The 115,343-nt window shown below is 43.4% G+C and carries 68 protein-coding genes (1 of these 68 only partly in view); 53 read left to right on the plus strand and 15 right to left on the minus strand.

What is annotated here, in order from left to right; translation table 11 throughout:
- Positions 1-425: 425 nt before the first annotated feature.
- The 6 genes from AC59IL_RS19820 to AC59IL_RS19845 all read left to right on the plus strand — a co-directional run bounded on the left by AC59IL_RS19820 (position 426) and on the right by AC59IL_RS19845 (position 10,912).
- Complete coding sequence (locus tag AC59IL_RS19820) at positions 426-3,566, plus strand: SusC/RagA family TonB-linked outer membrane protein (protein ID WP_496553926.1); 3,141 nt, start codon at positions 426-428, stop codon at positions 3,564-3,566.
- A 19-nt stretch (positions 3,567-3,585) separates the two neighbouring features.
- On the plus strand, positions 3,586-5,124 hold the full coding sequence (locus tag AC59IL_RS19825) for a SusD/RagB family nutrient-binding outer membrane lipoprotein (protein ID WP_496553927.1): 1,539 nt from the start codon (positions 3,586-3,588) through the stop codon (positions 5,122-5,124).
- A gap of 247 nt (positions 5,125-5,371) precedes the next feature.
- Positions 5,372-7,726, plus strand: a complete 2,355-nt coding sequence (locus AC59IL_RS19830; protein ID WP_496553928.1) for a glycoside hydrolase family 20 protein — start codon at positions 5,372-5,374, stop codon at positions 7,724-7,726.
- A gap of 80 nt (positions 7,727-7,806) precedes the next feature.
- Positions 7,807-9,120, plus strand: coding sequence for a gluconate:H+ symporter (locus AC59IL_RS19835; RefSeq protein ID WP_496553929.1), 1,314 nt, complete (start codon positions 7,807-7,809; stop codon positions 9,118-9,120).
- Between the two features lie 153 nt (positions 9,121-9,273).
- On the plus strand, positions 9,274-9,735 hold the full coding sequence (locus tag AC59IL_RS19840) for a RidA family protein (protein ID WP_496553930.1): 462 nt from the start codon (positions 9,274-9,276) through the stop codon (positions 9,733-9,735).
- Positions 9,736-9,844: 109 nt separating this feature from the next.
- Positions 9,845-10,912: a dipeptidase gene (locus tag AC59IL_RS19845; RefSeq protein WP_496553931.1), complete on the plus strand. Its 1,068-nt coding sequence runs from the start codon at positions 9,845-9,847 to the stop codon at positions 10,910-10,912.
- Positions 10,913-10,918: 6 nt separating this feature from the next.
- Here the strand turns inward: AC59IL_RS19845 and AC59IL_RS19850 are convergent, their stop codons facing one another.
- Positions 10,919-12,559, minus strand: coding sequence for a T9SS type A sorting domain-containing protein (locus AC59IL_RS19850; protein ID WP_496553932.1), 1,641 nt, complete (start codon positions 12,557-12,559; stop codon positions 10,919-10,921).
- A gap of 1,107 nt (positions 12,560-13,666) precedes the next feature.
- On the opposite strand from AC59IL_RS19850, the gene AC59IL_RS19855 reads away from it, so the two are divergent.
- Complete coding sequence (locus AC59IL_RS19855; RefSeq protein ID WP_496553933.1) at positions 13,667-14,758, plus strand: glycosyltransferase; 1,092 nt, start codon at positions 13,667-13,669, stop codon at positions 14,756-14,758.
- Between the two features lie 26 nt (positions 14,759-14,784).
- Positions 14,785-15,189 carry a hypothetical protein gene (locus AC59IL_RS19860; RefSeq protein WP_496553934.1) on the plus strand — a complete coding sequence of 135 codons (405 nt, stop codon included), beginning with the start codon at positions 14,785-14,787 and terminating at the stop codon, positions 15,187-15,189.
- Positions 15,190-15,246: 57 nt separating this feature from the next.
- Here AC59IL_RS19860 and AC59IL_RS19865 read toward each other — a convergent pair whose 3' ends face one another.
- Complete coding sequence (locus tag AC59IL_RS19865) at positions 15,247-15,816, minus strand: RNA polymerase sigma factor (RefSeq protein ID WP_496553935.1); 570 nt, start codon at positions 15,814-15,816, stop codon at positions 15,247-15,249.
- Positions 15,817-15,976: 160 nt separating this feature from the next.
- Here AC59IL_RS19865 and AC59IL_RS19870 point away from each other — a divergent pair, with 160 nt between their 5' ends.
- From AC59IL_RS19870 to AC59IL_RS19940, 15 genes are all read left to right on the plus strand, one after another.
- Positions 15,977-16,969 carry a FecR family protein gene (locus tag AC59IL_RS19870; protein ID WP_496553936.1) on the plus strand — a complete coding sequence of 331 codons (993 nt, stop codon included), beginning with the start codon at positions 15,977-15,979 and terminating at the stop codon, positions 16,967-16,969.
- Positions 16,970-17,004: 35 nt separating this feature from the next.
- On the plus strand, positions 17,005-20,745 hold the full coding sequence (locus AC59IL_RS19875) for a SusC/RagA family TonB-linked outer membrane protein (protein WP_496553937.1): 3,741 nt from the start codon (positions 17,005-17,007) through the stop codon (positions 20,743-20,745).
- 82 nt (positions 20,746-20,827) lie between these two features.
- Positions 20,828-22,438 carry a SusD/RagB family nutrient-binding outer membrane lipoprotein gene (locus AC59IL_RS19880; RefSeq protein WP_496553938.1) on the plus strand — a complete coding sequence of 537 codons (1,611 nt, stop codon included), beginning with the start codon at positions 20,828-20,830 and terminating at the stop codon, positions 22,436-22,438.
- 153 nt (positions 22,439-22,591) lie between these two features.
- Positions 22,592-24,085 (plus strand): alpha-L-fucosidase, encoded by a 1,494-nt coding sequence (locus tag AC59IL_RS19885; protein WP_496553939.1) that lies wholly within the window; start codon positions 22,592-22,594, stop codon positions 24,083-24,085.
- An 80-nt stretch (positions 24,086-24,165) separates the two neighbouring features.
- Entirely contained in the window at positions 24,166-25,626 is a 1,461-nt protein-coding gene (locus AC59IL_RS19890) for an alpha-L-fucosidase (RefSeq protein WP_496553940.1), read from the plus strand.
- Positions 25,627-25,714: 88 nt separating this feature from the next.
- Complete coding sequence (locus tag AC59IL_RS19895; protein WP_496553941.1) at positions 25,715-27,613, plus strand: beta-galactosidase; 1,899 nt, start codon at positions 25,715-25,717, stop codon at positions 27,611-27,613.
- Between the two features lie 251 nt (positions 27,614-27,864).
- Complete coding sequence (locus AC59IL_RS19900; protein ID WP_496553942.1) at positions 27,865-30,024, plus strand: glycoside hydrolase family 3 N-terminal domain-containing protein; 2,160 nt, start codon at positions 27,865-27,867, stop codon at positions 30,022-30,024.
- 118 nt (positions 30,025-30,142) lie between these two features.
- Complete coding sequence (locus AC59IL_RS19905; RefSeq protein ID WP_496553943.1) at positions 30,143-32,770, plus strand: glycoside hydrolase family 2 protein; 2,628 nt, start codon at positions 30,143-30,145, stop codon at positions 32,768-32,770.
- A gap of 115 nt (positions 32,771-32,885) precedes the next feature.
- Positions 32,886-34,895: an SUMF1/EgtB/PvdO family nonheme iron enzyme gene (locus AC59IL_RS19910; RefSeq protein ID WP_496553944.1), complete on the plus strand. Its 2,010-nt coding sequence runs from the start codon at positions 32,886-32,888 to the stop codon at positions 34,893-34,895.
- A gap of 725 nt (positions 34,896-35,620) precedes the next feature.
- Complete coding sequence (locus AC59IL_RS19915) at positions 35,621-38,704, plus strand: SusC/RagA family TonB-linked outer membrane protein (protein ID WP_496553945.1); 3,084 nt, start codon at positions 35,621-35,623, stop codon at positions 38,702-38,704.
- 74 nt (positions 38,705-38,778) lie between these two features.
- Positions 38,779-40,380: a SusD/RagB family nutrient-binding outer membrane lipoprotein gene (locus AC59IL_RS19920; protein ID WP_496553946.1), complete on the plus strand. Its 1,602-nt coding sequence runs from the start codon at positions 38,779-38,781 to the stop codon at positions 40,378-40,380.
- A 95-nt stretch (positions 40,381-40,475) separates the two neighbouring features.
- Positions 40,476-43,829 carry a VCBS repeat-containing protein gene (locus tag AC59IL_RS19925; RefSeq protein WP_496553947.1) on the plus strand — a complete coding sequence of 1,118 codons (3,354 nt, stop codon included), beginning with the start codon at positions 40,476-40,478 and terminating at the stop codon, positions 43,827-43,829.
- 1 nt (position 43,830) lies between these two features.
- Positions 43,831-45,273 (plus strand): vanadium-dependent haloperoxidase, encoded by a 1,443-nt coding sequence (locus tag AC59IL_RS19930; RefSeq protein WP_496553948.1) that lies wholly within the window; start codon positions 43,831-43,833, stop codon positions 45,271-45,273.
- Positions 45,274-45,683: 410 nt separating this feature from the next.
- Positions 45,684-46,586, plus strand: a complete 903-nt coding sequence (locus tag AC59IL_RS19935; protein WP_496553949.1) for an AraC family transcriptional regulator — start codon at positions 45,684-45,686, stop codon at positions 46,584-46,586.
- Between the two features lie 127 nt (positions 46,587-46,713).
- Positions 46,714-47,121, plus strand: coding sequence for a DinB family protein (locus AC59IL_RS19940; RefSeq protein WP_496553950.1), 408 nt, complete (start codon positions 46,714-46,716; stop codon positions 47,119-47,121).
- Positions 47,122-47,129: 8 nt separating this feature from the next.
- Here AC59IL_RS19940 and AC59IL_RS19945 read toward each other — a convergent pair whose 3' ends face one another.
- The 3 genes from AC59IL_RS19945 to AC59IL_RS19955 all read right to left on the minus strand — a co-directional run bounded on the left by AC59IL_RS19945 (position 47,130) and on the right by AC59IL_RS19955 (position 50,459).
- Complete coding sequence (locus AC59IL_RS19945; protein ID WP_496553951.1) at positions 47,130-47,315, minus strand: hypothetical protein; 186 nt, start codon at positions 47,313-47,315, stop codon at positions 47,130-47,132.
- Between the two features lie 111 nt (positions 47,316-47,426).
- The gene (locus AC59IL_RS19950) at positions 47,427-49,088 is read right to left on the minus strand and encodes a sodium:solute symporter family protein (protein ID WP_496553952.1); all 1,662 of its coding nucleotides are present in this window, start codon (positions 49,086-49,088) and stop codon (positions 47,427-47,429) included.
- Positions 49,089-49,451: 363 nt separating this feature from the next.
- Positions 49,452-50,459, minus strand: a complete 1,008-nt coding sequence (locus AC59IL_RS19955; protein ID WP_496553953.1) for a LacI family DNA-binding transcriptional regulator — start codon at positions 50,457-50,459, stop codon at positions 49,452-49,454.
- Between the two features lie 180 nt (positions 50,460-50,639).
- On the opposite strand from AC59IL_RS19955, the gene AC59IL_RS19960 reads away from it, so the two are divergent.
- From AC59IL_RS19960 to AC59IL_RS19995, 8 genes are all read left to right on the plus strand, one after another.
- Positions 50,640-51,527: an inositol oxygenase family protein gene (locus AC59IL_RS19960; RefSeq protein WP_496553954.1), complete on the plus strand. Its 888-nt coding sequence runs from the start codon at positions 50,640-50,642 to the stop codon at positions 51,525-51,527.
- 279 nt (positions 51,528-51,806) lie between these two features.
- Complete coding sequence (locus AC59IL_RS19965) at positions 51,807-54,836, plus strand: SusC/RagA family TonB-linked outer membrane protein (protein WP_496553955.1); 3,030 nt, start codon at positions 51,807-51,809, stop codon at positions 54,834-54,836.
- A gap of 22 nt (positions 54,837-54,858) precedes the next feature.
- Positions 54,859-56,508 carry a RagB/SusD family nutrient uptake outer membrane protein gene (locus AC59IL_RS19970; RefSeq protein WP_496553956.1) on the plus strand — a complete coding sequence of 550 codons (1,650 nt, stop codon included), beginning with the start codon at positions 54,859-54,861 and terminating at the stop codon, positions 56,506-56,508.
- A 247-nt stretch (positions 56,509-56,755) separates the two neighbouring features.
- Complete coding sequence (locus AC59IL_RS19975; RefSeq protein ID WP_496553957.1) at positions 56,756-58,288, plus strand: glycoside hydrolase family 28 protein; 1,533 nt, start codon at positions 56,756-56,758, stop codon at positions 58,286-58,288.
- Between the two features lie 142 nt (positions 58,289-58,430).
- Positions 58,431-60,695, plus strand: a complete 2,265-nt coding sequence (locus tag AC59IL_RS19980) for a GH92 family glycosyl hydrolase (protein ID WP_496553958.1) — start codon at positions 58,431-58,433, stop codon at positions 60,693-60,695.
- 77 nt (positions 60,696-60,772) lie between these two features.
- Positions 60,773-62,215, plus strand: coding sequence for a glycoside hydrolase family 28 protein (locus AC59IL_RS19985; protein WP_496553959.1), 1,443 nt, complete (start codon positions 60,773-60,775; stop codon positions 62,213-62,215).
- A gap of 253 nt (positions 62,216-62,468) precedes the next feature.
- Positions 62,469-63,110 carry a hypothetical protein gene (locus tag AC59IL_RS19990; protein ID WP_496553960.1) on the plus strand — a complete coding sequence of 214 codons (642 nt, stop codon included), beginning with the start codon at positions 62,469-62,471 and terminating at the stop codon, positions 63,108-63,110.
- Positions 63,111-63,618: 508 nt separating this feature from the next.
- The gene (locus tag AC59IL_RS19995; RefSeq protein ID WP_496553961.1) at positions 63,619-64,572 is read left to right on the plus strand and encodes a CvpA family protein; all 954 of its coding nucleotides are present in this window, start codon (positions 63,619-63,621) and stop codon (positions 64,570-64,572) included.
- Positions 64,573-64,841: 269 nt separating this feature from the next.
- On the opposite strand, the gene AC59IL_RS20000 is transcribed toward AC59IL_RS19995, so the two are convergent.
- The gene (locus AC59IL_RS20000) at positions 64,842-65,009 is read right to left on the minus strand and encodes a hypothetical protein (protein ID WP_496553962.1); all 168 of its coding nucleotides are present in this window, start codon (positions 65,007-65,009) and stop codon (positions 64,842-64,844) included.
- 342 nt (positions 65,010-65,351) lie between these two features.
- Here AC59IL_RS20000 and proB point away from each other — a divergent pair, with 342 nt between their 5' ends.
- From proB to AC59IL_RS20020, 4 genes are all read left to right on the plus strand, one after another.
- On the plus strand, positions 65,352-66,386 hold the full coding sequence (gene proB, locus AC59IL_RS20005) for a glutamate 5-kinase (protein WP_496553963.1): 1,035 nt from the start codon (positions 65,352-65,354) through the stop codon (positions 66,384-66,386).
- A 10-nt stretch (positions 66,387-66,396) separates the two neighbouring features.
- Entirely contained in the window at positions 66,397-67,641 is a 1,245-nt protein-coding gene (locus AC59IL_RS20010) for a glutamate-5-semialdehyde dehydrogenase (RefSeq protein ID WP_496553964.1), read from the plus strand.
- Between the two features lie 310 nt (positions 67,642-67,951).
- Positions 67,952-72,067, plus strand: a complete 4,116-nt coding sequence (locus AC59IL_RS20015; RefSeq protein ID WP_496553965.1) for a hybrid sensor histidine kinase/response regulator transcription factor — start codon at positions 67,952-67,954, stop codon at positions 72,065-72,067.
- 99 nt (positions 72,068-72,166) lie between these two features.
- Complete coding sequence (locus AC59IL_RS20020) at positions 72,167-72,634, plus strand: hypothetical protein (RefSeq protein WP_496553966.1); 468 nt, start codon at positions 72,167-72,169, stop codon at positions 72,632-72,634.
- Between the two features lie 116 nt (positions 72,635-72,750).
- Here the strand turns inward: AC59IL_RS20020 and AC59IL_RS20025 are convergent, their stop codons facing one another.
- A complete protein-coding gene (locus AC59IL_RS20025; RefSeq protein ID WP_496553967.1) occupies positions 72,751-72,930 on the minus strand; it encodes a hypothetical protein in 180 nt (59 codons plus the stop codon).
- A 289-nt stretch (positions 72,931-73,219) separates the two neighbouring features.
- Here AC59IL_RS20025 and AC59IL_RS20030 point away from each other — a divergent pair, with 289 nt between their 5' ends.
- The 4 genes from AC59IL_RS20030 (at position 73,220) to AC59IL_RS20045 (ending at position 82,496) form a co-directional block, all read left to right on the plus strand.
- Positions 73,220-75,163 (plus strand): T9SS type A sorting domain-containing protein, encoded by a 1,944-nt coding sequence (locus AC59IL_RS20030; protein WP_496553968.1) that lies wholly within the window; start codon positions 73,220-73,222, stop codon positions 75,161-75,163.
- A 233-nt stretch (positions 75,164-75,396) separates the two neighbouring features.
- Entirely contained in the window at positions 75,397-77,745 is a 2,349-nt protein-coding gene (locus tag AC59IL_RS20035; RefSeq protein WP_496553969.1) for a glycoside hydrolase family 2 TIM barrel-domain containing protein, read from the plus strand.
- 705 nt (positions 77,746-78,450) lie between these two features.
- A complete protein-coding gene (gene mgrA / locus AC59IL_RS20040; RefSeq protein WP_496553970.1) occupies positions 78,451-79,446 on the plus strand; it encodes an L-glyceraldehyde 3-phosphate reductase in 996 nt (331 codons plus the stop codon).
- Positions 79,447-79,820: 374 nt separating this feature from the next.
- Positions 79,821-82,496, plus strand: coding sequence for a glycoside hydrolase family 2 protein (locus AC59IL_RS20045; RefSeq protein WP_496553971.1), 2,676 nt, complete (start codon positions 79,821-79,823; stop codon positions 82,494-82,496).
- A 59-nt stretch (positions 82,497-82,555) separates the two neighbouring features.
- On the opposite strand, the gene AC59IL_RS20050 is transcribed toward AC59IL_RS20045, so the two are convergent.
- Positions 82,556-83,851, minus strand: coding sequence for a MutS-related protein (locus AC59IL_RS20050; RefSeq protein WP_496553972.1), 1,296 nt, complete (start codon positions 83,849-83,851; stop codon positions 82,556-82,558).
- A 78-nt stretch (positions 83,852-83,929) separates the two neighbouring features.
- Between AC59IL_RS20050 and AC59IL_RS20055 the strand changes: the two genes are divergently transcribed.
- Positions 83,930-84,826 (plus strand): aldo/keto reductase, encoded by an 897-nt coding sequence (locus AC59IL_RS20055; RefSeq protein ID WP_496553973.1) that lies wholly within the window; start codon positions 83,930-83,932, stop codon positions 84,824-84,826.
- A gap of 100 nt (positions 84,827-84,926) precedes the next feature.
- Here the strand turns inward: AC59IL_RS20055 and AC59IL_RS20060 are convergent, their stop codons facing one another.
- The 4 genes from AC59IL_RS20060 to recG all read right to left on the minus strand — a co-directional run bounded on the left by AC59IL_RS20060 (position 84,927) and on the right by recG (position 95,874).
- The gene (locus tag AC59IL_RS20060) at positions 84,927-88,589 is read right to left on the minus strand and encodes a DUF7948 domain-containing protein (RefSeq protein WP_496553974.1); all 3,663 of its coding nucleotides are present in this window, start codon (positions 88,587-88,589) and stop codon (positions 84,927-84,929) included.
- 38 nt (positions 88,590-88,627) lie between these two features.
- On the minus strand, positions 88,628-89,725 hold the full coding sequence (locus AC59IL_RS20065; RefSeq protein WP_496553975.1) for a PorP/SprF family type IX secretion system membrane protein: 1,098 nt from the start codon (positions 89,723-89,725) through the stop codon (positions 88,628-88,630).
- Positions 89,726-89,879: 154 nt separating this feature from the next.
- Positions 89,880-93,551 carry a DUF7948 domain-containing protein gene (locus AC59IL_RS20070; protein WP_496553976.1) on the minus strand — a complete coding sequence of 1,224 codons (3,672 nt, stop codon included), beginning with the start codon at positions 93,549-93,551 and terminating at the stop codon, positions 89,880-89,882.
- A gap of 157 nt (positions 93,552-93,708) precedes the next feature.
- The gene (gene recG, locus AC59IL_RS20075; RefSeq protein WP_496554061.1) at positions 93,709-95,874 is read right to left on the minus strand and encodes an ATP-dependent DNA helicase RecG; all 2,166 of its coding nucleotides are present in this window, start codon (positions 95,872-95,874) and stop codon (positions 93,709-93,711) included.
- A 346-nt stretch (positions 95,875-96,220) separates the two neighbouring features.
- Between recG and AC59IL_RS20080 the strand changes: the two genes are divergently transcribed.
- Complete coding sequence (locus tag AC59IL_RS20080; protein ID WP_496553977.1) at positions 96,221-96,859, plus strand: DUF4136 domain-containing protein; 639 nt, start codon at positions 96,221-96,223, stop codon at positions 96,857-96,859.
- Between the two features lie 31 nt (positions 96,860-96,890).
- A complete protein-coding gene (locus AC59IL_RS20085) occupies positions 96,891-97,517 on the plus strand; it encodes an OmpW family outer membrane protein (protein ID WP_496553978.1) in 627 nt (208 codons plus the stop codon).
- Between the two features lie 196 nt (positions 97,518-97,713).
- Here the strand turns inward: AC59IL_RS20085 and AC59IL_RS20090 are convergent, their stop codons facing one another.
- A complete protein-coding gene (locus AC59IL_RS20090) occupies positions 97,714-98,265 on the minus strand; it encodes a YqgE/AlgH family protein (RefSeq protein ID WP_496553979.1) in 552 nt (183 codons plus the stop codon).
- A gap of 275 nt (positions 98,266-98,540) precedes the next feature.
- Between AC59IL_RS20090 and AC59IL_RS20095 the strand changes: the two genes are divergently transcribed.
- Entirely contained in the window at positions 98,541-99,965 is a 1,425-nt protein-coding gene (locus tag AC59IL_RS20095) for a sensor histidine kinase (protein ID WP_496553980.1), read from the plus strand.
- Here AC59IL_RS20095 and AC59IL_RS20100 read toward each other — a convergent pair.
- Complete coding sequence (locus tag AC59IL_RS20100) at positions 99,928-101,157, minus strand: S-adenosylmethionine:tRNA ribosyltransferase-isomerase (protein WP_496553981.1); 1,230 nt, start codon at positions 101,155-101,157, stop codon at positions 99,928-99,930. The two genes, AC59IL_RS20095 and AC59IL_RS20100, sit on opposite strands and share 38 nt — an antisense overlap.
- 454 nt (positions 101,158-101,611) lie before the next feature.
- Positions 101,612-102,022: a hypothetical protein gene (locus AC59IL_RS20105; RefSeq protein ID WP_496553982.1), complete on the minus strand. Its 411-nt coding sequence runs from the start codon at positions 102,020-102,022 to the stop codon at positions 101,612-101,614.
- Positions 102,023-102,557: 535 nt separating this feature from the next.
- Here AC59IL_RS20105 and mraZ point away from each other — a divergent pair.
- From mraZ to murC, 10 genes are all read left to right on the plus strand, one after another.
- Positions 102,558-103,022, plus strand: coding sequence for a division/cell wall cluster transcriptional repressor MraZ (gene mraZ / locus AC59IL_RS20110; protein WP_496553983.1), 465 nt, complete (start codon positions 102,558-102,560; stop codon positions 103,020-103,022).
- 4 nt (positions 103,023-103,026) lie between these two features.
- Complete coding sequence (gene rsmH, locus AC59IL_RS20115) at positions 103,027-103,947, plus strand: 16S rRNA (cytosine(1402)-N(4))-methyltransferase RsmH (RefSeq protein WP_496553984.1); 921 nt, start codon at positions 103,027-103,029, stop codon at positions 103,945-103,947.
- A 306-nt stretch (positions 103,948-104,253) separates the two neighbouring features.
- Positions 104,254-104,601 (plus strand): FtsL-like putative cell division protein, encoded by a 348-nt coding sequence (locus AC59IL_RS20120; protein ID WP_496553985.1) that lies wholly within the window; start codon positions 104,254-104,256, stop codon positions 104,599-104,601.
- Between the two features lie 10 nt (positions 104,602-104,611).
- Positions 104,612-106,753 carry a penicillin-binding protein gene (locus AC59IL_RS20125; protein WP_496553986.1) on the plus strand — a complete coding sequence of 714 codons (2,142 nt, stop codon included), beginning with the start codon at positions 104,612-104,614 and terminating at the stop codon, positions 106,751-106,753.
- A 12-nt stretch (positions 106,754-106,765) separates the two neighbouring features.
- On the plus strand, positions 106,766-108,229 hold the full coding sequence (locus AC59IL_RS20130) for a UDP-N-acetylmuramoyl-L-alanyl-D-glutamate--2,6-diaminopimelate ligase (protein ID WP_496553987.1): 1,464 nt from the start codon (positions 106,766-106,768) through the stop codon (positions 108,227-108,229).
- A gap of 508 nt (positions 108,230-108,737) precedes the next feature.
- Positions 108,738-110,024 (plus strand): phospho-N-acetylmuramoyl-pentapeptide-transferase, encoded by a 1,287-nt coding sequence (gene mraY / locus AC59IL_RS20135; protein ID WP_496553988.1) that lies wholly within the window; start codon positions 108,738-108,740, stop codon positions 110,022-110,024.
- Positions 110,025-110,254: 230 nt separating this feature from the next.
- Entirely contained in the window at positions 110,255-111,595 is a 1,341-nt protein-coding gene (gene murD, locus AC59IL_RS20140) for a UDP-N-acetylmuramoyl-L-alanine--D-glutamate ligase (RefSeq protein WP_496553989.1), read from the plus strand.
- A gap of 122 nt (positions 111,596-111,717) precedes the next feature.
- Positions 111,718-113,217: an FtsW/RodA/SpoVE family cell cycle protein gene (locus AC59IL_RS20145; protein WP_496553990.1), complete on the plus strand. Its 1,500-nt coding sequence runs from the start codon at positions 111,718-111,720 to the stop codon at positions 113,215-113,217.
- Between the two features lie 31 nt (positions 113,218-113,248).
- The gene (gene murG / locus AC59IL_RS20150; RefSeq protein ID WP_496553991.1) at positions 113,249-114,430 is read left to right on the plus strand and encodes an undecaprenyldiphospho-muramoylpentapeptide beta-N-acetylglucosaminyltransferase; all 1,182 of its coding nucleotides are present in this window, start codon (positions 113,249-113,251) and stop codon (positions 114,428-114,430) included.
- Positions 114,431-114,539: 109 nt separating this feature from the next.
- Positions 114,540-115,343 carry the 5' portion of a UDP-N-acetylmuramate--L-alanine ligase gene (murC, locus tag AC59IL_RS20155; RefSeq protein WP_496553992.1) on the plus strand. 582 nt of this gene lie beyond the right edge of the window, so 804 of the gene's 1,386 nt are visible here — the first part of the coding sequence; the start codon lies at positions 114,540-114,542; the stop codon falls past the right edge of the window.

Genomic DNA, 115,343 nt, shown 5'->3' on the forward strand with positions numbered 1-115,343 from the left:
AGGGTAAGCGCAAAGCAGGTTGCTCCTTGGATTCCCCCAATCGACAAAATTCAATATTTAGCACGACATAAACAGGCTTCAGAGGCTTGTCTTTTTTAATATTTCTTATTTATTCCTTTTCAGGGAGGGACGGCAGAATGCTGCAAACCATGCATTTTTTGCAATAATACAATACTTGCAAATATTTTGCAAAACTGTGCGAAAATCTTGTTCTAAATCATACTATTTTTCAATTATTCTTATATGTCATTGATTATCAATATTAAGAATTTTGAAAGTCAATAATTGGCATTAGTGCCGGTATTGATCAGTGACAATAAAAAATAATTTTAATTGCAAATAATTTGCAATTAAATAATATTTCTACTTAAATTGAGGCAGATTTTGCATGTAACCAAACAATTTCCACTCAACACAAAACGCTTATGAAACGAGTCAAACTAATTGCTTCGTGCAGTCTGCTGGTATGCTTTTTCCTCATTCTTTCCCTCACCGGCAGGGCGCAATCGGCACAATTAAAGGGGGTTGTAAAAAGTGAGCTCGACCAGGCGGCTGTCCCCAACGCCACAGTTTCCATTAAATCCAATAAAAGTGTAAACTCCACTACCACCGATTCAAAAGGAGCTTTCGTTTTGAACATTCCTGCGAGTATTCAATCGGGCTCTTTTGATGTAACCATTTCTTCTATCGGATTCGAAAGAAAGCAAATTACCATTGAAGTAGACCAGGCTTCTTCGATAATCACTGTATTAATGAAGCCTTCCGCAGGCGATGTGCTGGATAATGTGGTGGTAACAGCGCTTGGTGTAAGAAAAGAAAGAAAAGCGGTTGCCTATGCAGTTGGTGAAGCAAAAGGAAGCGAGTTTACACAGGCCCGCGAAAACAACGTGGCCAATGCTTTAACCGGTAAAATAGCAGGTGTAAATGCGGTTGGTTTATCAACCGGTCCTGGCGGTTCAAGCCGTGTAACAATTCGTGGTAATGGTTCAATGATCGGAAATAACCAGCCATTGTATGTAATTAATGGTATGCCTATCGACAATACGGTTCCGGGCGGCGCTCCCACCGTTAACGGTATTACCAGCAATGTAGATAAAGGGGATGGTATTGCCGCCATCAACCCCGATGATATTGAAACGATCACTGTACTGAAAGGCGGTACCGCTGCCGCGTTGTACGGATCGCGCGCCAGTAACGGGGTTATATTAATCACTACCAAAAAGGGTAGGCCGCAAAGAGGTATAGGCGTTGATTATAACTCAAGCTTTACCATGGAAAGCATTTCGGTTATTCCCGATTATCAATATCAGTACGGGCAAGGCTCTGATGGGGTGATGCCAACTACGCTCGCTGCTGCTCAATCGTCGGGCAGAAGGTCATGGGGCGCCCCCATAGATGGTTCTACCAACTATGTAGGTGTTGATGGTAATACCCATTCCTATGTTGCGCAGAAAAAGAACCTGCAGAATTTTTATCAAACGGGTACCACATTTACCAATACCCTTGCCTTTATGGGCGGCAACGAATCAGTTGCCTACCGGTTTTCGGCATCCGATCTGAACAGCAAAGGTATTTTACCCGGTACTACCTATAAACGTAAAACATTCAACGCCTCGCTGAGTGGTAAAGCAGGCAGTAAGATAACCTTCGACGCGGTTGCGCAATACACCGTTGAGCATGGGCATAACCGTACCGGCGCCGGTGACGCATTGGGTAATCCCAACTGGACACCGCTCGAAATTGCCAATACGGCCGATATTCGCTGGCTGAAACCCGGCTACGACTCATTGGGTAATGAAAAAATCTGGAACGATGCCGCCATTGCTTCGAACGGTTACTTTGTAATTAACAAATGGAGAGAAGACGATACAAAGAACCGCTTTTTAGGCCAGGCTTCTATTTCGTATGAACCGGTTAAAAACTTAACATTCAAAGGAAGTGTAAGCCGTGATTTCTACAGCTATAATTACGAAAACATTATGCCTACCGGCACCCTGTATACGCCTTTGGGCGAATACGTTGGTTTGAAATCGGATCTGTCTGAAACCAATGGTTTGCTTACTGCAACATACAAAAACCGGTTTGCCGAAGACTTTGGCGTCACCGCTATGGTCGGTACTATGAGTCGCAAATACAACAACAACGATTTGAATTTAACCGGCCAGGGTTATATCATTCCCTATTTTTATAGTTTTTCAAACCTGGCTTCTTCAAACACTAAGCCGATAAACAACCGGTTGACCACCAACTCAATTTTGGGTTCTGTTGACCTTGATTATAAAAACATATTTTATTTAACGGTAACAGGCCGTGAAGACTGGTTCTCGTCGTTAAGCCCTAAAAACAATCACATAGTATACCCGAGTGTAGGCGGTAGCGTTATATTGTCCGACGCTTTAAAAATGCCAACCATTTTCAATCTGGCTAAAATAAGAGCTACCTGGGCGCAGGTAGGTGGAGGTGCCCCTAATCCTTATGACATTAACCTCACCTACAGCAACGTACCCAGCTCAGGTCAGCCTTTGCTGAATGTAACCAGCAGCAGCATCAGTAACCCGTTGCTGAAGCCTTACACCACAACTACCTATGAAGGTGGTTTGGAATTGCAGATGCTCAATAACCGGTTGGGTTTTGACCTTACGTATTACAGCCGCCAAACAACCAATGATATTGTAAACACCCAGATCTCCACTACATCGGGTTACAGCAATGTGATATTGAACGTTGGTGAATTAAGAAATAAAGGCGTTGAGTTATTGTTAACCGGCAAACCAATCAGAACAGGAAATTTCGGCTGGAATGTAAGCTATAATTTTGCGTACAACGAAAGTAAGGTAGTACAGCTGGCCGGCGGATTAACCTCTATTCAGATTGCCAGTTCGGTTAACAGCTGGGCCACATTGCAGCACATTCAGGGACAACCTTATGGTACCATCACCGGTACCCGTATGGTAACGGATGCCAATGGCAATATTGTTTTCAACAGAGGCAGTCACCTTCCTGTAATGAGCAATCCAATGCCATTAGGAAACAGCGTGGCGCCTTATACCATGGGTTTAACCAACGAATTCAGGTATAATAACTTTTCGCTGAACATATTGCTCGATGCCAAATTCGGCAATAAAATATTCTCAATTTTTGAGCTGTATGCAACACGTATGGGTAAATTGAAAAGTACCCTGCCCGGCCGCGATAAAGGTCTTGAGCTGAAAGGTGTTGATCAAACCGGTGCTGCCTACGATACGGTTATTACACAGGCGAACGGTGTATTACGTTCATACTACGATAACTACAAAGTATATTCTGAAAAGTTCCTGCACGATGGCAGCTTTGTAAAACTGCGTCAGGTTATTTTATCGTACAACATTCCTGCAAACAAAATAAAATTTGCAAAGGTGCAGGGCGCCAGTGTTTCATTTGTTGCGCGTAACCTGTTCATCCTGTACAGAGATACCAAAAACTTCGATCCTGAGCAAAGCTTTACCAATAGTAACGCACAGGGCTTCGAATCGATCGGATTGCCGCGTACAAGGTCATACGGTTTAAACCTGTCAATCAAATTATAACACTTAAAGAATTAGTAAGATGAAAAAATATAATTTAAAATATGCAGGCGGCTTACTGGTGTTATTGGGTATGGCTTCGTTACAGTCGTGCGATAAGAATTTTGAGCAAATCAATACCAATCCAAACGCTACCTCAACTGTAATTCCGCAATACGTTTTTACCAAAGCAGAATACGATGGTGTGGCACGAGCCGATAAGTTTTTACTGGGCACCATGCAGTACACTACCAGTTATAACGATGTGGCCGGCTGGGGATCGAAATATGTAGCTGCACAAACATCGCAAACCTGGGCTGCATTTACCAATGCCTACCCCAATGAGTTGAACGAACTGGCCATAGTAATAAAAGCTGTAGCCGGCGATGCCACAAAATCGAACCTGCTGTACGAAGCAAAAATATGGCGTGCCTACTGTTACAGCCGGCTTACCGATTTATACGGTGATATTCCTTATTCGCAGGCTGTAATGGGATACGATTCGGCGATTTACAAACCTTCGTATGATGCACAAAAAGATATTTATGCGAGCATACTGAATGAATTAGACCAGGCAGCTTCGGGCCTCGATGCATCGAAAGCTACTTATGGTGCAGCCGACCTGATTTACGGCGGCGCCGTTGATAAATGGAAAAAGTTCGCCTATTCTTTAATGTTGCGTTGCGCAATGCGTATGACGAAAGTTGATGCCGCATCAGCCAAAACATGGGCTACCAAAGCCATTGCCGGTGGTGTTATTACTGCAGATGCTGATATTGCCAAAATAGGTTATCTGAGCACAGGGCAGGATGTTAATAAAAACCCGATGGTGCTGAACCTGTGGAACAGCGATTACATTGCGCAGAATGGTAATACCAATACAGAAGGCGGCAAGTACCAGGAATCTTTTATTACTTATTTGAAAAATTCCGGCGATCCGCGTCTTCCGGTCATTTCAGTTGTTTGGAATGGCGGTGTGCCCGATACATCGGTTAGTATTCAAAAAGGAATGGCTGCTAATTTGCCCAACCAAAAACCGGCTGATTTTGGAACCTATTCAGAGCCCAACCCCAAAACGGTGTTGCTCATGAATTCGCCTTTGTTGTTATATACAGCTGCCGAATCGTACTTCCTGCTTGCTGAAGCTGCTTTGCGTGGCTGGTATACCGGGGCCACTGCTGCCTCATTGTATCAAAACGGTGTACAGGCTGCCATGCGTCAATGGAGCATCATCGCCGGAAGCGCAGGTACCATTGCTTCGGGAGCAATTAACAACTATGTTACCACAGCTATGACTTCTTTTGCCAGCGCTGCTACCTTCGATGATCAGATGAAAGTGATTTACACCCAGTTTTGGGTGAGCATTTTCCCCGATGCACAGGAAGTATATGCCAGCTATCGCCGTACGGGTTATCCGGCGCTGATTCCAAACAATTATCCGGGTAATGCAACCGGCGGAAAAATATTCAGGCGCTATTTGTATCCGTTGTCAGAGGCAACGCTTAATACAACATCGTACAATGCTGCTGTAAGCCGGCAGGGTGCAAATGACCTGTTAACCCGCATCTGGTGGGATAAATAGATCAGATTTTTAGTAAACAAATAATTATTCAAACTATAAATTATTATTCGTAAAACGTGGAACGGGAATACAGGATATTTTTTTGATCTGAATTCAATTATTAATGCCAATTGCCGTTTACTGGTTTCCGTTTCACGATTTACGATTTTACAACAGTTCTCGTACACATTACAAGTAGGTTTTAAGTGTAACAAGGGGGCATGTCTATGCCCTCTTTTTTAAACTAACGATATAATGAAATTGTCGCATGAGCAGAAAAGGCATTGGTGGAAATTTTATGGATCAGTTAAAAACAAATTTGTGCAGCATTATATTAAGCAAAGGTATTTTGCTTTCAATATGCTGTTGGCTGGCTTTTACACATGGTGAAGCGCAGACCGGCAACAACCCACCGGCGGCGATCATTCCATGGCCTGTTGACATAAAACCAACGAATGATGTGTTTTACATAAGGCCTTCTACAAAAATTATTTCCGGCAATAGTACTACCCGACAATCAACATTACTATTAAATAATTACATAAAGGAGCGAACAGGCACCCAACTGACCGTTACAAACGCTTTACCGGATGAGAATTTTATTACCATCGATATAGACTCTCTGATGCCGCATAACGAAGAATATCAATTATCGGTTGAAAAAAAAGGTATTCAGATAAAGGCACATGATGTAAGTGGTGTATTATATGGTATACAAACATTAAGGCAATTGTGGACTTCTGAAGGAAAAAATATTAAAGTGCCCGGTTGTTTTATCAGCGATTACCCGCGTTTTGGCTACAGAGGCATGTCGCTTGATGTAAGCCGGCATCTGTTTCCGGTTTCGTTCATTAAAAAATACATCGATTGCCTGGCCTTATACAAGTTCAATACTTTTCACTGGCACCTTACCGACGACCAGGGGTGGCGTATTGAAATTAAAAAGTATCCGCGATTGCAATCGATTGCAGCCTTTCGTAACGAAACGCTGATAGGCCATAAAAAAGAATTGCCACACCGGTTCGATGGCAAACGGTACGGCGGTTATTATACACAACAACAAATAAAAGAGCTGGTGCAATACGCCGCTGACAGACATATTACCATCATTCCTGAAATTGAAATGCCGGGTCATGCAACGGCTGCGCTGGCGGCGTATCCTTCATTGGGGTGCACGGGCGGCCCTTACAAAACCGCTACTTTCTGGGGCGTGTTTGATGATGTGTATTGTGCCGGTAACGACAGCACATTTAATTTTTTGCAGGATGTGCTGGATGAAGTAATGGCGCTTTTTCCTTCGCCTTACATTCATATTGGTGGCGACGAGTGCCCGAAAACACGGTGGAAAGTTTGCCCCAAATGTCAGCAACGAATAAAAAGCCTGGGTTTAAAAGATGAACATGCCCTGCAGAGCTATTTTGTGCAGCGCATTGAAAAATATGTAAACAGCAAAGGTCGGAATATTATCGGGTGGGATGAGATACTCGAAGGCGGACTGGCGCCAAATGCTACTGTAATGAGCTGGCGCGGAGAAGAAGGAGGTAAAGCAGCCGTGGCACAACAACACCGCGTAATTATGACGCCCGAAAGCCATTGTTATTTTGATTATTACCAGTCGCTGTATGCTAATGAACCTTTAGCAGCGGGTGGCTATACGCCATTGAAAAAAGTATATGATTATGAACCAATGGCTGGCAGTACAGATACAGCCGCCAGATCAAATTACCTCGCAGGCATTGAGGGGCAGGCATGGAGCGAGTACTATACCGATGCCGTCAAAGCAGCCTATATGATTTTTCCCAGGGCGCTGGCATTGGCCGAACGGGCCTGGTCGCCAGCCACTGTACGCAATTATGATGCTTTTTTGCAAAGGATACGAATGCAAAAAAGTTTATTGCAAAAGGCCGGTATTCCCTGGTCTGATCATTTTGACGAAATAACCTGTGCCGGTACTGAAATATTAAAACAATCTGTTCGAATAACATTACAAAGTCCGGTGCCCGATGCACAGATCAGGTATACCATCGATAACAGTACACCCACGTTAAACAGTGCTTTGTATACCGGGCCAATAACCATTACAAAAACCGGCACATTGAAAGCTTTACTGTTTAATAACAAAAAGCAACCAACCGGAAGATTGTTTCAGCAGTATTTTCGTATACATAAAGCTGTTGGTTCATCGGTTCAGCTAAAAAATAAACCGGTCGACCGGTTTAATCCCGGTGCAACAGGTCTTGTAAACGGCATGTATGGCAGCACCCGGTATAACGATAACCAGTGGCTGGGTTTTAGTGGAAATGATCTTGAAGCGGTGATTGATATGGGAACTTTGCAAAACGTTCAGCGGCTGGCAGTGAATATACTGAACTATCACTGGCAACGCATGTGGGCCCCGGTTGAAATAAAATTGCTGGCATCGGCCGATGGCGAGCATTTTACTGAAGTATATAAGAACGATGCTTTTCCGGTAAATGGTATAAATGCCGTACAGGCTTCCATTAAACCGGTGAAGGCGCGATATATAAAAGTAACCGGTGTAAATAAAGGTGTGATTCCGGCAAAGGAGTATGGCGCAGGAGGAAATGCATTGCTGATGATTGATGAAGTTGTGGTTGAATAAGGCACAAGGCTCAAGGAACAAGGTACAAGGCACAAGAATCAAGGAACAAGGCTCAAGAATCAACAATTATAAAGAGTGGCATGTCGATAATAATAGTGTTAATATGTATTGTTTTACTGATCCTGCTGATTACGTGGGGTAAGCTGAATGCATTTCTGGCATTTTTGCTGGTATCGGTATTGGCGGGTGTGTTATTAAAATTGCCGGCCGATAAAATCATGTTGTCGGTTCAGCATGGTATAGGCGATACACTGGGCTCGCTGGTTAGCATTATTTGCCTGGGCGCCATGCTGGGTAAACTGGTGGCAGAAAGCGGTGCAGCGCAAAAAATTGCTTCAGTACTTATGAATGCCTTTGGCGTAAAGTATTTGCAATGGGCTTTAATGATCACCGGCTTTATTATTGGCATACCCCTGTTTTACGGAGTAGGTTTTGTATTGATGGTTCCGTTAATTTTTTCGGTAGTATACCAATATAAGCTGCCGGCTGTTTATATCGGCTTACCTATGCTGGCGGCGTTATCGGTTACACATGGATTTTTGCCGCCGCATCCTTCGCCTACGGCGCTGGTTATGCAGTTTAACGCCAATATGGGTGTTACGTTGCTGTACGGATTGATGATTGCCATACCGGCAATTATTATCGCCGGTCCGTTGTTCTCGAAAATGATTAAGAATATTTCGGCTGAACCGCTTGAAATGTTCAAGCCAAAGCCGGTACAAAAGGGCGAGCTGCCGGGTACCGCTAACAGTTTTGTTACTTCATTGTTACCCGTTTTTTTGCTAACGGCAACCACTATATTAAATTATTTTTTAATCGGCAGGCAATCGTTCAAACCGGTTCTCACCCTTGTTGGTGAGGCCGGATTTATTATGCTTGTTTCGGTTTTAATTGCTGCTTATACGCTGGGTGTTGCCTGTGGCAGGTCGATGAAACAGGTAATGGCCATATATGCCGATGCAATAAAAGATGTTGGCATGATTTTATTGATCATTGCCGGCTCGGGCGCTTTAAAGCAGGTTTTAACCGACACCGGTGTGAGTAAGGAAATTGCAGGCGCATTACAAACATGGCCTGTTCATCCGCTGGTGCTTGCCTGGTGTATGGCCGGTATCATACGTATATGCGTAGGCTCGGCCACTGTTGCCGGATTAACCACTGCCGGCATTGTTGCCCCATTGCTTGCAAAGTCATCGGTAAATCCCAACCTGATGGTATTATCTGTTGGAGCCGGCAGTTTATTGTTTTCGCATGTGAACGATGCCGGTTTCTGGATGTTTAAAGAATATTTTAATCTGAGCATAAAAGATACCTTAAAGACCTGGTCGGTAATGGAAACAATTGTAGCTGTAACAGGATTGGTGGGTGTGATGCTGCTGAATTGGTTAATATAGGAAGGCAAATGGTTACCGGTTGCTGGTTTCAGGTTACAGGTTTCAGGTTACAAGGTCTGGTGAGGGAATGTAATAAAGAAAATAAGAATGATTATATAGCAGAGGCCATTGACCATTCACGATTCCCGATAACAATATCAAACAATAGAACACATGAATGCAGAAGAAAGATTCAACAAGTTGGGTTTCAGTTTACCACCTGCTCCCCTTCCGTTGGGAGTATACAAACCTTATCTGATCGATGGAAAGTATCTTTATTTGTCGGGGCATGGGCCGGTGCGGGACGATAAAACGCTTATTATTGGCCGGATAGGAAAAGAGCTGGATATGGAAGAAGGCAAACTGGCTGCACGCCAGGTTGGATTAACAATGCTTTCAACCATTCGTACTCACATTGGTCATCTTGATAAAATAAAAAGAGTGATCAAAATACTGGGCATGGTTAATTGCACGCCGGAATTTGAACGCCATCCCTATGTTATTAATGGCTGCAGTGAATTGTTTGCTGAAGTATGGGGCGAAGAATATGGTATAGGCGTACGCAGCGCTGTTGGCTTTGGTTCTTTACCGGATAATATCCCGGTTGAAATAGACGCCATGTTTGAATTGTACTAAAGTTTGCCGAAAGTCCGAAAGATGTATGCTGTTTATTCGTTTTTCTTTCGGACTTTCGGTCATCCGTCTTTCGCACTGATTTCGATCAACATTACAATTAAATATCAGCATGTTCACTATAGATGCACATCTTGATCTTAGCATGAATGCCATGGAGTGGAACCGCGACCTGCGGCAACCAGTGATGCATATTCGTAAAACGGAAGAAGGATTAACCGATAAGCCCGATCGTGCAAAGGGAACAGTTGCCCTGCCCGAATTGAGGCAGGGTAATGTTGGTTTGGTGGTGGCTACGCAAATTGCCCGGTATGTAGGGCCCGGCAACCCGCTACCCGGCTGGCATTCGCCCGAACAGGCCTGGGCGCAAACACAGGCGCAACTGGCCTGGTATAAAGCCATGGAAGCCGATGGGCAAATGGTGATGATAAAAAATAAAATCGACCTCGATAATCATATTGCCTTATGGACGAACGGCGAACCTAACGATACCAAACCGGTTGGGTATATATTGAGTCTCGAAGGCGCCGATTCGCTGGTTACTGTGCAACACCTTGAAACGGCATATGCTTATGGCTTACGTGCAGTGGGGCCTGCGCATTATGGGCCGGGTCGTTATGCCAATGGTACCGATGCAACAGGCAACCTGAATGCGCAGGGAAAAGCATTGTTGAAAGAAATGGAACGCCTGAACATTATTCTCGATGCAACTCATTTATGCGATGATGCTTTTTGGGATGCAATGAAAATTTTCAACGGGCAGGTTTGGGCCAGTCATAATAACTGCCGAACACTGGTTGATCATAATCGCCAGTTCAGCGACGACATGATAAAAGTGCTGATTGAAAGAGGGGCAGTCATTGGTGGTGCGCTCGATGCGTGGATGATGGTGTCTGGTTGGGAGAGGGGCGTATCTACACCTGAAACAACACAATGCAATCTTGAAAAATTAATCGACCATATGGACCATATCTGCCAGCTGGCGGGCAACGCTCTTCATGTTGGCATTGGCACCGACCTCGATGGCGCCTTTGGCAAGGAACAATGTCCCTACGACCTCGAAACCATTGCCGATCTGCAAAAGATCCCTGATCTATTCTCCAAACGCGGATATGCACCCGCAGCTATTGAAAACATCATGCATGGTAACTGGTTAAGATTTTTGAGGAGGGCGTGGTAGAATGTATCACCCCTTCATCACCTTAAAAATAGTAAACCGTTCACGCACTTTGATGGCTACCAGGTATACACCGGGCGGGTAGGCGCTGATGTCGAATGCTTCGCTGTATTTGCCTGGCTTTTTTTCGGCATTCATTGAACGCAGTTGCTGACCCGATAAATTATACATGTTGATCTCAACATGTGAAGCGCTATCGATGGTATACAGGAGTTTAAACAAACCGTTATTGGGATTGGGCAATAGGCTGGTCATCATTGGCAATTGCTGCATATTCACCCGGGCGGCAAACGTTATGGCATTTTGCTCGGGCGCCTGAATATGTATTTTGTTTACCATATTGTTAACGCCGGGATCGGTGCCAATAACATAAAAATCGTTGATGTCGATATTGGTATTCGACCACCCGTCTTTGCTCAGGAATATAGGGTAGTTTACATGAATGTCTGTCCAGTCAGTAGCTTCTTTTATTACATAAGGATGATCGGTCCAGTGTATCAGGTCATTCGAAAAACGAAGGCCTACCTTCACTTTATGATTATCGCTGTGATCGATGTATTCTTCTACTCCTATAAAATAACCGGCATTTTCGGCTCTGGCAACACTGAACCTTATTTCCTGTAACACATCTTTGCGGTCATCCATAACATCGGTGGCTTTGGCGCCTTTCACAGCCACATAATCGAGCATGTTTTCTTTTGTTAATCCATCTGGTAACGAAGGCATCCATGTTTCAACGCCCGCACGCGATTTATAATATACTTCGTAGCTGTGAGCATCGAGCGCTTTGCTCAAAGGAGCCCTTGCTACTTTTATTCCTTCGCTGCATCCTTCTTCATCGGGAATGTTGTTGGCGTAGGCGCCGCCTTCTACATAAAATACATATACGTAATTGTTATATACGATAGAAGAGGGGTGCCGAAGGCCGCTGGTGCATTTAATGCCCGACCGGGTTATGTAACCGGTTGATGGCCATACAATCGGTCCCAGTTCGTTTTTAAAGAACTGTTGTCCCCAGTTTGTGGAAGCATTATTCGCTACCCAGGCAGCACTGATAATACCGTTGTATGCTTTCCACCCTTCTCCGTAGGGACTGCCACCGGAGTATGATGATGGGTCGGCCGGGTTAATTGGTACATTTTTTTGTATGCTGTTCGGATATCGTTTTGTTTTTGAGCTTTTGATATCGCCGGCAACGTAGTTCTTATTTTCGCCATGTAAAAAACCTAATGATACGGCGCCTTCCTGCGGATGCTGAAAATAAGCGGCGCTGTAAACTGCATGGTAAGTTCTTTTCCAGTTGTTAATAAGCCGCGTGGAATCATAATCACGGCTATTGATATAGCTCATGGATGCATTGTAAGGACCTATTCCTTCTTTTTTGAAATTGATTCTTCGTTTAACCGTAAGCGGGGTAGGGGAAGTCCAGATATATGTATCGCTTCCGTCAACAAATAAATACGACTTCCAGCCGCCCGGAATGATCCATGGCGGTACTTCGGTTTTTGCTTTTCCCTTGTTACGCTTTTTATTGGCTTTAAACCAAACACCCGATACGCCACTCATTGAGTAGGTATTTAAATCGGGGTACTGGGCAAACAATGCGTTACCGCAAAACAGTGCTACGAAAAACAGGTTTAACCGTTTCACAAAAATGGTTTGGGATTTTTTGAATAAACCTGGTACGGAGTTGATTAAAAAACCACCTTCCATCTGGGTTTCAGCAGATCTTCATAGCTATAATTTGCTGTTGTTAAACAGCCGTATGTTTAAAGGGTAATTTTGTGCGTAGGAGAAGTTGGCCGTGGCCGTTTTGATTAGTTAAACAATAATACTAAAAAAATAGTCAAATTTCTTTATTGTTGAAAAAATTGTTTTTGATGTCAATGGTGTATAAACGAAGTTCTGCAATTCACAAGCATAATCATATGTAGGGCATCACCATTTTTTGTATGAGAAGAATCAAAACCCGTTTTGTTCATCACAGTATGTTGTCGGTGTTTCAATAACTGTTCGATAATTGTTGCAGACATTTCATTTTTTGAAAGATGAAGTTAATGCTGTGCCTTGGCCGGAAATTAATGATGCATTACCGGTGAATAATGTAAGGCAATGAAAAACAAATATATAAGCCGGGCGTCGAAACGGGGTGCAATCACAGGTTGTATTGTTTAAGTATTACGCGGCATTAAATTAGCATTATTAAACAGATGGGACCAGACAGAGGTAGTGTTTAATCAACGATAAAAGTAGCCGGAACAAAGGCTTAAAATAATAATTCATCGATTATTAAATTAATAACTGATTATTTATAAAGGTGTTATTAAGGGTTTGCTGTTTAGGCCGGTGTTTTAAAGAATTATTTATGAACAATAGGCACAAAAATAGCAGGTAGCTGAATTATTGTGTAATTGGATCAGGCAAATGCCCCTCCTGTTTTCATTACATCATTACCCTTTCCCCTTCAACCAGGGCAATGTGAAAGCCTTACACGCGGGTCTGTAGTAGCCATTGATATAAGTGCACCAGTGGTAAATAAACGCATTTTCAGGTGGAAGGCACTTTAAAAATGTTTTTATTCACCCAACGGTTATGTGGAAGGCATCCGTAATAGAAAGGGCAGGAGGTTAATCCTGCACCATTTCTACCTGCCGCCCGCTAACCTGCAACGAATTGATTGATTCTTTTTTTCATGTAAGCGATCGTAATGAACAAATTATACTGTACAGAATTTTATTGATTTTCATTATCAGGTGTATGAAAATAGTACATGTTGTGGAGCCTTTTGCTTCGGGTATAGCGGCGTTTGTTCAGTCTATAGTACAGAATCTGCACGACGATTTTCATATTATTATTCATGGCGAGCGTGAATATGTGATGAGTTCGGCCGAAATAAAACAGTTCTTTCCAACAGATAATGTGCAGTTTATCAGGTGGCAATCGGCGCAACGGAATATCAGTCTTGTTAAAGACACTGCCGCCCTGGTTGAGCTTTGCAGGTTATTAAAGAACCTGAAACAACAGAAAATGGTAGATGCAGTTCATCTGCATTCATCGAAAAGTGGTTTTTTAGGCCGGCTGGCCTGCAGGCTTATTGATATTTCGAATGTGATTTATACACCCAATGGGGCGCCGTTTATGCTGAGTAATATAAAAGCTATTAATCTTTTTTATAAGCTGTTCGAAAAGCTTGGCTCGGCATTCGGGGGCAAGGTGGTTTGTTGCTCGCGTTCCGAAATGGAGGCTTACCGCAAACTGGGCATCAGAGCGCTTACTATAAATAATGGAATTGCTGTTAAAACTTCTGCAGCCCAGGCTGTTATTCCGGCTAAGTCGTCGAAGTTTCGTATATTAACCTGCGCCCGGATCGTGCCTCAAAAGAATCCGGCGCTTTTTAATACCATTGCTGCCTGCTTTAAGGATTTTGAACAGTTTGAATTTGTGTGGGTGGGCGATGGGGAAGAACGACACCGGTTAACATCACCCAATATTAAAATTACCGGCTGGCTTACACCGCCCGAAGCCCTGAAATTGATCACCACCTCGAATTTGTATTTGTCAACGTCGCAATTTGAAGGCTTGTCGTTTTCGGTATTGGAAGCATTGGCCCTGAAAAAAACTGTTTTATTAAAAGATTGTATTGGCAACAGGGATATTGTAAAAAAGGGATTGAACGGCGACCTGTTTCAAAATGCACAGGAAGCCGTAGTAAAGATATTTCAATATTATAATAATCCTGATATGTTGAATGTGATGGGCGAATATTCCATGTCGTTATGCCATAAGGAATTTAATGTAAGCGATACCTGTTCGTTATACCGTAATTTATATCAGCGAACAAAAGCTTAATTTAAAAAAGTATTAAACAAATTACTATGAATGGTACTCCGGGTGCTTTGAAAGAACGTAGTGAACATGCAAAACAGGCAGCAAACGGTCACACATTAACCGATTTGCAGTATAAACAAATTAATGAAAGGCTTGAACAGATATGCCACTATCTAAAAGAAGAGATAGAAAGTAAAAAGCAAACCATTCAGGAGCAGCGAAATGAAATCGGGCGATTGCAGAAAGAAATAAATAATAAAACAACTGTTATAAACGATTTACAACAACAGCTGCAGTACAGCTCGCAAAGCACCGAAGGCCATCGCCAGCTTATTAATAAATTACTGAACGATATTGAACATTATCAGAACGACATCGACTGGTACAAAAGAACCTACGAAAGAAGAAGCATATGGGGTGTACTGAAAGAAAAACTTACAAGAAGAACATAAGGGCATCGCAGTAATTGATTTTGGACAATTCCCTTGTTGAATAAATCTTCACCTTACTTAAATCAGTAAACAAAAAAGAAGCGCGATACTGGTAAGCAATTTTTTAAGCGATTTGATAGATTGATATAACAGGTTGCGGGCTGCCTGATAATTGATATTCATAATCTCACTCACTTCTTCATAACTCAGCTCCTGGTAAAATTTAAGGTAAATAATTTCCTTTTGACGGTTCGACAACTGATCAAGGGCCTGCAAAACTCTTTTGGTTTTTTCGGCATCCTGTTCTTTACCAACAAGCAGGTTTTCGTGGCTTAATTCAAACAGCACATCGGTGAAATTTTCATTAAAAGACGTGGGCGTTTTTCGCTGGTGGGCGCGGTACATCTTGTATTTGAGCGACTTAAACAAATATGCTTTAACAGATTGTACCTGCGTTTGACTCTTGTTCTGCCATAATTCGGTGAATAATTCCTGGATGCAATCTTCCATTAAATCGTTATTGCTGGTTAGTTTACTACCATACTGAACCAGTGGTTCGTAGTAGCGGCGAAAGAGCAAAGCAAATGAATCATGATCACCCTTCTGATAGGCCTCCCACAACGCAATATCTGATTGGTTGGATATCAATGTGTTATAAGCTAAGTTAGTTTAGTTGGTCCGTATCCTTAACAGATGTGAATTTAGCATATGTTTTATATGAAAAACTAAAAATGCCAAAAAATATGATTACAAAAATTGATTTTGCAGTACTAAATTTAGAGAGAAACACCTACATTAAACCTACGTTATGGATGTATTGTACAATTCTGTTGAAGAACTATTAAGCGACGAGAGCTTTTTAGGATGGTATTTTAAAATAGATACCGTAGCTATTGAAAAATGGGATAATCGCTTAGCAATTAACCCTTCACAAAAGAAAATCGCAGACGAGGCTGTTCAGTTGTTGAACGCCATCAAAATAAAGGAACAATCTGTTGATCTGCAACGCTTAAAAATTGCCGAGTATAAGATGATGACCGCTACTATCCCTGCAAATCAAAGAGCCGGGGGGAGGGTAGTTTCGATATGGTCGAAAAACATAAAATGGATGGCTGCGGCTGCAATAATTTTATTATCTTCATTAGGAATTTGGCAATTAAACCGCACATCCGGAAAACTCGCTATTCAAACCGCCTATGGCGAAACACGCAATAATGTTCTACCCGATGGATCGCAGGTGATGCTTAACGCTAATACTACCATTAACTACAAGAACTGGAAAGAAGGAACGGATCGTGAAGTATGGTTAAACGGAGAAGCCTTTTTTCATGTGAAAAAAACAGCTAAAAGAAACCGTTTTATTGTACACTCAAACAATTTTGATATAGTTGTTACCGGTACACAGTTTAATGTAATCAACCGTGATAATAAGAGCAATGTATATTTAAAGGAAGGAAGCGTAACTATACAAAGCAAGGGCAGAGAAATATATATGAAGCCAGGCGATTACGTTGAAGTTAGTAACACAGGTATTCAAAAGAAAGACATAAACAGTGCACCGGTACTGGCATGGACCGATCATAAATTTATATTCGAAAACACTCCTATGAAAGAGGTAGCTTCTATGGTTTCGGAATTATTTGGAATCAAAGTTACGCTGACCGATGAAGCTGTAGCCTCTTCAACGATCTCAGGTATCATGCAAAATGATAACCTCGAAGTATTTATACAATCGTTGGATGCCTTACCCGACTATGTAGTTAGTAAAACAGAAGAAGGAATTCAGATCAGTAAAAAATAACAACGGCAGGCAGGTTTATTTTTTAAAATCTGCGTATGTGGAAAAAAGGCTCTGTAAGATTTATTCGGGGGTGTTTTTTCACGGTTTGCTTATTTGCGATTAACATTATCAACGCACAGGAAGCTATTTCCTTTAATCGGAAAAAGAGTCCCCGAAACCCGTTACGTGCAGGCGTTCAGTCACCGGCAAAAGATACTTCTATTGCCCGCCAGCCGCTATTTGCCGTTCTTAAACAACTCAACCTTACAAAAGGTATTTATTTTCTTTTTTCCGATAAAACATTCGGGCAGTTAATGGTAGCGCCGGTTATGAACCTGAACCGGCCGGTAGAGCAGATACTGGACGAGTTACTGCAGTTTACCGGGCTGAAGTATAAAAAGATCAATGATAAAACCTTTGTAATTGTATCATCAATCGTTACCTCCGAAATTGAACCCGGTAAAATAAATAAACCGGTTGCCACAGAAGAAGAAATAAAATCCCCACCCGTTGCTCCCAAAGTGGCTCACATTGTTAAAGGAAAAATTACCAACAGCGAAGGCAAACCCCTGGCCAATGTTACAGTTATGGTAAAAGGTTCGGGCCTGGGAACCACTACCAACTCAAACGGCGATTTTGATCTGGCAGGCATCACAGGTGATTTGCTTGAGCTATCGTGTGTTGGTTACGAAAGAAAGGAAATACATCTTAATACGGCAAATGCAGTTATTTATGTAAACACCCAGATGACTGTTATTGAGAACGTAATGAATGAAGTTGTGGTAACTGCATTGGGTGTAAATAAATATTCCCGTTCATTGGGCTTTTCATTAAGCACAGTGTCGTCGGAAGATATTAACCAATCGGGTAACACCAATTTCGCTTCGGCTTTATATGGCCGCTCGCCAGGTGTTTTGATCAATACCGCTCCCGGTGGCGCAACCAGTGCCGTACAGGTTCAGATACGGGGCGTAAATTCCCTGAATTTTAATGCACAGCCTTTATATGTGGTAGATGGAATTGTGATTCGCAATACCAACGAAAAAGGTATTACCGGAATAAATAATGGTGGTTATTGGGTCGATCCCCGCATTCGCGGAAATGGTATTCTCGATATCAATCCGGCCGATATCGATAACCTCACTATTTTAAAAGGCGCCAGCGCAACTGCCCTGTATGGGTCTGAGGCGGCTGCAGGCGTAGTAGTGATCACCACAAAAAAGGGAACGCCCAAAAAGCGGTTGGGGGTCACTGTAAATTATACCAATACCCTTGAGCAGGCCGCTTTTTTACCAAAATACCAGCATGAATACGGCCCGGGTGGCGACAGGGCTACTAATTTATCAGAAGGCGCCAATGAAGATGGATGGATACCGGTTGATATGGATGGCGATGGTATAAACGACCACCTTCGACCCAATTTTGCAGCCTGGGCGCAGTTCGGGCCAAAGTTCGATGGACAAATGGTTCCCTGGTGGGATGGCCAGATGCGACCTTATACCGCGCATAAAAACAATTACAAAGATTTATATCGTACAGGAGTCAATTCAATTTTTAATACAGCCGTTGCCAACCAAACCGATCGTTTTGCATACCGCTTATCGTTTACCCGCAACGACTACAAAGGCATACAACAGGGTGGCGATTTGCAACGCAACACTTTTCATTTAAACAGCAATATTAAAATTACCGATAAGCTGAATGTTGATGTAGTTTCAAATTATTTCAACAGCAAAGTACATAACCGGCCCATTCAGTTAAGCAGAATTATTGCTGCCTATTCGGGGCTTATCAGCCCTGCAGAGGATATGGGGGTATTTTTTGATAAATATAAAACAAGTGATGGGTACAAATGGGTGCCCTGGAATGAAGCGCAGCGTAATCCGGCCGAAGCCCTTCACTACAATATAAAAACCGAGGTGCCCGACCTTTTGTGGATGCAGCTGCGCAACAGTGAAGATGAATATGAAGATAGATTACTAAACAGTATAACCCTCAATTACGATTTCAATAAAGAGTTTAAATTCAGGGCACGCCTTGGAAACGACTTCACCAGTTTAAAAACCGAAACCCGTCAATACAATGAATACCCGGTAATTTACAATGGCAATTTAAGTACCGGTATGTATGGAATAGCCGAAGGGCGTTATTCAATTTTATACGGCGACGGATTGCTGACCTGGTCAAAAAAACTGAATCACAACTGGCATCTTTCTGTAACAGGCGGCATTCAATCGCGAAAGGAACAGTATAACGATCAAAGTTCCCAAACCACCGATGGTTTGGTAAAAGAAAACTGGTTCAGTCTTGAAAACTCATTGCATCCTATTGCCACAACCCTTAACAGGAGCGCCGTTCTTAAATATGCTTTTTTAGGTTATTTCAACCTGGCCTATAAAAATTTTTTATTTCTTGAAGGAACAACGCGGCAGGAATATTCTTCAACGCTGCCTCCCGGCAGGAACAATTATTTTTATCCTTCTTTTAATGCCGGTTTCGTATTCACCGATGTGTTTCATCTGCCAGCCTGGTTTTCGTACGGAAAACTGCGCGCTTCGTATGGTATAGTAGGAAATGCCCCGCCGCCTTATGCTTCGGCAGTAACGTATAATCAAACAACGCTGTCACTTAACAATACTATGGTTACAGCTTTGAATACGCAAATGAATGCCGGTAATGATCAAATCAGGCCCGAAAACAAATATGAAGGGGAAGTTGGTCTTGAAACCATGTTGTTCAAAAACCGGCTTGGAGTTGATGTAACCTGGTACAATAGTCGCACCGTTGATCAGATTTTACAATTGAGCATTCCTGCCAGCTCAGGCGCCACCTCAAAACTCTTGAATGCCGGCGAACTGCAAAGCAATGGCCTTGAAGTAGGGGTGAATGCCATACCGTTATCGGGCAAAAATGTTAAATGGACGAGCCGGTTAAATTTTTCCGTGGCGCGTTCAAAAGTGAGCAAGCTGGCACCGGGTGTAAAGAATATTGTGTTTTTTGAAACTGAACAAAATGCCATACGAATAGTGGCCGACGAAGGTGAAACCGTAGGTAATGTTTATGTAAACCCGCGCCTCACCGATGAATCGGGTCATTATGTTATTGGATCAAACGGCTTATATGTTATTGATAACAGCCGCTACCAAAAGGTAGGAAATGTTATGCCACGGGCAACCGGAGGTTGGTTTAACTCGTTAAGCTGGAAAAGATTTTCACTCGATTGCGCTTTGGATTATCGTTTCGGAGGCAAGCTGGTATCGCCGCCTATAAAATATAACATAGGGGCGGGCATGTATGAAAGCACGTTGAAGTACCGCGATGCCGAACATGGCGGATTGCCTTATTATATAAACAACAATGAAGAAAAAGTTTTGTTACCCAATCACAATACTGCAGCACCCAATGGCGGCAAAGTGTATCACGATGGCGTGATTTTACCGGGTGTTACCACAACAGGTAAAGAAAACACCCAGATCATTGATGCTGCGTATTATTATATGAATACCTTTTACTGGGGCGCTTCTGCTTTAAACGAAAGCGCCGTTGTTGACAATAGTTATATAAAAATGCGCGAAGTAGTGCTTGGATATTCTTTGCCACAGAAATTAGCCAGCAAGCTTCATTTCAATAGCATACGCTTTTCTCTTATAGGAAGAAATCTGTTCTATATCTGGCGTACCCTGAAAGACATCGATCCTGAAACTGCCATTGGCTCAACCTGGATCAGACAAAGTGTTGATGAAGGATCAATGGCCGCTACCAGGAGTTTTGGATTTTCTGTAAATCTTGATTTTTAAACCTGCCTATCCTTTTTTACAAATAAAACGTATATGTTCTTATACGACTTATTTGATTTGAATGAATTATTGATTTGCCGACATGAACAAACAGGTTTTATATATTATTACCGTAGTGATACTGGTTTCAACCGGTATAACCGGCTGCCGTAAAAAGCTGGCTGATTTGTATTATGATCCCGATCAAACCACGCAGCCTTCTATTGAAAAGTTTTTTACACAAATGATCAATAACAACCGCGTGCGCCCTTCCTATTGGGAAATGCGCACGTTTGTGGTTATGCATACCGGTATTTACACCCAGTCGGTGGGTTTTTTAAACACCATTACTGAATATCAGCAAAACGCAAATTATACGCAGGATAAATGGAATGATTTTTACCGGGCCGGTACCACTGAAAATGGCAGCGGTGGTGTTATGGCGCTGTATCGTTTGATTGAAAAATTATATGGGTCCATAACCAATGAGAACGATAAGACTAATATGGAAGTATTTTTAATGGCTGCCCGCGTTGTGTTGTACGACCAGGCTTCGCAAATGGTCGACATGTGGGGTGATATTCCTTATAGCGAGGCAGGTAGTGTAAATACTTCAGATAATATTGTGATGGCTAAATTCGACGATGCCGCTGAAATTTACAATACCATACTCAACGGGTTGAAAGACGCCGCTGATTATTTTTCAAATCTTCAGATAACTACCACAGCACAGGTACAGTTCACTAAACAGGATATTTTGTTAGGCGGACAAGTGAATAAATGGCAGAGGTATGCCAACTCAATAAGATTGCGGCTGCTGATGCGCATTTCTGATTTTGATGAAGCAAAGGCTAAAACAGAAGCATTAAACATGCTCAATAATCCGGCAACGTACCCATTAATAGATGGCTTATCGGCCTATGCACCCGCTACAACTGATGTATTGCTGCAGCAGCTTGATTTGCATAACGATGATTTGCACCTTGCGCTTACCGAAGTGTTTAATTATTCAGCGCCTGATTATTTACTGAATACAGCTATGAAGCCATGCAACGACCCGCGCATACCCGTATTGTTCGACAAATATGGCCGCACAGTGGGCGATCAGTTCATTCCCAATACCGATTATAACGGCCTGCCCGTAAATTTAACTGCCGAAGCGCAGCAACAAGCTATAGGTTCCTATGCCATTGTTGATTCGGCTACATTTTTATACAATAACTTATTGCCCGGTATTGTAATTACGGCTTCGGAAGTAAATTTTTTAAAAGCCGAAGCTTTTGAACGATGGGGAGGAGGCGATGCTGCATCTGCATATGAAACAGCTATAAGGCAATCGATTGTATTTTATTATTATTTAAATAGCCTGAATAAAACTACCCGAACGCCGTTGACAATGCCGGCCACTACTGTTATCGATGCTTTTTTACAAACCGATCAAATTAAATATTCAGGAACCAGTGATGAAAAACTGGCGAAGATATGGGTGCAGAAATGGGTTCATTTTGGTTTTTTGCAATCGATTGAAAGCTGGGCCGAATATCGCAGAACAAAATATCCTCAATTGAAATTTTACCCTTCTACATTGCCCGGTTATGAGGAACCACCTTCGAGGCTTGTATATCCTGCCAGCGAAACAGCATATAATGCAAACTATGCATCAGTTAAAAATAAAGATATACGAACAGGAAAAATTTTCTGGGATGTGAAGTAATTCGTTGAATTTTCCTCTTCAGTGCTTAGTTTTGCGCTTCCGTCCCGGTTGCATATTTCCCTTTTATTTGTATTTGCTGCCATCTTATGACACTTTCAACCCGTCTTGCGATATGATTGCAGATTGTTAATTTTTAAACCAGTAACAGCAATTATGACTATAATCAGTTCAGCAGGATCTTTGTTCTTTCAGCAACTCAAAAAAAATGCCCGCTGTTTGTTTCTTTTTCCTGTGGTAATTATCGGTTTTCTTTCTGCACAGGCACAGGAACAACAAATTCATCCGCAATCAACAAAATACGAATGGCCAACCGAACCTGCCGTAAAAGAAAAGCTGGAGCAGTGGCGCGATCAAAAGTTTGGTATGATCATTCACTGGGGCCTGTACGCAGTGCCCGGTATGATTGAATCGTGGGCGCTGTGTTCCGAAGACTGGGTTACGCGCGACAGCACCTCATCATATGATGATTTTAAAAAATGGTACTGGGGGCTGAAAAAAGATTTCAATCCCGTAAACTTCAATCCCGACCAATGGGCCAAAGCGGCAAAAGATGCCGGTATGCGCTACCTGGTTTTTACAACCAAACATCATGATGGCTTTTGCATGTTCGATACAAAAGAAACCGATTTTAAAATCAGTAACGGACCCTTTGCTGCCAACCCAAAAGCCAATGTGGCAAAATATGTTTTTGATGCCTTTCGCAGGCAGGGCTTTATGATCGGTGCTTATTTTTCAAAGCCCGACTGGCATTGCCCTTACTACTGGTGGCCTTTGTATGCTACGCCCGACCGCAATAATAATTATGATATTCGCAAAAATCCCTGGCGCTGGAACCAGTTTAAAAAATATACGTATAATCAGATCAGTGAGTTAATGCACGATTACGGTTCAATGGATATTCTGTGGCTCGATGGAGGCTGGGTACGTCCGCTCGAAACAGTTACCGATGAAGTAAAGTCGTGGGGTGCTGCCATACCTGCCTGGAGCCAGGATATTGATATGCCGTCGATAGCAACGATGGCGCGCAAGGCGCAACCGGGATTGCTGATTGTTGACAGAACCGTGCATGGTCCCTATGAAAATTATCAAACGCCCGAACAACGGATACCCGATAAACAACTCGATCATCCCTGGGAAAGTTGTATAACTCTTGGTGATAACTGGGGATATGTGCCGAACGACAGATTGAAATCTTCTGCTAAAGTTATTCAGCAATTGATCGAAGTGGTGGCAAAAGGCGGCAGCCTGTTATTAGGTGTAGGCCCATCGCCCGATGGTACAGTACCTGAACCTGTGGTTAAACGGCTTGCCGAAATTGGCAACTGGCTGAATGCAAACGGCGCGGCAATTTATAATACCCGCCCAACGGCCAACTACCACGACGGAAATGTTTTCTTCACCCAGTCAAAAGATTCATTAGTGTTATATGCACTGGCTGGTTTGGATGAGAGCAAATCGGTTCCTGCCACTATTGAATGGACCGGCAATATTCCCGCAAAGGGATCTAAAATGAAATATCTGCCAACTGGTAAACCGGTGAAATATGTAGTTACCGGCGATAAAGTAAAAGTATTTGTGCCCGAAGCTTTGCAAAAAGCCACCGGAACAATCGGCGCGCTGGCATTTTCATTTACAACTGCCAAATGAAAAAAAGGAGGCTCACTCCAAAGGGTGACTCACCTTTCTCCTGTAAAAAATTTTCATCAAAGGTTAATCTGCTATATATTATGAATTTCAGCAAAGGTTTTGCAATAATAAGTATCGGTGCGCTTATATCTGTTGGTTTTCTTCCTCCGCATCGCGCTGTTCAGCCACCGGCGCCGGTGGGCCCTGTGCCAACACCCGCGCAGTTGGCCTGGCACCAGATGGAAACAAATGCATTTGTACATTTTACTGTTAATACGTTTACCGATCGCGAATGGGGTATGGGAAATGAAGATCCTTCGGTATTCAATCCTGCCAAGCTCGACGCCATGCAATGGGCGCGTATATTAAAGGAAACAGGTTTTAAACAAATGATACTTACCTGCAAACACCACGATGGATTTTGTTTGTGGCCCACCAAATACACCAAACATTCGGTACAATACAGTCCGTACAAAAACGGCAAAGGCGATGTGGTAAAAGAAGCATCGGATGCCTGTAAAAAGTATGGAATTAAATTCGGCGTATATCTTTCTCCGTGGGACAGGAACAGCGCCGATTACGGTAAGCCGGAATATATTACCTATTATCGCAATCAGTTGAAAGAACTGTTTACCAATTACGGACCTGTATGCGAAATGTGGTTCGACGGCGCCAATGGCGGCGAGGGCTATTATGGCGGCGCCAATGAAAATCGTCAGATCGATCGCAGAAACTATTACGACTGGCCCAATACGCTTGCCATGGTTAGGCAAATGCAACCGAATGTAATTTTCTTCAGCGATGCCGGCCCCGGTGTGCGGTGGGTGGGCAATGAAAATGGAACTGCCGGCGAAACCAACTGGAATACGATTACACCCGATACTTTGTATGCCGGTAAAGCCGGTATTGAAAATCTGCTGAACGAAGGCGCTGAAAACGGCACACAATGGATCCCTGCCGAAGTGGATGTATCTATCAGGCCCGGATGGTTCTATCATAAAAAAGAAGATTCACTGGTGAAAACGCCCGAACGCCTTTTTGAAATTTACCTCAGCTCAGTTGGCCGTGGTGCATTGCTGTTATTGAATGTGCCGCCCGACCAGCGTGGTTTGTTTCATGAAAATGATATCAAAGCCCTGTATGGCTTTCGTTCAATACTCAATCGCGAGTTTGCGAAAAATAAAGCATTGGGTGCATCAGTAACTGCAAGCAGTTATCGCGGTTCAGCGCCTGCCTATGCCGCCGGCAATGTAACCGATAACAGCAATGAAACTTACTGGGCTACCGATGATGGCGTAACTACCGGTTCCCTTGAAATAAATACCGGAAAGGTGCAAACAATTAAATACGTTATGTTGCAGGAGTATATAAAACTGGGGCAACGTGTTAAATCGTTTACGGTAGAAGTATGGGCCGATAATGCCTGGCAACAGGTAGCTGCCGGCACCACCATCGGATACAAACGCATTTTGAAACTAACGCCTGTAAAGGCCGGCAAAGTGCGTATTAATATCACTGCATCAAAAGCCTGCCCTGTTATTTCGAACGTGGCTATCTATTAAAACATTCAGGGTTTGGTTCGCGGTTCGAAATGGACGGGAAGCAAACCCCGGGATTTATTATAATTTTGAACTCAACTTCACTGCTACTATGATGCTTCACTTGCGTCGCACACTTATACGTTCTGTTCTTTATTCAGCAATAATCGGCTTTATTGTATTTGTATTGATTTCTTCAACTTCAATGGCACAATCGGGCCACTCATTTGAAATAAAGAACGGTCAGTTTTTGTACGATAACCAGCCGGTACAAATTCATTCGGGCGAAATGCATTATGCCCGTATTCCTGCAGCCTACTGGCGGCACCGCCTGAAAATGATCAAAGCCATGGGACTGAATACGGTGGCCACCTATGTTTTCTGGAATTACCACCACCCTTCGCCCGGTGTATGGGATTTCAGCAGCGGCAACCATAACCTGAGTGAATTTTTACGCATCGCCAAAGAAGAGAATTTATTTGTGATACTGCGCCCCGGTCCCTATGCCTGTGCCGAATGGGAGTTTGGCGGATATCCCTGGTGGTTATTGAAAGATACCGGTTTGGTAATTCGGTCGTACAACCAGCCCTTTCTCGATTCGTGCAAAATGTACATCAATAAACTGGCTGAGCAGGTAAAGAACTGGCAGGTATCAAAAGGCGGCCCGGTTATTATGGTGCAGGTCGAAAATGAGTTTGGTTCCTATGTGTCGCAACGAAAAGATATTCCCATAGAAGAACATCGCCGGTATAACGAAGCGATCAGGCAAATGCTGATTGGTTCAGGTTTAACCGGTCCGTTTTTTACGTCAGACGGAAGCTGGTTATTCGATGGCGGTTCGCTATCAGGTATACTGCCTGCTGCCAATGGCGAAGACAATGTTGATAATCTGAAGAAAGCCGTAAACAAATACCATAATAACGAAGGTCCGTATATGGTGGCCGAATATTATCCCGGCTGGTTGCATCACTGGGCCGAGCCTTTTCCAAATATTCCCGTTGATCAGGTAACCCAACAGGTAGAAAAATACCTGAAAAACGATATTAACTTCAATTTTTATATGGTGCATGGTGGAACCAATTTCGCTTTTACCTCCGGCGCCAATTATAATAACGATCACGATATTCAGCCCGATTTAACAAGCTACGATTATGATGCACCAATTACCGAAGCAGGATGGGCATCGCCCAAATACCTGGCCGTTCGCGAGCTGATGAAGAAGTATGTAAAATATCCGGTTCCTGAAATACCTGCAAAAATTCCGGTTATTACATTACCTGCTATTCAGTTAAATAAGTCAATGGATTTATTTGATATGAAAAAAACATTACATCCGGTAATAGCCGATACACCATTATCATTTGAATCGCTGAACCAGGGAAATGGATATGTATTGTACAGCAAACGGTTTACACAACCCATTCAGGGCACCCTGCAAATAAAAGGATTGCGCGATTATGCGGTGGTATATGTTGATGGAAAGAAAGTAGCTGTTCTGAACCGGGTCAATAAACAATATAGCGCAACAGTAAATATTCCTTTTAACGGCACGCTTGATATACTGGTTGAAAATATGGGCCGCATCAACTACGGCAGCGAAATAGTGAACAACACAAAAGGCATTATTTCGCCGGTGCTCATAAATGACATGCCGGTTACCGGTGGCTGGAATATGTATAAATTGCCGTTTGAACAATCGCCTGTAGTGAACGCCGTGAGCGCCGGACGGCAGAAAGAAGGAAGGGCTGCTATTTACAGCGGTACCTTTACGGTAACAAAGCCGGGCGATACATTTTTAGATATGCATCAATGGGGCAAGGGCATCGTGTTTGTAAACGGTATTAACCTGGGAAGATATTGGCAGGTTGGACCGCAACAAACCTTATACCTGCCCGGCTGCTGGTTGAAAAAGGGAGTTAACAACATTGTGGTATTTGAACAACTGAACGATCATATTCAACCGGTAATACCCACCGTGGCAAAACCGGTGTTAACGGAGTTGAAGCAATAGGCAATGGGCCTCGCGCAAAGCAAAGATTCAAAACCGTTTATAGTTTGAGGTTTGTAGTTGTGGTTCTTAGAAAAGTTTCTCGTTTATGGTTTTTAGTTTATGGTTCTTTTGGTGAATCCTGCTGTGCAAATTTGATCCTGTTAAACAGTTAAGGTATTTGATCTTAATAATGAAACTCCAAAGCGCGGCAGCAACCACAAACTTCAAACTACAAACCACAAACACAATTAAATCATCATTTTCATCATATCATGAGCAAACGCATTTTATTTTCATTGGCTTTTTTCTCATCGGTAATAGTACAGGCCCAGGAAAATCCTGTATTTCGTAACCCGCAACAACCTGTTGAAGTTCGTGTGAACGACCTGTTGCACCGGTTAACGCTCGAAGAAAAAATATCGCTGCTGGGTTTTCGCAGTAAGGAAGTGCAACGGTTGGGCATACCTGCCTACAACTGGTGGAACGAAGCATTGCACGGGGTAGCAAGGGCCGGCGTGGCTACAGTATTTCCGCAGGCCATTGGTATGGCGGCTACTTTTAACGACAGCCTGCTGTTGCAGGCAGCCAATGTTATTTCAACCGAAGCAAGGGCAAAATATAATTTATCGGTTGCGCAAAACAGACGATTGCAATACATGGGACTTACCTTTTGGTCGCCCAACATTAATATCTTTCGCGATCCCCGCTGGGGCCGCGGCCAGGAAACCTATGGCGAAGATCCTTTTTTAACCGCCCACATGGGTACTGCATTTATTAAAGGTTTACAGGGAAACGACAGCAGGTATCTAAAAACGTCGGCCTGTGCCAAACACTTTGCAGTGCACAGCGGTCCCGAAAACGGACGGCATACTTTTAATGCCATTGTAGATGAAAAAGATCTGCGCGAAACTTATTTATATGCTTTTAAAGCACTGGTTGATGCCGGTGTTGAATCGGTGATGTGTGGGTATAACCGGGTAAATGATCAGCCCTGTTGCACAGGCAATATTCTATTGCAAAACATTTTGCGCAATGAATGGAAATTCAAAGGACATGTGGTAACGGATTGCTGGGCGCTCGAAGATATTTATGCGCGTCATAAGGTATTGCCTTCAGCAGTTGAAGTAGCCGCTGCTGCGATTAAAGCAGGCGTAAACCTCGATTGCTCGAACCTGTTGCAGGACGATGTGATGAAGGCTGTTGAACAAAAACTGTTAACCGAAAAAGAAGTTGACAGTGCATTGGCCGGTATTATTCGTACTCAGATTAAGCTCGGTTTTTATGATCCTGCTTCGATGAATCCCTGGCAGAATTACGGAGCCGATAGTGTTGCCAATGCATGGCATGCTAACCTTGCGCGCACCATGGCGGCGCAAAGCATGGTATTGCTGAAGAACAGCAATCAGTTGTTGCCGCTCGATAAGAAAAAATTTCCTGCCATTATGGTGCTCGGGTCTAATTCGGCTTCGATGGATGCATTGCTCGGCAACTATCATGGCGTAAGCAACCGGGCTGTAAGTTTTCTGGAAGGTATTACCAATGCAGTTGATGCAGGCACCCGTGTTGAATACGATTTGGGTTGCGACTATAACGACACCGTTCACTTTGGCGGTATATGGGCGGCAGGCAATGCCGACATTACCGTTGCTGTAATTGGGTTAACACCGGTGTATGAAGGTGAGGAAGGCGATGCATTTCTGGCAGCCAAAGGCGGAGACAAACCCGACATGAGTTTGCCGGCTTCACATATTGCCTTTATGAAAAAATTGCGGGAATCTAATAAGAAACCGATTATTGCCGTGATCACCGCCGGCAGTGCAGTTGATATTTCGGCCATTGAGCAATATGCCGATGCTATTATACTTGCCTGGTATCCCGGCGAGCAGGGCGGCAATGCTTTGGCAGATATTTTATTCGGCAAGGTATCGCCCGCCGGCCGCTTACCGGTAACATTTTATCAGTCGTTTGCCGATGTGCCTCCATACAATAGTTATGCTATGAAGGGCAGAACCTACCGCTATTTTAATGGTAAAGTGCAATATCCGTTCGGATTTGGATTGAGCTATACTTCATTTGCATATGAATGGCAAAAAATGCCGGGTGTTATCAAAACAGTTAAAGACACAGTTTCGTTTTCGGTTAAAGTGAAAAACACCGGTTCAATGGATGGCGATGAAGTGGTGCAGGTTTATGTTGAATATCCTGCTGCCGACCGCATGCCTTTAAAAGAATTGAAAGCATTTAAACGGGTGCATGTTGCAGCAGGCAGTGAAGTGGTGGTTCCCGTAAGCATTCCCGCTGCTGAATTGCAGAAGTGGGATCTGGCTACCGGTACTTGGAAATTATATCCCGGTACATATACCATTTTTGCAGGCGGTAATTCGAATGATAAAAAAGTAGTGGCAACGGTAAAAGTGGGTGGTAAAAAATAGGTGCGCCCTGAGCGCAGTCGAAGGGCCCTGTATGTCCTGAGCGTCCTGAGCGTAGTCGAAGGATCGAAGGACAACCCAAATTACTTTGAGAATAAATGAATCAATAAATATTTCGGATATGCGAAAAAGTATTTTCCTGGTTTTGTTGGCGTGTGTTACAGGTAATCAGTGGGCGGCAGGTCAAAACAGGTATGAATTAAACAGTGGATGGGTTTGCGCTCCCATCAACTCGGTTAAGGTAAATGGTGAAAAAATTTCCGCAGTGTCGTATTCTGTAAAAGGATGGATGCCTGCTACAGTGCCCGGCACTGTGCTTACTACCTTGCTTCAAAACAAAAAAGTGCCCGATCCCTTTTATGGCATGAACAATGAAAAAATTCCCGACATATATAAAACAGGCCGCGATTATTACACTTACTGGTTTGTAAAAGATTTCACCGAAAAAGGCCCGCAGGGCAACGAGCAGGTTTGGCTGCAGTTCAGAGGTGTGAATTACAGCTGTGATGTTTTTCTGAATGGAAAAAAATTAAACAGCACCCGTCATTATGGAATGTTCCTGCGTCAGTCGTATAACATTACCGGCCTGCTGAACAGCAATGGCAGCAACAGGCTGGCAGTAATTGTTTATCCCATCGATCCCGTGGGTAACCCCAATGGCGGACAGGGTGGCGATGGCATTATTGCCCGTAATGTATCGCACCAGTATGTGGCAGGGTGGGACTGGATTCAACCTATGCGTGACCGTAATACCGGTATCTGGGATAAAGTATATATCGAAAAAACTGCCTCGGTGAATATTAAAAATCCGCATGTGGTAACACAGGTGCCAGGTATTCGCAAACCCGAAGGCATGCAACAGCCTGCCAATATTATAGCAAGCGCCGAACTCGAAAACGCTTCTGATAAAAAGAAAGAAGGTGTTTTACAATATGAAATCGACGGACAAACAGTAAAACAATCAGTATCTATTGAGGCCGGCGCTACAAAGCAGGTAACATTTCCTGTATTTCAGTTGAATAATCCAAAGTTGTGGTGGCCAAACGGATATGGACCACAAAATTTATACACCATCCATTTTAAGTTTTTTGAAGATGGCCAAACGCTTTCTGATGAAGAGCAGCTCACAACCGGTGTACGTGAAATTCAGGCTACCTGGAATGAAACCACCCGCAGTAAACAAATAGCGGTAAACGGGCAGAAGCTATTTATTAAAGGCGGTAACTGGATCATCTCCGATGCTATGTTGCGTTTTTCTGACCAGCGCTACGATGCAGAGATCCGTTATCATCGCGATATGAACCTCAATCTTATTCGTGTATGGGGTGGGGCATTGATCGAACGTCCTGAATTTTATAGCGCCTGCGACCGCTATGGAATGCTGGTGATGCAGGACTTCTGGATGTCGGGCGATTGCAACGGCCGCTGGGTTGATCCTATGAAACTCGAAGATCAGTGGACGCGCAGAAAATATCCTGATGATCATTCATTGTTCCTTCGTTCATTAGCCGATCAGATAAAACTCGTGCGTAACCATCCGTCGCTGGCCATCTGGTGTGGTGGAAATGAAATTACACCACCCGAAGATATTCTCGTTCCTTTAAGAGATTCGGTTTTACCGGCATTAGATGGCACCCGCTGGTTTGTTGATTACTCCAACTCCGATGATATGTCGTACAATGCACTGGGTGGTAATGGCGATGGTCCTTATACAATACAAAACGTAACTCACTTCTGGGAGCATCGCACTTTTCCGTTCAACTCCGAAGTAGGATCGGTAGGAGTAAGCGACTATACTTCGTTAAAGCGGTTTATTCCCGCCGAAAATATGCAGGTGCCACAGTATCCTTCCAATAAAATTGATTCGGTTTGGGATTATCATAAATATATACCATACAATGAGCATATCGATCCTTATGGCAAAGCAAAGGATGCCGCCGATTTTGCCCGCAAAGCGCAATTGGTGAATTACGATCAGTACCGTGCGCTGGCCGAAGGGTTCAGCAATCACATGTGGGATTGGTATACCGGGTTTATTATATGGAAAACACAAAACCCGTGGACAGCCATGCGCGGACAGATGTATGATTATTACCTCGATCCCAATGCCTGCTTATTTGGTTTACGCAATGGCAGCGAACCGGTGCATGTAATGTGCAATCCGGTTGATGGCATGGTAACCATCGTAAACAACAGCTTTGAAGAAAAACGCAATATGCTGCTGGTGATTCGCTTTTGGGATATGCAGGGCAAAGACAGTTTGTATACACAGGTATTCACCTTTGTGCAGCCTGCATCGGTAAAAAATATTCTTTCGATAAAAGAACTGGTCACCAAACTGGGAAAAGATAAAGGCGTTTTTTGTTCGTTGCAGTTGTTGAATGAAAACAAACAGGTGATCAGCGATAATCTTTACTGGTGGCCCGATGCTACCGGCGCCTATTCAGGATTACAAACTATGGCGCGCACTTCGTTGAAGATAAAAGCCAAACAAATTGAAAAAGGAAAGATTGAAGTAACGCTTTCCAACGCTTCAGGCAATCCCGTTGCTTTCTTTAACCGGGTAACATTAACAGATGCAAAAAAGAAAGAGCGGATATTGCCTGTATTTTACAACGATAACTATATTTCAGTGACACCCGGCGGCGAAAAGAAAATTATTATTGAATACCGTCCGCAGCCAGGCGAAACGCCGGTGGTGTCGGTTGAAGGATGGAATGTGGCTGAGGTGGAAGCGGCTGTTGAATAATTTTGATTTGCTTCATTTTTGTAATAGATTATTGATATTTAAATTTTTTAATTGATGAAAAGCCCCGGCCAAACCCCGTGGCTTTTTCTATATTGCAACATAAATTTTCCGCGTTATGCTGCGTTACCGGCAATTCCTTATTCCTTTTTATTTACTGCTTAGTGGTTTACAAACAACCGCCCAACATACCAATTCCATCGGCATGCAAATGGTTTCAATACCTGCAGGCGCTTTCAATATGGGATCGCACAGGGCAGGGGAAGATGCAGATGAAAGCCCGGTGCACCGCGTTACCATTTCGCACAGCTTTCTGATATCGGCTACGGAGGTTACCAACAAACAATACGAAGCATTTGATCCGGCGCATAAACAGTGGCGTGGAAAGAACGGTTTTTCACTAAAGGATGATGAGGCTGTGATATTCGTAAATTATGAACAGGCGGTTGCGTTTTGCAAATGGTTGTCGGCCAAAGAAGGCAAACCGTATCGCCTGCCAACAGAAGCCGAATGGGAATATGCCTGTCGTGCCGGCACGCAAACCGATTTTAATACCGGCAACGAATTACCTGAGGCTTATCAAAAGCAGCAACGTACCAATCGCGAACCAGTGACTGTTTCGTTATTGGTTGCACAACAACCGGCCAATGCCTGGGGCTTGTACGATATGCATGGCAATGTAGAGGAATGGTGTTACGACTGGTATGGCGCGTATACAGCAGCTGATCAGCACGACCCGGTAGGGCGCAGCAATGGCATAAGCCGTGTTACCCGCGGGGGAAGTCATAATACCCCGGTGCGTTACCTGCGTTCCGCCAACCGGCAGGCAATGCTTCCGCAGGATAAACACTGGCTTACCGGTTTTCGGGTGGTGCAGGCTGTTATGCCTGTTACAAAACCTGTTGTACCTGAACCACCTGCTGCAAACAATTTGCACATATCACAACAAAAACATACCTGGCAAAAAGTTGAACAACCTTTTTTTGATGCACCCATTGCCTATGTAGTGCGACCCGACAGCAGTTCGGGTATACCTTTTTTTGCGCACAATCATTGTCCGGCAATAACCTGGTGCCCCAATGGCGATTTGCTGGCCGCCTGGTTCAGCACCAACGCCGAATCGGGCCGCGAAATGACCATTCTTGCAAGCCGTTTGCGGGCAGGCAATAATACATGGGATACCGCTTCGGTTTTTTTCAGGGTGCCCGATCGCAATGTAACCGGTACTTCTTTATTATACGATCAAAAAGGTACGCTGTATCACCTCAATGGTTTGGAAGCTGCCGGCGACTGGCAGAACCTTGCTATGATCATGCGTACAAGTACAAATAACGGGGCCACATGGTCGAAACCGGTGCTGGTAGCGCCTGACCATGGTAAAAAGCATCAGGTAATCGCGGGTTCTTTAATTACCCGGCAGGGTTGGCTCATTCAGTTATGCGATGCAGAGCCGGGGCCGCGTGGCGGAACTGCTATGTACATTAGCAAAGACAAGGGCGCTCACTGGGCCTCATCCAATGAATCGGCGGTAACTCCTGTATACAAAAATGGCAATACCGGTGGTTTAATTGCCGGCATTCATGGTGCTGTTGTACAGCGTAACGATGGAAGTTTGATGGCCCTGGGTCGCAATGATGATATAATGGTCCCGAATAGTTCGGGAGATATTTCGGGCGAACGCATGCCCATGAGCATATCAAACAACATGGGTAAAACCTGGCAATACTTTCCATCAGAATTTCCGCCGGTTAACAGCGGACAGCGAATTGTGTTGCGGCGATTGAATGAAGGTGCCCTGCTCCTGATATCCTTTACCCACTGCCCCGGTAAGTCAAAGCAGGAAGGCATGTTATTTAAAAAACCGGGAGGAGACACGTATAAAGGGTATGGTTTATATGCCGCCGTTTCATTTGATGAAGGAAAAACCTGGCCCATAAAAAAACTGTTGAGCGATGGAACAACCCGCCTTTTAAATGGCGGCGCCTGGACGGGTACCTTTACCATGGATAGCGTTCATGCAGAACCGAAAGGTTATATGGCTGCCACGCAAACGCCCGATAATGTAATACATGTTATTAGTAGTAATTTGTACTATCGCTTCAATCTGGAATGGTTAAAACAACCATGATACAATACAGCACAGGCAATAGCTAAATATCTGCTAAACAGTTAACGCAACAACTAATTGTATGCAAATGCAGTAGAGTAAAGTGCATTGTTCAAATGGTGCTGAAAAAATTTAGCAGGCTTATTATTTTATTAGGCAAAACATTTGGATGCTTTGCTAAAAAACAGCTAAATGAAATTGGATAGCTGCTATTGAAATACAATTGATCCTCCTGGTACAAAAACTTCCCTTCCGTTAGTTACTAACGGCTTTAACTACAAGTGTCATTAATTCAACTCACTGTAATCAGATTTTTTTAAAAAACTTTTTTCGGTTGAAAAAAAATTATGAAATGAAAGCAGCATTTTCTGAAACCTTTTGCCTATAAGGGTTATAGGGTTTGCTAATATTTTTTTGCTCATGGTTGATTGAAACTCATTTGGTTGATAATAGATGATTTTTCTTTCAAACGAAAAAAGAAATGTTAATTCTTTATTACAAAATTCGATTCAGCTACACTTAATAATGCGACCCTCTTTAACTACTAAAGAGATGATTATAAAACCAGAATGTCGTTCTGTTAGGTACCCTTAAACCTGATATCTCACCGATCCCTTAACTGAAGACATTTTAAAGCCAGGAATTCATAAAATGATTTGCAGTCTGTAAAAAGACGGCTTGTCCTTGTATTGTCATTTTTTAAATAACCTGTGAGTTATTTTTTTCATCATAAAACCAATTGCATAATGAGACATGTACGCCTGCTAATTGCTTTATTACTATTACATTCGGCAGTACTGGCCCAAACACGACAGATATCAGGGTCTGTTAAAGACAAAGCTGGTACTGGGATTCCTTCCGTAACTGTTAAAGTAAAAGGGAAAAACATTGAAACCGTTACTGACATGAGTGGCGCTTTTAGCCTGCAGGTGCCATCAGGTAAAGTAACATTACTTGCGAGTTCTGTTGGCTTTGCCGAAAAAACGATTGATGTGCAGGCTGGCGAAAGTACTGTATCTATTGCACTCGAAGAATCGAGCCAGCAACTGGGTGAAGTAGTTGTTACAGCATTGGGTATTTCAAAAGAATCTAAAAAGGTGGGTTATGCTGTATCTACTGTAGTGGGAGATCAGATTAACAAAGCCCGCGAAACCAACCTGGCATTATCGCTCAGTGGTACAGTAGCTGGTTTAAATGTACACGGTACCAGTGGCGGCCCCGGAGGTTCAGCCCGTATACTTTTAAGAGGCTTATCAAGCACAACCGGCGGCGCTCCCCTGTTTGTTATAAATGGCGTGCCCATGGATAATACCCAAAGAGGTAGCTCAGGCGAGTGGGGCGGTGCCGATATGGGTGATGGTATTGGTAACCTGAACCCCGATGATATTGAAAGTTTGACTGTGCTGAAAGGTCAGGCTGCTTCGGCATTATATGGCGCCAGAGCTTCGAACGGCGTTATTATGATCACTACCAAAAGTGGTAAAAAAGGCGCTTTATCGGTTGAATATAATATGAACTATATGGCCGATAAAGCAATTGATTATACCGATTATCAATATCAATACGGCCAGGGACAATACGGCGCCAAACCTACAACTGTATCTGAAGCTCAAATGACTTCACGTATGAGCTGGGGCTCCAAATTAGATGGCAGCCAGGTTATACAGTTCGACGGTAAAACCCATGCTTATTCTGCTGTTAAAGACAATATCAAAAACTTTTACAGAACGGGACCTTCCTTTACCAATACCGTATCGGTAACAAAAGGTTCCGATGCAGGTTCTTTCCGTTTATCGATGTCTAATCTCGATAATAAGTCAATCATTCGCAACAGCGGCATTACCCGCAAAACCATCAACTTAAATATCGATCAGAAGATTACCTCAAAACTGAGTGTTTCGTTAATGGCAAATTATATCGATCAGAAAGATAAAAACAGAGCTTATTTAAGTGATGGTCCTTTAAATGCCAATAACGGCCAGTTCCTGGCTACCAATGTCGATGAGAAATTGCTGGCGCCGGGCTATGATACTACTACCGGCTTTGAAACTGTATTCAGCGATGATATTTATGTAACCAATCCCTGGTTTGTGGTAAATCAGCTGGTAAATAACCAGGATAGAAAAAGGTTGATTTCTGCTATATCTACCCGGTACAATTTAACCGACTGGTTATATGCCCAGGCACGTGTGGGATATGATATTGAAAACGACCGCATATTTTCAGTTACCCCCTGGGGAACTGCCTATACCCAAAATCAGCACGGTTCATTAAATAACCAGGCAACCAATCAAAACTTTGAATTGAATGTTGATGGTATGCTTGGCGTAAATAAAAACCTGACCGACGATATTCACCTCGATGCGGCTATTGGCGCCAACCAGCGTAAAAATCAGCACGAGCTGATTGGTATAAATGGTGGTCCGTTTGTACTTCCTTACCTATACAGCTACAACAACGTAGTGAATTTTGGAAGAAGCTATGAGTTCTGGAAGAAAGAAGTAAACTCAGCTTTTTACACCCTCGACTTTTCTTATAAGAACTTTTTAACTTTATCTACTACCGGCCGTTACGATGCTTATTCTACTGTTTATTATTCGGCTATCCCAAAAAGCAAAAGGAACATCTTTACGCCTTCTGTTTCCGGTAGCTTTATTTTCAGTGAAATAGCTCATTTACCGGCTGCACTATCGTATGGTAAGTTGCGTGCATCGTATGCCGAAACCAGTGGTGAGCCCGGTGATGCATATATAACGGCTGTATATTATAATATTGGCAACACACTCAATGGCCTGTCGACCGGTAACTTCAGTACTGCACTGCCTAACAACCTGTTAAAGCCGTTTAAAACCAGTGAAGTGGAAGTTGGTACAGAATTGAAATTTTATAATAATCGCCTGGGTATTGATATCGCATACTATACCAAGAAAACCAGGAACGAAATTATGCCTGGTACCTTAAGTTCTGCAACAGGGTACCAAAGCAACTATGTGGCAACCGGTAGCACCAAAAACTCAGGTCTTGAAGTAACCCTGAACGGCAACCCCATCAGGCAAAAAGACTTTAACTGGAATATTACGTTTAATTTAACCACGTTAAAGAATACAATAGTTCAAACTGATGCAGCAGGAAATCCGGTAACACTTGGTACGTACCGTCCGTTAAATGCCAACACCGCATTTGTAAAAGGAATGTCGGGCCCGCAGATCATGGCATATGATTATACATACGACAGCAAAGGTCAGATGGTTGTAGATGCCAGCGGATTACCGGTTCGGGGTAAATTGTTACCTATGGGCAGCGTATTACCTAAATTATACGGAGGTATCAATAACGAATTCATGTATAAAGGTGTTACACTTTCTTTCCTGATCGACTATAACTATGGCAACAAAATTCTTTCTGCTTCCAATTACTATGCTATCCGCAGAGGTTTGCATCAAATGACTTTGGACGGAAGAGAAACAGGCGTTACCAAAGGGGTGCTGGCTAACGGTACTACTAATACAACTTCCGCCAAAGCACAGGATTATTATATGGCCCTGGCGCAAAATGTATCTGCTGTTAATGTGCTGAATGGTGATTATATCAAGCTGCGCCAGCTTACAATCGGTTATACCATCTCCGATAAAAACATAGGTAAAATGCCTTTATTCAGCGCTATTCAGGTTTCGCTGGTAGGTCGCAACCTCGCTGCATTGATGAAAAGATCAGGCAATATTGATCCTGAAGCAGGATTCTCTAATACGGTTAAATATGCAGGTATCGAAGGGACCAGCTTGCCTTCGAGCAGAACCTTTGGCGTAAATGTCAACTTTAAATTCAAATAATCAAACAGAAACAATACTGTTTTGTACGACGATTTGAATTGACATTATTAAAAAATAAAAGCAAAAGAATCCAGATGAAAAAGTTATTGATATATACAGGCCTGGCATCGATGATGATCGCAGGATGTACCAAAGACTTTGATAGTATAAATACCAACCCAACGGCAGCATCTCCGTCTACCATGGATCCCAATTATTTTTTATCGCAAATTCAATGGGATTTTGTTGATGCAACAGCCGGTTACCAGGGCCCCATTCTTTTCCAGGATGGCTGGGTGCAAATATTCGCATCCACTTCTTCCGGTTCGGCCAATTATCACAGCAATGATGATAAATACGTAGCATCGAGCAATACCCTCGATTACCAGGGAAGAACCTGGAACCAGGAATACCATGCAGCCAGCGTGGCGTATGAAATGAAATCTGTAACAGAGGGAAAATCGCAGTATACGAACCTGAATGCAATAGCCACCATTATGAAAGTGGCCGCTATTCAAAAAATAACCGATATATATGGCGATGCCCCGTATACACAGGCCCTTCAGGGAAAAGCCGCTGTTACACAGCCTGCCTACGACGGGCAACAGACTATTTATACCGGCATGCTTTCTGAGCTGGATGCGGCAATTGCAAAGCTCGATGCTTCAAAAGATAAACCAAGTTCAGATCAGTTTTATAAAGGCGATATTGCCAAATGGAAAAAGTTTGGTTATTCGCTGATGCTGAAGCTGGCCATGCGGTTAACAAAAGCCGATTTAGCCACTGCTAAAACATACGCCGAAAAAGCTGCTACAGGTGGTACGTTTGCCAGCGTTGCCGATGATGCCTATGTATTGGCCGATAACAGCAAAGGCTTTGGTAATGGTAATGCCAATGCCCTGCGTGTTACAGATGATTTGTATCAGGTAAGATGGAGCAAAACCCTCATCGACTGGCTTGCAGCCAAAGTTGATCCCCGGTTAAGTATTATTGCCGAAGTGCCGGCCGCAGGTTTGAAAGCAAACCAGGCTATGGATGCCGGCGATAACACAGCTGCCAATCAAAAAGGGTTGCCTAATGGCTACGATTTGAATGGTGGCGCTACTGACATCAGCAATTCTCCTTCCTATACAGGCACTACCGGTAGCGGCAGCGATGCTACCAAACTGGGAAAGTATTCGCGCCCAAGAGCGGTCTATCGCAATCAAAGCGGTCCGCTGTTTGTATTAACCTATGCCGAAACCGAACTGTTGCTGGCAGAAGCTGCAGTACGTGGATTTAGTGTTGGTTCAAGTGCTGCCGCCCATTATAAAAATGGTGTGTCGGCCGCATTACAATCTTTAACGCCTTACGGTAGCGATGCCGCTATATCGTCTACTGTTGCTGATGCGTATGCTACGGCCAATCCGCTTGATGTATCTTCTACAACCAATTCACTCAAAGCCATCAATGAACAAATTTGGGCTACTACAGGAACCCAGCTGAACTTCGTTGAAGCCTGGAGTAACTGGAGAAGATCGGGTTATCCTGCATTAACAGCAGTTAATTATACCGGTAATTTTTCAAACGGAACAATTCCGCGCAGGCAACCATATCCTGCTACAGAAGCTTCAACCAACCCCAATAGCTACAAAACAGCCGTGAGTGGTTTAAGTGGTGGTGATGTATGGAGCGCAAAAGTATGGTGGGATAAATAAGTGTTCGTTGTTAGCAGTATAAAAGACAGGGCTACCGAAAGGTAGTCTTGTCGTTTTTTACATAAGTTTACAAAGCGCCCTAATGCGTAATTAATATGAAACCAACTGCCCTTATTAGTACGCTGCTGATACTGTTAGGCGTTGCCCGCGCCAATGCGCAGGCGCCGCTTTTTCAGTTATTAACCCCTAAACAAACCAATATTAAGTTTGAAAACCACATCAGCGAAACCGAAAACCTGAATGTGCTGGCCTATGAATATTTTTACAACGGCGGTGGTGTAGCGGTTGGAGATATAAACAACGACGGGCTTGAAGATGTGTTCCTTGTTGCCAATATGAATGAAAATAAACTGTACCTGAATACAGGAAACCTTACGTTTAAAGATATTACGAAAGAAGCATGCAAAGAATTGGCCGGGCGCCCGGGTGGATGGAAAACCGGCGTTACCATGGCCGATGTAAATGGCGACGGTTGGCTGGATATTTATGTTTGCTACTCAGGCAAGGTTTCTGACGACATGCGAAGAAACCAGCTTTTCATAAATCAGCATAACAATACATTTAAAGAAGAGGCAGCCGCCTACGGGCTCGATGATAAAAGCTACAGCACACAGGCTGCGTTTTTTGATTTTGATAATGATGGCGACCTCGACATGTTTTTGCTGAACCACAGCACCAAAAAAATCGACAATATGGAGCTGGCCCGTTATCGCGATGAAGTTGATACACTGGCCGGCAATAAATTATACGAAAACAGAAATAATCATTTTTACGATATATCGAAAAAAGCCGGTATCAGGCAAAACCCGCTTACATTTGGATTAGGCATTGCCATTGCCGATATTAATAAAGACGGCTGGCAGGATGTATATGTAACGAACGATTACAACGAACCCGATTACATGTACATCAATAATGGCAACGGTACTTTCACCAACCAGGCCGATAAAAGCCTTCGTTATTTATCGCAGTTTTCAATGGGTGTTGATATCGCCGATTTTAATAACGATGCCCTGCCCGATATTATAACCCTCGACATGTTGCCCGAAGATAACCGGCGCCAGAAATTATTACAGCTGCAGGAAAACTATGAATCATTTTCATTAATGGTGAACCAGGGTTTAAATCCGCAGTATATGCGAAATATGCTGCAATTAAATAATGGGCCTTCTCCTTCTTCTTCAGAGCAGGGTTTGGACAATTCCCCCTCCACCGGGGGGGGTAAGGGGGAGGCCTTAACATTCAGCGAAATCGGCCAGCTGGCCGGCGTATCAAATACCGACTGGAGCTGGTGCCCGCTGTTTGCCGATTTTGATAATGATGGCTTTAAAGACCTGTTTATAACCAATGGCTATTTGCGCGATTATACCAACAAGGATTTTTTACGATACTGGGGCGATTATAAAATTAAAAAGGCCATGGACCGCGAGCCTGTATTAATGATGGATCTTGTGAAAGCCATGCCGTCGACCACCATTGCGAATTATATTTTCAGGAATAACCATAATTGCACATTTTCAAACGAACAGAAACAATGGGGAATGGATAAACCGGCGATCTCCTCCGGAGCGGTATATGCTGATCTTGATAATGACGGCGATTTGGATCTTGTAGTTAACAACATCAATGAAAACGCCTTCGTGTACCGAAATACCGCAAGAGAAACCACAAAGGCAGGCTTTCTTTCCCTGAACCTCAGGTATAAACAACCGAACCTGTTTGCTATCGGTACAAAAGTGCTCTTATACAACCATCATACAGTGCAATATGCCGAAGTGAACCCTGCACGCGGTTATCTTTCATGCGTTACTACCCGCCTGCATTTTGGAGTAGATAGTTCAGCGGTTATAGATTCGGTAAAGATCATATGGCCCGATCATACCATGCAGCTGCTTACCAATGTACAGGCCAACAAACAACTCGATATTAATTACAGCCAGCCTCAACCCGTAACTGATGATGATCCTGTATATGCAGGCAAACCGGTTTTTACACCCGGCAATAAATTATTTACCTACAAACATGCCGACTTCACCGAAAATGATTTCAAGCGCCAGTTGCTGATGTTGTTCATGTATTCAAAAACAGGGCCTGTGGTAGCCAAAGGAGATGTAAACAAAGACGGCCTCGACGACTTGTTTGTAAGTGGCGACAAAGACAAGCCAGGCAAATTATATATTCAGAATACCAAAGGATCCTTTTATGAAGAACCCAATTTGCTTATCGGGGATGAAAATACCAGCGCCATTGCGGCTGCTGCATTTTTTGATGCAGATGGCGATGGCTATCCTGATTTGTATGTAGCCAAAGGAGGCTACTCGTTATTTGAACCCGGTACCCCGGCGTTGCAGGACGATTTGTATTTAAATGACGGTAAAGGTCATTTGAAATTATTTCCCGGCTCGTTGCCCGACCTTAGCGCAAACAGTAAATCATGTGTACGGCCTTATGATTACGATGGCGATGGCGATATCGATTTGTTTATAGGTGGTCGGGTAATCCCCGGGCGTTATCCGGTAACGCCAACCTCTTTTTTGCTGGTGAACGATGGCAAAGGCCATTTCAGCATTGCACCTGAACCGTTCAGTAAAATCGGTATGGTAACCGATGCCCAATGGGTTGATGTTGATAAAGATGGCCGCAAGGATTTAATCATCTGCGGCGAGTTTATGCCCATAGCCGTTTTTATCAATACCCCAAACGGATTTGTTGATAAAACAAATGTTTACTTCGACAAAATGCCCAACGGGTTCTGGTTTTCTTTAATGGTCGCCGATGTTGACCAGGACGGACAGGATGATATAATTGCCGGCAACCTGGGTCTTAATTCATGCATTCATGTTTCGGAAAAAGAACCCGGCGAATTGTACTATGCCGATTTTGATAACAATGGATCTGTTGATCCTTTTTTTAATTTTTACATACAGGGCGTAAGTTATCCCTTTGTGAGCCGCGACGAATTGAATGAACAGATTTACCCCATGCGTAAAAAGTTCACGTCCTATGCAGCCTATTGTATGGCCACTATGAAAGATATTTTTTCAAAAGAAGAACTGGAAAAGGCAGGCAAGCTTTCTGTTACAGAAACCCGTACCCTTCTTTTTTTGAATCGAAATGGAAAGTTCGTGGCAACTGAACTGCCCATGCAGGCGCAGTTTTCGGTGGTCACAAATATAATTGCCGATGATTTTAACAACGATGGCAAAAAAGACCTGTTGTTGTTAGGCAATCATTCCGACAACCGGTTAAAAATGGGAAGCATCAATTCAAACTACGGTTGTTTGCTCACCGGTGATGGCAAAGGCGCCTTTAATTATGTTTCACAGGGCCCCGCCGGACTTGCCATTAAAGGAGATGTAAAATCGGCCACTGAAATAAAAGTAAATAACACCCGGTATATTGTAATTGGCATTAGCAATGAAGGGTTACAGTTTTATAAAGTACAGTAATATGACACAATTAAAGATGGATGCGTTGATAAATAGTGAACTCAGGCGTTTGGAAGCAGGCGCCGGAGTGATTCGTTTTGTTTTTCAAAAAACCATTTACCGGTGTATGCTTGCTGTGCTGCTTTGCTGTTCGTTTAACAGTCAGGCACAAAAAAATGACGCGGCATTTACCCGTTACCTGCAACCGGCTGTTTTTTCATTATCAAAGATCATGATGCACGATGTGGTGAACCCGCCGGCTGCCAGCAGGTATTATGCCTATTGCATACTGGGCGCTTATGAAATTGTTTCGCAGCACGATACTACCCTCAGCGCGTTATCTTCATTTCTTAAGCAATACAAAAGATATGGAATAACAACCTCTAAAACCGCATACGATTATCGCATTGCTGCCCTGTACTGCATACTCGAAAGCGGACGGCTGCTGTTGCCATCGGGCTTTATGCTGAAAGAAGATGAAGAAAAGTTTGTGCGCGAAATGCAGAAAAATAAAATACCCCGTAAAATAATCGACAGCTCGGTGGCTGTAGCGAATTATATAGCGGCACGTATACTTGAATATACCAAAACCGACCGGTATGGCAAATTAAGCGCACAATTAAGGTATACGCCGGTAAAAGGTGAGCAATACTGGTATCCTACACCACCCGCTTATATGGAAGCTGTTGAGCCCAACTGGAAAACGGTGCGGCCGCTGGTGATCGATTCGTGTAATCAGTTTAAACCATTGCCGCCGGCGACATTTAGTAAAGACAGCACCAGTAATTTTTACAAACTTGCGAAAGAAGTGTACGATATATCGCTGCATCCGGCACAGGAACAGTTAAACATTGCTTCATTCTGGGATTGCAATCCTTTTGCAGTGGCTACAGCGGGCCATATGTCCATTGGGTTTAAAAAGATAAGTCCGGGAGGGCACTGGATGAATATTACCGGCATAGCCGCTCAAAAGGCGCAGCTCGATTTTAGTTCGGCAGTAACCATACATGCACTTGTAGGTGTAACCTTAATGGATGCTTTTATCAGTTGCTGGGACGAAAAATACAACAGCAACCGCATTCGGCCTGAAACATATATAAACCGCTATATCGATATCAAGTGGCAACCCCTGTTGCAAACGCCCCCTTTTCCTGAATATACCAGCGGTCACAGTGTGATATCAACTGCTGCAGCCGAAGTGCTTACATATTACCTGGGCGATCGTTTTGTATTTACCGATAATTCGGAAGAGCTGTTTGAAATTACACCCCGCACATTTAATTCATTTCGCGAAGCGGCTGCTGAAGCGGCTATTTCGCGATTGTATGGCGGCATTCATTACCGCGATGCCATCGAAAACGGCCAGCAGCAGGGCAAACAGCTGGCAGCATTCGTCATCACTAAACTGCAGGCAGCAGGTATAAAAAGTAAGATCGCCGGAAATAACGTATCTGCAGGCAAATAGTGCCGTTAGGCACCAGATGTTGGTAGTGCCGTTCCGTTGGGCACGAGATGCTGGTAGCGCCGTTAGGCGCGAAATGTTGGTAGAGCCGTTAGGCGCCAAAATGTTGGTAGAAAGGTGACACATATTGGTGCCGTCCTGTAGGGACGATACATGTACGCCCTATATCTGCCCTATATCTGCCCTATATGCGCCATATAGTGAACCCATATTAGCAGTAACACAACAGTAAGACAATAGTAAGGGAATAGTAAGAGAGTAGTAAGAAGAAGACCGGAATTTCAGCGTGGGAAAACATTTAAAAGATCTGCTCTAAGTTATAAAATAAAGCGCAAAAATCATGCTACAAATTGCACCCCCCTGCATGATTATTTACAAAATGGCAAAAGCAGGAAAACTGTAATTTTGCATCGATGGATGCCGATATCAGTACGTTATACCAATCTGATTTTTACCGCATAATGGATTTCAAATGCCGGTGTGTGGATTGCCGTACGTCGAAACCTGAGTACAGCAAAGCGTTTAGCATCAGCTTTGTGCGCAAAGGGAATTTTCTGTTCAATGTATTCAGGCATTCGCTCGATTCCTATACCGGTTGTGTTTTGGTTACCAAACCCGGTTACGAACGTACGGTAACGCATACCCATGCCATACCCGATGAATGCACCATCTTTGAATTTAAAAATGATTTTTTTAATGAATTGCTTGAACACTACGGCGGTATACCTTTCTTTCGAGATAACGATTGGCATTCTACTCTTATAAAAACCGGCGCCGAAACCGAGTTCCTTCACTTTCAGATAATACAACTGGTGCTAACACACGCTGGCGGCAAACTGCAAATTGATAATATGGTGATGGAGATCATTGAAAAAGTGCTTGGTAATATCACCGATTATAAGCCCGATAACCGCATCAATGCCCGGCTGAAGCAAAACCATCTCATTACCATCGAAAGGGCCAAAGAATACATTATACAGCATTTTACCGATGATATTTCTCTGATGCAGATTGCAGATCATTGTTATGTGAGTCTGTTTCATTTCAGCCGCCTGTTCAAAACTTTTACCACTGTATCGCCTCATCAATATTTACTCACCACCCGCCTTAAAAATGCAGAACTGTTATTACGCAATACCCAACAACCCGTGGCAGATATTGCTTTTTCATCGGGCTTTAACAGCATCGAGCATTTTACAGCTGCGTTTAAGCAGAAGTATAAATGTCCCCCGGCAGCATACCGTGAATCGTCAACGGTGAATGGAGAAAAGGCAATAGGCAATGGGCAACAGGCAATTGGCAATGGCGAATTGTGAACAGGGCATATCCGGAAGTACTTCTGACTTCAGACTTCCGGCTTCGGTTTTCGGTCTTTCGAAAAAAAGCAAGATTTCTAAAGTGATCGGCAAAGCTGCAAAATAGCTTTGTCGAAAACTCAGCATCATGAAAGAACAATTATTGTCAACAGTAGAAAATTCAAGAAATTACACATTACAGGTAGCAGATGCCATGCCCGAAAACGGATACAACTTTAAACCATCGGGCGCCGGCTGGAATTTTGCCGAACTGTTGCATCATATTGCCTATGGCATATTATGGTGGAACGATAATTATGTAAAAGGAAACAAAACCGAATGGAACCCGCCTGCCGGAACAGGCAATAAGCAACAACTCGAATCGTATCTGAACCAGGCTTACGATTCATTAAGAGATGAAGTGAAAAAACAAAAGCTCACCGATGAAGCCGTCAATGGCGTTCATGCTACCATTGATCATGTTACCCATCATCGCGCGCAGGCAGTTATTTATTTGCGTACCAATGGCGTTACACCGCCGGAGTATATGTATTAATTTGTTGTTTATCCCGGTTTGTTGCTTCTTAAAAACATCATGAACAGACCGAAAATAAGAAATACCACACCTGTATAAATATTCACTTTAACGGTAGCGCCATCGTTCATCAATACGCTGATCAGTAATATTACAGATACTACCGAAAAAAATAAGCCGATCACAAATTGCAGGTCATTTAATTTTTTATACATAGTAATATGTTTTAGAACGGTGCTTAACGCAGAACGCAAAACGCTTAACGATTAACGCTGCACCCGGAGGCGCGTTTTGCGTTCTGCGTTAAGCGTTGGGCGTTCAGCATATTAAAAGAATAGTATGTTCAGTAAAATAGTTATTACCAGCAGCAAAAGGCCAAGCGGTACGACTTTCAAATACCATTTCTGCTGGTGATATTTTGGTCTTTCGGTAAGGGAGTAAACAAGTCCTTTCAGTTCGGCATCGGGCTTCGGTTTGGTAACCAAACTTACCAGTATGGTTGTACTAAAGTTTACAACCCACGAAAAGGCGGCCACAATAAACGCCTGGCCCATACCGCTTTTAATTATATACAGCGGTGCTATCCAGCCACCTTTGCCTTCAGCAATGGTTACGCCATGTGTTACAGCAGCAGCCAGGGTTCCGGCGACCAGTCCCCAGAATGCGCCATGACCCGTTGTGCGCTTCCAGAACATGCCCAGTAAAAAAGTGGCGAACAACGGCCCGTTCACAAATCCGAATACCAGTTGCAGAAAGTCGTTGATGTTGTTGAAGCTTTTGGCTATATACGCAGTGGCAATAGAAATAAGTATACCAACCACCGTTATGAATTTACCAACCAGCAGGTAATGCCGGTCGCTGCGATTTTTTACAAAATACGACTGGTATATATCAAATGTAAAAACGCTGTTGAAAGCCGTTACATTACCGGCCATGCCGCTCATAAATGAAGCGATCAATGCCGTAATACCAACACCCAGTATGCCACTGGGATAGTAGTGGGCTATCAGCGAGGGTAGCGTCATGGTATAATCGAGCTGTCCATCGGCTGTAGTAGGAATGCGAAATCCTTTCGATAATAATGCGGGTTGCATTAATGTGATCGCAATCAAACCTGGTAGTACTACAATTAAAGGCATCATCATTTTAGGAATGGCGGCAATAATAGGTGTGCGTTGTGCATCGCCCATGTTTTTGGCGATCATAGCCCGTTGAACTACCAGAAAGTCGGTACACCAATAACCGAACGACATCACAAAACCCAAACCGAATATAAGCGACATAAAGTGCAAACCCATGGGATTGTCGTTGGCATTGCCCATGTACTTCCAGGCATGTGTAAGTTCAGGTTGTAACTGTGCTTTTATATTTGCCCATCCGCCGGCATCGTGCAGTGATATGATCACCAGCGGTGAAAGACCCAATACAATTAAAAAGAACTGCAGCACCTCGTTGTATACCGCACTGGTTAAACCGCCAAGGAATGTATATACCATTACTATACCGGCCGATACCCATATTGAAATATCGAAATCCCAGTGCAGAATGGTTTCCATCAGTTTAGCCAGTGCATACAATGAAATGCCCGATGAAAAAACCGTCATAACGGCAAAGGATATAGCATTCAGGCCTCTGGTTTTTTCATCAAAGCGAAGCGACAGGTATTCGGGCACGCTTCGCGCGCGGCTTCCATAATAAAACGGCATCATAAAAACGCCGAGGAACACCATGGCAAAGATGGCGCCTACCCAATAAAAATGCACCGTCATGATTCCGTATTTCGCTCCGGAAGCGACCATGCCAATAACTTCCTGTGCGCCAAGGTTAGCCGAAATAAAGGCCAGACTGGTGATCCAAAGGGGAATACTACGGTTGCTGGTTAAAAAGTCGTTGCTTGATTTGATCTTCTTTTTGATAAGAAATCCTACGCCAATAACAAATATGAAATATACAAGAATGATGAGATAGTCGGCTAAGTGTAGTCTCATTTGCAATCGTTGAGCTGGTGATAATTAAACACACAATTTATCCTTTTCATTTCAATCGCGCCGAACTTCTTTCTTTTTAACAGAAATTTTTTTATATGAAGTTGGAAGCCAGAAGTCGGAAGTCTGAGGTCTGAAGTCGGATGTCAGAAGTAAGAAGTAGAATATAAGATGAGGGAAATAAAGTAGGGTAGGGATTGAGAGTGAGAAGATTTTAGATTATACAATTCTACATAAAAAGTGCTGGCATGCGGCAACCTGCTCATCATTTTTATTCACCATTGACCATTGACCATTGACCATTCATGAGTCGCCATTATCCACTTGCTGTTAACTACTGCCTATTGCCCATTGCCTGCTCCCCATTCACTCAGTCGATTCCCTGGTAATCAACACCGAAGGAATCACCATCCGTTCTTTTTTCAGATCGAAAGTGCTTTTTTCGATGCCCTTGAAAAGCAGTGTGGCAGCGGCTTTGCCGATTTCAAAGGCCGGCTGGGTAATAGTGGTCAATGGCGGATCTAAAATAGGAGCGGTTTCGAGCGTAGCGAAAGCGATCACTTTAATATCCCGCGGTATATTTATATGTAGCTCATGGCAGGCCAGGTAAACCGGCGTTACAATTTTTTCAACCGACGCAATGAGGCCATCGGGGCGGTTTTCGCTCTGCAGTATTTTTTTTATATGCTGATAGGTGCTACCTTCATCGCTGCAATCGATCACCTGATTCTCATTTTCGGGTATGCCTGCTTCTTTCAATGCTGCTTTAAAGCCTTCTATCCTGTGTAAACAAATCGGTAAACTTTTGGATATAGAGATGAAAGCAGGTTGCCGGCAACCCTTTGCCAGTAAATGATTGGCAGCCATATAGCCACATTCAAAATCGTTAGTGGTTACCCGTGCCGTTTCGATATTGTCCTGATCGCGATCGAAAAACACTACCGGTATATTATTAGCATGCAGCTTGTTTATATGCTCCGAGGTATTGGTTTCGCTTGAGATAGATATTAATACACCATCTACCCGGCCGCTTTGAAATTCTTCAAGAATTACTTTTTCATTGCTGAATTTTTCGTGCGAAAGATAAATGAGCACATGGTACCCTTTTGTTTCGGCAATTGATTGTATACCATTAATAGCCAGCGAAAAAAAGTTGTCAGCTACTTCGGGCAACACTACTGCAATCGTTTTGCTTTTCTTTTTGCGCAGGCTGCTGGCATAAGGATTCGGTACATAATTCAATTCGGTGGCAAGATCCAGTACCTTCTTTTTGGTTTCTTCACTTATTTCATAGCTGTCGCGCAAAGCTTTTGAAATAGTTGAAACAGAAAGATGCAATTGATCTGCGAGCGCCTTGATATTTACTTTACTCATTAGATTTAAACTATGCTTAAATGATTTAGTTACAGACCGGTAACATTAATAACAGCTACCTAAAGGTCGCAACCGTTTTCGTAAATAAAGTTAAAGTAATGCTAACAATCTTTAGCCAAAAAGTAGAACTTAGTTGCCGAAAGGAATCAAAACCAGTCTTAATTTTTAACACGATTGCACATGGCTGCACCAGAAAAATTCTCTGCGAAAGAAATTAATCCTCTTGGAAGTCTGGATGAGTGGGAAGACGATGTATTGCAGCGCTATCCGGACCCTGATACTATAGCCAAAGAAAAAGCAAAAGAAGAATATAGAAATTATGACGATCCCTCCAGGGATACGGTTCGTGAGTTTTATCGCCTGAATCATACTTACCAAACGTATGAGTTCGTTCAACAAAAGAAAAGCGACTTTTTACAGTTCAATCGCAAGGAAATGTCGGTTTGGGATGCCTTTAATTTCCTGAACCAGCTTGTAGACGATTCAGATCCCGATACAGACCTCGATCAGTTTCAACATTTATTACAGGCTTCGGAAGCTATCCGTGCCGACGGGCATCCCGACTGGATGGTGCTTACCGGCCTGATGCACGATATGGGTAAAGTGCTTTGTTTATTCGGAGAGCCGCAATGGGCCGTTGTTGGTGATACCTTCCCGGTTGGTTGCGCTTATTCAGACAAAGTGGTTTATCCTGAGTTTTTCAAACACAATACCGATTTCAGCGATCCCGTATACAGCAGCAAATATGGAGTATACGCTCCCAATTGCGGGTTACGTAATATAAATATGTCGTGGGGCCACGATGAATATGTGTATCAGATGCTTAAAGATTATCTGCCCGAGCCCGGATTGTATATGTTACGTTATCACTCTTTTTACGCCTGGCATCGCGAAGCGGCTTACGATCACTTACTCGATGATCATGACCGTGAAATGTTAAAATGGGTAAAACTATTTAACCCTTACGACCTTTATTCTAAATGTCCAACACAACCAGACTGGAAACAGCTACGACCTTATTATGAAGATCTGGTGGCTAAGTATCTGCCATCTACCATTAAATTTTAGCAAGCCAACACGCAAGCATAAAGCCTTTATCCATTCCAATGCAATTATAAGGAGGGATCATGTGCTACATGATTTAATGTAGCATATACCTATGCAATTTGTTAGAAGTAATTACATGGAAAGACACAATATATTAATTGATATTGTGTTTTTTTAAAGTTACGCTAATAAATGTATCGCATACACTTAATAGATGGATCCATTTATGATCGTATAGGAAGAACGCTTTAAAAAACCGTTAAAGAAGAACCAACACTTTTAAAACCTAAAACTTTCATTATGAGATTGCTCTGTCGGTCGCTCCCGAAAGGTGCGGGTATTCACCTATTGCTCCTGCTTTTGCTATCGCCGCTTTTTACGCTGGCACAATCATCGCTTATTTATGGTACAGTAACAGATTCAACAGGTAAGCCTTTGGCAGGCATATCAGTTTCTGTTAAAGGCAAAAAAAATGTTCTTACAGTTACCAAAAACGATGGTACGTTCAGCATTCCCGCCGAAACAGGCGAAACGCTGGTATTTAGTGGTATTTCAGTTGAAAACAAAGAATTGTTAGTTGGAACACAAACAAGGTACATCATTGAACTAGGCACCTCTGCAACAGTAATGACAGATGTGGTGGTAGTAGGTTATGGTAAAAGCTCACGCAAAGCTTTGACGAGCTCCATTACCACTGTTAAACCCGATGATCTTAACAAAGGCGCCATTAGTGATGTGGGCCAGTTGCTGCAGGGTAAAGTGCCAGGCATGAATATTACCGCAAGTGGCGATCCTAACAAACCTGCTGCTGTTATTTTACGCGGTGCTTCGACTATTAATAGTCCTGGCGGACCTTTCTATGTAATTGATGGTATTCCCGGTGCTGATATTTCCACTATTGCTCCGGCAGATATCGCTTCAATCGATGTGTTGAAAGATGCTGCTGCTACAGCCATTTATGGTAACCGCGCTGCCAACGGTGTTATCATCGTTACTACAAGAAGAGGTAAAAAAGGACAGTCGCAAGTAAGCTACAATGGATTTGTAGGTATTGAAAAAGTATCGAGAAGCCTCAAGATGATGGATGCAGGTCAATTAAGGGATTTCCTTTCTAAGAATAGCCTCGCTTTTTCACCTACCGATGATAAAGGCGCCAATACCAACTGGCAGAAGGCAATTCAAAGAGATCAGGCAGTATCTACCGGTCACAACCTATCGCTCAGCGGTGGTGGCGACCACGGTAACTACAGCGCAAGCATCAACTATTTCGACAAGCCCGGTATTCTTAAAAACAGTGACTTAACCCGCGTAATTGCCCGCCTTTCGGTTGAGCAATATGCGTTGAACGATAAAGTGAAATTTGGTTTGAATGTAACCAATTCAAACAGCAGTGCCGATGATATTCCTTACCGCAATACGGTTTTATTGCAATCGGCGCTTTATTTACCGGTATCGCCTGTTTACAATTCAGATGGCACCTTATTTGAAAACTTCAAGAACACAGGTTACTACAATCCTGTGGGCATGATGAATCATAGCCAGATGAATACCAAGTATAATAACCTGATGGGCAACTTTACCACCAATGTAAAACTGCCTTTCGGTTTAACGTATGATCTGAACCTTGCTTACATTAATAATTCAAGCATGTACGGTTCTTATCTCGACAAATATTTTATCAGTAAATACAGCGGGATGTACGATAATCCCGATCCTAATACCTATGGTCACAGCCTGCAGGCTTTTGGTAGTAACGGACAGGCTACCAGAAACGCTTACCGTAATACAAGTAAGCTGATGGAAACCTTCTTTACCTGGGAAAAAGGCTTTGGTCATCACAATATCAATGCTGTAGTAGGTTATTCATGGCAGGAAAATGTAAACGGAGATGGCTTTCAGGCTACTACCTATAATTTTCCCGTTGACAATATAGGATACATGAACCTGGCTTTAAGCAATCCGTATGCATATTCAACACAAATCAGCTTTGGTGGTACCGGTGTTTACCAGAAAACAAGGCTGATATCAGACTTCGCCCGGTTGAAATATAATTATGCTGAAAAATATTTCTTACAGGCTTCTATAAGAAGAGACGGAAGCTCGGTATTTGGTGCTAACCATTACTGGGGTTACTTCCCCTCGGTAGCTGCCGCGTGGAGAATCAGCGAAGAAAACTTCATGAAAACGCAGAATATCTTCAGCGACCTGAAGTTGAGAGCCAGCTATGGAGTTACCGGTAATGCCTTTGGGTTTGGCGCATATACTGCACAGTTTATCCTGGGTTCTGTAGGTACATACTATTATAATGGCGGATTAACTGCCGCTTATGGTCCTACAGCTGCTGCCAATCCTGATTTAAAATGGGAAGAAATTGCTACTACGAATATTGGGTTAGACTTTTCTGTACTGAAAGGAAAAGTGAGCGGTTCAGTTGATGTGTACGACAAGAAAACAACGGGCATGATCTTCAAGTACAATATTGACCCGATTCTTGTACCTGCCGGTAGCATCTGGGCCAACGGTGGTAGCATAGAAAATAAAGGTATTGAATTAGCTCTGAATGCAACCATTGTTTCGAACAGCCAAATGAGCTGGACAAGCAGCCTGAACCTGGCCCACAACGTAAATAAGATCACCAGCTTAACGAACCCGTTATTTAGTGGTGGCGACTCACTGGGCGTTGGTTTTCCGGAAGGTGGCGGCCAATCGGGTAGTTCACTGGAATTGTTGAAATCAGGTTATGCCCTGGGTCAGTTCTATACTTTACAATATGCAGGAAAAGATGCCAACGGCGTTTCACAGTTCTACAAAGCCGATGGAAAAACTTTAACTACAGCTCCGCTGCGTGGTACCGATTACCATTATATGGGAAATGCACAGCCTAAACTGTTACTGGGATGGGCCAACACGTTCAGATATGGTGATTTTGACCTGAACGTTTCTATCAGAGGAGTATTTGGAAACAAGATTTTCAATGCTACCCGCGCAGATCTGTTTAGGCCCAGCACCGCACAATACACCAATATTCTGGTGGATGCAGCAGGGGAGTCTACCAAAGACGTGAATGCCTATAAGTATTCTTCACGCTTTATTGAAAGCGGAAGCTATATCCGGTTCGACAATGCTACTTTGGGTTATAATTTTAAAAAGATACCGAATTACATTAAATCACTCAGACTTTATGTAACAGGAAACAACCTGGCTGTGATCACTAAGTTCAAAGGTGTAGATCCTGAAGTGAATCAGGGTGGTTTGGCTCCGGGAATTGACTACAACAACTTCTATCCCAAAACCCGTACTTTCTTATTTGGTGCAAACGTATCTTTTTAATTAAGAAGCAAAATTTAGCAATATGAAAAAACAACTTAAATATATTACCAGCCTTTTGTTGGCAGCAGGTGCATTCACCGCGTGCCACAAGATAACGGTGAAAGCAACAACAGAATTAACGCCTGATGTGTTTCCGCAGGACTCTGTTTCGTATATCTCTGCATCAGGCCCTGCCTATGTGGCATTACGGGGAAACATAGCTGCTGAATGGTTCTTTCAGCAAACATACAGCACCGACGAAGGCCTTATGCCTTCGCACGGTGGTAACTGGTACGATGGCGGTCAAAATTTGGAAATGCACTATCATACCTGGACTAAAGACAATGGTTATGTTAATGGTAACTGGTACTGGCTGTCGACTATCATCGGTACGGTGAACCAGGAGCTTTCTATTTTGGGTACAACAGAACCAGCCGGCGCAGCAAAAAATACCAATCTGGCCGAACTGAAGATGGTACGTGCATTGGCTTATTTTTATATGATGGACAACTGGGGTAATGTGCCCATCGATACTTTGTATGGTGATTTTACACCGCGCGATAAAACGCCAAGAGCACAGGTATTCACTTTCATTGAAAATGAAGTAAAAGCAGCCATCCCTTATTTAAGCACTACGGTTGATAAATCAACCTACGGACGGTTTACCGCATATGGCGCTTATGCATTGCTGGCAAAAATGTACCTGAATGCCCAGTACTATACTGGTACAGCCAAAAATAATGAATGTATCGCTGCATGTGATGCTATCATTAGCTCGGGTAAGTTCAGCGTAACGTCGCTTGCTAATTATTTACAAATGTTCTATCCTACCAACGGCCCAACAGCTGCTGGCAGCAAGGATGAGTTCATATTCGCAATACCGTATGATGCCACTTCGAGCAATAGCTTCCCATTCCGTTCGGCCAACTACCATGCACGGTATGATGTACCGCGCTCGATGGGTTCTGTAACAGCAGGTAATGGCTATAATTACTTTAACATACCCTATACACCTGGTGGCCCGGCAAGCACCCTTCCTGAGTTCTATGCATATTTTAATGATGCGAACGATGTACGCAACAAGCAATGGCTTGTTGGCCCGCAATACCAGAAAGATGGTGTAACGCCCATTTCGATTATTACTACCAAGGGAGGTTATGATGCCTTCACATATCCCGGCGATACTAATAAATATATTTACAACGTAAATCTTACACCCAATATCGTGCTTCGTCAAAGCACTGCAACCTTTGATGTTGGTAATGATGAAGTTGCCTGGAACATGGGATATCGCAACATTAAGTTTTATCCCGATGCTACTTCAGCCAGCAGAAACCAGAATAATGATATTCCCATTTTCAGGTATTCTGATATAGTGCTGATGAAAGCCGAAGCAATCCTGCGTGGTGGAACAGCTACCCTGAGCCAAACAGCTTTATCACTGGCCAACTCGCTCAGAGCTAATCGTACTACTTCAACTGCATGGACAAATATCACCTTAGACAGCGTATACAATGAGCGTTGCCGTGAATTTGCCTGGGAAGCCTGGCACCGGAACGATATGCTCAGATATGGAAAATACGAAGGAACATGGGGTTTCAAAACCAATGCTGACCAGTACCGTCGTCTTTTCCCGATACCTACAAATGCATTTGCAGTAAATCCGAAACTTACACCGAACCCTGGATACTAAACTTTTAGTTTTAGGAAAGGCGATGACAGAGTAACCGGGCCCGCGAGGGTCCGGTTTATGTGAAACCTGAAAATCCTGAGCGTAGTCGAAGGATCGGCAAATAGTCGAAGTACCCAACCAAATTTTACTGATAGCAACTTTTTTTTCATAATCATGTAGCAGTAATACACTGACCTCCGGACTTTCCAGTCTGGAGTTTTTTTTTCAAGCAGTTAACAATTTGTAACAACATTAAATTATACTGATAGTGAATTGTTCATGGTTTTTAATAGTATCACTACTCTTTCTTTCGGATATTGTTTTTTGTCAGTCTAAGACATATAATATTGTTGCTTTCGGCGCCAAAGGCGATGGTCGTACCCTTAATACCGTATTCATTCAAAAAGCTATTGATAAAGCAGCAGCTGCCGGCGGTGGTAAAGTAATTATTCCGGCCGGACGATTTGTTACAGGTGTTATTCATCTAAAAACCGGAGTGAATATTTGGTTACATAACGATGCCGTATTGCTGGGCAGCATCAACCGCCTTGATTATGGAAAAGAAACAGTAGAGGCATTGATCACGGCAAAAGATCAGCAACGGATTGCTATTACCGGTACCGGCGAAATTGATGGCCGTGGCCGCGAGCTCGTAAAGAACATGTTTAAACTGTTACATCAGGGCGTTATACAGGATGAACAATGGAAAATAAAACGGCCCACCGAAAAAAGCCGTCCTGATATTATTGTTTTTACCGGTTGTACCGATGTAACGGTAAAAGGAATTACGGTTAAAAACAGCGCAGGCTGGGTGCAGGACTACAGAGGTTGTAAAAATGTGGTGATCGACAGTGTAACCGTAAACAGCACCGAATACTGGAACAACGATGGTATTGATATTGTAAACTCGCACAACGTTTCAATAACCAGGTGTTTTGTAGATGCAGCCGATGATGGCATTTGTTTAAAGTCAGAAGGCGATCCCGGCACCTGTGAAAATATTACCGTATCTGATTGTATCCTGCGCAGCAGCGCCAGCGCTTTTAAATTGGGAACAGGATCACGGGGCGGGTTCAGGAATATTGTGGTTCAGCATCTTACCGTTTATGATACTTATCGCTCGGCAATTGCATTGGAAGCAGTTGATGGCGGTTTTTTAGAAAATGTAAACATACAAAACGTAAAGGCAACAAATACCGGTAATGCCATCTTCATCAGGCTTGGTCATCGTAACAACGATAGTGTGTACAGCATTATTAAAAATATTGTGATTGCCGATGTACAGGTGCAGGTGCCGGCCGGTAAACCCGATGTTGGCTATCCTGTTGAAGGGCCACTTCAAAAGTTTTCGCATAATGTATTTCCCGCCTCGATAGTTGGTTTGCCGGGGCATACTATTGAAAACGTTGAACTGAAAAATATTATCGTCAGCTATGAAGGTGGCGGTACAAAAGAAAAAGCCTTTTTTGGCTGGGATAGTTTACATCGTGTTCCTGAAAATGTGTCGGGTTATCCCGAGTTCTCGATGTTTGGGGAACTTCCTTCGTGGGGGCTGTATGTACGGCATGTAAACGGCTTACATTTGCAGAACATACAACTGGGTTTACAACAATCCGATTACCGCCCTGCCTGTATTTTTGATGACGTACAAAACCTTAACCTTTCGGCTGTAAACATTCCTTTTTGCAATACACTACCGGTAATGATATTGAATAATGTAAAAGAACATACACTTTATCAATTAAAATTACCGGTAGAAGAAAGTAAAGCGATCCTGAGCGTAGTCGAAGGAACGAAGTAAAAGCCCTGAGCGAAGTCAACCCGCCTGTCGGCGGGTCGAAAGCCAACTTTAATTGACCCATTAGAATTACCAACCGATGAAGTGTGCGACGCAACAAAAGTTACATAGTACTACAAAAGTGTGGTACATAAAAAAACAAACGATGAACAGCGTGCTGTTACTTTGTTGTTTTTTAGTTACAGTTAACCTGCTGCCTGCGCAGGACCTGCTGAAATATGTGCAGCCGCTTTCGGGCACAGCGCCGTCAACAACCACTGCTGCGCAAAAGCACAGCGAAGTGGGCTCCGAAAAAATTGCCAATACCATTCCGGCCGTGGGCCTTCCTTTTGGTATGACGCAATGGACCCCCCAAACAAGGACCACAGAAACCAAATGTTTTCCGCCTTATTTTTTTAGAGATACTTTGATCAGCGGTTTCAGAGGTACGCACTGGATCAGCGGATCGTGTATGCAGGATTATGGAAGCTTTACCGTTATGCCCATCACCGGCAAATTGAAAACACAGAATTATGCCACCGCATTTTCCCATGCCTCCGAAATAACTACTCCTGCTTATTACAAAGTTCATTTACCTGCCTATAACTGTACTGCCGAAATAACTGCTACTGCCCGCTGCGGTATAATGCAGTTTAGTGTGCAGGATGCCGATAGTTTATACCTGCTGATAACATCTAACAGCGACAGGGGCGAAGGGGTTATTCATATCGATGCAAAGCGCGGTCAGGTGTGGGGATATAACCCGGTGCATCGCATTTACCAGGGCTGGGGCAATGCTGCCGGCTTCAACGGTTACTTTTTTATACAGTTTGAAAGAATACCGGTAAAAACAGGTACGTTTGAGTATCCATCGTTTTTGTCAACCGACAGTATACATAAGCAAATGAATAGCGGCGCCTTTGCGTGCTTTGCAATGCATAAAGGCGAAAAGCTGCGTATTCGCATTGGTACCTCATTTACAAGTGTGGAGGCCGCCAAAAATAACCTGCAGCACGAAATTGCACAACAGTCGTTCGAAGCGGTACGCGCCCTGGCCGATAAAACCTGGCAGCTGGCGCTTTCGCAAATACAGGTGCAAAGCAATAATGAAAAGGATAAGCGGATTTTTTATACAGCTATGTATCATGCATTGCAGCACCCGCGGTTGTATAGTGATGTAAGCGGAACCTATCCTGCCTTTGCGGGAGGAGCGCTTAAAAAATTATCGAACGGCGAGTATTACGACGATTTTTCGATGTGGGATATTTACCGGGCCCAGTTGCCTTTGCTCGAAATATTGCAACCGGTAAGGGTGAATCATTTTGCATCGTCGATGATATTAAAAGGCGAGCAGGGTGGATGGTTGCCTATTTTCCCCTGCTGGAACAGTTATACGGCAGCCATGGTAGGCGATCATGTAACGGCTTTCATTGCTTCGGCCTTTGCAAAAGGCATCAGGAATTATGATGTGGCGGCAGCTTACCGTTTAATGCGTCAGAATGCATTTGAAAATGCCAGTGCCGAAGACTATAAAAATGGTATGGGCCGAAGAGCGCTGCCATCTTACCTGCAATATGGCTTTATTCCTATGGAAGATAGTGTGCCCGAAGCCTTTCATAAAAAAGAACAGGTTAGCCGCACCCTCGAATATGCCTACGACGATTATGCGCTATCGGTAGTAGCCAAAGCATTGAATAAAACAACCGATTACATAGCATTGCGCAAACGGGCGCTCAATTACCGGAATGTATTCGATACAACCGTAAATATGGTGCGCGGACGGTATACCGATAAACGCTGGTATGAACCATTTGCACCCGACCGGCGCGAGCCATATATAACGGAAGGCACTCCACGCCAATACACATTTTATGTTCCGCAGGATGTACCGGGCCTGGCCCGTTTGATGGGTGGCGATAAATCGTTGGAAAATGCCTTAGATAGTTTGTTTGCCAAAAACGAATACTGGCATGGTAATGAGCCGGGCCACCAGATACCTTTTATGTACAACTATACCGCCTCGCCCTGGAAAACGCAACAAATTGTTCGCAATATTTTACAGGAAGAGTACAGCGATGGTCCCGGTGGTTTAAGCGGCAACGACGATGCAGGTCAAATGAGCGCCTGGTATGTGTTTGCGGCTATCGGATTGTATCCTGTTGATCCGGTATCGGGCCAACATATGCTGTGCACGCCTTTATTTGATAAGGTGCAATTGCAGCTGCCCGGTAATAAAAAGCTGCAGATAGTTTGTCATACATCAGCACCCGGGGCCTCGTACATTAAACAAGTGATGCTGAACGGCAAATCGTATAATAAAAATTTTGTGGGTTATGCCGATATCATGAAAGGCGGCAGACTTGATATTTATTTACAACAGCAACCTTCGGCCTGGGGCGCGGATAGCAAAAGCCGGCCATCGGGATTGTAAGTGGGTGCATACCGGAGATCGGATCAATCAACGTAGTTGCAGTTGACAACTATTTTTCAATTAAAAAAATGAAAAGGATGATAAAGAAAATATTTGTTGGTTTTGTTGTGCTTGTAATTACTTTACAATGCGCTGCCCAACGTATATATAATGTAACGACCTACGGCGCCAAAGGCGATGGAAAAACCAACGATGCCCCGGCCATTCAAACAGCCATTGATGCCTGTTCAAAAGCAGGTGGCGGCCAGGTGGTATTACCTGCCGGTCGTACCTATATAGCAAGTCCGTTTAATTTAAAATCGAACATCGATTTTCATCTGGAGGCCGGTGCAAGATTGCTGGCGAATCCCGATGAAAAAGTATATAAGAATAGTGCCTTCCGCCAGAACCCTGGTGAAGGCACCATTTGGATCGGTGGTGAAAATATTCAGAATGTGATGATCAGCGGTCAGGGATCAATCGACGGCAATGGCATTTCATTCATGGGTAACGAACTCGACGATTCGTATGAATTAAAACCCTTTAATGTACTTGATCCGCGTCCGCATGTGCTGACGATCGTTGGCGGTAAAAATATTCGTATTAAAGACGTTCATATCGGTAATTCGGCTTACTGGACGATTCACCTGGCCGGTTGTAATGATGTGGTGATATCGGGTATTACGTTATTGAATAACCTGAAAGTGCGCAACAGCGATGGCATCGATGTTGATCACAGCAAAAATGTACGCATCAGCGATTGTTATATCGAAAGCGGCGACGATTGCATTTGTTTAAAGAACCGGCGCGAATATGAAGAGTTTGGCCGCTGCGAAAACATTACGGTAAGCAATTGCACCATGACTTCGCGAAGCTGCGCCATTAAAATTGGCTCAGAAAATATGGATACCATCAGGCAGGTGGTTTTTAATAACTGTATCGTTAAGAACAGCAACCGCGGCGTGGGTATTCAAAACCGTGATGAAGGAGTAGTGCATGATGTTATTTTTTCGAATATGATCATCGAAGGTCATTTGTTTTCCGATGTGTGGTGGGGTAAGGCCGAGCCCATTTATGTTACCGCTTACCGCCGTGCAAAGATCAATCACAAAGATGCCAACTGGCGTTTTCCCAAAGGCGCCACCGAAGGCAGGGTAGGGGCGGTGTATAATATTACTTTCAGCAATATTAAATGCCTTAGTGAAAATGGTATTTATGTAAGCGCCGAATCGGCTGATAAAATATCGAATATTGTTTTTGATGAAGTTGATGTACGGATCAATAAAACCACCCCTATTGATGGGGGTGTGTACGACCGGCGTCCCGCGAATGTTGAAGGGTTTGTGAGAGGCAGCACTTCGGCTTTTTATTTTGATCAGGCGCAGGGTATAAAAATTCGTAATTGTTCGGTGCAATGGGGCAGTAACCGGCCTGCGTATTTTGCGCATGCCGTTGAAAGCCATGGTATCGACAGTCTTGAAATAAATAACCTGCAGGGCTCTTCGGCTTTTCCCGATAAACTCGAAGCGGTAAAGAAGTAATAAGTCGTAAGTCGCAAGTAATAAGGTTTTAGTTGCCGGTTACCTGTTTCCCGGTAACCGGCAACTGGTAACTGGCAACCTGCTATCAGCAACTTGTACCCTGCAACCTGTAACTTGTAACCGGCGCCAGGAAACTGGTAAACCGGCGACAGGTAACTGCAGTCTTGTTAACATTACTTTATTTGGCTCACCTCGTAATTTGTCGTTATTTTCGCTCTGTCCGTATTATTCTACCAACCAACAATACAATTCTATGCGATTTTTTTTATGTCTGTGGTTGCTTGGCCTGAGCGTTTGTAGCGTTGCGCAGGATGAAGCCCTGCCGGATCTGCGAAATAAAAGAGAAAGCTTTGCAAAATTTCCGAAAGGTGAAATTCGCGACGACCTCGCAACTTTTACAATTGGCGGTATTGATGAGCGTATTGGTAAAAACCCGCTTCAAAGAATACCTGCAACCGATTACAATCTGCGTTCAATTACTTTTGAAGGAAATGATATTAAAATAGTGGTTACCAGCGGCACCTTCGAAGCTTCGAAACACAAGTTGTTTTATTATTACGATAAGAAGTACCTCGTAAAAATTGATGGTAAACCCTACTATGGCGATTATGGTACCATTCCCACAACAACCATCGCTTCGGTTATGGTTATTGTTAATAAAGATACCGTTCAGGTACCACCAACCGCTTTTGCTGATTTGTTTCATCCTGAATTTACCTATGTTGACGGATCAGGTACAATTCGTACACACAACGGGGTGTTTTTGTCGGCTGATAAGCATAAGATATATATTTATATGGTGAATAGTGAAGCTATTGGTCATTACGAGGTTACATTTATCATTCAGGATAAAAAATATGTAGGACGTGTTATCGATTCGGGTATCCTGAAATAAATCGGTTAGGCAGGATGTTCAAATAGGATTTCCGGCAAGGTGAATAACTTTTTAAAAATTTGTTTAAAGGGGTATAATCAACACATTGTCAGTTTGGAAGCCTTTAAAAAGTACCTGCAAAAAAATATTTTTTTCAATTCAACAATTTACGAAGCACGAACACCGTTAGTATATCGGTTTTTCATAGGATATTGGATTTTTAACAGGCCTGGATGTCTATCCGGGCTTTTTTATTTTAAAATATGTTATTAACAGTTGCGTAGCTGAGTATTTTCCTACTCATTTCATCAGTATTCCTGCTAATTTCATAGTTGTTTTGGCACGCTATGGGTAGAACCGCTTCACGTTTCCCGTTTCATCCCGTCATTGGCAGGACATAACCCATCAAAATTGTAGAAAATTAGCAACAATACTATTTCCCTTCCTGTTAATGATACTAAAACAACGCGAAAAGTACAATGCGTAATCATAGCATGGTTTTTTTGTTTTAATGGGAAATACCGGGATTATGAATTGGGTTGATCTTTTGTTAATAGGTGTCGTTTTGTTTGGAGTTTGGGATGGCTGGAGGAAAGGATTTATTCTGGAGCTATTATACCTGCTGGGATTGATTATAACTATCGCCGCCACTTTCTTTTTATATCCCTACCTGACTGCTTTTGTTAACAAATACATTCCATCGCTGGGGGCATGGGCCTTGCCTTTTGCATTTATAGTTACCTATGTGATAATGCGTGTATTAACAAATGCTTTTACAAACCGGATACTTACCGACATTCCTACCGATGCACATTATAAAGGAGCCAATAAATTGTTAGGTACTTTACCTGGTTTTATTAATGGGGTTATTCATGCCGTTATCGGCGCTGCTTTACTGCTGGCGTTGCCCATCAGTAACAATTTATCGAATAAAACGCGCGAAAGCCGGTTTGTAGGACGCCTGTCGATACCCGCCGAGTGGCTCGAAACAAAAATATCACCTGTATTTACCGAGGTAGAAAGAACCATGAACCGGCTGACCGTAAAACCGGGTTCAAACGAAACGGTGATCCTTCCGTTTAAGGTAATGGCGCCGCCTGCCCGGCCCGACCTCGAAACAAACATGTTACGACTGGTAAATTCTGAAAGAATAAAAGCCGGTTTGAATATTTTGAAACCCGATCCTGAATTGACCAAAGTTGGCCGCATACATTCGGTTGATATGTTTCAGCGCGGTTATTTTTCGCACGTATCGCTCGATGGCAAGGGGCCTTTCGACAGGATGCGCGATGTTGGTGTTGATTTTACAAATGCCGGCGAAAATCTGGCGCTGGCCCCCACACTCGATATCGCCCATAATGGCTTAATGCATTCACCCGGTCATCGCGCCAATATTCTTCGCCCCGAATTTGGCCGGCTTGGAATCGGTATAGTTGATGGTGGCAAGTATGGGTTAATGATTTCTCAGGAGTTCAGAAACTGAAGTCTGAAGTCAGATGTCAGAAGTCAGATTGAACCGAAGTCTGAAGTCTGAGGTCTGAAGTCGGAAAAAACGAAGTCTGAAGTCTGAAGTCTGATGCCTGAGGTCAGAAGTCAGATTGAACCGAAGTCTGAAGTCAGAGGTCTGAAGTCAGAAAAAACGAAGTCTGATGTCTGATGCCTGAAGTCGGATTGAACCCGATAGTTTATCCCTCTGAATTGATTCGCACCCCATTCAGTTACAGTCATCGGACCTCCGACCTCCGACTTCGTTTATCTTCTTCCGAACAACTTACTAATAATGAAAAATAGCAAACCGATTATTACTACCACCAAAAAAATCCCCCACCACATACCGGCTTTAAAAATGGTTTCTATAGCCGAGCAGCTTGCATAAAACAGTGTCAGCAACAGCAATATAAATCCATAATACTTTTTCATAAGCCCTTTTTACCGGTATATACAAAAAGTGCATGCCCCCCTGTAACCAGCTGGGTTTCATTATATTTTGAAGGAATGATGTAGAATTATTTGCCCGATGCTGAAGTCTGAAATCTGAGGTCTGAGGTCCGAAGTATGAAGTCGGATAGGACCCGCTAATTCATCCCTCTTAACTGATTCATACCCCCATCCAATTTCATTCTTCCGACTTCCGTGTTTTCCCCTTTGCTTATTTGCACCTCATCCAATTACAATCTTCGGACATCCGACATCTGACTTCGGATTTCTGACTTCTGACCTCCGACATCCGACTTTCCGACTTTTCCGACTTAAATTTGCGCCATGCAAAAGCCGGTTTTAGTTATTAAGCTTGGAACAGCGGTCATTACCAACGACGAAGGTGTTATCAGTCATTCTATTATAAAAAAAGTAGCGGCTGAAATTGCTGATCTTTTTTCGCAGTACCAGGTGGTTTTGGTTTCGAGCGGCGCAGTGGGAGCCGGTAAAGTATACATTCAGAATTATAAAGGCAGTATTACCGAACGCAAGGCCGCGGCGGCAGTGGGCAATCCCATGCTCATTCAGTTATACCAAAAGCATTTTTCAAAATACGATATTCCGGTAGCGCAGGCATTGTGCGAACGGCATCACTTCTCGAACCGTTTTCAGTTTGTTCAGTTAAAAGAAACGTTCGAAGCTTTTTGGCAAAACGGCATTTTGCCCATTGTAAACGAAAACGACCTCGTGAGTAATGTTGAGTTAAAGTTTTCTGACAACGACGAGCTCGCCACTTTAATAGCCATTGGCTTTGATGCCGAAACCCTGATCATTTGCACCTCGGTGGGCGGGTTTATGGATAATGAAAAGAACATCATTCCCATTGTAGATAAAGTCGACAATAAAGTAATGGGCTATGTGCAAACTACGAAAAGCAGTCTGGGCCTGGGCGGCATGACGTCGAAGCTCACCTTTACCCGGCTGGCTTCATCACTGGGCATTAAAGTAATCATTTGCGGACTGAAAGGAAATGCGCCTTTTACCGACGCACTTGGCGGCAAAAACGGAACTACCTTTGTGCCGCAGGCTTCTAATTTAAAAGCCCGGCAAAAATGGCTGGCCAGCGGTTCTATTACACTGGGCACTATTTCGGTCGACAAAGGAGCTGTTAAGGCATTGCGTCAGCGCCGAAGTTTGTTAACAGTTGGCGTAACCAATGTACAGGGTAAATTTGCAGCCGGCGAAGTGGTGCAAATAAAAGATGAAGACGAAAACATAATCGGCGTTGCCAAAGTGAAGCTCGATATAGCTGCTATCCGCGATGGCATTTCGCAAAAAAATGTGCTGGCGGCACATGCCGATGATATTGTAATTTTTTAAAAAGGCCTGAATGAATACAATTGAACCGTTAATTATAAAAACCTGGAAAGCCGCTGTGCATCTGCGGCGGGCAACTGATAAGCAACTGAAATCGGCTTTACTGCAACTGGCCGATGAGCTGGAAAAAAGCAGCAAACAGTTGCTGAAAGAAAATCAAAAGGATGTTGAAAAACAGGATGCCGGTAACCCGCGCATCGACCGGCTGATATTGAATGAACAGCGCATCAAAGGCATTGCCAACAGTATTCGCAAAATTAGCCGGCTGCCCAATCCCTCAAATAAAACGATCGAAAAGCGCACGCTGTATAATGGTTTGCAGTTACAGAAAATTACTGTGCCGCTGGGCGTGGTAGGGGCAATTTACGAATCAAGGCCCAACGTAACTTTTGATATTGCGGCGCTTTGTTTGCGCAGCCAGAATGGTTGTTTATTGAAAGGCAGCAGCGAAGCCGATAATACCAACCAGGCTGCTATCAAAATCATTAAAAAAGTACTGAAGGCGAATGACATCAATCCCGATTGTGTAACGCTGCTTCCTGCCGAACGCGAAACCGTTCAGGAATTATTCACTGCCACGAAGTATGTTGATGTATTGATCCCGCGCGGGTCCGATTCGCTGATACAATTTGTAAGAAAGAACAGCCTCGTACCGGTTATTGAAACCGGGGCGGGTGTATGCCATATTTATGTTGAAAAAGATGCCACTATAAAAAAAGCGGTAAATATTGTGGTGAACGCCAAGGTACAACGTCCTTCGGTGTGCAATGCGGTTGATACCATACTGGTTGATGAACCCGCCGCGCCGGCATTTTTAAAACAATTGCAGCCTTTGTTCAATGAACATCAGGTTGAAATTTTTGCCGATGCCAAAGCTTATAAATTATTAAAGGGCTATCCGCATTTGCAAAAGGCAGCGCCTGAAGATTTTGACCGTGAATTTTTAAGCCTGAAATGTGCGGTAAAAGTGGTGAAAAACATCGACGAAGCATTGGAGCATATTCAGCAACATTCAACCAAACACTCCGAAGCCATTGTATCGAACAATAAAAAATATTGTGAGCGGTTTTTGCAGGAAGTAGATGCCGCTACCGTGTACACCAATGCCAGTACACGGTTTACCGATGGTGAAGAAATGGGGCTGGGCGCCGAAATAGGCATTTCAACCCAAAAATTGCATGCCCGCGGCCCCTTTGCGTTGGAGAAACTGGTTACCGAAAAATGGTTGCTGAAAGGGAACGGGCAGGTGCGCGGTTGACCTTAGGTGCCGGTGTTACAAAATGGGCTTTTAATTGATTTACTTTCAATCGATTAATAGGTTTGTGCAACTCCGTTTGGTTTCGAAAGAAGGCCGAACTTTGTACAGCCGCAATTTATTTTAAATCACTGATCCAAATCAAATTCCTTCGCCGGAGTTTTGCTTAAATTTACTCCCCGCAAGCATCATAAAATGCTTGCTTAGTGTCATACATACAATTGATTATTAAGAAAAAAGGAATATAAACGGTCAACAATTCCGGCTCCGGCTTATTAGGGGAAAAGGTTGCGATTGACGTTCACGATTTACGATGAAAAGCCGCTTGTTATTTGCAACGATTGCTTTGTTGGTATATGTTCTTCCTGTTTACTCACAACCGGTTCAATACTCGTTTTCACGTCTTGATGTTTCCAATGGACTATCGCATAACCAGGTTACTTCTATTATAAAAGATGCCAAAGGATTTATGTGGTTTGGTACTGCATCGGGGTTTAACCGTTATGATGGGTATACATTCAAAGTTTATCGCCATAGGGAAAACGATTCTACCTCGCTGATCGACGACGTGATCATTAAAATACAGGAAGGGCCCGATAATAAATTCTGGATCGATACCCGTAGCGGCCTGTGTGTATTCGACCCGGTTGTAGAAAAGGCAAATTCAAACGTAATGGCATATTGCCGGCAATTATCATTACCGGCTGCACCTGTTACCCGCATTGTTAAAGATAAACAGCAGCATTTCTGGTTTGCACAAACAGGGAACGGACTCAGTTTGTATGATCCATCTACGCATACAGTTCACCGGTTTACCCGTGAACAAGGTAAAACTCCTACCCCCGATATTGCCGATATGACTACCGATAGCAAAGGCAATCTGTGGGTGATGTATATGGATGGTTTTTTAGAAGGCTATCATACGGCATCGGCTACTCTTATTTTTCGAAAAGCAAATTTGTTCAATACAGGCGGGTCGCTCAGGTATCGCTTGTTTGCCGACGCCGATAACGATTTGTGGATTTATTCCGATGCTTTTCCCCAGGGTATATTTTGTTATAATACCACCCGTAATACCATGCTGCATTTTCATCGTGATGCAGCAATCGGCAGGTTAAATACCAACCTCGTAACCGGCGTGCAACAGGATAACCATGGTATCATCTGGATATGCACCGACCATGGCGGCGTTAACCTGCTGAATAAACAAACCGGCGCCATATCCTATATTCAAAACAAAGCCGAAGACCCGAAAAGCCTTAGTTTGAACAGCATCACTGCCATTTACCGCGATAATACCGGCATCATATGGCTCGGTACTTATAAAAAAGGAATTAATTATTATCACGAAAGCATTATCAAATTTCCGGTATACCATCATGTGCTTTCCGATGTGCACAGTTTGCCGTATGATGATGTGAACCGTTTTGTGGAAGATGATAAAGGCAACCTGTGGGTAGGCACCAATGGAGGCGGGCTAATTTATTACGACCGGTCGGCACAATTGTTCCGTACGTTCCGCCATAACGCTGCCAATACCAACAGCATCTGCAATGATGTAATTGTGAGTTTATGGATCGACCACGAAAAAAAATTATGGATAGGTTCCTATTACGGCGGGCTGGATTGTTACGACGGAAAGAACTTTATTCATTATAAAAATAACCCTTCAGATACTACCAGTCTTTCAGACAACAACATCTGGGAAATTTATGAAGATGCGCAACAGCGGCTTTGGGTAGGTACTCTTAGCGGCGGGTTGAATTTGTTCGACCGGCAGAAAAAAACTTTTTATCATTACCGCCAGGGGCCGCAAGGGCTGAGTTCAAACTATATCGCTGCATTAACCGAAGATGCAGAGGGTAATCTATGGATTGGTACCGAATCGGGTATAACTATAATGGATAAAAGAACCGGCAGTTTCAGGTATTTTATTCATGATTCAAAAGATGTGCGTAGCCTCAGCAACAATAGTGTAACCGCCCTGCTTAAAGACAGCCATGGCCGCATGTGGGCCACCACGCGCGACGGATTAAATCTTTTTGACAAGGCTACCGGTTCTTTTGTGCATTTTAATCAAACAAACGGCCTGTCGGATAATAATGTACTAACGCTTATGGAAGATGATGCCGGCACGCTTTGGTTCGGAACGGCCAATGGCATTTCAAGAGCGTTTGTTCAAACTGATGCCGGTAACGGCCTGCGTTTACAATTCAGGAATTATGATGAGCGCGATGGTTTGCAGGGGCGTGAGTTTAACGAAAATGCAGCCCTGAAAACAAAACGCGGTGAACTGATATTTGGCGGCGCCAATGGTTTTAACATCATCAACCCCCAAATGATTGCACATAATACAGTTGTGCCTGATGTGGTATTGACCGATCTGCGTGTGTTTGATAAAAATCCTAAACCCGGTGAGGTGATCAATAAGCGCGTTCTGTTAAATACTACTATTGCAGATGCAAAGGAAATTACCCTGAAGTATTATGAAAACATTTTTTCGCTGGAATTTGCTGCGCTCAATTATTCAAATCCCGAAAAAAATCAATACGTCTATAAGCTCGAAGGATTTAATAACGACTGGCTTACTACCGACGGCACCCAGCGCAAAGTAACCTACACCAACCTTGACCCCGGTACATATATATTCAGGGTAAAGGCCAGTAACGGCGATGGCGTTTGGAACGAACAGGGCGCGGCTTTGCAGATTACTATATTACCTCCCTTTTGGAAAACCATACCTGCATTTATCATTTATGCATTACTGGCAGTGGCTATTTTAATTATAGCACGCCGCATAACCATTCAGCGGGCGCATATGCGTTTTCAGCTGGCGCAGCAAAAGAAAGAGGCCGAACGCGTTCATGAGCTTGATTTATTAAAACTGAAATTTTTTACCAACGTAAGTCATGAGTTCAGAACACCATTATCGTTAATTATGGCGCCGGTTGAAAAAATGCTTAAACATTCGCATGAACCGGAGCAGAAAAAGCAGTTTCAGTTAATTTACCGCAACGCACGCCGGTTACTGGCGCTGGTAAACCAACTGCTCGATTTCAGAAAGCTCGAAATGCAGGAGCTGCGCCTGTACCCGAGTGTAGGCGATATCGTTTCTTTTGTAAAGGAAATCAGTCATTCGTTTTCTGATATGGCAGGAAACAAAAACATTCATTTTTCTTTTACCTCCGAAATAGCATCATTGCAAATTTCATTCGATCCCGATAAGCTCGAACGCATTTTATTTAACCTGCTTTCCAACGCATTTAAGTTTACATCCGAACATGGCAACATACAGGTTATACTCGATCTGCAGCAGCAGCGTGTTGGTGGTGTTGTTTCCAAATATGTTGCTATAAAAGTAAAAGACAGCGGTATTGGTATTCCGGTCGAAGAGCACGATAAAATATTCGAACGCTTTTTTCAGCACGATGTACCCGGCAGCATATTGAACCAGGGCAGTGGTATTGGCCTGGCCATATCAAAAGAGTTTGTGCGGTTGCATCAGGGCACTATTTCGGTAGAAAGCGAACCGGGTAAAGGAACCTGTTTTACTGTGCTTTTGCCCGCTACAGAAACAATTACTGTTGCTGTAGATGAACCGGTGGCTGTTATTGAAGAAAACCTGCAGGAGGAAGAAGCTAAAAGCGATAAAACAACGCGCAGAAAACCGGTTATACTAATTGTTGATGATAATGAAGATATACGGTTTTACCTGAAAGATAACCTGCGCCGGAATTATATCGTATATGAAGCGGTTAATGGCGCTGAAGGTCTTGAGAAAACGCATTTACATAACCCCGATCTGGTAGTAAGCGATGTAATGATGCCGGTTATGGATGGTATGGAATTATGTCGCCGGATCAAGCACGATAAGCAAACATCGCATATTCCTGTAATATTATTAACTGCCCGCTCAGCAGCCGAGCCAAAGCTCGAAGCTTTTCAGGTAGGGGCCAACGACTATGTTACCAAACCTTTCAGCTTCGAAATGTTGCAATCGCGCATTAAGAACCTGCTGGCCCAGCAGGAAGCCATGCGAAAATTGTTTCAAAAACAGGTAGAGGTAAATCCTACCGAGATCAGCATTACTTCGGTTGATGAGCAATTCATTCGCCAGTCGCTCGAAGCAGTAGAAAAAAACATATCTGATCCCGATTTTTCGGTCGAAGACCTGAGTCGTGCGCTGCACATGAGCCGCGTAGCCTTGTATAAAAAGTTGCTGGCGTTAACAGGCAAATCACCGCTTGATTTTATAAAAACCATCCGCTTAAAAAGGGCTGCCCAGCTATTGGAAAAAAGCCAGCAAACGGTGTCAGAAATTGCTTACGAAGTTGGGTTTAACAATCCGAAATATTTCGCCCGCACATTTCGCAAAGAGTTTGGCGTTCTGCCTTCGGAGTATGCTGCCCGTAAAACAACCTCACCTTAAGTTTCTCTCCCGGTAAGGATTTTAGGGTTGGGGCATTAACAATTCATTTGTGCAGCAATAGGATACACCACACTGTCAGTAGTGGAAACATTAACCTTTATGAAAAAAATGTTAACCTTTATCCTGATTGCCACTGGTTTGGTTACCCATGCCCAAACCGATCACGAAGTTCCTTTAAAAAGCACCTATGCCTGGGGTTCTGGTTTGTTAAATGGCTTTAATATATGTATTGATGTGATTACCATAACGCATCATACAAATAATGTAAAAGTTGCTTCGCTGGTTGGTATGGCAGGCGGAGCGGCAGACATTGTTCTTGGTTTAACAAATATTAAAAAAGACGACACGGAATATATTACTGGAACGCCCTGGGTTAAAAATATCTACAAAAGCAACAACAGGCTTTCTTATTATAACATTGGCATAGGTGCTGCCACTTTGGGTATCAATGCTGTAACCTTCATTATTAATAATAACCGGCCCCGCAAAACCACCTTTAATATTTATAGCACCCCCGGTTTTAACAATTCTACGAATGTTGGGGTGGCGCTTACCAGAAGATTATAAAAATATCCGGGTTCATCTGTGTCCTGAGTTCCGCAACCAGCGGTAAAGGATCCGTGGCATCCCATAAAAAAGAAGATCGCTTTTCAGCAACCTTTTCAATGTAAACAATCTATATGCTATCCTTTTTTCTTTTGCTGTCCCGGTGCATACGCTCTGGCCGATTGAGAGCCTGTTAACTTTTTTGCCTGTCCCGGTGGCAATCGGTGAGCCGGAGGTGTTTTTACGATCACCACTTTTCGGTAACAACTGCTGCAAATCGCTGACAACATTATCATCATAATTAATAAATAGCTCATTTTCATGGTATTGAATCTTTAGGATGTATTTATATGAAAAACAATTATAATATTGTTTTTTTATAATATCAACTTTTCGCAGACTGCTTAACATTTATGCCCCTGTTTAATAACATTTGACTTCCCTTACTTCATTTGTAACTGTTTAATTTTGAGAATGTATTACTAACTCTCCAGGGGCTTATCACGGTGGTTAAAAAAGTAGGTTAAATAGATGAATGATCATTACAATGTGTGTTTGCAGACTTTTAAATTTAGTGGCGCAAAATTTTAAATGCCGATACCATTCATGAAACGACTGCTTATAAAAAAACAAACTATCATTTTTTTAACCGGCGGCTTGCTGATGTGTGGTAAGGCCCTTGCTCAGGATGCCGGATTTTTTTTGAACGACTGGCAGGCAAAAACAATCGCTTCTCCTGCTTATACCGATGGTACAAAACCAACAGCCACTGCCACTGCAACAATTACCGTTGATGCCGCAAATGTGATCAATAAAGTTTCGAAATATTTGTTTGGCAATAATTGCAATCCATACATGACCCAAATGATCACCGAATCAGTACTGATCAATCACATAAAAAATTTATCGCCCAATATCATTCGCATGCCCGGTGGAAACATCAGCAGCGTGTATTTCTGGAATGCCAACCCCGGCGTTAAACCGGCCGATGCACCCGATTCGTTACCCGATGCAAATGGTAATAAAACTGATGCCGGTTACTGGTATGGTAATAATACTGCAAGCTGGACCCTTTCGCTGAACAACTATTACAACATGTTACAGCAAACCGCCAGCACCGGTATTATTACAGTGAATTATAGCTATGCCCGGTACAGCACCGCAACTGATCCGGTGGCTGCAGGCGCTCACCTCGCAGCCGAATGGGTTCGCTATGATAATGGACGCACAAAATTTTGGGAAGTTGGTAACGAAAGCAATGGCACCTGGCAGGCCGGTTATCGCATTGATGTTTCGAAAAATAAGGACGGGCAACCGGCCATCATTACCGGCGATTTGTATGGCCGGCATTTTAAAGTGTTTGCCGATTCCATGAAAAAAGCAGCTCAACAAATTGGTAAAACAATTTATATCGGCGCCCAGTTACTCGAAAAAGCGCCTGAATCGTGGCAAACCGCCACCGATCAAACATGGAACCAGGGTGTATTGGCTCAGGCCGCCACTGCTGCTGATTTTTACATTGTTCATAATTATTACACGCCGTATAATACCAACTCCAACGCTTCGGATATACTCGCTACAGGATCCAGTGTAACAAACGCCATGATGCAATACCTCACGCAAAATATTCAGGCAAACGGCGCTTCATTAAAACCTATAGCGCTAACTGAATACAACATTTTTGCAGTGGGTTCAAAGCAAATGGTATCGCATATCAATGGCATGCATGCAGTGATGGTGTTGGGTGAGCTGATGAAAAATAAATATGGCATGGCCAGCCGCTGGGACCTTTCGAATGCCTGGGACAATGGGAACGACCATGGCACTTTTAGTGCAGGCGATGAACCGGGTGTATCGAAATGGACGCCAAGACCTTCGTTTTACCACATGTATTATTTTCAAAAATATTGTGGAGATCAGATGATCTCTTCCACTGTATCGGGTAGTACTGATGTAGTGGGCTATGCTTCAACATTTTCATCAGGACAGGCAGGCATCGCCATCGTAAACAAAGGAACAGCTACACAAACGGTGAAAGTGAATTTTCAAAACTTTACACCGGGCACACGCTATTACTGGTATACGCTTACCGGTGATGCCGACAATGGCGAGTTTTCGCGCAAAGTGCTTGTGAATGGTACCGGCCCATCAGGCGTTGCGGGTGGGCCCGATACCTATGCCGATTTAAAACCTAATTCGGCCATTGCGAATAACGATGTTCGTATTACGGCTCCGCCACGCTCTGTTTCATTTGTACTGGTTGAAAAAAGCAGTGTTACGGCTGTTACCGATATCGATCCCGACAACAAGCTGATAAAGATATTTCCCAACCCTTCGAAAGACGGCAATTTTGTGATCAGCTTTACAGGCTTTGTTCCGGTAAAAACAGTTGATGTATCTATTGTAAATGAAAGCGGCCAGTTGGTTGACCGCAGGCAATACAAAGCAGGTACGCAATTAGGCGCCGGCAGGCCGTTGGCAAAAGGCGTATACATGGTGAAGATCATTACGCAAAAAGGAACGACCGTTAAAACGCTGGTGGTACGCTAAGAAGTCATGAGCGAAGTCATTATCTGCATCCGCAGATGTTGGTACCTTGCGTGATTAATCCGGTAAGCACACAGCTATAAGGTGCAAGCCTCCCAAAACAACAGGTATTGATTAAAACTTAATATTTCAGAAATAAGTCAAATTGGATTGTAATGTTAAATCGGCGATTGTTTTTTCTTCTGTGTTGGTTGTTATTTATTAAAACGGCAACTGCACAAACCACTGCACGAATAGTGAATGATTTTACCGGCGACTGGAAGTTTCACCTCGATGATGTATCAGGGGCCCAGGAACCTGCTTTTAACGATGCTTCATGGCGAAGCCTTTCATTGCCACACGACTGGAGCATTGAACTTGCCTTCGATAAAAATAGTCCAACAGGTACCGGTGGCGGCGCCCTGCGCGGAGGTACAGGATGGTACCGCAAAACCTTTGTATTGCCTGCATCGGTAAAAAATAAAAAAGCATTTATTGATTTTGACGGCGTGTATATGAACAGTGAAGTATGGATCAACGGACATTATCTGGGCAAACGTCCGAATGGGTATATTTCTTTTCGCTATGAGCTCACGCCTTACCTTCATTATGGCAGTGAAAAAAATGTGCTGGCAGTTAAAGTAAACAATGCCGATCAGCCCAATTCGCGCTGGTACAGCGGCTCGGGCATTTATCGTAATGTATGGATGGTGTTTACCAATGAGGTGATGGTTGATAACCAGGGCACCTTTGTAACTACCCCACAGGTATCTGAACAATCAGCTACTGCATTAATACGCACCCGGCTGCGTGCTACAGGCAGTACAAAACCGGTGATTGTTAAAACAACCGTTTATGATGCCGGTGCTGTAGCTATGCAAACGCAGCAAACGACTGTATCGTTCAACAATAAGGAAGCAACAGAAATAAGTCAGCAGATGACCATTGCCCGTCCGCACCTGTGGTCGCTTGACAATCCTTATTTGTATTCAATAAAAACACAGCTGATACGCGATGGTAAAATTATCGACGATTATACAACGCCACTGGGTATTCGCTATTTTTCATTCGATATCGATAAAGGTTTTTTCCTGAACGGAAAGCATGTTAAGATCCGCGGTGTATGTAATCACCATGATCTGGGATGCCTGGGAACAGCCATCAATACAAGAGCTCTTAAACGTCAATTACAGATATTAAAAGCCATGGGCTGTAATGGCATTCGTACTTCGCACAATCCGCCTGCTCCTGAATTGCTCAACCTTTGCGATAAAATGGGCTTTATAGTAATGGATGAGGCCTTTGATATGTGGAAGAAAGCAAAAACAAAATACGATTATCATTTATACTGGGACGAATGGCATGCAAAAGACCTTACGGATCAAATCATTCGCGATCGCAATCACCCTTCAGTTTTTATATGGAGCGTAGGTAACGAAATAATGGAGCAGTGGAACCATGATACAACAGGAACTACCATTGTAAAAGAGCTGGTAAGCATTGTAAAATCGCTCGATACCACAAGGCCGGTTGTTACAGCAAATAATGGAACCGGTTTGGGCAACAAAATATTGGAAGCGGGTGCATTGGATTTGATCGGTTATAATTATCATAAGAAAGACTGGACAATAGAAAATACAATTGGTCGCTGGGGCCGGAAACCTTTTATCATAACCGAATCAACTTCGGCTTTGCAAACACGCAGGCATTACGATATGCCTTCTGACAGCATTCGCCGCTGGCCCGAACGCGAAGACAAAGACAATGTTCAGTTTGGTAATGCCGATACTACCTGTTCGGCATACGACAACTGTTCGGCGCCCTGGGGTTCAACCCATGAAGAAAGCATGAAAATATTTGAGAAAAATGAACATATATCGGGAATGTATATATGGACAGGTTTTGATTACATAGGCGAACCTACGCCATACTCATGGCCGGCCCGCAGTTCATACTTTGGTATTATTGATCTGGCTGGTTTTCCGAAAGATGTTTATTACATGTACCAGAGTGTGTGGACCAACAAACCGGTACTGCATATTTATCCGCACTGGAACTGGAAAAAAGGAGATACTATAGATATATGGGCTTATTATAATAATGCCGATGAAGTGGAGCTTTTTTTGAATGACAAATCAGTAGGTGTGCGAAAAAAAGAAGGTGATGCACTACATGTACTATGGCGTTTGCCATATGTGCCCGGAACACTGAAAGCCGTATCGCGCAAAAATGGAAAAACGGTTCTTACCAAAACCATTCGAACTGCAGGCGCTCCTGCACGCATTGCCATAAATGCCGATAGAAATATGATAAAGGCAAATGGAAAAGATCTTTCATTTATAACTGTAACAATAACAGATGCTGCAGGCAATCCTGTGCCTGATGCCGGCAATGATGTACAGTTTTCGGTAAAAGGCGAAGGGCAATTAGTCGCAGTTGATAATGGCAGTGAAACCAGTATGGAGTTGTTCAGGGCTAACCACCGCAAGGCCTTCAATGGTTTATGTTTGGCGGTATTGCAATCAACAACAAAAACGGGTAAACTGGTTTTTACCGCAACATCACCGGGGCTTGCACCGGCAACTATAACAATACAAACCAGGTAACATTTCAATACCCTCATATTAACATTCGGCTCCCCTGTAATAGCAAACCGGTTGGTACATTTAAACCGGGTGTTATTCCTGTTCATATTCAAAAAACAGGGAATTTGGCAAACCCTTTGTGCCAATACGATTGTTGCTATATGCAAGTTGCTGAAGCGCCATGGGGCGCTGCCTTTTCCTTTTTCCAGGTTGCCATTGTTATTTCTCAGGCAACCTGGATTTTGTGAAGCCTTTCTGCTAAAAATTTCCTTCCTTTTAATTTCAATTAGGATTCCTTTCGGGGATAATGGGTATATGTTGGTTTGTTATACATTATAATTTTACATTTCAATCGTTAAAAGAACACTTGTTAGTATTTGCTGTAGCATAATTAAATAAGGGATACAGCGTTTAATACAATTATAAGACAGAGGAGGACCGAATTTGCAGGGATAAGCAATTCCATGGACCTAAATCACAGTATTATTCTTATACATACGTACTTAACCGGCAAAAATGAGCGTTATATAAATTCCGGGTTAAAAACCCGGTTATGTGCGGAGGGTAATGTAAACAGGTACACCCTTGTTCGGGGGTATCATCACAATTACCGGCTGAATCGTACGTTGATAATAAAATAGTAATCGAAGTTCTTTACCATAAGTATTATAGGAATGTTCAATGTTCAGATAAAAAATTGAAATTTGACATTCATAATACTAAAACATGGCATACAGTCCTTCATCATCCCGTTACGATTCCATGGTTTATAACCGTTGTGGTAATAGCGGTTTATTATTACCAGCGTTATCATTAGGGCTATGGCATAATTTCGGAGGAGTAGATGATTTCAAAAATAGCCGTCGTATTGTACGACATGCTTTTGATAAAGGCATTACCCATTTTGATCTGGCGAACAATTACGGGCCACCGCCCGGTTCGGCCGAAGAGAATTTTGGGGCCATGTTGAAAAAAGATTTTTCGGGTTACTTGCGCGATGAGCTTGTCATTTCTACCAAAGCAGGGTATCTCATGTGGCCCGGTCCTTATGGCGACTGGGGTTCACGCAAATACCTGATGTCAAGTCTTGATCAAAGCTTACGACGCATGCGGCTGAATTATGTGGATATATTTTATTCGCACCGGCCCGATCCCGATACACCACTGGAAGAAACAATGATGGCTTTGCACGATATTGTAAAGAGTGGGAAAGCATTGTATGCAGGTATTTCGAATTACAAAGCGCCCGAAGCCAGAAGAGCATTTGAAATATTAAAACAACTGGGTACGCCTTGTTTAATACATCAACCCAAATATTCAATGTTTGAAAGATGGGTTGAAGGCGGTTTGCTCGATGCGCTGGAAGAATATGGAGTAGGATGTATTCCGTTTTCTCCGTTAGCGCAGGGACTTTTAACCGATAAGTATTTAAAAGGTATACCTGAAAATTCAAGAGCATCAAAAGCGCATGGCTTTTTAAAAGCACATGATATAACGCCTGAAAAGCTTGAGAAAATTACAAAGCTGAACGATATAGCCAAAAGGCGTGATCAAACCCTGGCGCAAATGGCATTAAGCTGGTTGCTGAAAGATAAAAGGGTTACCACTGTGCTGATTGGCGTAAGCTCAACAGAGCAATTAGACAATAACCTTAGTTGTATCAATAACTTACAGTTTTCGGCCGAAGAATTGAATGAAATTGAGGCTGTGTTGCAGGTGTAGAGCGGAATGCAGCAAAAGAAAATGCTAAACGATCAGAAAAAATTTGCACTGGTTAAAGGCTGCAAAACGCTTAGACAAAACAAATTTTAGTATTATATTGCACCGTTTGAGGAACTACCCATAGACTTTTCCTGTAATATAATGTGTGAGTAGCTATTAATTGATGTAGGAAATAAAAACCAATATCCACTCATTGAGAAACTGTTCAGTAGCGCATTATAAGCAGGAAAAAAGTGTTAACTAAACCATTTACCGTAGAAAGAACACCGCAAGGGTATTCTTACTGCTTAGTTGGCTGGTTATCACTCATGCCGTGGTTTTACAGCGGTGGGCCTGATAATTCTATTTAGTAGCTACTTATCCATACACCTGAAATGAAAAAGACTATCCTGCTTCTATTTATCCTTCATGGAATTTGTACCCGTGGCCTGACACAGGAAACGATTACACAATATTTATCCGGAACAGATAAAGACCATACCACACCGTGGGAGTTCTACTGTACCAAAGGGCGAAACAGTGGTACCTGGACGAGTATTCCAGTGCCTTCTCTTTGGGAGCAGCAGGGCTTTGGTAACCTTGGCAACGACAAAAAAGCCGATGAACAAGGTTTATACCGCTATGCTTTTCCGGCTGCCAAAGACTGGCAGAACAAACGGGTATACTTAGTATTTGAAGGCGTTATGAGCGACGCCGAAGTAAAACTGAACGGCAAATCGGCCGGTGATAATCACCAGGGCGGTTTTTCGCAGTTTAGTTATGATATTACTCCGTTGATCCGCTACAGCGATCCTAATTTGCTCGAGATCTCTGTGAGTAAAAAATCATCAAATCCTTCGATCGATCGTGGCCAGCGCCGTGAAGATTTCACCGCAACCGGCGGTATCTTCCGACCTGTATATTTAAAGATAGTACCCGAAGCACATATTGAACGGGTTGCTATCGATGCCAAAGGAAATGGCAATATGCGGGTACTGGTAACCAGCCATAATACTAAGCCTAATCAGTCGATCGAAGTACAGGTACAGGATCTGCAGGGCAAACCTGTTGGCGATCCTACCCAGGTAAGTGCTTCAGATAATGCTGAGATCAAAAAACAGTTGACCGTTTTTAAAACATGGAACCCCGAACTTCCGCACCTATACCAGGCCGTTGTATCTATTAAAGATGCCGACAATGTGGTACATATTTACAGACAACGTTTTGGATTCAGAACTGTTGAATCAAAATCGGATGGTTTATATGTTAATGATACAAAAGTGATCTTTAAAGGTGCCAACCGCCGCTGTGCTGAAACCGGGCTTCTCGGTAGCATTGATGGATATGTTGCAGATATCAATGCCATGAAGGACCTGAACATGAATGCGGTTCGTATATCTTATTACCCGCCCGATCCGGCCTTCCTTGATTTGTGCGACTCGTTGGGACTGTTTGTTATTAATGAACTAAGCAATGGCACACAAAGCTCTTATGATGGCGAAACAGCTAAAAAGATTACCCGTGAAGTAGTATTACGCGATGTAAATCACCCGTCGGTAATTATATGGTCGAGTGGTAATGAAAACGGTATTGATAAAGAGTATACCTCAAACGATCCGCAGGGACGTATCGTTATTCATCCGTCTGTTAAAGAGGGTGATGTAAAAAAGAATGCCGACTTCAATTCTGTTGCCAACTCAATATTATATGGTACAGAAACTTTTTACCCGGCTGAGTTTGCGAATGGTTTGTACAATGGCGGCCGTGCTGCAGGGTTAGATGATTTCTGGAGCGAACAGATAAAGCAATCAAAATTCGCGGGCGGCTTTTTGTGGTCGTACCAGGATAATGTAGCAGACAGCGATGCTTCTGCCGACAAATCTAAAGCCGACAACAGAGGTCCCAGTTATTATGCTATTAAAGAAATATGGGCGCCGCTAGCGTTTGAAAATACCACCATCAGTGCTGCTTTCAAAGGCGATATAAATGTCGAGAACCGCTTTTTGTATACCAATTTGAATAAATGCCGGTTCGACTGGAAGCTGGTACTGTTCCCGAAAGCCACGCAAAAAACTACCAATCCGCTTACCATCGGTGAAGGCACTGCTGCCTCGCCTTATATCGGTCCCGGCGAAAAAGGTACTTTGAAACTGGCATTACCTGCTAATTTTATGAGCGCCGATGCCCTGCAAATCAGCGTATTCGATGCAAGAGGCAAGGAAATTTATACCTATAACTTTCCTATTCACCGCCCTACCGATTTAATCAGAACAATTCCTGAAGTTGCTTCTATTTCTACCATCATGTTAACCGAGGAAGAAGGATTCTTTTCACTGGTGTGCGATGGTATCAACTATATTTTCGACAAAAAAACAGGTAACCTAACAAAAGTGTATTGCGGTAAACGCGACATTCCTTTCATAGGTCCTTTTGTTGCAGGTGTTGATCTGACGCTCACTGAGTTCAAACATTCTGAAGTAGATAAAACCCATTTTGTTGAATCAACTTACAAAGGTGATAACTCTTTAACTGTAAAATGGACTTTCAAAACCGGTGATTTACCGAAGATGGAATACAATTATGCGGTTAAAAATCCGGGTGAGTTCATGGGTATTACATTTAAATATCCCGAAGAGAAAATAGTAGGAATGAAGTGGTTTGGCCGTGGCCCCTGGCAGGTGTGGAAGAACCGTATGAAAGGTTTGCAACTGGGCGTATGGGAAAAATCGAACAAAGTTTCTCCTTCGGGCGAACCACCAAAGAATGCCGAATTTAAAGGTTGGCACTCTGAAATTTACTGGGTTCAGTTCCAGACCAACATGGGTAACTTCACTATCTATAATGATCAGTCGGATGTATTCCTTCAGTTATTCAATCCGCTGAAATCGGGGCTTGCTATGAATGAGTTCAGCAACCAGCCCTTCCCTGAAAACGGTAATATCGGGTTTATGAACAACATCAGTGGTATTGGAACCAAATTCCAGCCTTCTGATAACAGCGTTTCAAAAAGCCTGAAAAGTGTTAACAGCGACCAGTATTCAGGTACATTGTGGATAGACTTCAGATGGTAATACTATAACTATCTAATAAAATAGAAGGTGCATCCGGTGGGTGCACCTTTTTTTATTCTTCATTTTTCATTGCTGACTTCTACTTTCAATAATCGATTCAATCCTTCCTGCTCAAAAAGCAATCGCCCCAGTTTCAGGTCGCTCCAGCCCTGTTTTAATGTATAGGTAAATACAGGTTGGTTATTTTCTGTGAGACACTCGATATAATATGTGCTGATTGTATTCAGGTTGATCAGGTCTTTCAGCTGATGCAAATGGGTTGAGATCAGAAAAATTGAATTGCTGAATTGCACCAATCCCTGAATGGTTTGTTTTGATATTTCCAGTGCATCCTCAATATTGGTACCCTTGAATAATTCGTCAAAAACCGCAAAGCACCTTTTATGAACGGCATCCATAACCACGTTCTTTAAAGTTTTTATTTCAGATAAAAAATGGCTGTAGCCGCTTTGCAGGTCATCTTTAACATTAATAGCTACCGAAATGGTTTCAAAGAACGGCATCCGGCAACCGTCGGCAGGAACGCCACAACCTAAATGGCCCAGGTAAACACACAGGCTGATCGCTTTTAACAGGGTTGACTTACCTGCCATATTGGGACCTGTTAACAGCAGTACATTGTGGTATTGGGTTATAGCGTTTTTTACAGGCGATTTTAACGCCGGATGATAAAAACCGGTAATGGCAAAGGTGTTATCGTTCGTGAATTCAGGAAACTGCAGGTTGCGTTTTTTATGCGCTGTGGCTATAGATAAATAGGCTTCAAATAAAAACAGATTGTTCCAGAAGATATCGATCTGCTGTGATTCAAATTTGATTTGTATAATATGAATGATATCGATGATATGACTAATACTGAATTTTCCATTACGAATTAATGGTTCGTATTTGACGGGGTTAAAGTCCGACAGAAAACTGTTAATCTGGTTAAGGCGGATAGCAAATTCGCCCGGAAAATCATTGGATATTATTCGTGTAAAGTAGCGGTTGTGTAATTTATTAAAAAGGAGCAGGCATTGAATAATATGTGCACTTATTATCTGCTTTTCTTTTGCAAACCACAGCAGGTGCATACTTAGTTCAGGCCGTCGCTTATTAAACAATTTATTATTGCCGATAGCTGATAAAAAAGCATGTGTTTCGTACAGGTCCTGTTTGGCGTACGGAGCAGGTTGAATGTTTTTTTCATTCGCAATAAAAGTCTTAATGATCTGCTGCCTTTCAAAAATGGTACCCATATCGGCGGGCTGATCGGTTAACCAGCCAAGCAATGCCTCATAGGCAAAGATGTTTTGGGTATAATCGAATAATGGTTGTATTTCTTTTTCAATATGAAGATCATTAACGTTAGTCATACCCATTTATATCGAAAAAGAAAAATAGAGAATGAAGTTGGAAATGAATGTTAAAGTTCTATTTGCGACCTTTACCTCATGAAATATCAGCAATTAGGAAAATCCGGTCTGCAGGTAAGCCGTATTGGTTTTGGCTGTATGTCGCTGGGCAACGATCAGGCGGCCAATGAGCAATTGTTGCACCGGGCCATTGATATGGGCATTAATTTTTTTGATACAGCCGATTTGTATCAGAAAGGGTTTAATGAAATATCGGTAGGCAAAGCCCTTAAAGCTAAACGAAAACAACTGATCATTGCTACCAAGGTGGGCAATCAGTGGCGTGCCGATGGCAGCGGGTGGGACTGGAACCCTCGCAGAGAATACATTCTGGCTTGCGTGGAAGAAAGTTTACAACGGCTGCAAACAGATTATATTGATCTATACCAGCTGCATGGCGGTACCATCAACGATCCCATCGATGAAACCATCAGCGCATTTGAGCAATTAAAGCAGCAGGGTAAAATACGCCATTATGGTATTTCATCTATAAGGCCTAATGTGATTCGTGAATACATTACAAAATCGAACATAGTAAGTGTGATGATGCAATACAGTTTGTTAGACAGGCGACCCGAAGAAACCTGCTTGCCTTTATTGCACCAGCACAACATAGGTGTTTTGGCTCGGGGATCGGTTGCCCAGGGATTACTGGTTAATAAGCCACCGAAAAATTATTTGAATTATAATGAAGAGGAGGTTGAACTGGCTGCTATAGGTATTCGTGCTATTTCAAATGAAAAGCGAAATACGGCTCAAACGGCGTTACAGTTTGTACTGCAGAATCAGGCCGTTAGTTCGGCCGTAACCGGTATCAGAACCCTTCAACAACTCGAAGAGGCTGTTGAAACCCTCAATACACCCATGATTACTGAAACTGAAATGAGCATGCTGCAAAACGCCATTCCGGTTAATTATTACGAACAGCACAGATAAAACCGGAAGAAGATTGGTTGAAGGAGTTGATTAGTTAACAAGTTAATTAGTTAACAGGGCTTTTTAACTTGTTAACTAATTAACTTATCAACTATATTAATTATCGTATCAGCGTAATATCACCTGTTTTTCGAAGCTTCTTACCATCAAAAAACTCTACGTCTAAAGTGTAGGCATATACGTCCATGGCCTGCAATTCGCCTTTATAGGTTCCATCCCATCCCACACGGCGGTCCTGGGTTTCGAATACCAGCTTGCCCCAGCGGTTGTATATCTTCCAGTTCATTTTTGCAATACCAAAACCCGTTACCATAATATAACCGTTTTTACCAAAGCGGCCGGGCGTAAAGGCATTGGGAACGTCGAGCAAGGGATTAATAAGCGCTTCAACCGGTTTGCAGGTGGTATCGGAGCAACCATACTCATTTATGGCAACCAGGCAGGCATTGAACGTGCCGGTAGAATTATATTGATGGCTTACGGTATCCATGTTGGTTCTGGTAGCAAATTCACCATCGCCAAAGATCCATTTGTATTCGGTAGCGCCCGACGATGAATTGTTGAAAATGGTGGGCTTGTTTATTGCCGGTGGTATTGGTGAATAAGTGAAATCGGCAACCGGCAACGGATATACATTAATATCCATTGAGGTACTATCCTTAATGTTACAGGTATTTGAATCGATAGCCAGGAGTTTAACATGATACGTGCCTACATTGGTATAATCATGAACAGGGTTTTCATCGGTTGAGGTGGTGCCATCGCCAAAGTCCCAGAAAAACTGCTGACCTGCCAGCGAGGTGTTATTAAAATAAGCTGTATATGGTGCACAACCCGTAGGTGGTGTTTCAAAGCGGGCTTTAACGAGCGGCGATACCCGCAGTGTTTTTTCAACCGTATCGGGCGAGTTGCAATAGGCGGTATCGTTAAGAATAAGCTTTGTTATATATGTGCCGGCATTGGTAAACGAATGCTGTATAGGCGAAGTGCCGGGTGTTACACGCACACCATCGCCAAAATCCCAGGTAAAGCTTTTGGCATTAAATGGTTTTCCGGCCGGGAAGGTGCTGGTATTGGTAAATTCATACAGCAACGATTCGCAGGGAGGCAGTTTCATAACATCAAACGCCAGGTTGGCCGGATCGTCGCGCACATAAATATTTGTGTAAGCCGTATCACTGATGTTGCAGGTAGTTGAGTCGATACCGATCAGCCGTACGCGATATTTACCAACAGCATTAAAAGTATGACTGATATCGTACGTGGTGGTTGTAAAATCGCCGGTGCCATCACCAAAATTCCATATATACGTTTTGGCGTTTAAAACGGTGTCTTTAAAAGTAACAGTGAAAGGTACACAACCTACAGTATCGGGTACGCCTTTGAAATAAGCTTTGGGGCCCGAACCAACGCCTGCGAAATTAAAGGCAATTTTTACAGCTGCAAGATTACAACCCTGGGGCAGTGCTGCATTTACCGGCCCCCATACACCGGGTGTAATGGGATAACTTTTCGTAATCGGTACGCCCGATATATTGTTTCCTGCACAATTGGCGCAAATAGCCTGATAAATAACGCCCTGGGCATCGTAGCGGCTGGTTCCGCCATCTACGTGCTCGCCAAAACCTCCGTCCTGCCCAAAGAAGGTGCCATATAATAATCTTGACGAATTTCTTTCAAGTACAATGAAATAAAAGTCACGGTTATCAGTAATTGATTTTACTGCATCTGCCGTTACCGGCATCCCGGCTGTGCCCGACATATCATACGGGTCGGCTACTACGTTAGGTGGTAACCACCAGCCACCCCAGCCGGATACGTACACATTTTCACAACGATCGACCATAAAGGCAACCGGCGAAATGTTGGGTTTGCTCGCCCCGCTGCCAAATACCGTAGTATATACAACGCCTGTAAGATCGGGCTGTAGTTTGGTAACAAACTGTTTTGATCCGGGGTTACTATAGGCTACATTCACGGGGTTAATGGTTCCGCGTGTTACGCCCAGAATATAAGGGAAACTGTACTTGTCGAACTGAATGCCGTATAAAATATCCACATCATTAGTACCGATATACGTGCTTTTTAACAGGGTAGTGCCGTCGTTTGAAATGATAGATACAAAGCCGTCGATATCGCCATTGTTCATCGTTTGCTTAATAACGCCCGCGGCCATACCGGGAAAATTGGTGCTGGCGGTACCGCCTGCCACATAAATTTCATTGGTTGAAGGGCGAATCGACAGTACAAAAGCGGCATCTACATCAGAGCCTCCGAGGAAGGTGCTCCAGATGATCGTATTACAATCGGGATTGATCTTCAAAACAACTCCATCCTGCCCGCCGCCAAAAGTATTATCGAAACCACCGCCCCGTATGGGGAAATCATTCGATTGCGTTTGTCCGGCTACGTAAATATTGCCGGCGCCATCCAGTATCACTTCACTGTGTGAGTCATCGCCATAGTTCCTGAGCAGGGTGGCTGTTTTATGGTCACCGGTTTCCATCTGGTCTTCAATATTCAAACCATCGTTGCCCGTACCGCCGATGCGCATGGAACCGATTAAAGCTGTTCCGGCGGCATTTAATTTGGTTACGATCATTTCACTGGTACCATTGCGTCCGGGACCTTCCATATTGCCCGGATAATCGGTTGAATAGGTTCTTCCCAAAATCACCAGGTTGCCCTGCGGATCGCATATAAGACTGTGTGGATATTCATCTTTTCCTCCTCCAAGATAAGTGGCATATACGCGCTGCGAACCATCAGCACTGAATTTTAAAATACCGATATCTATTCCTTTATCGCCGCCCGACGACCATCTTGTTTTATAAGCGCCGTTATTTACCGGAAATCCGTTCCCAAATACAATTCCACCCGAATACAACGAGCCGTCTGGTCCCGGTGTAGCTGTAAAAGCCCATTCGTCGGCCGTACTGCCGGTGAATGATGAAAATATTACAGTAGGGTCAATAACAAGGGTGCTTGTTTTTGAATAATTGGCTACTTTAAACCGTATGGTGTTTTTGTTGGCCAGTTCATAGCTGCAACTGGTTTCCTGTTTGCCATGTACGTTATCGAACTGAAAAGTATACGGGTATAACTCTCTTACATCGCCTACCGATGTTTTAATAACGAGTTCCTTGTTCTTTATCGCAAGCTTATCGGCTCCTTCATAATGCATCAGAATGTTGCTTACATCGCCGCCGGGATTAACAATGATATCGTATTTTAAATGACCGCTCTCACTATAATACCGCACATCGATATTGGGATAAACATTTTTATACAAAACGGCCTGGTACGATTTTACATTGCTGGCCCATTTTGAAGCATCATTACCGATGATATAGTTGGTGTAGCCGGGCAATACTTTGTCGGGAATAATTTCAGGATTGCCGGCGCCGCCAACAAACTGTACTTCGTAAGCGTGTGAGCGAAGCGTGAAGGCTGAAGTATCTAAAGATGAATTAATTCCGGTTCGTTGACCGATCCTTTTATTGGCTGATTTTGGCCGGTTGCCCATTCGTGAAAACGGATCGTGATTGTCGCGAAGCCGTGCAAAGTCATCGAGATTATGCTGTACAACGGTAAATCCGTTTTTTTGAAGGAAGAAGTTACCTGCAGGCAACTGGCCTTTGAATTTTACTTTGTTATCCCACTGTCCTTTATTCTCAACAAATTCAAATACCGATGGGCCTTGTGCAAATATTTTTACACCTGTTACCAGCAGGGCTATAACGATCAAACTTTTCTTAACCAAGATTGCTGTTTTCAATGTATTTTAATAGGATGGTGCGATTAATATTTGAAAGAAGGGCACATGGATTGTCTTCTGTCGCCATTGTACTCATTGTAATAACCGGGTCGTAACAAGGCAAATTCAAAAGCGCCGCGTGAATGATTGTACTGGCTTAAAGAAGATGTGGTGGCATCGTAAGTAAACATCAGCTTCAGGCTTTTCCATTCAAAACCAATCAGCGGAATAAAAGCATCGCCGGCCCTGTAATACAAACCGCCAAATAACTGCGCTTCGCCGTCGCCCGACAGGTTATACTGAATATTTCCGCCTGCTACCAGTTCGCTTGCTTTGGCTTCGGTGGTAAAGTAGGCCATCGGGTTAATAATTACCTGGTCGTTTAATTTTACACTGGCATTTACAAATGCATTGTACCGGCGCGGAATGCGTGAATCGACACCCGACTGGTCGGTGCTGAAAAATGATTCGCGCGGCTGGTTCAGGTGCCAGGCCGATAAGCCGCCATTGATGTATAATTTATCGTTGGGAAAATAAGCATAGTTAACGCCTACCTGCATATCAAAATAATTGATATTGGGATTGTCGAGTACAACGCTGGTTGGTAAATTGGAATCGAAAAACTTACCGTCGAACTGATCGGGAAATTTAAGATCGGTGGTATTGATACGCTTATTAGCCCAGCCTACATTAAAACCGGCCGACAATAAATGCGCAACACCCAGCATCTGATGATAGGCTGCCGAAGCATATATTTTGGTAGATGTGAGCTTACCCGAACCGGCCACATCGCGTAAAATAACACCCCCTAAACCCAGCCAGCCACTTTCAATACGGTCGCGAAAAACCTGTGCGTCGCCCCAAATGCTCATTGTTTTATAGGGCACACTCATAATTGTTGACCACTGATTGCGATAGTTAACGCCTAAACGATAATCGGCATCGGGAATGAAACCGGTGTTGGCGGGATTGGTTGTGAGCGGAGAATTGAACCATTGCGAAAAGTGCATGTCCTGCGCAGCTGCCTGATAACAAAAACACAGCGCATATAGAAAAGGCAGCAGGAAGATTTTCAGCAAACGGTTTGTTGTTTTCCGGGTCACAGCCATCGTCTCTGTTTGTTTAGTTATAATTTTCTTCATAAACCCCCAATCTAAAATTACAATTTGTTGCGGCACTGCATAGCTTTTATGCAGCCTTTAACGTATTATTTACGATGCTGTTTCATAGGCGATTACATTCTATAAATTCAGGTCGCCGGGTGTAAACTTCGATTGAATGAAATTTGGTACATAGCTATCGAATCAAAGTAATATCCCCGGTTTTTCTTAGTTTTTTTCCGTCGTAAAATTCCACATCAAGTGTATAAGCGTATACATCTGTAGGCTGGGGCTGGCCTTTAAATGAGCCATCCCATCCTATTTTACGGTTATTTGTTTCAAACACCAGCTGGCCCCACCGGTTGTAAATTCTCCACGTCATTTTCGTTATGCCAAAACCGGTTATGCTAATGTAGCTGTTGCGGCCAAAACGACCCGGTGTAAATGCATTGGGTACATCCAGCAGGGCATCTATCACAGCCTCCACGGGCTTACACAGCGTATCGGTACAACCATATTGGTTAAATACTACCAGGCAGGCGTTAAAGGTGCCTGTTGCATTGTACTGATGGCCTACCGTATCCATGGTGGTTTTAATGGTTGAATCGCCATCGCCGAAAATCCATTTATACCGCACGCCGCCCGACGATAAATTGGTAAATATGGTTGGCTTATTGGTTTGTGGCGGTATAGGCGCCACACTAAAGTTTGCCGTAGGCAACGGATAAACATTTATATCCATTGCGGTTGAATCGATAATGTTACAGGTGCTTGAATCTATTGCCACCAGTGAAACATGATAGGTGCCTATATTGTTGTATAAATGAACAGGATTTACATCAGTTGAGGTGGAGCCATCACCGAAATCCCAGAAAAACTGTTGTCCTGCCAGTGATGTGTTATTAAAATAAGCTGTATAGGGCGCGCAACCTGTAGGCGGTGTTTCAAACCTTGCATCTACCAGCGGCGACACGCGCAGTTCTTTTGTAATGGAATCGGGCGAATTACAATAGCTGGTATCTTCCAGTATCAGTTTTGCTTTATAAGTTCCTGCAGCTGCATAGGAATGTTGTATAACCAGGGGACCTGGTGTTACACGGGTACCATCGCCAAAATCCCAGGTAAAGCTGCCGGCTTTAAACGGCTTCGTGGCAGGGAAGGTGGTTGTATTGGTAAACTCGTACAACAATGACTGGCATGGAGGCTGCTTGATAGCGGTAAAATCAAGGTCGGCTTTATCTGAACGTACATGAATAGTTACGTATGCAGTATCCCTGATATTACAGGTGGTTGAATCAATAGCGATCAAACGTACCCGGTAGTCGCCTACTGCCGAAAAGGTATGTGTTACATCGGCGTTGTCGGTAGTAACATCGGGGGTGCCATCGGCAAAAGTCCACACATAACTTTTGGCATTAAGAATGGTATCGCGTAGCTGAACAGTAAACGGAACACAACCGAGGGTATCGGGCATGCCATTGAAATACGATTTGGGTCCCGCGGCCACACCGGCAAAGTTGAAAGCGATTTTTGCTGCTGCAAGATTACAGTTCGATGTACCTGTTCCGTTCACTGGCCCCCAAACACCGGGTGTAGTAGGGTAGGGAACCGATATATTGCCTACCGAGTTGCCAAAACAGTTGGCGCAAATGGCCTGATAAATGACGCCCTGTGCATCATAGCGGCTGGTGCCGCCATCAACGTGCTCGCCTTCGCCACCGCTTTGACCAAAAAAGCTGCCATATAGCAGCGACGCGGCATCTTTTTTAATGACTATAAAATAAAAATCGTGGTTATCGGTGATCGATTTTATCGCATCGGGTGTGACGGGCATACCGGCCGTACCCGACATGTTGAACGGATCTCTGCCGTTGGTTGATATCCATCCTCCCCAGCCTGATATGTATACATTTTCACAACGGTCAACCAAAAACGCAACCGGAGAAATATTCGGGCGCTGAGCGCCATTGCCAAATGTGGTTGAATAGATAAAACCGCTCAGGTCGACTTTCAGTTTGGCTACAAACTGCCGCGAGTTGCCGCCGTTATATGCTGCATTCTGGATGGGCCATGTACCTTCGGTAATGCCCATTATATAAGGAATGGAAAATTTATCGAATTTAATTCCGTAAACGGCATCAAAAGCGCCGGTACCCATATAGGTGCTTCTGATTTGTGTAGTGCCGTCGTTGCTGATCTCTGTTACAAAACCATCGGTAATGCCGCCCTGGTTGTTTCCCTGGTAAACCCCTGCTTTGTTGCCGGGGAAATTAGTGCTGGTGGTAGATCCTCCTACATAAATATCGTTGGTAGTTGGGTTCAGTGCTATCACAAATGCACCATCATCGCCCGACCCGCCTAAATAGCTGCTCCATACCACGCCGTTGCAATTGGGATTTATTTTAAGCACCACACCATCCTGGTTGCCGCCGGATGATGGCTGAAAAACACCACCGGTAGTTTTAAAGTCGCCCGAACGGGATTGAGCTGCCACATAAATAAAGCCCGCGCCATCCATGGTTACTTCGCTGCGCGAATCATCGCCGTAAAATCGTAAGGTAGAACTAAGGTTGATAGCCCCGCCTTCCTGTAAATCGCTGATGTTTACTCCATCGGGGCCGGTGCCTCCGATGCGCAATGAACCAATGATACCGGTTCCGGTTGCATTTAATTTGGTAACGGCAATATCTGCTCCTCCGCCCGGGCCGAACACTGTTCCCGGATACCGCGACGAATAGGTTCTTCCCATAACAACGAGGTTGCCCTGGCCATCACAGATAAGGCTATGCGGATAATCATTGCCTTCGCCGCCAAGATAAGTAGCATATGACCGTTGCGTACCATCGGGCGAAAATTTAAAGATGCCCATGTCGACACCGCCATTGGAAGAACCTCCCTGAAAAGATGTTTGATAAGCGCCCGGCGAAGTGGGAAATCCGTTGCCGAACACTATACCGCCCGAATACAACGAACCATCGGGCCCCGGCGTGGCCGTGAAGCCATACTGGCCGGCCCGGCTGCCGGTAAAAGATGAAAAAATAAGAGTAGGATCAATAACAAGTGTGCTGGTTTTTGAATAGTTGCTTACTTTAAATCGTACGGTATTATTATCAGCCAGTTCGTACGAACAGGCAATTTCCTGCCTGCCTTTTACCTGATCAAACAAAAAGCTGTAGGGGGCCAGTTCTTTAACATCGCCTACAGTTGTTTTAATGATCAGTTCTTTATTCTTTAGTAACAGTTTATCGGCCCCATCGTACCGCATCAGAATATTGCTCACAGTTCCGCCGGGATTAACAACGAGATCGTATTTCAGCTGGCCGTTTTCGGAATAATATCTTACATCAATATTGGGATAAATATTTTTATACACTACAGCCTGAAAGATCTTTACGTTGCTGGCCCATTTCGAAGGATCGTTTCCAATAAAATAATTGTTATAGGTTGTTATTGCTTTGTCGGGTATTATTTCGGGGTTGGCCGCAGCGCCTGTAAACTGAACCTGATAGGCATGCGAACGTATGTTGTAGGAGGGATAGGTGGCTGCATCGTCGCCCGGTTTTTGACCAGGATATGCTTTACCATTTTTTTCTTTACGTGTATTTGCGGGGGGGGTACTGTTATCGGCTGCTTCGCCGCCATGCTGGCGCTGAAAGAAACGCTTCAGGTCGTCGGTATTATGTTGTACAACGGTAAAACCATTATTATGCAGATAAAATTCACCTGCCGGAAGCTCTCCTTTAAATTTTATCTTACTATCCCACTGTCCTTTGTTTTCTACGAACTCAAATGTAGACGGACCCCCCTGAGCAATCGTTTCAAGGGCTGAAATGGTAAGAAGAAGCATTATCAAACTTTTTCTGCCCAAGGCCAATCGATTTACAATTTATTAAAATATAAACGTTTATTCTGTTATAATCTTACCTGCCTGATGATTTTAATCCATTTTAAATGGCAGAGTGTATTCAATAGCAAGAGATGGATGATGTTTAGGTACGGTTTACATATACCTGGGTACACACAATTTACGAAATTTTACTCCAGGCGGTTTTTCCCTGCAACGATTGCAGATAATTTTTTAGCTGCAAATTTGCTGCCGAACCAAGATCGGGGTCTGCATCGAGCAGGCGTTCGGCCATTTCCCGGGCTACTTCGAGCCATTTTTTATCCTGAACAATACTGGCCAGTTTAAAATTCAATGCGCCACTTTGCCTTGTACCTTCAATGTCGCCGGGACCACGCAGTTCAAGATCTTTCTCTGCTATTCTGAAACCGTCGTTCGTTGCGCACATAGTATTTAACCGTTCACGGGCTTCATTGTTCAGTTTGGTGCCGGTTAGTAATATACAAAAGCTTTTTTCACTTCCCCGGCCCACCCGGCCTCGTAACTGGTGCAATTGTGATAAGCCGAATTTTTCAGCGCTTTCGATCACCATCACACTCGCATTCGGAACATCTACACCAACTTCAATTACAGTAGTACCTACCATTATGTGCGTATCGCGCGTTTTAAATCGTTGCATATTGGTATCGCGCACTTCGGTAGTTTGCCGGCCATGCACCATACTGATCCAGTATTTAGGCTCAGGAAAATAAGCTTTCACATTTTCGTACCCCTTCATCAGGTTTTCGTAATCAGATTTTTCTGATTCTTCAATAAGCGGAAAAACGATGTAAGCCTGTCTTCCTTTGGTAATTTCTGCCTTTATAAAATCCATTACCTGGCTGCGAACCGTTTCATAACGATGTACGGTTAAAATAGGTTTTCGGTTGGGTGGCAGCTCATCCATAATACTGCAATCAAGGTCGCCATAAGCCGTCATAGCAAGGGTACGCGGAATGGGTGTAGCCGTCATTACCAGTATATGCGGGGGTACTGGTGCTTTGCTCCATAACCGGGCCCGCTGCGCCACTCCAAAGCGATGCTGTTCATCAACAATGGCCAGTCCCAGATTTTTAAATTGCACGGCATCTTCAAGCAAAGCATGCGTACCAATTAAAAACTGTAAAGAACCTTCTTCCAGTTGCTGTAATATTTCTTTTCGTACACGGGTTTTCGTTGAACCGGTTAACACCCGCACCGTAACCGGCATATCTTTTAATAAATTAGATATACTGTTAAAATGTTGCTGCGCCAGAATTTCGGTTGGCGCCATCAAACAACCCTGGTATCCATTGTCAATCGCCAGCAACAAAATCAGCAACGCTACCATGGTTTTACCGCTTCCCACATCGCCCTGCAACAGGCGGTTCATTTGCTTACCGCTGCCGGTATCGCGACGAATTTCTTTAATTACCCTTTTTTGCGCCCCGGTTAGTTCAAATGGTAAGTAGTTTTCATAAAACCGGTTAAAGATGTCGCCTACCTGGCTAAATACCACTCCTTTTGAGTAGCGGTGCCGTTGCTGCCGCAGTAAACCCATGCGTATCTGGGCAACGAACAGCTCTTCAAATTTCAGCCTGTCTAACGATTGCTGCCACGAATCGTAATCGGGTGGAAAATGAATATTGGTATAGGCTTTAAAACGGGGAACCAGTTTCAGCGACTGTACTATAGAATCGGGTAAAAATTCAGGAATGTTTTTTTCCTGTAACAATTTAAGCAATGTTTCGGTAAAATGGCCCAATTGCCGGCCCCCCATTCCCCTTGATTTTAATTTTTCGGTACTGGGGTAAACGGGTTCCAGAAAAGATTTGCCTTCCGACTTTTCGCGGCTGTAAACTTCCAGTTCGGGATGGGTGATCTGGGGCTGACCCTGAAAAAAACTTACTTTACCATATACAAGGTAAGTTTGACCAACAGTCAGGGTTTTTTCTATCCACGTAATACCCTGAAACCATATCAGTTCAAGCGTGCCTGAGGCGTCTTTTAATTCGGCCACCAGCCGCCGGCCTCTTTTTTCACCAATGATGCCTACGCTTTTTAAAACCCCCGCTATTTGTATGAAATCGGTTTGCGCATTGATTTCTTTGATCTGGTTAACCTTTGTTTTATCAATATGCCGGTAGGGGAAGTGTTCGAGCAGGTCTTTAAATGTAAAAATGTTCAGCTCTTTTTTGAGCAGGTCGGCCCGTTGCGGCCCCACGCCTTTCAGGTACTCGATCGGGTTGGCTAATATGTCAACAGTTCCTTTAATACGTAATTGATTTGAACAAATGTAAGGCGGTAATTCTGAAGTCAGAAGTCTGATGTCGGAAGTCTGAAAACAGCGTTAACATCTTATTAAAATATCTATAACAATTTTGAATAAACCTACGGCTTCTTAAATAGTCGGAGGTCTGAAAAAAGCGAAGTCTGAAGCCAGAGGTCTGAAGTCGATAGAAGGCTGAAGTCTGAGGCCCGAAGTCCGAAGTCAGATAGAACCCGGCAGGTTATCCCCATTTACTTATTCGCACCCCATCAAATTACAATCATCAGACATCCGACTTCTGACTTCGGACTTCTTACTTCAGTATTTAGGTATCTAATTTGCATGTAGAAATGCATCTGCTTTGTGTGTGATTATCAATTGAAGTAAAACAAAATCAGTTCAGTGTATGAAAAAAATAGTTGTACCTGTTTTGTTAATAACAGGCGTGCTGGCACTTAGCAGTTGCAGAAAAGATCCCGCGAAAAATCTTTCAGGCGATGAAACGCTCATTTACATCACCAATCATTCCGATTCGGTAAATTTTAGTTCGTTCCACTCTTTTAGTATTGCCGATTCGGTAGCTGTAATAAGCAATGGTGAATTTATGGGTAAGGCGCTTACCGATGTAGATGCGGCTTATATAAACGCCGTTAAAGATCAGCTTACACAAAGAGGTTATACCCTCGTTGCAAAAAATCAAAGTCCCGATCTTGGCATTACCGTTAGCCGCATTTATAATACCTCTACCGGTGTATTTGATTATGGCAGTTACTGGGACCCGTATTACGGTTCTTACTGGGATCCTTATTACTGGGGTTATGGCGGATATGGTTATTATTTCCCCTCTTACTATTATGGCACTTACTCAATCACGGAAGGCGCCTTATCGATCGACATATTTAATTTGAAAGATGCCAAACAATCTAACAAATTAAGCAATATATGGAGCGGTTTGATCAGGGGCTCAGGTGTTTTTGGCCAGGCAAATGCCGCCGGTAGCGTTAAAGCGCTTTTTGATCAAAGCACTTATTTCAAAGCCTCGTGATTTTATTTATGAATATTAAAGATTACAGATTATGAAAACTCAGCTATTTGTAACAATAATAACCGGCCTTCTATATATAACCGCATTACCCGTTAATGGTAAGGCACAGGAAAGAACATTGCAGCTTGATTTCAATTACTCAATGAATATGCCTTCAGGTTCATTTAAAACAGATGCTGTAGATAAAACTTCATTCCGCGGCTGGACGGCCAATTTGCTGTATAACATTACCGATAAAATATCAGTGGGGCTGGGAACAGGTTTTCAGGATTTTTATCAGAAGTATCCGCGGGCTGTTTATAAGCTCGATGGCGGTGAAGTATCGGCTGTATTATCAAATTCCATTCAAACCATTCCTCTTTTACTACAGGTGCAATACCGGTTTATGCCCGGCAACACCGTACAACCTTATGTGGGCGTTGGAGTAGGAGGTAACATGGTGGTGTACGATCAATACCTTGGTGAATTTGATAATTCCAAATCGAGCTTCAAATTTGCTGCGCGCCCCATGGCCGGCTTGTTTGTTCCTTTCAGAAAAGATGGCCCTGCCGGAATTAATATTTTCGGCGCCTACAACTATATGCCGTATAACATGGATGGTGTAAGTAATTTAAACAATTGGTCAACGGGGATTGGTATAAAGTTTCCTCTGAGATGATGTATTTAGTTGATAAGTTAACTGGTTGATAAGTTAACAAGTTAAGTTTTAAGTAATAAGTAAATAACCAATAATCAACTACGAAAGCCTATAGTGGTTGCTGCAGGCTTTTTATCTTAAATATCGGCCTGTAAAAATATAATTGTAGAGATTAAATCTGAAAACTACTTAATACTTACTGCTTATAACTTACAACTCAATTAAGCTGCGGATCGACCGGAAAATTCGCCATCATTTCATAATCACCACCAAGATGTTTGAGTGCATCTTTCCATATTTCATCGGCTTTGCGGTGAAAAACCAGTTTTCGGGTAGCCTGGGTAGTAAGCCACGATTTTTCTTTTAATTCATCGTTCAGCTGACCGCTGCCCCAACCCGAATAACCTATGTAGAATCGTATTTTGGTAGTATCTATCGATCCGGCTTTTATAAGCGTAATGGCGGTTTCAAAATCGCCTCCCCAGTAAATGCCATCCAGCACTTCATAACTGCCGGGAATAAGGTCGGGATACTGATGCAGAAAATGAATGGTATCCATTTGAACCGGACCGCCGTAATAAACGGGCAGTTTTAATTCGTCGAGGTCGTTCATCAGCTCGTTCAGCGTATGCCCGAACACCCGGTTTATTACAAACCCAAAGCTGCCTTCTTCCTGATGGTCACATAAAAACACCACTGTTCGCATAAAATTAGGATCCTTTAAAAAAGGCTCCGCTATCAGCAATATACCCGGTCCTGGATTTACCATATTTCTAAATTAGTACTAAAATCGTGTCAGCAAAATGATTCTTCAAAAAAATTAGCTATTCACTAAAACTTTTATAAGTTAGCCGCGCTATTGGCGGGTTAATAGCTGGCTAACTTGGTAAATCTAAGTTAAAACGAAACCTACTAAATTCGTGCCATTAGGGGTTACTAAAATCGTTTATTAATTTTGTCAGTTAAAATTATCTGCTGTGAGATGTGTTGATCTTTCCTGAAAAAAGACAGGCTAAGGTGTTTGTAATGGCTAACCGGCAGATAATGACAACAGAGGCGTTATTAAAACCATATCAATTGCAGTTAAGGAAAATTTTTCCTGTCATTCTTGTTTTGATCAGCTTATCGCTGATAGGAACCATTTATGTGCAGTACAGCTGGCTTCGTACCATGCTGGTAGACAAGCACGAAGAGTTTAAATACAAACTCATTCGCGGTATTAACGAAGTGGGGAATGTGCTGATGGAACAAAAGGGCACTTTGCCTTCTTTGAAAAATTATCGCACGCGTCCCGACTTTAGCTGGCCTTCGGAACAGTTCAAAATGGAACTGATGAAGCCGCCTACCATTGCCCAAAAGTTTACCGAACAGGAGGTGGCCGAAAAGCTGCATAAAGCGTTTGAAACACAGGATTTAAAAAATATAAAGTTTGAATTTGCCATTACATCTAATGTAAACCTGCTTTCATACGAAATAAAGTCAAGAGGCTTTTTGAATCAGGTCGAAGATACTGCCAGCGATAAAAACCTGGTTTTATATTACCTGTTTCAGCCGCCCAGTGGCAGCGATCTCGAGAACCTGGTACCTGAAGAAACCATGACCGTGGTAGTTCCCAATGTAAAAAAGATCGTACTGAGCGAAATGCGCTGGATGATCGTAGGCGCCATCTTTTTTACCCTCATGATCATTGCTGCATTTTATATTACGGTAAATGCCCTGCTGCGCCAGAAAAAGCTGAGTGAAATAAAGAACGACTTCATTAATAATATGACGCACGAGTTCAAAACGCCGCTGGCTACCATATCGCTTGCGGTGGATGCCCTGCGTAATGAAAAAGTGGCGCGTGACCGCGAAAAGATGAACTACTTCAGCAGTATTATTAAGGAAGAAAACAAACGGATGAACAAGCATGTAGAAACCATTCTGCAGGCTGCTGTAATGGACCGCCAGGAATTGCAGCTGAACAAACAACCGTTGCATGTTCATAATCTCGTACACGAGATCATGGATAACTACAAACTGCAGCTCGAAGAAAAGGGTGCCAGGGCCGAGTTAAGCCTCGATGCCCGTTTCGATTTTATTGAAGCCGATCCGGTACACTTTCGTAACCTGATTTCGAACCTGATCGATAATGCGGTGAAATATTCCAAAGAAAACCTGTTAATAAAAATTGCCACCTGGAACACCAATAAATTCATTGGTATTCGGATAGAAGACAATGGTATTGGTATGAGCAAGGAAACCGTACGACGCATTTTTGAAAAGTTCTACCGCGCCCATACCGGCAATATTCATAATGTAAAAGGCTTTGGTTTGGGCCTTAGCTATGTAAAAACAGTAGTTGATGCCCATTCCGGAAAAATTAAGGTAGATAGCGTGCTGGGCAAAGGCTCTGCTTTTTCACTTGAAATTCCTTTGCTCAAAGAAAATGCTACGGCCGGAACAATAAACAGCCATCACCATAACTAAGAAATCGAAAATCGTTCTCCAGCGCATACTCATATATTTTTCTCCAGCCCGTTCCCACAAAAGCGGCCACCAGCAATAAGAGGGTGCTTTGCGGCTGGTGAAAATTGGTAACCAGCGCTTTGGGTATTTGAAAGGCATAACCCGGAGCAATCAGCAGCGATGTTTTTGTTATAATGCGGTTCATTTTCCGTTGATGCAGGTATTGCAACAGGGCTTCCAGCGCGGCTTTAGCTGTAACGGGCGCTCCATTCGATTCGTAGGGGTCCCACTGGTTTACCACCAGCTCTTCTAACAAAATACCGGGTTGTTTACAAACCTTTACCCCCAGCCAGTAAATGCTTTCAATGGTACGCAGCGACGTGGTGCCCACCACCGTTATCGGTTTATCGGAGTAATTCAAAATACATTCTATGGTTTCGGTTGATACGTCAATGAACTCGGCATGCATCTGGTGCCCGCTCATGGTATCGCTTTTTACCGGTTTAAAAGTGCCGGCGCCCACATGCAGGGTTACAAACCTGCGGTGAATGTTTTTGCGGTTCAGGTTGTCGAAAACAGTATCGGTAAAATGCAATCCGGCAGTGGGGGCTGCAACCGAGCCTTCGGTATTGGCATAAATAGTTTGATAACGCTCTGAGTCTGATTGTTCTACATTTCTTTTGATGTAAGGCGGCAGAGGAATATTACCTGCCGCATGCAGTATTTCGGCAAAGGTGAGGTCGGCGGGCGTCCATGATAGCTCAATGGCAAAGCTGTCTTTTTCCTTACCGGCATACCGGGCCTGCAAAACGATTTCTTCTCCATTATAAGCGATCTTTTTTTCAAGCACCTGTCCCGTTTTCCATTTTGAGGCGCCACCGATCAGGCAAATCCAGGTTACATGGCCCTTTTGGGTCATGGCGGTTGTCATGTCGGCATAGCCGGGCGGGGGCTCCAGACAAAATATCTCCACTACAGCGCCGGTAGGTTTATGAAACAACAGGCGTGCTTCAACAACCTTAGTGTTATTGAAAATGATCAAAGAATCAGGCGGCAGATACTGATGAATATTGCGGTAGATGTCTTCGCTGATGTGTTCGTTGTTGTAGATCAGCAGGCGCGAACTGTCTCTTTCTGTAAGCGGAAACCGGGCAATCTTTGGCTCCGGCAGGTCATAGGTGAAATCGTGAACCGATAGTTCTTTTGGGTGCATCGTATATGCGGCTAACTGCCGCGGTTTTGATGAGGCGCTAAGATACAGATTATACCCCCGTTGAACTATAATACATTTTAGTGATAATTAGAAACCCGTAGCAAAAACTTGATATAGATTTATTTTTTGATTTAAGGAAACAAAATGTTGACGAGTATTTAATTATTTCGTAACTTGGTGGCATAGGATAAGGTTTAATGGTTAATGGTATTTGATTAGTGCAGCCTCCCCTCCGGGAGGCTTTTTTATTTTGATAATCATTGAGTTATAGATAAATTCTGATTTAAGAACCAGCCTTTCGGCTAATGTAGGTTTTACCACAGATTCGGCGGATCGCCAATGAAAGTTCCTCACTACACTCCTGTACACGATAAGTACAGACACGCAGAGCCGGCACCGTATAATCACGGGGCGCCTGAACCGTAACAATCAAACAAATCAACCCGTTAAACTATCATCGTTTAATTTTCGGCACTACCAGCTTCAACCCGCTCCATTGATCGGTTACGGCACACACTTTCACATCTACCAGGTCGTTCTGCAGGGCATAGTTACGAATCACGTCTTCAGTAACATCGGTAGCAATGCCAGCGCTTTTCTTGTACCAGCTTACCCAAATTATAACAGCCGGATTGGCCTTGTACACCGGTTTTAATTTTTTCAGAATGGTTTCAAACTCCCGGTACGTAGTAACAAACACATGAATTAAGTTGGGGATTTCTTTGGCGGTGATGAGCTGCGAATTAATATCGGTATGCAGCCAGCCCTGATATTCGGCAGGTGCATTGATCAGCTGCACCTTCATGGAGGGGGTAATGCCCAGCTTTTTGATCAGGGGAGTGCCTGAATAGCCTGCGGTTGGCATGGGAGAATTTTATGCGAGATTAATCATAAAAACTGAAAGGTAAGTCGCCGGGGTGCTTTTTAAGTAGCGCAACATATACAGCAAACATGCTGTATCATAGGAAAATACTAAGGTTATAATAGGATTATCCTTAGATCATCTTAGGATAAATATCATTGAATAACCCTAAGATGACCCTAACATAACCCTAAGATGAATCTGGGATGGAACTTATTTTACACCTGGTTTATACGCCGGCTGTCCATCGTTTGGTAAAGGGCAATCGCGGTTATTTGCACCACACAGGCATGTAGGGCACATTTAAAACAGCTTCGCCCTAATTCACACCCAATCCACCGTTATTCACGTTTATCCACAGGTTTATGCACATCGGTTTTGCACTGACAACCCGTTTTGCGGCTCAAAACCATTGTAGATCATCCTTATACAAATAATTATCCTTGTGGAAAAAATAATTTTTCCAAATTCAAGTTAGAAAGTGGGAAAAAGTGTTATTTTGTGTAAGTATTAAACAAGTAGATGCAACTCATTGTAAATGATCGTTTTTCTCGGAGAATACGAAGTTACCTTAGACGCAAAAGGTCGTTTTCTCCTACCGGCAGGGCTTAAAAAGCAAATACCGGAGGATGCAGGTGAGCAATTTGTCATAGCCCGTGGTTTTGAAAAATGTTTGACTTTATATCCTAAAAAAAATTGGGATCCCATATTGGCAGAATTGAGTAAAGTTAGCGAATACAAGGCCGAAAACAGGGAGTTCTTAAGATATTTTACAATGGGTGCCACCATATCGGAGCTTGATTCAGCGGGACGCATGTTAATTCCGCCAAATTTAAAAGCCCATGCAGGTTTGGAAAAAGATGTAGTGCTGGTGTCTGTAATAAACAAAATTGAAATCTGGGATAAAGGTAAGTACCAACAGTTCTTTGATTCTTTTACACCGGAAAAGTACAGCGATCTGGCCGAACGGGTAATGGGTGGTCGAAATACTACGCAAATGTAAAGTTATGAGTGAGCCTGTTTACCATGTACCGGTTTTATTGAACGAGGTGATTGAGGGATTGCTCATTCACCCCGGCGGTGTATATGTTGATTGTACCTTTGGCGGCGGGGGTCATTCCCTGGAAATTTTAAAGCGACTGGATGAGCACGGACGGCTGGTTGTTTTTGACCAGGATGCAGATGCCCGGAAGAATGTGCCGGATGATGATCGGGTGATTTTTGTTCAGCACAATTTCAGGCACCTGCAGCGGTTTTGCCGGTTGCATAAAATAACACAGGTTAATGGCATCCTGGCCGACCTGGGTGTAAGCAGCCACCAGTTCGATACAGCCGATCGTGGTTTTAGCACCCGTTTTGAAGGCGACCTCGACATGCGCATGGACCAACGGCAGCAACTGACCGCTTTTGAAGTGGTAAATACTTACACTGAACAGCAATTGCACAAATTGTTTGAACAGTATGGCGAAGTAACCAATTCAAAAACACTGGCCCGTACCATTGTTCAGGTTCGTAAAACCGTATCGCTTAAAACCATCTCCAATTTTAAGCAGGCGCTTCAATCTGTAGTGAAAGGAAATCCTCACAAGTACTTTGCCCAGGTTTTTCAGGCTTTGCGCATTGAAGTAAACGACGAATTAGGGGCATTGAAAGAAATGCTGCAACAGGTTCCCTCCCTGTTAAAACCGAAAGGCCGTGTAGCCATCATCACCTTTCATTCGCTGGAAGACCGGATCGTAAAAAACTATTTCCGTAAAGGACGTTTTGAAGAAGAAGAAACCGATACTGATCCGTTTGGTCGCCAAACAAGTGTTCCACCTCTTAAAGCGATAACCAAAAAACCTATCGAACCAACCGAAGAAGAAATGAAACGCAACCCCCGCGCACGCAGCGCCCGGTTAAGGGTTGCAGAGAAGCCCGAAGGCTGAAAATGTCGAATATTGAATGTTGAATTTTGAATGTAGAAGGAAATGTGAAATGAGAAATGAAGAAGGTGAAGAGTAGGAGGTAAGAAGATGAAATTGAAGGATGTTGGTAATTAGTAGAAGTGATTGAAAATTCGGCAACTATTCACCATTGACCATTCACCATTCACGAAAAAAAAGTTCTTATTCTCATAATAAAGGGTATTGTTTGTGATTTGCTTTCAATGTTTTTTGAAACGCACCTCGTGAATTAAGCTTACGTAGCGGTTAGGCGGATAGCACCTGCCTGGCCGCTATTTGATTAAACCAATGAGTGAAGAAAAAGAAATATCACGCAGGAAAAAAGATCGCGCCCGGACGCGATTGTTCGGTCATCGATGGATTGTGAAGAATATTCCTTTCTTCCTTTTTCTGTCGGTACTGGCAGTGATTTACATATATAATGGTCACTATGCCGATAAAACCGTTCGCAGTATAAACAAGGTAAACAGAGAATTGAAAGAATTGCAATACGAATTTAAAACACTGAAAAGCGAAGTGATGTACCGCAGCAAACAAAGCGAACTGGCTAAAGCCGTGCAACCGCTTGGTTTAAAAGAACTGACAATTCCGCCGGCGGTGCTTGTTGATACTTTGAATATTGCAAGTGGAAATTGACCATTCACCATTGACCAGAGCATTGGAAGTAAAAAAGGACATATTATGGCGTGTATACCTTGCCTTTCTGGGCATTGTGGTGTTCAGTATTGTGATACTGGGGCGGGCGATATACATTCAGCAGGTGCAGGGAGCTTATTGGCGCGAACAGGCAAAAGACCAGCAACAAAAGTTTGTTGAAATTGATGCGCAGCGCGGTACCATTTACAGTGAAGATGGCCGCATGCTCAGCACCTCAACACCATATTTTGATATATATATTGATTTCGCAGCAGAAGGGTTACGTGAAAAGAACGGAGCGCGGTTCGAAAACAATCTCGATTCGTTGTGCATCGGCCTTGCCGAATTGTTCAACGAAAAAAACAAAGCATCATGGCGTCGCGAATTGAAAAGCGGCTACCAGAAAAAGAACCGGTACTATTTGTTAAAAAAGAACATTACGTTCGCCCAATACAAACAGTTGCGTAGTTTGCCACTGGTGCGTTTGGGAAAAGATAAAAGCGGATTCATTGCCGATGTGAAAGATAAAAGATTGAATCCGTTTGGCTTACTGGCAAACAGAACAATTGGTTTATCGCGCGAGTATATCGATAGCGGCGGAACGATGCGCAATATGAATGTGGGCCTTGAAAAAACATACGATGATCAATTGCGGGGCGAGAGCGGAAAACGCCTGATGCGAAAAATTGCGGCCGGCGTATTTGTTCCTGTAGATGGTTCTGAAATTGAACCGCAGAATGGTAAAGATATTATTACAACGCTCGATGTAAATATTCAGGATATTGCAGAAAATGCATTACTGAAAGTTTTGACAGAAAATGAATGTGAGTATGGCACTTGTATTGTAATGGAAGTAGCTACCGGCAAGATCAAAGCAATTTCGAATCTTGGCCGAAGGAACGACGGCAGTTATTGGGAAAATATGAATTATGCCATTCAGGCATCTGAACCGGGTTCTACGTTTAAACTGGCCACCATGTTATCGCTGCTCGAAGATCAGTTGATAACTTTGAACCAACACGTAAATCTCGAAGGAGGAAGCTGGAATGTGAATGGAAGAACGGTATACGATACTGAAGATCATGGAACCGATGCAACCGTAAAGCAGGCGTTTGAACACAGCTCGAATGTTGGCATGGCCAAGTTAACAATGACTTACTATGCTAAAAATCCGACCCGGTTTGTAAATCACATTAAGAAGCTGCGATTTGATCAGCCAACCGGCATCGACCTGTTGGGCGAAGCAACACCTGTAATAAAAACACCCAAATCAAAAACATGGAGCGCTACTTCTTTGCCATGGATGAGTTTTGGGTACGAAGTACTGGTAAGCCCTTTGCAAACACTAACGTTGTATAATGCGGTTGCCAACGGCGGAAAAATGATGAAGCCTTACCTCGTGAATGCCGTAATGGAAAATGGAGTGAACATCCGGGAATTTCAGCCGGTGGTTCTTGAAGAATCGGTTTGCAGTGCAAAAACATTGAATCTGTTACGCGAATGTTTGGAAGGCGTTTGTACCGAAGGCACAGGAATGGATTTGTTCAAAGGCGCCGCCTACAAAGCCGCTGGTAAAACCGGTACCGCTTTAATGGCCAATGGCAACAGAGGATACAGCGATCATATTTATCAGAGCTCTTTTGCCGGTTATTTTCCGGCCGATCATCCTCAATACAGTTGTATTGTGGTGATTCGCAACAAACCTTTTTCACGCGAATACTATGGTGCAAAAGTAGCCGGTCCGGTTTTTAAAGAAATAGCCGATAAGCTGTATGCACAGAATGCCGATGAAAGCAGAGGCCTTAAACAGCTGGCGTTGAAAAAAGACAGCAGTTACTATTTATATGCCGGTGCAACGGAAGATATAAAAGAGGTGATGGAAAAATTGAAGATGAAATACAGCGATTCGTCGCAGCAGGATGAGTGGAGCAGTTTATACGCTGTAAATAATAAACCGGTATTGAACAACAAAACAGTAGCGCCACGCATCATGCCCGATATGCGGGGACTGGGATTAAAAGATGCATTGTTTTTACTGGAGAACCGACGGTTGAAAGTTGTTTTTCACGGAAAAGGAAAAGTGATCAGTCAGAGTATTGAACCCGGTACAACGGTAAGCAATCACCAGACTGTTATTTTAGAACTGAATTAATAATTATACGGCTTGACGCTGCAGGACATATTATATAAGGTGAGCATCCGATCGGTACATGGCAACACGGGCATTTCGGTTCGTGACCTGCAAACCGATTCGCGTAAAGTGAGTGAAGGATCGGTTTTTATTGCTCTGAAAGGAACTGCGGTCGATGGCCACGGGTTTATTGATCAGGTGGTGCAACAGGGAGTGAAAGCGGTGATTTGTGAAACAATGCCAAAAGCACTGAACGAGGGCGTAACCTATGTGCAGGTTGAGAACAGTAACACGGCTGCAGGTTATATGGCACATAATTTTTACGGCCAGCCGTCTGAAAAAGTGAAACTGATAGGAGTAACCGGTACCAATGGAAAAACAACTATTGCTACCTTATTATTCAAGCTCTTTACATCGTTGGGATATAAATGTGGTTTGCTGAGCACCGTTCAAAATCATATTGGTGATGAAATAGTGCCGGCAACGCATACCACACCCGATGCTATTAATCTGAATGCATTATTGCAGCAGATGGTGAACAGCGGCTGCACCCATGTGTTTATGGAAACCAGCTCGCATGCGATTCATCAGCATCGCATCACGGGTTTAAAATATACAGGTGGTTTGTTCAGCAACATAACACACGATCACCTGGATTATCATAAAACCTTTGATGAATACATCAGGGTAAAGAAATCTTTTTTCGATACACTGCCATCTGATGCATTTGCTATTTCAAATGCCGATGATAAACGCGGACAGGTAATGTTGCAAAACACACATGCACACAAATACCTGTACAGTTTGCGCACGATGGCCGAGTTTAAAGGAAAGATCCTGGAAAACAGGTTAACCGGTTTGGTTATGACCATTAACGACCAGGAAGTGCATTTCAGATTGATCGGAGAGTTCAATGCCTATAACCTGCTGGCTGTATATGGAGCGGCAGTTTGTTTGGGCGAAGATAAACAGGAAGTATTGCGTTGTTTGAGTGGGATTACCGGGGCCGAAGGGCGCTTTGATTATATGATTTCGGCAAAACAAATGATAATCGGAATTGTGGATTATGCACACACACCCGACGCTTTGCTGAATGTGCTGGCTACTATTAAAAAATTGCGCGAAGGTCATGAGCAGATCATTACAGTAGTTGGTTGCGGCGGCGACCGCGACAAAACCAAACGCCCGGTGATGGCCGAAGTAACCTGTGAGCACAGCGATAAAGTGGTGTTTACCTCTGATAATCCGCGCAGTGAAGATCCTTTGCAGATACTGGCCGATATGGAAACCGGTTTAAACACGGCCGCCAAAAGAAAGTATGTATCGGTACCCGATCGCAAAGAAGCCATTAAACTGGCAGTGAGTATGGCAAAGCCCGGCGACATTGTACTGATAGCCGGCAAAGGACACGAAAAATACCAGGAGATAAAAGGAGTAAAACATCCTTTCGATGATAAAAAGGTGCTGAAGGAAATGTTTGAGCTGTATGAGAAATGAAGCAGCTAATTTGAAAATTTGAAATTGTGCAAATTTGAAAATGAAGTCCGAAGGACTTCAATGTGAACAACTCCCGGTGAAACCGGGAGAATATGAATAGCCGGGGTGAAACCCCGGAGGATACAATGACAACCCAACAGGGTTGAAAATGTGAGAAGGGAAATGGCAATCAGAAGGGCTGATTGAAATATCGGCAACTATTCACCATTGACCATTCACCATTGACAAAAAAACAGATACGGACGGTTACATAGCTGAGAGTAAAAAAAGAGTAGAAGGAGATAAGAGCGACCACCACAAAAAGAAGAGAAAAGATTTTGGAAAAAGGTACAGGCGAAAAGGCAAGGGTTAAAGGTTAGGCACTGAATCAACAGGCAGGATGTAAAAACAGAGAGAAACGCTTAATCTCTTTTTACTCTTTTACTCCTGGCACAAGAGGAACTCTTTATCTCTTTATATTCTTTCCCGCCCATGGCGGGAAAAATCTCTTAGCCTAAAAAGAAACCAAATGCTGTACCATTTAATTGATTGGTTAAAGGAACTGGGGGTAAAGTTTCCGGGTAATGCGCTGTTTCAGTTCATTACATCACGGGTATTGCTGGCTGTTATTCTGTCGCTGGTAATATCGGCCGTTTTTGGTAAACAGTTCATCAATTACCTGCGTAAAAAACAGGTAGGTGAAACAGTACGTGATCTGGGGCTTGCCGGTGAGGCGCAAAAAAAGGGTACGCCAACAATGGGTGGATTCATTATCATCCTCGCCATTCTTGTTCCAACCCTGTTACTGGCCGATCTGAACAAAGCATATATACGCCTGATGCTGTTTGCAACAGTATGGCTCGGTTTGATAGGTTTTATCGACGATTACCTGAAACTGCGTGCAAAAAGACAGGCACAACAACAGGGTATAGCATATAAAAAAGGCAATAAAGATGGTTTGGCCGGATGGTTTAAAGTACTCGGTCAGGTGGTATTGGGTTTTGTGGTAGCGATGGTACTGTTGTTTAACAACAATACAAAAGTGTGGCGCGAATATACCGGTGACAATTTGCCTGCTGATACAAGTAATATGCAGATTCACCGGGTGCAGTTTGATAACCACGAAAAAATATTCGTAGAAGCTAATGAACCCATCACAACCATACCGTTTGTAAAATCGCATGAGTTTAACTACTCGAAATTATTACCGGGTGGACTTCGCTCTTTGACATGGATCTTATATGTGATCGTTGTGATATTTATTGTTACCGCTGTTTCGAACGGTGCAAATATCACAGATGGTATAGATGGTTTGGCAACGGGCACCAGCGCCATTATAGGAACCTGCTTAGGCATTTTTGCCTATGCCAGCGGTAACCTTCGGTTTGCAGAGTACCTCAATATCATGTATATACCCAACCTTGGTGAGCTGAGTATTTTTATCGGAGCGCTTATCGGGGCCTGTATTGGGTTTTTGTGGTACAATGCGTATCCGGCGCAGGTATTTATGGGCGATACAGGAAGCTTAACGCTTGGTGGTATCATTGCGGCATTGGCCATTATTGTAAGAAAAGAATTATTGATACCCATTTTTTGCGGTGTATTCCTCGTAGAAGTGCTGAGTGTAAGTTTACAGGTAACGTATTTTAAATACACCAAAAAGAAATATGGCGAAGGGAAGCGGATCTTTTTAATGAGCCCCCTGCATCACCATTATCAGAAACTGGGATATCATGAATCGAAAATAGTGACGAGGTTTTGGATTGTGACCATTTTATGTATCGTGTTTTCGATAGTAACCTTAAAAATCAGATAAGAACATAAATGCCGCTACAGGCATCTTAAATAAAAAAAGAGATTACTGAAAAACCACCACTCTGAATTTCCACTTAAGGAAAACCAACATCATAGTAGTCAGGTAGGAGGCGCGTGGTATTGCAGTAAGAATTCAAACTTATCGAAGAACCCCCTTAATCCGAACTACCTGATAGGTAGCGATGAAAGCTTTCCGACTGAAGTCGGGATTTAAATGGAGTTAGTAATTACATGAGTAAGCGATTGGTAATACTTGGCGCCGGCGAAAGCGGCATAGGCACTGCTATATTAGGCAGGCAAAAAGGGTATAACGTATTTGTATCTGATGGCGGTCCTGTTAAACAAAAATACCAGGATGAGCTGAACAAATACGGTATCGAATGGGAAGGCGAAAAGCATACAGAAGAAAAGATTTTGAACGCAGATGAAGTGATGAAAAGTCCGGGTATACCCGAAAAGAATGAACTCGTGAAAAAGATCAGGAAAAAAGGTATACCGGTTATCAGTGAAATTGAATTTGCGTACCGCTACAAAGGCAACAGTAAGATCATTGGAATCACCGGCAGCAATGGCAAAACCACTACCACGTCATTAGTCTATCACATTTGTAAAACAGGTGGACTGGATTGTGCACTGGTAGGCAACATCGGGTATTCATTCGCCAAACGGGTGGCGGAAGATCCAAAACCCTGGTATGTTGCAGAGATCAGCAGTTTTCAGTTAGACGATATCAAAACGTTCAGGCCGGATATCGCTATACTCACCAATATCACGGAAGACCATTTGGATCGCTATGATTACCGGTTCGAAAATTACATTCACAGTAAGTTTCGGATAGCAGAAAACCAAACAGCGCAGGACTATTTTATTTACTGTGCCGACGATCCGGTAACCATGCAATACATAGGAAAATATTCGATCAAATCTAACCCATTACCATTCAGTATGAGCAAAGAATTACCCCAGGGAGCTTTTATCAGAAACGGACAGATGACAGTTATAGCAGATGATGAGCGGATGGAGATGAATGTGAACGATTTTACATTACAGGGCAAACACAACCAGTATAACACTATGGCAGCAAGTTTGGCGGGTGTGCAGGTGGGTATTCGCAAAGAAAAGATCCGCACGGCAGTTCAAACATTCGAATCGCTGGCGCACAGAATGGAGCCGGTAGCCACTGTACGCGGCGTACAATTTATTAACGACAGCAAAGCCACCAATGTAAACAGTACCTGGTATGCGCTCGAAAGCATGCGCCTGCCTACTATTTTAATATTGGGTGGTGTAGATAAAGGAAACGATTATACAATACTCGAAGAGCTGGTACGTGAAAAAGTAAAAGCGATTGTGTGTATGGGTACCGATAACAGCAAGATACATGAAGCATTCAAAGAGTATGTACCGAGGATAGTAGATGCCGGCACTGCCGACGAAGCAGTAAAATCAGCCTTTATGCTTGCCAGCCCGGGCGATGCAGTTTTGTTAAGTCCGGCTTGCGCCAGCTTCGATCTGTTTAAAAACTACGAAGATCGCGGCGATCAGTTCAAACAGGCGGTTCGCGAACTGTAAGTTGTAAAGTTCTGATCCCGGCAGGGGCGGTAGAGTGGTACACCTGAGGAATGATATCAGCGATTGGTTTTGGGGCCTGACTGATGTGGCGGCATGAATTAGTTATAAAGATGTATATATAAATGGCAGGTGCAAACGACATATCGTTAAACAACACAAATGCAGGAGGCATACTAAGTAAGACAAAAGGTGATAAAGTCATCTGGGCGATAGTGGTATTGCTTGCCCTGGTGTCGATGCTTGCTGTATATAGCTCAACAGGTTTGCTGGCCTACAAGTACAACCGGGGTAATACCGAAGTATACTTGTTTAAACAGGTAATGTTTACGGCAGTAGGCCTGGGCGTAATTTATTTTTCGCATCGGGTGAACTATACGTTGTACTCGAGGGTTGCGCGAATTTTATTTTTACTATCGATACCATTATTGATATACACCTTTTTCTTTGGGTTAAAACTAAACGAAGGTAGCCGCTGGATAAGGCTTCCGTTCATTAACCTAACCTTTCAAACCTCTGACCTGGCCAAGTTGGCGCTGTTTATGTACCTGAGCCGGCTGCTCAGTAAAAAACAGGAGGTGATAAAGGATTTTAAAAAAGGGTTTATTCCTGTTATTACACCGGTAGTGATCATATGTTTATTGATTGTACCGGCAAACCTGAGTACTGCATTGCTGGTGGCTGCCACCAGCATGTTGTTGTTATTTATAGGACGGACAAGTACAAAACACCTGCTGATGACCGTAGGTGTGGCCGCTATTCCGGTAACGATACTGGTTATGCTGGCCATGATGTTCTACGACAGGCAGGAACAGAAATGTTCTGAACTGCCATTTTTTTTGCAGGTCGGCCGCGTACCAACCTGGATCAGCCGCGTGCAGAATTTCATGTACGACAGCAAGGAAGTTGATAAAGATGAAAATTACCAGATCAACCAGTCGAAGATCGCCATTGCAAAAGGTGGCTTGTTAGGCCTGGGGCCCGGTAATAGTCAAACGCGCAACTTTCTGCCGCATCCTTATTCTGATTTCATATTTGCCATTATCGTGGAAGAGTATGGATTGACAGGGGGGGCTTTTCTGATTTTTGTTTATCTGTTATTCCTGTTCAGGAGTATACGCATATTTAAAAAATGCCCCTATGCATTCGGGGCCTTTCTGGCATTGGGGCTAAGTTTTACGCTGGTGATTCAGGCGTTTATCAATATGGCGGTAACCGTGAATTTATTTCCGGTTACAGGGGTAACCTTACCGCTGGTAAGTATGGGAGGAAGTTCATTTTTATTCACCTGTTTGGCCATCGGCATCATATTAAGTGTTGCCAGGAACGTAGAGCAGCTGGAGGCGCCGAAGGCAGAGCCTGCTTCCAATGCCGGGGCGAAAGAGAAAGAAACGCCTGCAGACAAAGAAGAAAAGACGGCTTTAAAAGCAATTGGAGAAATTAAAAATAAGAAAGAGCGCAAAGAAGGGAAAGAAGAAAAATTAAAACCATTGAAAAAAGAAGCTTCGAAAAAATTTAATGAAGTCGATGAAGATATAACTGAAGAGAATGAAGGAAAGGAACAGAAGGTAAAGGCATTGAAGAAAGAGGCCTTAGTGAAAAAAGGCATATCAGCGGATAAGTAAGAAAAAGTAAGGCTTCAAAAAAAGATGCACAATGAGCGAGTTACAAAATACATCGGGTGATTCACAATTCCCCTCCATCCCGCCGGGGCGGGAGGCGAGGGGGGGCCGTCGTGTAATAATTGCTGGGGGAGGAACCGGAGGACATATTTTTCCTGCTGTGGCCATTGCACATGCATTGCGCAAATTGCAACCATCTGTTGAAATATTATTTGTAGGTGCGAAGGGGAAAATGGAAATGGAAAAAGTGCCGCAGGCCGGCTATAATATAAAAGGACTTGATATAGCAGGGTTTAACAGAAGCTCTTTGATTAAGAATATCGGATTACCGTTAAAGCTGATAAAAAGCTTTTGGCAGGTACGAAATATAATTAACACGTTTCGTCCTGATGCAGTGATAGGTGTAGGCGGATATTCGAGCTTTCCGGTTTTACGATATGCACAAACGCAGGGAATTGCCACCTTCATTCACGAAGCAAATTCATTCGCCGGTAAATCGAACATATTACTCGGAAAAAAAGCCAGTAAAATATTTGTGGCTACCGATGGTATGGAAAAGTTTTTTCCGGCAGCAAAAATTATGATCACCGGAAATCCCGTACGGCAAAACATTGTAACCAACACCATCAGCCGTTCACAGGGTATTCAGTTCTTTGGATTAGATCCTGCCAAAAAAACGGTATTTGTTACCGGAGGCAGTTTAGGCGCCAAAGGAATTAATGAAGCGATCGATGCCGGCATCGAAACGATTGTTCAGAACGATGTACAGCTCATTTGGCAAACCGGTAAACTGTTTGCCGAAAAAGCAAGCGCCCGGGCGGCTGAGAATAAAAACATCTGGGCCAACAGTTTTATAACTCAAATGGAATATGCCTATGCCGCTGCCGATGTGGTGATTTCAAGAGCCGGCGCTATGTCGGTAGCTGAGTTATGTGTTGCAAAAAAGCCGGTTGTGTTTGTTCCGTTTCCTTTTGCAGCAGAAGATCATCAAACAGCCAATGCGCAAAACCTGGTGAACAAACAGGCAGGTATCATGATAAAAGACAGTGAGGCAAAAGAAAAACTGGTGCCTGCTGTAATTGCCCTGGCAAAAAACGAACAACAACAAAATATATTCAAAGAAAATATAGGTAAACTGGCCGTAACGAATGCCGATGAAGTTGTTGCTTCAGAAGTGTTGAAGATGATTGCAGGCATGGGAAGTAGTAAGTTATAAGTAATAAGTTGTAAGTAATATGTAGCGAGTGGGTAGTAGGAAGTAAGAAGAAAGTAGAGTGAATTGAAACTGAGGTATTACTCACAATTGACCATTCACCATTCACAACATGATCGATATACGAGATATACAAAAGGTTTATTTTATAGGAATAGGTGGAATAGGAATGAGTGCGCTGGCCCGCTATTTTAAATTTCATGGAAAAGAAGTAAGCGGGTACGACAAAACCGAAACACCCTTAACGAAGCAACTGGTTAGTGAAGGCATTCCGGTACATTATGAAGACAACCTTACGCTGGCGCCCAAAGATGCACAGCTGGTTGTATTTACCCCGGCAGTGCCTAAAGACCATAGCGAGCTGCTGTATTATCAGCAAAACAACTATCCGTTGTTAAAGCGAAGCGAAGTACTGGGTGCTATTACAAGAAGTTCTTTTAATATCTGCGTGGCCGGAACACATGGCAAAACCACCATCACCACCATGGTGGCGCATATACTGCGCCACAGCGGGTATGGGTGTAATGCTTTTTTGGGTGGTATTGCCGTAAACTACAACAGTAATTACTGGAGTGATAAACGCGATACCTGTGTAGTGGAAGCCGATGAATATGATCGCAGCTTTTTACGGTTGAGCCCGGATGTAGCCGTGATCAGTGCAATGGATGCCGATCATTTAGACATTTACGGAACGGCTGCCGCTATGGAAGAAGCGTTTATTGAATTTGCGGGAAAGATCAAACCCGGCGGGTTGTTAATAAGCAAATATGGGTTAACGAGAGGAAACGATCTGAAAGCGCCTAATCATTTTACCTATCATTTGCAAAACCCCCAGGCCGATGTGTATGCCGCCAATATTCATATGCAAAACGGCTCTTACACATTTGATGTTCGGGTAAAAGACTGGCAACTCAGC

This window comes from Niastella sp. sgz303648, from assembly GCF_059587045.1.

Bases quoted from the DNA above. Each gene is read 5' to 3' on its own strand.
- AC59IL_RS19820 (WP_496553926.1), top strand. From the start codon at position 426: ATGAAACGAGTCAAACTAATTGCTTCGTGCAGTCTGCTGGTATGCTTT.
- AC59IL_RS19825 (WP_496553927.1), top strand. From the start codon at position 3,586: ATGAAAAAATATAATTTAAAATATGCAGGCGGCTTACTGGTGTTATTG.
- AC59IL_RS19830 (WP_496553928.1), top strand. From the start codon at position 5,372: ATGAGCAGAAAAGGCATTGGTGGAAATTTTATGGATCAGTTAAAAACA.
- AC59IL_RS19835 (WP_496553929.1), top strand. From the start codon at position 7,807: ATGTCGATAATAATAGTGTTAATATGTATTGTTTTACTGATCCTGCTG.
- AC59IL_RS19840 (WP_496553930.1), top strand. From the start codon at position 9,274: ATGAATGCAGAAGAAAGATTCAACAAGTTGGGTTTCAGTTTACCACCT.
- AC59IL_RS19845 (WP_496553931.1), top strand. From the start codon at position 9,845: ATGTTCACTATAGATGCACATCTTGATCTTAGCATGAATGCCATGGAG.
- AC59IL_RS19855 (WP_496553933.1), top strand. From the start codon at position 13,667: ATGAAAATAGTACATGTTGTGGAGCCTTTTGCTTCGGGTATAGCGGCG.
- AC59IL_RS19860 (WP_496553934.1), top strand. From the start codon at position 14,785: ATGAATGGTACTCCGGGTGCTTTGAAAGAACGTAGTGAACATGCAAAA.
- AC59IL_RS19870 (WP_496553936.1), top strand. From the start codon at position 15,977: ATGGATGTATTGTACAATTCTGTTGAAGAACTATTAAGCGACGAGAGC.
- AC59IL_RS19875 (WP_496553937.1), top strand. From the start codon at position 17,005: ATGTGGAAAAAAGGCTCTGTAAGATTTATTCGGGGGTGTTTTTTCACG.
- AC59IL_RS19880 (WP_496553938.1), top strand. From the start codon at position 20,828: ATGAACAAACAGGTTTTATATATTATTACCGTAGTGATACTGGTTTCA.
- AC59IL_RS19885 (WP_496553939.1), top strand. From the start codon at position 22,592: ATGACTATAATCAGTTCAGCAGGATCTTTGTTCTTTCAGCAACTCAAA.
- AC59IL_RS19890 (WP_496553940.1), top strand. From the start codon at position 24,166: ATGAATTTCAGCAAAGGTTTTGCAATAATAAGTATCGGTGCGCTTATA.
- AC59IL_RS19895 (WP_496553941.1), top strand. From the start codon at position 25,715: ATGATGCTTCACTTGCGTCGCACACTTATACGTTCTGTTCTTTATTCA.
- AC59IL_RS19900 (WP_496553942.1), top strand. From the start codon at position 27,865: ATGAGCAAACGCATTTTATTTTCATTGGCTTTTTTCTCATCGGTAATA.
- AC59IL_RS19905 (WP_496553943.1), top strand. From the start codon at position 30,143: ATGCGAAAAAGTATTTTCCTGGTTTTGTTGGCGTGTGTTACAGGTAAT.
- AC59IL_RS19910 (WP_496553944.1), top strand. From the start codon at position 32,886: ATGCTGCGTTACCGGCAATTCCTTATTCCTTTTTATTTACTGCTTAGT.
- AC59IL_RS19915 (WP_496553945.1), top strand. From the start codon at position 35,621: ATGAGACATGTACGCCTGCTAATTGCTTTATTACTATTACATTCGGCA.
- AC59IL_RS19920 (WP_496553946.1), top strand. From the start codon at position 38,779: ATGAAAAAGTTATTGATATATACAGGCCTGGCATCGATGATGATCGCA.
- AC59IL_RS19925 (WP_496553947.1), top strand. From the start codon at position 40,476: ATGAAACCAACTGCCCTTATTAGTACGCTGCTGATACTGTTAGGCGTT.
- AC59IL_RS19930 (WP_496553948.1), top strand. From the start codon at position 43,831: ATGACACAATTAAAGATGGATGCGTTGATAAATAGTGAACTCAGGCGT.
- AC59IL_RS19935 (WP_496553949.1), top strand. From the start codon at position 45,684: ATGGATGCCGATATCAGTACGTTATACCAATCTGATTTTTACCGCATA.
- AC59IL_RS19940 (WP_496553950.1), top strand. From the start codon at position 46,714: ATGAAAGAACAATTATTGTCAACAGTAGAAAATTCAAGAAATTACACA.
- AC59IL_RS19945 (WP_496553951.1), bottom strand. From the start codon at position 47,315: ATGTATAAAAAATTAAATGACCTGCAATTTGTGATCGGCTTATTTTTT.
- AC59IL_RS19950 (WP_496553952.1), bottom strand. From the start codon at position 49,088: ATGAGACTACACTTAGCCGACTATCTCATCATTCTTGTATATTTCATA.
- AC59IL_RS19955 (WP_496553953.1), bottom strand. From the start codon at position 50,459: ATGAGTAAAGTAAATATCAAGGCGCTCGCAGATCAATTGCATCTTTCT.
- AC59IL_RS19960 (WP_496553954.1), top strand. From the start codon at position 50,640: ATGGCTGCACCAGAAAAATTCTCTGCGAAAGAAATTAATCCTCTTGGA.
- AC59IL_RS19965 (WP_496553955.1), top strand. From the start codon at position 51,807: ATGAGATTGCTCTGTCGGTCGCTCCCGAAAGGTGCGGGTATTCACCTA.
- AC59IL_RS19970 (WP_496553956.1), top strand. From the start codon at position 54,859: ATGAAAAAACAACTTAAATATATTACCAGCCTTTTGTTGGCAGCAGGT.
- AC59IL_RS19980 (WP_496553958.1), top strand. From the start codon at position 58,431: ATGAACAGCGTGCTGTTACTTTGTTGTTTTTTAGTTACAGTTAACCTG.
- AC59IL_RS19985 (WP_496553959.1), top strand. From the start codon at position 60,773: ATGATAAAGAAAATATTTGTTGGTTTTGTTGTGCTTGTAATTACTTTA.
- AC59IL_RS19990 (WP_496553960.1), top strand. From the start codon at position 62,469: ATGCGATTTTTTTTATGTCTGTGGTTGCTTGGCCTGAGCGTTTGTAGC.
- AC59IL_RS19995 (WP_496553961.1), top strand. From the start codon at position 63,619: ATGAATTGGGTTGATCTTTTGTTAATAGGTGTCGTTTTGTTTGGAGTT.
- AC59IL_RS20000 (WP_496553962.1), bottom strand. From the start codon at position 65,009: ATGAAAAAGTATTATGGATTTATATTGCTGTTGCTGACACTGTTTTAT.
- proB (WP_496553963.1), top strand. From the start codon at position 65,352: ATGCAAAAGCCGGTTTTAGTTATTAAGCTTGGAACAGCGGTCATTACC.
- AC59IL_RS20010 (WP_496553964.1), top strand. From the start codon at position 66,397: ATGAATACAATTGAACCGTTAATTATAAAAACCTGGAAAGCCGCTGTG.
- AC59IL_RS20015 (WP_496553965.1), top strand. From the start codon at position 67,952: ATGAAAAGCCGCTTGTTATTTGCAACGATTGCTTTGTTGGTATATGTT.
- AC59IL_RS20020 (WP_496553966.1), top strand. From the start codon at position 72,167: ATGAAAAAAATGTTAACCTTTATCCTGATTGCCACTGGTTTGGTTACC.
- AC59IL_RS20025 (WP_496553967.1), bottom strand. From the start codon at position 72,930: ATGAGCTATTTATTAATTATGATGATAATGTTGTCAGCGATTTGCAGC.
- AC59IL_RS20030 (WP_496553968.1), top strand. From the start codon at position 73,220: ATGAAACGACTGCTTATAAAAAAACAAACTATCATTTTTTTAACCGGC.
- mgrA (WP_496553970.1), top strand. From the start codon at position 78,451: ATGGCATACAGTCCTTCATCATCCCGTTACGATTCCATGGTTTATAAC.
- AC59IL_RS20045 (WP_496553971.1), top strand. From the start codon at position 79,821: ATGAAAAAGACTATCCTGCTTCTATTTATCCTTCATGGAATTTGTACC.
- AC59IL_RS20050 (WP_496553972.1), bottom strand. From the start codon at position 83,851: ATGACTAACGTTAATGATCTTCATATTGAAAAAGAAATACAACCATTA.
- AC59IL_RS20055 (WP_496553973.1), top strand. From the start codon at position 83,930: ATGAAATATCAGCAATTAGGAAAATCCGGTCTGCAGGTAAGCCGTATT.
- AC59IL_RS20065 (WP_496553975.1), bottom strand. From the start codon at position 89,725: ATGAAGAAAATTATAACTAAACAAACAGAGACGATGGCTGTGACCCGG.
- AC59IL_RS20080 (WP_496553977.1), top strand. From the start codon at position 96,221: ATGAAAAAAATAGTTGTACCTGTTTTGTTAATAACAGGCGTGCTGGCA.
- AC59IL_RS20085 (WP_496553978.1), top strand. From the start codon at position 96,891: ATGAAAACTCAGCTATTTGTAACAATAATAACCGGCCTTCTATATATA.
- AC59IL_RS20090 (WP_496553979.1), bottom strand. From the start codon at position 98,265: ATGGTAAATCCAGGACCGGGTATATTGCTGATAGCGGAGCCTTTTTTA.
- AC59IL_RS20095 (WP_496553980.1), top strand. From the start codon at position 98,541: ATGACAACAGAGGCGTTATTAAAACCATATCAATTGCAGTTAAGGAAA.
- AC59IL_RS20100 (WP_496553981.1), bottom strand. From the start codon at position 101,157: ATGCACCCAAAAGAACTATCGGTTCACGATTTCACCTATGACCTGCCG.
- AC59IL_RS20105 (WP_496553982.1), bottom strand. From the start codon at position 102,022: ATGCCAACCGCAGGCTATTCAGGCACTCCCCTGATCAAAAAGCTGGGC.
- mraZ (WP_496553983.1), top strand. From the start codon at position 102,558: ATGATCGTTTTTCTCGGAGAATACGAAGTTACCTTAGACGCAAAAGGT.
- rsmH (WP_496553984.1), top strand. From the start codon at position 103,027: ATGAGTGAGCCTGTTTACCATGTACCGGTTTTATTGAACGAGGTGATT.
- AC59IL_RS20120 (WP_496553985.1), top strand. From the start codon at position 104,254: ATGAGTGAAGAAAAAGAAATATCACGCAGGAAAAAAGATCGCGCCCGG.
- mraY (WP_496553988.1), top strand. From the start codon at position 108,738: ATGCTGTACCATTTAATTGATTGGTTAAAGGAACTGGGGGTAAAGTTT.
- murD (WP_496553989.1), top strand. From the start codon at position 110,255: ATGAGTAAGCGATTGGTAATACTTGGCGCCGGCGAAAGCGGCATAGGC.
- AC59IL_RS20145 (WP_496553990.1), top strand. From the start codon at position 111,718: ATGGCAGGTGCAAACGACATATCGTTAAACAACACAAATGCAGGAGGC.
- murG (WP_496553991.1), top strand. From the start codon at position 113,249: ATGAGCGAGTTACAAAATACATCGGGTGATTCACAATTCCCCTCCATC.